Origin of the sequence: Sphingobium yanoikuyae, from assembly GCF_034424525.1 — a bacterium.
GTDB classification, from domain to species: Bacteria; Pseudomonadota; Alphaproteobacteria; order Sphingomonadales; family Sphingomonadaceae; genus Sphingobium; species Sphingobium yanoikuyae.
In genome coordinates, this window is sequence record NZ_CP139980.1 from 57,672 (window position 1) to 170,231 (window position 112,560).

The window sequence follows — 112,560 nt, forward strand, 5'->3', positions numbered from 1 at the left end:
CGACTGCGCGAGCTGTCACAAGACCGACAGCTGGAAGATCGCCAATTACCGCCATCCATCGGTCAATTCGACGCAGTGCGCCGAGTGCCACAAGGCGCCGCCCAGTCACTTCATGGAGCATTTCAGCATGGTCTCGCAGCGCGCAGCCGGGTCGAAGGCGCGCGTCGACCAATGCTATGCCTGTCACGCTACCGACAGCTTCAACAATATCCGCAAGCGAGGCTGGTATGATCACCATTGAGGCCGACTGGCTGAGCGCCTTCTTCCGGCTCGCGGTGATCGGCCTGGAACTGGCGGGCACGCTGACCATCCTGGTCGGCGCGGGGCTCGCAACCTTTCTGTTTGCGCGGCGGGCGAGGGCGGGCGACCGAACCGAGGCCTATAGCGCGTTCCGATCGGCACTCGGCCGCAGCATCCTGCTCGGCCTGGAATTTCTGGTCGCCGGCGACATCGTCAAGTCGCTGGTGATCAACCCGACGCTCGACGATCTCATCGTGCTGGCCGGGCTTGTGCTGGTGCGGACCTTCCTGAGCATCTCGCTCGGGGTCGAGATCAACGGCCACTGGCCCTGGGAGGAAACGCGGATGGCGCGGGAGAAGGCGCGTGCGGCGTCGGATGGGTCGCCGGCTACGGCTGAGGCCGCCGGATGCGGCACAGCGCTCAAGCGATAGCAGATGGAAGGCGCATCATGATCGAGAGACGCGAATTGCTGATGGCGGGCGCCGGCCTTGCCGCCGCCGGAACGCTGGCTGCGCCGGCGGCGGCGCAGCAGCATCGAATGGAAGGGATGGCGATGTCGATGACGGACTGCATCGACGATTGCGTGGCGTCTCACCGCATGTGCCTGGAAACCGCCGCCTGGCTGACGAAGCAAGGCGGCGCGTCAGCCACGGCGTCGCTGATCGCCATGCTGAACGACTGTGCGGAACTGTGCCAGGCGACCGCCAACTCGATGCTGCGCGAATCCCCGCTCCATACCATCCTGTGTCGCGCCTGCGCTGACGCCTGCGAACGATGTGCGCGGGAATGCCTGAGCCACGTCGTGGACGAGCGGATGAAGCGTTGCTCGGCTACCTGCAAGGACTGCGCCGCCAGCTGTCGGATGATGGCGGACATGGCGAGCTGAGTTTCCTCGAACGCGCCCAGGCGTAGTGAGGTCAAGCAGCTCCAGCACCATTGAAGCGATCCGTCGGCTCTACAATGTGGGACCGCTGCGAAGCTGGGTCGTATGGGTGCGAAAGCGGGACTGGTTAAGGATCGGCGGTAGCGCTTCTAGACCAGCCAGGCAGCGATCGCGCCAACCACCGACTTGGTTTCGGCAACGTCGCGGACTCGCACGGTATCCAGCCCGAGATGCTTGGCCGGATAATCATTTCCGCCCGGGAAGATCGCGTCACCGAAGAAGATCATCTCGTCGAGTGCGACGCCGGTCTGCTCGGAAAGGCGCTTAAGGCCATAGGCCTTGTCTATCCCTTCGCGGGTGATGTCGATCGATGTCGCCCCGCCGATATTGATGGCAAAGCCTGGCAGCAACGGCTGGAGCAGGGCCTGCAATTTCTTGCGCTTGGCGTGATCGGGATCCCACGTGTCCTTGGCCTCGAGCGGCGCCTGCTGACCGAGCGCGGAGAATGTGATCTGGCTGCCGCGATCCTCGATCTGCTCGCCCCAGATGTTCTCGTTTGCATAGCCCGCCTGCTCGACCGCCTTGGTCAGTGCTTCGCGGATGCGCTGGCTTTCGTCGCCGGTGAACAGATCGGCATAGATACGCGTCCATTGGCCGTCGGCGTGACGATATAGCTTGGTGCCCGTGGTCGGCTGGATGATAAAATTGTCGAGCCGCGCACGGGCGGGCATGCGCGACACCACCTGTTTCTCGAATTGCGGCCAGTCGCCTCCGGAGATGATCGCTACCATCGTCACGTCGAGCAGGCGGGTAAGCAGATCCGCCATTTCATCGTCGAGCGGCTGCTTGTTGAGCGCGAGCGTTCCATCGAGGTCGAAAGCGGCCAGTCGCTTCATGATGATCCTCCCACAAGCGGCAGCAGAAATGCGTCGATGGCATCGGCGATGCCATCTTTGTCGTCGCTGGTTGAAATGTAGTGCGCTGCGCTACGGATCTCCTCAGGCGCCTTGCCCATGGCGATCGATAGGCCGGTGCGCACGAGCAAAGGGCAGGTCATTGGGCATGTGGCCGAGCGCCCGCGCCAGGGCATCGACGCCAGCTCGCTTGTTGGCATAGGGGTTGGTGACGTCCAGATAGTAGGTCCGCGACCGGGCAATCGTCGCCGACGCCAGGCTCTTGTCCTTGCGAACCAAAGTCCGTCGATGTCGGAGATGACGAGGCCCAGCATCATTGGCCGATCCTGTGCCAGAAGCGGCCATCGCGTTCGAGTAGGGCATCTGCGCCGGCCGGGCCGGCGCTGCCTGGTGCATAGGATTCAAGCCTGCCCTTGTCCTTGACCCAGTCATCGAGGATCGGCTGGACCGCGGCCCAGCCCGCCTCGATCTGCTCAGCGCGCTGGAACAATGTCTGGTCGCCGGTCATCATGTCATAGAGCAAGGTTTCGTAGCCGGTCCGGCCCGACAGCTTGAAGTGGTCGGCATAAGTGAAATCGAGCGTTGTCCCTGCGGTCTTGATCACTGGACCCGGTTTCTTGACCAGCATGTCTAAGACGATGCTTTCGTCCGGCTGCAGCTGGAAGATCAGGCGATTGGCTGGCAGGCGGTCGATCGGACAATCGCGGAATAAAGCGTAGGGCACTGCCTTGAACGTGACGACGATCTCCGTATCGCGCGCTGCCAGCGCCTTGCCGGTGCGCAGGTAGAAGGGCACGCCGGCCCAGCGCCAGGTGTCGACTTCCAGCTTCAGTGCGACATAGGTCTCGGTCCTGCTGTCGGTAGCGACATCCGGGACCTTACGATAGGCCGGCACGTTGCGGCTACCGACACGGCCCTTGCCATATTGGCCGCGCACTGCGCAGACTGCGGTGGGCTTGCGGATCGCGCGCAACACCTTGGCCTTTTCGTCGCGGATCGCGTCGGCATCGAAGCTGTTGGGCGGCTCCATCGCGATCATCGCCAGCAGCTGGAACAGATGGTTGGGGACCATGTCGCGGAGCGCGCCGGTTGCATCGTAGAAAGATCCGCGCGATCCGACCTCGACCGTCTCGGCGGCGGTGATCTGGACATGATCGATATAGCGATTGTTCCACACCGCTTCGAACCATTGGTTGGCGAAGCGCGCGACCAGGATGTTCTGGACAGTTTCCTTTCCCAGGAAGTGGTCGAGCCGGTAGATCTGGCTTTCCGGGAGCAAGGCGAGGATTCGGGCGTCAAGCGCCTTGGCCGAGGCGAGGTCGTGGCCGAACGGCTTTTCGATCGCGACGCGGCGGAACCGACTGCCCGCTTCCGCCATCAGGCCTTTGGCGGCAAGCTTTTCGACGATGGCGCCGAAGAATTGCGCTGGCGTGGCGAGGTAGAAGACCGCGCTTCGGTCGCCCAACGCCTTGGCGACATCGTCGAACACCCGGTCTGCGGTGAAATCGCCCTGGAGGTAGGCGATGCGCTTGCGCAGATCACGCCAGCAATCGCACTCGGTCGCGAACTTATCGAGGCTGGCGCGCAACATCTCGTCATCGCCATCGCTGCGGCCGATGCCGAGGATGGTGAAGTCCTTTCCCAGCAATCCGTCGGTGCACAGATTGGTGACGGCGGGGACCAGCAGGCGGCGGGTCAGGTCCCCGGTCGCGCCGAAAATGACCAGAGTGGCGGGTGGGGCCTTCTTCATGGGAGCCTACTGCGGCATTTCGGTATGGCCGCCGAAGCCGAAGCGCATCGCCGACAGCACCTGGTCGCCGAACGTATGTTCGACGCGGCTGCGATAGCGCGCGAACAAGGCGGCCGAGAGGACGTAGGCGGGCACCGCTTCCTCCATCGCCGCCTCAATCGTCCAATGGCCTTCGCCCGAATCCGCCACGGTGCCGGTAAACTGGGCGAGCATCTGATCCTTGGCGAGCGCCGACGCGGTCAGGTCGAGCAGCCAGGAGGAGATGACCGATCCGCGGCGCCACACTTCGGCAATGTCGGTGAGGTTGAGATCGAAGCGCTCATCCTCAGGAAGCTTGTCGGATTTCTTCGACTTCAGGATGTCGAAGCCCTCGGCATAGGCCTGCATCAGACCATATTCGATGCCGTTATGGACCATCTTGACGAAGTGGCCGGCGCCAGGCGGGCCGGCATGGATGTAGCCTAGCTCGGCGCGCGCATCCTCGCCTTCCTGCTCCATCCGATTGGGCGTGGGGGGGATCGTCCCTCGGCCCGGTGCCATCGTCTTGAAGATCGGATCGAGGTAGTCGACCACCTCCGTCTCGCCGCCGATCATCATGCAATAGCCGCGTTCGAGTCCCCAGACGCCGCCCGACGTGCCGATGTCGACATAGGCGACTTGCTTCGCCACGCAGAGCTTCGCGCGGCGGATATCGTCCCTGTAGAAGCTGTTGCCGCCGTCGATGATGATGTCGCCGGGCAGGGACTTTTCGAGCAGGGCGGTGATCGTATCCTCGGTCGGAGGACCCGCCGGGAGCATCACCCAGAAGATGGCGCGCTCGGCGAGCTTGCCGCGCAGATCGTCGAGCCCGGTCGCGCCGACCGCGCCTTCCTTGACCAGATCGTCGATCAGATCCTGGTTGCGATCGAAGACGACCGCTTCATGTCCGCCGCGCACCAGGCGACGGACGATATTGCCGCCCATGCGCCCCAGTCCGATCATTGCGATACGCATCTATGCTGATCCCCTTCAATTCTGTAGCGAACGCGCCACCAATGTTTCGAGAATATTGAGATCCCCTGTGTTGAGATGAATGCGCAAGGTGCGCTGCCCGCGCGCGGCGAGCACGTCGAGATCGCCGCGCGCCTGCGCAAGCTGGACGATGCCAAAGCTCGCTTTCCACCCCGGAACGGCGAGATCCGGATCGGGCGTCCGCGTGATCTCGATGAACACCCCGCTCTTCGGCCCGCCTTTATAGGCCTGGCCGGTCGAATGGAGGAAACGCGGGCCGAAGCCGGCGACGGTCGCGACATGCTTCGCGTGAACTACTTCGCCGCGCATCCGCGCGATCGCCGCCTCATGTTCGGCGTTACGTTCGAGATAAACGAGGAAGCCGACATAGTCGCCGGGCTCGGCGCTGGCGAAATGGTCGCGCAATATCTCGACCGGATTGGTCGCGGCGAAAATGTGGTCGCCCGGTGCGGAGAAGGCCATGGCCGCGTCCTGGTGGAACGGGGTTTCGGGGGCGAGCGCGCCCGATTCCTCATATTTGTCGATCAGCTCGCGCGTCGCGATCTTGGCATCCTCGACATCGGGCTGGTCGAACGGATCGATGCCGATCACCGCACCGGCAAAAGCGGTTGCCACTTCCCAGCGGAAGAATTCCTGGCCGATACGCTCCTTCGACGGCAGCGTGATGCGTATCACCGGCTGGCCCGCTGCGACCAGGAAATGGGCCTGCTCGATGATGTCGGACGCATCGTCGCCGGCGAGCGTCAGCAGGGCGAACACGCGGTCCGCGCCATAATCCTCCACCGGCGCGGACGGCTCCAGGTCGACGGGCACGATTCCCTTGCCATGCTTGCCGGTCGATTCGGCGATGAGCTGTTCGAGCCAGGCGCCGATCGGCTCGAGGCCGGGGCTGGTCAGGATGGTGAGCTTGTCGCGGCCGGAAACCGCCGCCTCGCCCATGATCGCACCGAGGATCAGGCCGGGATTGGCGGTGTCGCCCTTGCACGCTTCGACCAGGGGCTGGGTCGCGGCGAAAAAGGCTTCGACGTCGATCCCCATCATCGCTGCCGGCACCATGCCGAATACCGACAGGACCGAATAACGCCCGCCGATCGCCGGATCGCCGAGGAAGATGGCGTGATAGCCATGCTCCTTGGCCAGCTTCTCGAGCTTCGATCCCGGATCGGTCACCGCGACGAAGCGGTCGCCATCCTTGCCGGACAATTCCCAGAAATACGCCCGGAGCAGTTCGGGCTCCATCGTCGATCCTCATTTCGCTCTATAAGGGCTTGTTGAAGCTTCTTGTCCTCGACTTCCAGGGGCCGTGCCTCGATCATCTCGGGCGTAGGGACGACATGGACGAGCAGGAGTTCCGCTTCCGAGGCCTTCGCAAGACGCACAGCTAGGGGCAGCACGCTCTCAGCCCAGCGAGAGCCGTCAAGCGGCACCACAACCCTTCTGTAGGGCGCTGCCGGAAGCGGGGCCTCTACCGGTACGAGCAGGACCGGGGCTGGCGTCTGCATGAGCACCTTGTGCACGGTTGCCCCCATGCCCGGGCGACCGGCCTCTTGCCTGCCTCGTCTTCCCAGTACGACCATGCCGTCGTCGCACTCTCGGATAAAGCGGCAAATTTCCTCCGCGGTTTGGCCTTCGGTCAGTTCGATGGAGGTTTTGGTTGGAGGTGCGCTGGTCGCGGCGGCGCATCGATCGAGGGCGCGCAGGGCTTCGCGCCGCCGGAGGTTACATTCAATCGGGTCTGGACGAGAGCGCGTCGAGCCCTCGCCGTCAAGTACTTGTAGCAGGGTAATAGGGACGTCGAGCGTTGTCGCGAGCGCACGAGCGTGTGAGTAGATCCACGCATCATGATCGGAGCAATCGATGCAGGCGACAATCCCGGACTGCGGTCGGGGGGACGCCTGCGCCAGAGCTGGAAATGCTGAAGCGGCTGACATCAAATGCTCCTCTTGCCTTGGATCTCCATCGAATTCGTGGCGGCTAGGACAGCGGGAACATCCGGCATCTCGGCCTGGCGTACCCTCCACGACTCGAACCTGCTCTGACCCTATCTGGGGGGAACGACCCGCGAAATTGTGATATATACGAATGGCGATCGGTCGGTTGACCGGGTCGCAAGAGCATCAGAACCGAAAGCCGGTCGCTTGCGACTAGTACATCGGGCGGGCCTATATGCCTCCGCCTCGGTACCCGGCTTGAGCGTCCAAACTAACATGTCGGGATAGAGTGAAGGTCACCGGGCCACCTTTTCCTCGTCCGGAAGCGAACTCGTCGCCCCCGTTACCGCTCATATGGTCGCTCGCTTGCCCTGCGCATGAGCCGATCACCGTCATCCCAAGTTCTGCGCCGCCTGCCTTGTCCTGGGCGATCTGCGATCAGATGCCGTGGCAGGCGTCCCTTCTGTCTAGCGGCAAATACGCATTACCGCCGGCAGATGGTCTGCATAGTCTGCCAAGGGCAACCAACGAAGCTCTCAGCGCAGTGAGTGTGGATCGGAAGGAAATAGTATGACGATCGCGCTTAACGGGTTATTTCGATGCCGGCTGCTCACTTTCACACGGTGGTCGTGTTCCATCTGGGCGATTTTCGCCGCGCTCACTGTGCCAACGCTACCTTCGCCGGCCAGGGTCGTTCCCGCAGGGGAAGATACCTCGACCACCAAGCTCGCGGGTGTCTGGTCATTTGATGGCCGATCCGGCTGTAAGTCGGGGATGGCCTGGGTTCTTAATCGCAACGGATCTTACAGCGAAATCCGATTGCCTGACCAGACGCCGCTTGGCGGAGGAAAGTGGTATGAACGCGGCGATACCATCTATTACTCATTGCCGCGAGTACTGACAGCGGCCGCGGGACGGCCCGACAAGCGTATGGTCATTATAGAGCGCGGCCCGCGGCGCCTGGTGGCCGTGACGAACCGCAGGGTTCGTCATGTGATGCACAAGTGTCCGGGATGATCGAATGCCTTCGATCGAGATGTGCGAAACGTTCTGGCCCAAGCCCGAAAAGGGAACAAAAACGAGAGTGGAGTTCGAAGTCATACGTCGAGCATTGCCCCCTTATTGGCATATGCGGGATTTCGATTCTTGAGTTGTTCCCACTACGTCACGGAAAACTGACCCATCATGCCTTCGTCCTCGTGCTCCAGGATATGGCAATGGAACAGGAAGGGCGCCTTTGAAGCAGGCTGGTCGAAGCGGATTAATAACTCGACCGGTTCGTCCACGACGATGGTGTCACGTGGCCCCTGATCAAGAAGATCTGGCTCCTCGCCATCGCGACTTAGCACGTCGAAGTGCACTCCATGAATGTGGAAGGGATGGGCCATTTTCTGCCCGGAGACTTTCCATATCTCGACGGCGCCAAGCTCGACCTCCTCATCGATTCGATCCATATCGAATCGCCTGTGGTTGATCGTTAGCGGCTCTTCGTCGCTATCCATCATGCCCCCCAGCCTCATGTTGAGCACCAGACGTCGCCGTGCGACGACCGTCGCCGGATTTGGCACCGCGCGGGACGCCAGGAGGAGCGGAAGCGTGGTGCTACCTCGCTTGCTCGATGCCAAGCGCGGTGAGAATGTGAGGACAGTTTCATTGCCTGCGTTGTTTTCGCTAGCCTCGTGCCGATGCATCATGCCCATGCCATGCATCCTCAGGGTGCTTTGGTCCGGAGCCGAGACCAACGAGACCGGTTTGCCATCGCTGAAGTCCACCAAGATCTCCGCCCGCTGACCGGAGGCCAGAGTGAGGGACTGCAATTCAACGGACTTTTCCAAAAGGCCGCCCTCGGTGCCGATCCAATAAAAGGCTCGTCCGTCGCTGAACGAAAGATCGTAAGTCCGGGCATTCGAACCATTTACAAGCCGCAGCCGCACTAAGCTTCTGGGAACGTCTGCTCGCGGGTTGTACGCGCCGTTTACGAGAATAACGTTGCCCCGCCTCCCGTCCAACGCCACCATCATGCCCGCCGGTAACACCAGACGGCCATCCACGAACTGCCGATCCTGGATCAATATTGGTAGATCGTCGACGCCGTAATCTGAAGGCAAACCGAGACCTTGCTCTTCCTCGTCGGTGACGAAGAGCAATCCCGCTAGGCCTGCATAGACCTGCTCCGCCGTTCGGCCGTGTGCATGGGAATGATAAAAGAGAGTGGCCGCCGGCTGACGGATCGGCAGCGTCGGACGCCAAGTCTCGCCTGGACTAATGGTCTGGTGGGGGCTGCCGTCCAGCTCTCCCGGTACGAGCAGCCCGTGCCAGTGAACCGTGGTATCAGCAGACAGATTGTTGCTGACAGTCACCGTCACGTCGTCCCCGCGATGTACCCGCAGAGTCGGGCCGAGATAGCTGCCGTTGTATCCCATGGTGGCGCTCCGCCGCCCTGGGAAGAAAGTGGTTTCCCCTTCCTGCGCCCTCAGTCCAATTCTCTGCCCATGGTCGCGTGCATCTAACAGGCGAGGAATGGGCAGCGTGCCTGCTTGGTCCGGCGTCGCAAATCTGCGCGTGCATGCCGCCCCCAGCAGGAGGCCTCCGCCCGCCAAGAGAGTTCGCCGGCTCAGAAAAGTCATTTCGAAGCCCCTCCTGAGCAATCGTGAAACTGACGCAAACGCGCTTTTCTCGATCCCGATGAGATCCACCGAGGCGAAGCGCCGCTCTTCCCTTAAAGGGCGCTCGGGAGGGCAATATCCGTAATACCCGAACCGATCGCTTTTGTGCCCGCCCCCTCTGGGAAGAAAAAATTGCCCTTCTAAGCTGGTTGCGGCCCTCGCCAGTTGATCAATCATCAGCCAGGCGAGCGTTCAATCACTGCGGCACCGATCCGAGCGAGCGTCTATTGCGACAATTTAGCCTGGGCCAGTGCGAGTGGCTGGTTCGGCGGTGAGCCTTGCCACGATCGCGCCGAAGCAAAAGCGGCGTGCGATTTACGTTTCGCTGTTTGCCACTGCAGCAGGCGGCGTCGCTTTCCAGTGCTCGGGCTAGGCGGAGGCTTTGATGGCCGCCGTCTTCGGTCATCCGCGCCCAGCTTTTGCTAATAGCCGAACTAAAGCGGACATGGCAGGCTGACCGCCGGCTTCGCAAATTACGTATACTGCCGCCTCCAGGCCGACACCATCTCAACGGCAAGCTCCCTGGGGAGCGAGAATCGACCGGGCATGTGTCCGGTCGAACTGAAACTCAGACTTGAAGGAATCATATTTGCGCAAGAAAGCAGCGATTATCGCTTCGCTCGCAGCCTTTGGCGTCCTTGCCGTCGGCGCCGGGCCAGTTCTCGCCGATGGGATGCCGCCGGGCATGCCGGACCTTGAGCAGACGCTCAAGGCGAAGCCGGCGCCGGCTCGGTCCGACACGGCCCAGATGCAAGGAATGCGACACCGCGAAGTGCCGATGCACGGTGAGATGATGCAGGACCATCGGATCGCTATGCGGGAGATGGGAACCCAGGACGGAGCCTCCCGCATGTTGCGTAGGTCGCGGGGCGGTTGCTGACCCTGCACTTAAGCCAGCTCCGATCACGAGGCTGGGTGGCCAACGACCGTGGCCTGGTTCAACTGCAGCTTTGGCCCGCCGTTCTCCCACGGCGGGCCAATTGGTTTTTGCACTTCGCTGTCGGCCGCCATCAAGCGGGATCATGAATTCGCTTGACCTTGGACCATGGTCCACCCCGCACGATCCCGCGCATGCTAGTCGCGATCCAAAGCGGATTCGTAAGTTACGTATACAGACTGCGTCTCGCTAGCAGCATTGAAGCTTCGGAATTGCCGGGATCGGAACGTCGATCGGGCAACAGGACGAACACTCGGAGACCCTCAATGCGACAGACGACATTTCTAGCGGCGACCGTCAGCCTCTTCGCGACGCTAACCTTCGCCGCCGGCACCGCTCTCGCCCAGTCGACGCCCGCGCCCGCGCAGACTGCGCCGGCCCCTGCCCACCAGCAGGGCATGGATCATGGCGGGCAGCAGATGCACGATCAGATGATGAAGGATCATCAGGCCGGCGCGCAGAAGCAGCAGGGGCAACCGGCCCAGCAGGATCAACAGGGCATGTCGGGGATGGCCGGCATGTCCGGCGGGTCGCCAGCATCGAACGGCTCGGGCATGGCCGGTAAGGCGAAGAGTGGCTGCTGCAAGATGCCGATGAAGAAGGCCAAGCCGGCCGCGAAGAAGAAGACCGCCAAGCCCATGGCCGACAAGCCGATGAGCGACATGTGAAGTTTCCAGCCCCGATAAAACACCCCCCGGGGCTGAGGGCCCGCCGCCGCCCCCGCGGCGGGCCAGTTCTTTGACGATGCCCAGCGTCGTCCGTGCTCCCGGCCTTCAAAACCGGGTCCGAGCGTCTGACGTGAGAGAGGAAACAGCGATGCGAAAACATCTTGGCGTCGGTGCTGCTGTTGGCTTTCTGCTCTTTGGCAGCACGCCGCTCCTCGCACAGGGTATCGGCCATAGCTTGTTCATGCGCGGCAAGATCGTCCGTATGGATGCGGGCGGCACAGTGGCCTGCCTGGGTAAGGCCGATGGCGCGCACATCGGGCAGATACTCGAAGTCTATCACGCAACGCCGCGCCACCGCCGTCTTGTCGGTCATGTCGAAGTCGACCAGATTTTCGACGACCATTATGCTCATTTCCGCGTGAGGGACGGGACGCTTCAGAAAGGCGATTGGGTGAGCCTAAAGCGCGTCCGGGCGTAACGCCAGAATTGGAATGCCAAGCGCCGCCCTCGCCAAAAGAAGACTCGGCCGAGTAACGCCTGTCTCGGCATAATTCCGATCAGGCGTGCGCGAATAGGTTCAGGAGTCGATGAATATTCATCGGCTCCGTTGGCGTGTCCGACCCTTAAAGCCCGCGACACCGATACCAGACTACCTTCTGCGGAACTTACTTATAGGCCGCCCGGGCAAAGAGACTACTCCGTCAGGCCATCGATAGAGATGGAGTCAGGTTATGTTCGAGAAGGCGATCGGGACCATTAACGCGGCGGCCTCCTTCCGACACCGCTATGATAATTTCATCGGAGGCCGCTGGAGCGCTCCTGCGAGCGGCGAGTATTTCGCCGACAAGAGCCCGATCAATGGCGCCCAGATCGCCGAGTTCGCGCTGTCGACGCCGGAAGATGTCGAGCGCGCGCTCGATGCGGCGCACGCCGCCAAGGATCAATGGGCAAGGATCGCGCCCGCCGAGCGCGCCAGGATTCTCAATCGCGTCGCCGACCGGCTCGAGGATAATCTGGAGCTGCTGGCGCTTGCCGAGACGATCGACAATGGCAAGCCGATCCGCGAGACCCGCGCTGCCGACGTGCCGCTTGCGATCGACCATTTCCGCTACTTCGCCGGCTGCATCCGGGCGGAGGAAGGCGGCATCTCGACGATCGATGCCGACACCATCGCCTATCATTTCCGCGAGCCGCTCGGCGTCGTCGGCCAGATCATCCCGTGGAACTTCCCGCTGCTGATGGCGGCGTGGAAGATCGCCCCGGCGCTGGCGGCGGGCAACTGCACCGTCATCAAGCCCGCATCCCAGACGCCGCTCACCTTGCTGATGTTCGCCGAGCTCACCGCCGACATCCTGCCGCCCGGCGTGCTCAATGTCGTCACCGGCCCGGGACGGACCGTCGGCCAGGCGATCGCCGCCAATCCGCGCATCGCCAAGGTCTCGTTCACCGGCGAGACCGTCACCGGCAAGCAGATCATGCATGCGGCTGCCGACCATCTGATCCCCCAGACGATGGAGCTTGGCGGCAAGTCACCGAACATCTTCATGGCGGACGTGCTCGACGAGGACGATGCCTTCTTCGACAAGGCGCTCGAAGGCTTCACGCTGTTCGCGTTCAACAAGGGCGAGGTCTGCACCTGCCCGTCGCGCGCGCTGATCCATGAGTCGATCTTCGACCGCTTCATCGAGCGCGCCGTGGCGCGCGTCGCCGCGATCCGCCAGGGCAATCCGCTCGACCCCTCGGTCCAGGTCGGCGCGCAGGCGTCGGAGGACCAGCTCCACAAGATCCTGGGCTATATCGATATCGGCAAGGCCGAGGGCGCGCAGTGTCTGGTCGGTGGCGCCAGGGCGCTGCCGGGCGGTGCGCTCGACCAGGGCTATTTCGTGCAGCCGACCGTGTTCGTGGGCCAGAACCACATGCGCATCTTCCAGGAGGAGATCTTCGGCCCCGTCCTGTCGGTCACCACGTTCAAGACGGTCGAGGAGGCGATCGCACTCGCAAACGACACCGCCTACGGTCTTGGCGCGGGCGTCTGGACCCGGAGCGGCAACACCGCCTACCGGCTGGGCCGCGCGATCGAGGCCGGGCGGGTCTGGACCAACTGCTATCATCAGTACCCCGCCCATGCCGCCTTCGGCGGATACAAGGCGTCGGGCTTCGGGCGTGAAAATCACCGGATGATGCTCGACCATTATCAGCAGACCAAGAACCTGCTCGTCTCCTATGACGAGCACGCGCTCGGCCTGTTCTGACCCCTCGCTCAAAAGGAGAAACGGACATGGCGAAAACCATGAAGGCGGCGGTCGTCCGCGAATTTGGCAAGCCCCTGGTCATCGAGGACGCGCCGATCCCGACGGTCGGCCCCGGGCAGGTCCTGGTCAAGATTGCGGCAACCGGCGTGTGCCATACCGACCTGCACGCGGCAGAAGGGGACTGGCCGGTCAAGCCCAACCCGCCCTTCATTCCCGGCCATGAGGGCGTCGGGCATGTCGCCGCCGTTGGTGCCGGCGTCACCCATGTGAAGGAAGGCGACCGGGTCGGTGTGCCCTGGCTCTACACCGCCTGCGGGCACTGCGTGCATTGCCTGGGTGGCTGGGAGACGCTTTGCCACGAACAGCAGAACACCGGCTATTCGGTCAATGGCAGCTTTGCCGAATATGTCCTCGCCGATCCCAACTATGTTGGTCACCTTCCCGACAATGTCGACTTCCTCGACATTGCGCCGATCCTCTGCGCGGGCGTCACCGTCTACAAGGGACTGAAGGCCACCGAGGCCCGGCCCGGCGAGTGGGTGGTCGTCTCCGGGATTGGCGGGCTCGGCCACATGGCGGTGCAATATGCCCGAGCCATGGGTCTCAATGTGGCCGCGGTCGACATCGACGATAGCAAGCTCGACCTCGCTACACGCCTTGGCGCCACACTGACGGTCAACGCGCGCAGCGAGGACCCTTCGGCAGCGCTCAAGAAAGCCATTGGCGGCGCGCACGGGGCGCTGGTGACCGCTGTTTCGCCCAAGGCGTTCCAGCAGGCGCTCGGCATGGTCCGGCGCGGCGGCACGGTCGCGCTCAATGGCCTGCCGCCGGGCGACTTCCCGTTGTCGATCTTCGACACCGTGCTGAACGGCATTACCGTGCGCGGCTCGATCGTCGGCACGCGGCTCGATCTGCTCGAGGCACTCGCTTTTGCCGGCGAGGGCAAGGTCAAGGCCACGGTCCATGCGGACAGGCTCGAGAACATCAACGACGTCTTCTCCCGCATGCATCATGGCGACATCGAGGGCCGGATCGTCCTCGACCTCGCCTGAACCCGACTTCGCGAAAGTACAGTTCATGTCTCCCTTACATATCCGCCCGATCGCGCGGCGCCGTTTCGTCCAGGGGCTGGCGATCGGCGGCGCGGTCGCCGGTTTCGCCCCGGCGCTTCTCGCGCGATCCGCCCCAGTCTCGCCCGCTGAGCTGAGCGGGACCGAGTTCGACCTCGAGATCGCCGAGCTGCCGGTCAACTTCACCGGCAAGCGCCGTATTGCGACCGCCGTGAACGGCAGCGTGCCCGCGCCGGTCCTGCGTCTGCGCGAAGGCGACACGGTCACGCTGCGCGTGCGCAACGGCCTCAAGGAGATGTCGAGCATCCATTGGCACGGCATCATCGTGCCGGCGGAGATGGACGGCGTGCCCGGCATCAGCTTTGCCGGCATCGCGCCGGGCGAGACCTTCACCTATCGCTTCGAGGTCCGCCAGAGCGGAACCTACTGGTATCACGCTCACACGCTCGCCGAGCAGACGGGACTCTATGGAGCGATCATCGTGGAGCCGAAACAGGCGCCGACGGCGCGGGCGCCCGATCGCGACTATTGCATCGTGCTCAGCGATTGGTCGGACGAGCCGCCGCTGCAGATCTTCCTCAATCTCAAGAAGCAGAGCAGCTACTATAATTTTGCGCAGCCGACCGCCGGCGATTTCCTCAAGGATGCCGGCGCCATGGGCCTTGGCAGGGCGCTCGAGCGCCGGCGGATGTGGAACAGCTCGCGGATGAACCCGACCGACTACAGCGATGTCTCTGCCGCGACCTATACCTATCTGATGAACGGCGCGCCGCCCGCCGGCAACTGGACCGGTATCGCCGCGCCCGGCGAGCGCGTGCGCCTGCGCTTCGTCGGGGCGGGGACGGCGACGTTCTTCGACGTGCGGATCCCGGGGGTCGAGCTGACGGTCGTATCGACCGACGGGCAGCCGGTCGAACCGGTCACGGTCGAGGAATTTCGGATCGGCCCGGGCGAGACCTACGACGTCGAGTTCACCATGCCCGAGGGCGGCGCCCGCACCATCTTCGCGCAGGCTATCGATCGGAGCGGCTATGCCCGTGGTACGATCGCACCAGCCCCGGGCATGGCGGCAGCCGTGCCGCCGCTCGATGCCCGGACCTGGCTCGAGCCGGTCGACATGATGGGCGCGATGGCGACGATGGGCGCAATGGGAGGCGACGCGCATGCCGGGCACGGCATGATCGAGATGCCGGCCAGGGCACAGCACGCCCGCACCGAATATGGCGCCAATACCGACATGCGCGTCGACTATCCGCGCACCAATCTCGACGATCCGGGCGCGGGCCTGCGCGGGCGCGACTGGCGCGTGCTGACGCTGGCCGACCTGCGCACGCCGGGCGGCGATCCCGACCCGCGCGAGCCCGAGCGCGATATCGAGCTGCATCTGACGGGCAATATGGAACGGTTCATCTGGTCGCTCGACGGCCTCAAGCTCAACGATTCCCGGCCGCTCCATTTCAAGCCAAACGAGCGGCTGCGCGTCACCTTCGTCAACGACACGATGATGGCGCATCCGATGCATCTGCACGGCATGTGGAGCGATGTCGAAGGCCCGGACGGCGCCTTCCAGGTCCGCAAGCATACGGTCGTGGTCCAGCCCGCCCAGCGGGTGAGCTTCCGCGTCACCGCCGACGCCATGGGCCGATGGGCCTTCCACTGCCATCTGCTCTATCACATGGCGGCCGGCATGTTCCGGGAGGTGGTGGTCGCATGATCCGGATTTTCCCCTCGCGCGGCATCGCTCTTGGCGCTGCCCTCTTCCTGGCGCCGGCGATCACGGCTCCCGCCCTCGCGCAGGAGGCCTCGCCCCCGTCGCCCGCCGCCACCCCTGCCCAAACGGCCACTCCCGCTCAGCACACCCCTTCCGCGCAAGGCTCTCAGGACCATGCGGGCATGGACATGCCGGGCATGGATATGACCGACACGAAGGCGTCCGGTAACGGCGCCACGATGGACATGGGCTCGATGCAGGGCGGCCAGGCCCCGCCGGACGCGCGCAACTCGGACGATTATGCCGACGGCTACCGCAACTCGACGCTGCCGGGCTATGAGATGGCCGACAAGCTCTCAATCCCCAAGATACTTGTCGATGAGCTTGAGTTCACCAGCGGCAACGAGGGTCAGGGCGTGGGCTGGACCGTGCTCGTCACCAAGGGTCAGGACAATGACAAGCTCTGGCTGCGCAGCCAGGGGCTCAAGAACTCCCGCGACCAACGTCTCGATCCGGAGAGCAGCGTCGAGGCGCTGTGGTGGCACAGCAAGAACCCGTTCTGGGGCACGCTGCTCGGGGTCAGGCAGGATCTCGGCAAGGGAGCGACCACCTGGCTGGCCGCCGGCGTCGAGGGACTGGCGCCCTATTGGTTCGACGTCCAGCTCACCGGCTATGTAGGAACCGATGGGCGTCTCGCGGCGCGCGCCAAGGCGTCCTATGAGGTCTTGTTCACCAATCGGTTGATCCTTACGCCGCAGGTGGAGACCAATATCTATTCGAAGCGGTCGAGCGATCGACAGCTCGGCAGCGGCTTCAGCAATGTCGAGCTGAGCGGACGGTTGCGCTACGAGGTGTCGCGCAAGTTCGCGCCCTATATCGGCTTCGTCTGGGAGCGCGCATTTGACGGCACGGCCGATTTCCGTCGCCTGCGCGGGGAAGGGCCTTCCGAACACAGGCTGGTGATCGGCTTGCGCGCCTGGTGGTGATCCGCGGATGGCCACTCGAGGGGGCGACCGCGAACGCGCCGCGTGACAAGGCTGGATCGCAAGCCAACGGTCGCTGGCCGGCCTCCTTTTTCGTCTTGTTGCTCGCGGCGGCTGCGGCGTCGGCGGGACAGACGGCCATTCTCGCCTTCCTTCCGGCACTGGTCGACCCGGCTCGTGGCGCGCTATCGTCAAGCGCTCATGATTTTCATGTCGCGAGCCTGACCGCGGTCCATCCCCTGGCAGCCTTGCTGGCGGCGCCGCTCTGGGGCTGGATCGCGGACCGGGTCGACTATCGGGCGATGTTGCGCGCAGCGCTGGTCATCCTCGCCCTGGTGACCGCGCCGATCGGCCTCGTCGGGCTGCCTGAGCTTTATGCATTGCGCCTGGTGGCGGGGATGGCGTCGGCCGCCATCATACCGTTGGGCTTGCTCTGCGCGAGCTTTGCCGCAAACGAGCGCGCGGACCAGGCGCGGCGCTTCACCTGGCTGACCGCCTTCTTGTTTCTGGGCGATCTCGCCGGTCCGCTGGTGGCGGAGGTCTCGGCCGCGATCCTGCCCCGCGCTCCCCTCATGATCCTCGCTTTCGGCATCGGTGCCGTCGGGGCGGCGCTTTGCGCCGTGCGTCTGCCGCGCTGGTGTGCACCTTGCATCGATGGCGGAGACCTGCCCGCGCCGACGCTCGGCGCGACGCTGATCCTGCTTTTCGTCACGATCGTCGCGGGCGGCGGGCTGGCGGCGATGCATGTCAATCTCCTGGTGACGCGGAGCGTCATTTCGCTGAGCCGCGAAGAGATCGCCTGGATGCTCAGTCTCTGCGGATTGGGCATGCTGGCAGCACAGATCTTCCATGCGAGGCTCGATTGGCTGGTGACCATGCCGAGGCGGCTTGCGGGGCTGACGCTCGGCCTGCTGGCTGCGGCGCTCTTCCTGTTCCCTGTCGCCGCGAGCATGGCCGAACTCAGTGGGATCATCGTTGCTGCCGGCTGGAGCTCGGCAACCCTTCGATTGGTCACCAGCTTCTGGATCAGCGGTGCGGCAGCCCCTTCGGGTCTGAAGCTCGGTCTCCAGCATTCCGCCGCCAGCATCGGGCAGGCGCTCGCGCCGCTGGCGATCGCCGTCGTCGCTCCCGGGGCGCAGCACTTAGTCTTGTGGGGGATTGGTGGTCTGTCGCTGGCGCTGCTTGTGTCCTTGCCGCTCGCCTGGAGGCCGCGCGCCATCGTGAAATCTTCAGCGTGATGAGGGGTAGGGGGCATCAATGCGTATAGATCATTAGGAACCCTATCGCATGCTTCCGGGAGCCGTTCATGAAGACCCGTCTTTCTGCCGCCTTGCTGTTCCTCGCCCTGCCCGGCGCAGCGCTTGCGGCGAATGATGTCGTCGTCCACCGGGACCCGGGTTGTGGATGCTGTGAGAAGTGGGCCCAGGCGCTTCGCGCGAAGCTGGGCCGCACGGTCGTCATGCGCGACGATGCGTCGCGCGGGGCGCTTCAGCGGAGGGCCGGCATGCCGGGCACGCTGGCATCCTGCCACAGCGCGATGGTTGATGGCTATCTGATCGAGGGCCATGTCCCGGTCGCCGATATCAAGCGCCTGCTGGCAACCCGTCCCGTAGGCGTCAGAGGCATTGCGGTGGCGGGGATGCCGATCGGCTCGGAGGGCATGGAAGTGGCAGGCGCCGCCCGCCAACCCTATGCGGTGGTGTCGTTCGGCAGTTCGGGCCAGAAGGTCTTCGCGCGGCATTGATCACGCACGCCTCGGCTCTCGCTGGTGATTTCCTGTTTGAATGACTGGGACTTGCTCGCCCCCACCTGTATAGTCATTTGATGCATGCTCCCGCTCGCCCCCATAGCCGCGCATCCGCTCCCCGGACGAAAGCTGCTTCTGTGGGCGAACCCGCGGTCGACGCTGCCGGTGCGGAGAAGCAACCTCGCTATGTGGCGATCAAAGACAGCATTTTCGAGGACATCCGGGAAGGTCGCCTGAAGCCCGGCGACCAGACGCCGTCAGAGGCCGAGCTCGTCGAGACGTTCAAAGTCTCGCGCATGACCGCAAACCGGGCGTTGCGGGAACTGCAATCGGCCGGTGTCGTGGTACGGCGGGCGGGGCGGGGCAGCTTTGTCGCCGAGCCCCGGCCGATCGGGCAGCTGATCGAGATCCGCAACATCGCGGAGGAGGTGCGCGGCAGGGGCCACGCCTATCGCGCGCGCGTCATTTATAATATCGAGATACGGGCTGATGCGGAAAGGGCAGCTCTGCTGGAAGTCGGCTTGGGCACGCGCCTCTTCCATTCGCTTATCGTCCATCACGAGACCGAATTCCCAATTCAGGTCGAGGAGCGCTTTGTGCTGGCATCTGCTGCGCCACGCTACGGAGAGAGGGATTTCAGCGCCTCGACGCCGAATGAATATCTGACACGTGTTGCCCCGCTCGAGCGAGTAGAGCACCGGGTGTGCGCGGCGATGCCGGATACAGCCATGCGAACAATGCTGGGCCTCGCTGAAGGAGAACCAGTGCTAATGATGACGCGCAGAACCTGGAGTCGCGGACGTCTCGTATCGCACGCTTGGCTCACGCACCCGGGCAATCGGTTCGAGCTATCGGCGGCTTTTTCTGTTGGGACCTAGCGATCAGCCCGCGCCCAACTTGACGGCCGATTTGCGCCTGCGCCGCAACCATCGCACGTCGGCGCGACTGAAGCTCTTAAACAGCAGGTAGAAGCCCGTCCCCGACAGCCACAAAGTACCGAACGCAACGAAGACGATCAGCGGGTGATTGAAGCTGGTGCGGTTCACATAGTCCATATTGTGGAGCATCCAGAAGAAATCCCAGGTGCGCCATGTGTCGCCGCGCATGACCAGGAATCGGCCGGTGTCGGCGGAGATGTAGGCGCTGCTGTTCTCTGCGTCCGCGAAATCCAGTCGCCACATGGTGCCTTCGTGCTCGCGCGCTTCCACATTCGGTTCGGCGAGCAACGTTGCCTTGCGGATCGGTGCTTCATTCACCATCGTCGCGACGTCGCGCGCGACCTGCTCGTCGACCCGAACCGGGGCGCCGCTCGTCGCGTCGATTAGCCGCGTGCCCGTGGTGGATCGAAGCTCGTAGACGGGGCGTGTGGCAAGGGACCGCAAGGCGATGCCGAGCACGGGACCATCAAGAGCGAGCTTTGCCGGCGCAATATAGTCACCGGCAGGTAGGGCGTGCTGATGGCTGGCCTGCGCACTGTGTCCGCCGACCTTCTCCTGATCGAGCAAGGCCATCATCGAGCCGCTCAGAGCCCAAAGGAGAAACTGCACGCCCAGGATCAGGCCGACCCATTTGTGGATGCGCCGAAAAAAGAGCGGGGTGAACCGGATTTTCTTCATGCCTTCTTCTTCCTGCGCCGCGGGAACGACCAAAGCAGCAGCCAAGCCCCGGCCAGCGCCATGGCAAGGGCACTCCAGGTCGCCACGCGCAGCAGCGGATTGTTGACGTCGGAGCGATCGTCATAGTCCATGATGTGCAGCATCCACGCGAAATCGAACACGCGCCACAGCGCATGGCGGCGCGAGATCAGCTCACCGGTCTGCGGAGAGAGATACAGGGTTGGCCGGTTCCAGGCATCGAATTCGACCTGCCAATAGGGAGGCTTGCGCGCCTGCATTTCCAGTGGCGCCGTCGTCAGCAGCCGGGCTGCGACGATGTCCCCGGTGCCGCTGTAGATGCGCCGAGCGGCGGCGCGGATTTGTGCCTCGCTCAAATCGGGGATGGGCTGTCCCGAACCTGCATCGAAGAGTCTTGGACCACCCGGGGTTTGCGCGCGCCAGACGGGCTGATCCATGAACCGTTGCAGGCGGATCTCGGACGCGTCGGGAGCCGATTGAACAATCCGCGCCGGCGGGACGAAGCTCGCAAGGTCGATGGGGGCGACGACCGGTGGGCGGACCAGATCGTCGCCATGGATGATGTCGATATGGACGGCCACCATATAGAAGCCGGTCAGCGTCCAGAGCAGAACCTGGACGCCGACGATCAGGGCCAGCCACTTGTGCGTCCGGCGGATGACCAAAGGCCAGCGAATTGCCATGTGCTGCCCTTCAGAACGCGGTTCGGAAGCCGGCGTAGAAGCGCCGTCCGAGTAGATCATAGGTCATCGTGTCGGTGTTGGCATCGGTGAAGCTCTGGATATAGGGCGCCTTGCGGTCGAACAGATTATCGGCCCCGATCTGGAAACGTGTCTTCTCGTCGATCGCGAAGGCAAGCTGAAGATTGTGGTAGAAGACGTTCGGCGTGCGGTAGCCGATGTCGCCGGCCGATGCGTTGAAGTCGGTCGCCTTGCCGATCCATTGTGTCGACCAGGTCGCGCTGATGCCGTCCTTTTCCGCCGTCAGCACGCCATAACCACGCCATTTCGGATAGCCGCCATTGCCGCCCCCGATAAACCCGTCGAAATAGATCGGCGCGCCGCCGGGGAAGGGGTTTACGACATATTTGTTGAGATAGGTCATGTTGAGATCCAAGGAGATCTTCACCTCGCCCACCGCACCACTGTACACCAGACCCAGATCGAGACCATTCATCTCCTCGCGGCCGGTGTTGATGGGCTGGGCGGAGAGGTAAGTGACCTCGCCGGTCAGCGCGCTGCGCGTAAAGTCGCTGCAGAACGGGTGCGACAGGTTCTGGCTCGCATAGCAGACTGCGAGCTTGGTCGAGCCGGGAATGGCCCGGATCGCGTCCTTGATCTTGATGTCGAACCAGTCTGCCGTCAGCGACAACCCTGGGATGATGCCGCGCGGCGATATCACCGTACCAACGGTCCAGGTCGTGGAGCTTTCGGGCCGAAGGCTCTGGTTACCGCCCACTGTGGTGAGGATCGTGGTGCCGAGCTGCGTATAGTTGGCCGGCACACCGGACGCCTGACAATTGGCGATCAAGGTCACGTTGCCGCTGGAGGTGTAGCGCGAGCAGGGATCGGTCGTGGTCAGATTGCCTTCCGAGACGCCGCCGAAAAGCTCCGGCACGTTGGGAATGCGAAAGCCCGTCCCATAAGTGCCGCGCAGACGGATGCTGTCATTGACTACCCAGTCGGCACTGAGCTTGTAATTCCAGTCGCTCCCGAAGAGATTATAGTTTGAGTAGCGGACTGCGCCATCGAGCGTGAGCGCCTTGGCGAAAGCTGTGTTGGCAAGCACCGGCACCGATAGCTCGAGATAGGCTTCCTTGGCGGTGCTCGAGCCCGAAATAGGATCCTGCTGATTGACGTTCGCCACGCCGAGCACCGTCAACGGGTCGGGATCGCGCCAGCCTTTTTCGCGCCGATAGACCACGCCGGTGGCGAAGGACACCGCGCCGGCTGGAAGGGAGAAGAGATCGCCGTTGAGGTCAGCCGTGACCGTGCCGAGTTCGTTGCCTCCGCGATCGCGCGAGGTGAACAGAATATAATCCAGAACCTGAGGTGTCAGGTCTCCGAACCCAAGATAGTCGCCGCAGGGGATGGCCGCGCCCGCCGTGCTGGAGCATTTGCTCCTGTCGAGCGTGTTCGCGACGCGCTCGAGATTGGCGATGTTGGTCGAGCCGTCGACGGCCGTGTTACGCCCGAAGCTGCCCGCGACTTCCCAGGCCCAGTCGTTCGCCAGCTTGCCGCGCAGCCCGAAGGTGCCTTGCCAGGTATCGGTCTCCTGGAAGAAGTGGCGCGCGCCGGGTTCGGCGAGGCGGCGCTGGGCCAGGACCAGGTTCTGGCCGGTCGGATTGGTCGGATTGCTGGCTGGTATCGAGAGATTGCGCAGCGTGCCGGGTGTCGCGATCTGATTCGACTTGCGGAACGTATAGAGGAACTCGCCGAACGCCTGGATACCGTCGGTCAGCGCATAGTCCGCGAAGAAGGCCGTGCTGACGCGCTCGACTGGGCTGACCGCATTGAGAAACGGGTTCGAGTTGAAGTTGTGCTTGGCGGGACTGTAAGGCTCGTAGAAGTTCCCGTTCCCTCCGGGTACCTGGTTGAAGTTGATCTGTTGGCCGTTGGGCAGCACCGCGCGTCCGCCGATCGTCGAGGCGCTGTTGACGCAGCTCAGCGAGCCCGGCGTCGTTTCAGCGAGCGAGCAGGGCGCACGCGAGGCCATGTTGACGGCGCTGGTCTTCTGGTAGGTGACTGCTGCCATGAACCCGCCACGATCGTTGCGAATGCCCCAAAGTAGGTCCGCGGTGAGATCGGAGCCGTCGCCGCGCTCGGTAATGCCTTGTCGGACGCTGAGACCCAGGCCTTCATAATCGGTGCGCGTGACAAGGTTGACCACGCCGGCCATGGCATCGGCCCCGTAGATAGCGGACGCGCCATCCTTGAGGACATCGGTGCGTGCCAGCGCCACGACCGGGATCATGTTGAGATCGGGTGAGGAATTGGCGCCGGTGCCGCCCGCGACGAGGCGTCGGCCGTTGAGGAGCACGAGTGTGCGCTTGATGCCGAGGCCGCGCAGATTGACCTGAGCAGTGCCATAACCGTTGTTGGTCCAGTAGGCCGATGTCTGGTTGCCCGCGAAGCCGGCATTGGCCGGCAAACGCTGCAAGGCGGTTTCGATATTGACGATGCCGGTATTTTGGATCTGCTCGGCGGTGACCACGGTGGCCGGTCCAACCCCGGCCAGATCCTGCCGACGGATTCGTGAGCCGGTAACGACGATGTCGCTGTCATCCCCCAGGACTTGTGCTTTTGGCTGCGGTGTCGGATCGGCCTGAGCGAGAGCCGGCGCGGCGTAGCCCGCGACGATGGCGGCGCTGCCGAGCAGGGCCATCCTGATGGTCATGTGCAATCCCCCTGACGTTTTAGAACAGCCACAGACAACATCAGTTGTATATACAGGTCAACAGTATTTTTCCTGTTTTTCCAATACCTTATTCTCGTGAAATTTAGATATAGATATAGCTATAATACGCACGCCAGACGTCGAACCCTCATGACTGAAGAGATATTTTTGCGAGCGCTCATTTGCAAAGCTGCTGAGATAGGAGATAGAATATCATATCGTAATACAGCCTCGCACGCTTCGATTTGATGATCGGGACATTTGGCCGGCAAGAATGCGAAGCGGCATGATCACATGTTATTGGTGTCGGCGTGATATACCTAGGTATAGCGCTAGAGATGCTCCGGGAACATTAGTCCTTTGCTGAGCTTGCACGCGCCAGGGAAAGTAATACCGATGCGGACCGCATTGATCCTCGTTTCCTGGATGTGTCGCGCCTTCTTCCGGATTGAGCCGCAGGTTCGCCTTTTGAGGCAGATGAAACGACTCCTGACGAAACGTCGTGCGACGAGTCCGGCGACCTGAGATCGTCGCGCAGCCACTGGGTCACTTGGCGATGATCCAATCCGGTTCGGCAGTGGCGGCGCAGTCCTCGAACGTCGATCGCATCCGCGGAGCCGACGGGCCGGCTTGTGCATGAGCCGCCCTGATTTTGCCGCTGGGCAGTACGGCAGGTTGCGAAAAATGCTTGCTGTGTCCCGGTCGGCGCGCGGGCGTGCAGCTCGCGCCTCGCACGATCACACGCGCAGCAGTCGCCCCACCGCCCGCATGATCGTCGCCCGGCGCGCCGCGTGCTCGGCAGCGTCGCGTGCAGCTCCGGTCATGCACCAGAGCTGGGTGAGGGCGGCGACAAGCCGGACGACATCCAGGGGCGTGAAGTCGGCGACGATCCGCCCCTCGGCCTGCGCCGCTGCGATCCCGTCCAGCTTCTCCCCGAGAAGGACCTCGCCGGCCGGGAGCATCAGAACATCCTGGCCACGCTCCAAATGATGCCAGGTCAGCAGCCTCCACAGGCGCGGGCGTTCGACCAGCAAGTCATAGGTGCGCCCCGCATAACCCTCAAGATCATTGGGATCGAAGCGATCGGCCTGCGCCGCGTCCATCACTTCCTGCGTCAGCGCGGCATCGAAGAGCGCCTCCTTGTCCCCGAAATAGGTGTAGAGCATCGGCTTGCTGATACCCGCCGCCTGCGCAATCCGGTCGATCCGCGCGCCCGCCAGCCCATGGGACGCGAACTCCTCGGTCGCTGCAGCCAGGAGCGTCTCGCGGCTCTGTGCGGCATTCCGCCGGGTTCGTTGCTTCATCACACCTCCAAGCATTGACGCATTCCAGGTTTCAAGTTACCTACCAGTTGGTAATATATGGAGTAACATATGTCCAATCACTGGTTTCTCACGGGCGCGTCCAGCGGTATCGGCCGCCATCTGGCCGAACTGATCCTGGCCGCTGGCGACGACCTTACCGCGACGGCCCGCAAGCCCGAAAGCCTCGATGATCTCGCGGCGAAATATCCGAGCCAGCTGCGCGTCGAAGCGCTCGACGTCACGGTCAAGGACGATATTGCTGCGGTCGTGGCCCGGGCGCAGGCGCGTCGACCCGTCGATATTCTGGTCAACAACGCCGGCGGCGGCGTGATCGGCGCCACCGAAGAGATGTCGGACGCCGAGGTCGAAGGCCAGATCGCGCTCAATCTCATGGCGCCCATCCACATCATCCGCGCCTTTGTCCCCGCCATGCGGCTGCGCGGGAGCGGCCGGATCATCCAGATCTCCAGCGCTAGTGGTCAGGGCTCGCTTCCGACGAGCAGTCTCTATCATGTGGCCAAATGGGGCCTGGAGGGCTTCAGCGAATGCCTCCGCCAGGAGCTTGAACCCTTCAACCTGTTCGTGACACTGATCGAGCCGGGCGGGGCGCGCACCAGCTTCAGCCACAATCTGCAATTCGCCAGCGAGATCGCCGCGTATCGCGATACGCCCGCCGGCCATATCCGCAAGATGTTCGAGACCGCCGGAAACGAGCTCTACACGCTCGACCCGCAAAAGATCGCGCAAGCGATCGTTGATGTCGCAACCAGCGACCATCCGCCGCTGCGCGTGACTCTGGGGGGTGACGCTTTCGGCGTTGTCCAGGCGGCGCTGCAATCGCGGCTCGCCTTTCTGCAGTCCCAGGAAGCGCTCGCGCGCTCGGTCGCTTTCGACAGTTGAGCTTTTCCGTCTTCCAGCTTTCGTCTCCGCGCGGTGCGACGCGCCTCACCGGGGCCCGGCAACCCTGTCGTCAGCGCCGTTATCCGATACTTAGGTATAGTCATCCGACACGATTGCAGAGGCGCCACACGGGCAATCGCTTGGTACCATCGCAAGAGAGGAAAACCCTCGCGGTCGCCAATCAAGGGTGCGCAGACCTTCGCAGTCGCGTGCCCTTGATGTGGCAGCGCGCCGCCCAGCCACGCGCGTCATGAACGGGAGCGGCCTTCTGCGAAACCCAACGCTCCGCCGCATTTTCTATAAGCTCTCGCTCGAATTGCTGCGCGCCGCCTTCTTCTTCCTGCGATTGGGCTTGAAGAATGACGAGTGTTTGTGCGCGCGTCTCAATAGGCGAGGCACACGGCTTCCGGTCGCCGCCGCCGTTCTTTGTCACAATGGCAAACGGCTACGGCCGGCGACCCTGATCGATCCGGCGTGCGAGCACGTCGGCAAGGATGACTTCGTGTGGATCAAAATGTCCCAGCCCAGCGAAACAGAACTTGCCGACATCGCCGGGAATTACGGCCTTCATCCGCTTGCCATGGAAGGTGCCGACAACGGCCACCAGATTTCGAAGCTCGACGATCACATGCTCAGGGTTGAGAGCGCCATCACCGGCATCCGCGACATCCTGATCTCGGTGTTCGAGGCGAGTCACCTGCTCGAACAGCAGCGCCAAGGTGCGATCACCCGTTAGCTTGCCGCCCGGGCTGCGATCCTCGCGGTGCCTACCGCGATTGCCGGAATCTACGGCATGAATTTCGAGAATATGCCCGAACTGAAGACGCAATGGGGATATTTCGTCATCCTCGGCGTCATCGCTGCGGTCTGCATTGGGCTCTACATCCGGTTCAAACGTAGCCACTGGCTTTGACGGCGCAGATTGGCTTTCCACATCGCGCCGGGCTGAGGCTGCCGGGGGCCGGCCGCCATAACTCAATGCTTTCGCAGAACCTCGGCGCGGTGCCGGTCCAACGCATCGAGCAAAGCCCTGCCGATCAAAGGCTTTGCGAGAACGTGATCGAAGCCCGCCTCGGCGGCCCGCCAGGCCAGCAGCGTGTCGTGAAAGCCTGAGATCATGATGGCGCGTCCCGACCATCCGATCTCGCGAAGGTGACGCAGCATCGCGAATCCGTCGATGTCGGGCATGCGATAGTCGAGGATGACGCAGTCTGCCTCCTTCGCGCGGGGGTCGGCCAACAGCGCGTGGCCGGTCGTATATCCCCACACGGCATAGCCGCGCGATCTCAGCAGCAGCTGGAGGCCACGCCGCACGCCGGGATCGTCGTCGGAGACGAGGATGGTGTATCTGCCATCATGCTGAGTGGAACGGACCGATGGCATTGCGAGAAGCGGACACCCGTGTGACGATTGCACCATCGATCGCATATCGCGCCTCGTCCCGTCGCTACGTAGAGGTCGCAGTCACTTCGGCTTGCGGCCCATGCCCGCGGCAAAGGCGATCCGCAGGGCTTCGGACAAATTGCGGACCTCGAGCTTGGCCATCAGGCTCGCGCGATGGACCTCGACCGTTCGCGATGAACAGCCCAGGTCATAGGCGATCGTCTTATTGGGCAGGCCGTTCGCCAGCCCTTCCAGCACTTCACGCTCCCGGGGCGTCAGTGCAGCGACCCGCACGCCGGCTTCAGAGGTTTCCAGAGTGCGAAAGTCGACATCGTCGAGACGCGCGAACGCGCGGCTGACGGCGCCGAGCAGGGCGGCTTTCTCGAAGGGCTTCTCGAGAAAGTCGACCGCGCCGCCTTTCATGGCCTGCACCGCAACCGACACGTCGCCATGGCCGGTCAGGACGATGACCGGCATATTGACCCCGCGTGCTGCCATGGCGGCCTGAACCTCGAGACCGTCCATCTCGGGCATGCGCACGTCGAGGATGACGCAGCCGACGGCCGCCGACTTCGCCTCCTTGAGAAACTCCACGCCCGAGGCATAGGTCACGACGTCGTAGCCCGCGGTCTTGAGCGCAAAGCTCGCCGCCTTGCGGATGCTCTCCTCGTCGTCGACCAGATGGATGACGCGTCTATCCCCCATGTTCCTCCTCCGCCCGCGCATGGATCAAGGTAAAATGAAAGCGCGCGCCGCCGCGGACGGGGCGCTCCATCCAGATACGGCCCCCATGCGCTTCGATGATGGTCCGGCAGATCGAAAGGCCGAGGCCCATGCCGTCGGCCTTTGTCGACTTGAACGCCGTGAAGAGCTGCTCCCGGACCTCGTCGGCGATGCCGGGGCCGGTATCCGCCACGGTCACCTCGATCAGCCCGTCAGGGCGCAACCTGGTCGCCACCTTGAGGTCGCGAACCGGACACTCCGCCATCGCCTCGATGGCATTGCGCATCAGGTTGACCAGCACCTGCTGGATCTGCACCCTGTCGACGAGGACCGGCGTCGCGGCGGGATCGACTGCAAAGAAGCTGCGGATGCCGCGCTCGCGGGCGTCGACCAGCGCGAGCTGGCTCGCCTCGGCGATGACCCGCGGCAGCTCGTGGAGGCTCTTGTCGACCTCGCCGCGGGCGACGAAATCGCGCAGGCGCCGGACGATATGGCCGGCCCGCAGCGTTTCCTGTGCCGCATCATCCATCACCGACCGTAGCGACACGAAGGGTTCGTCGTCCCGCTCGTCGAGCATGTCGCGGATCGTCTCGAGATAGAGCGCGACCGCGGCAAGCGGCTGGTTGAGCTCATGCGCGAGGGTCGAGGCCATCGTGCCCATCGCGCTCAGCCGGGAGACATGGACCAGCTCTGCCTGCAGTTCCTTGAGCCTGAGCTCATCCTGCTCCTTGGCGGTGAGATCCCGGATGAAGCCGGTGAACAACCGCTGCCCGTCTTCACCGGCCTCGCCAACCGACAGCTGCATCGGGAAGGTCGAGCCGTCGCGGCGCTGGCCGACCACGACGCGGCCGAGGCCGATGATCCGGCGCTCGCCGGTCTGGAGATAATGCGCGATATATTCGTCGTGCCGGTCGCGATCGGGCTGGGGCATCAGGCAGGAGACGTTGCGGCCGACGAGCTCGGTTTCCGAATAGCCGAACAGGCGTTGGGCGGCCGCGCTGAACGACGTGATGGCGCCGGTCTCGTCGATGATGATCATCGCATCGGGGACGGTCGCCAGGATCGACTGGAGATGCTGCTCGCGGGTCTCGATTGACGCCCGGACCGCCGCCTCGTCGGTGACATCGCGACTGATGCAGGCAAAGCCTCGATGTGCGTCGCCTTCGAACAGGGCGCTGATCGTCAGGCGCGCGAGATATTCCGCGCCGTTCTCGCAGACCCGCCACGCTTCGCGCTCCAGCGTGCCTTCGTGAAGGGCGGCCGCCAGGTCTGCGCACGGGCGGCCGGCCGCAATCTCGTCGGGCGGGTAGAACAGGTCATGGGGCTGTCCCAGGACGCGATCGAGGGGCCAGCATTCGGCACGCTCGCCTTCTTCATTATAGCTCAGCACGATCCCGGCAGGATCGAGCAGCGTCAGGACGTGGCCGCCAGCCTGTCGCAGGAACAGCGGCGCAAGCCGCGCTACGTCGCTGGCAATCTCGTCCGGCCCGCGCCTCGTGTCGACCATCGTCCCGGCTCACGGGCCTGGCCGGGCGCACGGATCCGGGCGTAGCCCGACCGTGCCACTCACCGCCGCGCGAGTATGGCCTTCATCTCGTCGATTTCCTGCCGCTGCGAGCGCTTGATCGCTTCGCAAAGCCGGATGACTTCCGGATCGCTGAGCTTTGCTTCCTGGCACATCAGGATCGCCCCGGAATGATGCGGGATCATCGAGCGCAGAAAGGCCGTGTCGCCGATCGTGGTCTGGGTGCGGATGAGCGCAAAGCTGCCGAAGAAGGCGACCAGCGACGCGGCGATCAGCGCGATGTTGGCGGCTTTCGACGCGAACATGTGCCGCATGGCGACGATCATCAGCACCACCATCGGCGCGACCATCATCAGCGTCATGTAGAGCATGTTGAGGTTGTTGTAGAAGCTGTCGAGCCCGTCGATCATGACGAACATCACCAGATACATGATGACGCCGCTGATGACGGTCTGAACGGCAAGGCTCCAATAGGCGCCCATCTTCCGGGTGTTCATGTGGGACGAATGGTCCATGGCGTATCTCCTTCGCTCGGCGCCGGCCGACCTTGGTATGAGTGTAACGCCCCGCTCTCCTGTTCGCCCCCGCCATCAGCCGTCCTGATGCTAAAACCAGAAGCGAACGCCGGCGACGAAGCTGGTCGCATGGACGTCCTCGCCGGCAAGCCTCGACAGCCGCGCCGTGTCGCCGGCTTTGCGCAGATAAGAGACGCCGATATAGGGTGCGAACTGGCGGCTGAACTCATAGCGCAGGCGCGCGCCGAGCTCTATGTTGACCAGCCCCGAACCGATGTCGTTCTCCGGAATATCCTGCGCGGCGAAATTGACCTCGGCGCGCGGCTGCAAGATCAGGCGCTGGGTAATGCGCTGGTCGTAATAGCCCTCGACCCGGCCCAGAACATCGCCCTTGGTCGAGAGGAACAGCGCGCCTTCGACTTCGAACATGCCGGGAGCCAGGCCCTCGACGCCGACCGTCGCGTAAGTGCGGTCGGGCCCGCGGCCGAAGTCCTGGCGGATACCGCCCTGAAGATTGAAATAGGGGTCGATGGCCCGGCTATAGAGCACCTGCACCTCCGCGCTGTCGATGCCGCGGCCGAACTCGCCTTCGCCCTCGCTCTTGAGCCAGAGCCGGTTGATATCGCCGCCGTAAAAGCCTTCGCCATCCCAGCGATAGCCATCGCGACCGCTATGCGCTTGATACTCGAACAGGTTGAGCAGCACCTGCCCGAAATTGTTGCCGCCGCTGTCCTTCATCATGATGTCGCGTGAGCGCGCCATCTCGGCGCCGGGAAAATCACGATCGGCGAAGTGGTCGCTGGGGGGAGGCGGCGGGGGCGCATTGCCGGCCGGAAGCGCCGTGCCGGTCATTTGCATGCCGGGCATGGCGGTCTGGCCATGCTGCGAATGGTCCATCCCGGGCATGTCCGGCATCGCGCCGTCCTGATGCTGGGAGTGGTCCATGCCCGGCATGTCCGGCATCGCGGGAGACGCGGGTTGCGGCTGACCGGCCGCATCTCCCTGCGGCGCAGGACTGGCCTGGTGCTGCGAATGGTCCATCGCCGAGGTGGCGTCTGGCGCTGGTGTCTGAGCGCGCGGCCTGGCGGCGGCCTTGTCCTTCTTCTTCTCCTGCGCCGGCGGCACCTCGCCCGGCGGCGCCATGCCGGGCATGCCGTGCATTGAATGATCCTGGGCAAAGGCGGGCGCGGCAGCGAAAAGGGCGATCGCGCTCACCAGCGGCGTGAGGATGCGGGTCATTACGCGTCTCCCTTCGGACGGACGCTCACGACCCGCATCATCCCGGCATGCATGTGGTAGAGGAGATGACAGTGGAAGGCCCAGTCGCCGACCGCGTCGGCGGTGAAGTCCCAGGTCACCTTGCCGCCGGGCTGGACGATTACCGTATGCTTGCGTGGCGCATGATCGCCATGCCCCGTCACCAGCTCGAAAAAATGCCCGTGAATATGGATCGGATGCCCCATCATCGTGTCGTTGATGAGATTGACGCGCACCCGCTCGCCTTCGATGAAGGGGATCGGCTCGTGATGGTCCGACATTTTTTCGCCGTCGAACGACCACATGAACCGCTCCATGTTGCCGGTGAGGTGAATGTCGATGCTGCGGCTCGGCGCGCGCACGTCCGGATTGCGATCGAGCGCCATCAGGTCCCTGTAGACAAGCACCTTGTGGCCGACGTCGGCGAGGCCCTGGCCGGGCTCGCCGGTGCGGTCGACGGGCATCGGCGAGATGGTCTGGACGCTCGGGTCGCGCTTCACCTGCGGCGCGTTCGAGAAGTCTCGCATCTTCATCGACCCCATCGCGTGCCCGCCATGGTCCATGCCCGCCATCTGGCCATCGGCGCCCATCGCGCCGTGGTCCATCCCGCTCATCGCGGAATGATCCATCCCCGAATGATCCATGCCTGCCATGGCGCTATTGTCCATGGTCGCCATCGCTGCCGCCGCGCCGGTCGCGAGGCGCGCGGACGCGTTCTTCTCGGCCGTCGGATCGACGCCCCGCATAGCGCCGCCCGACATGTCCATGCCTTCCATGCCCGGCATCGAGGACATGTCCATGCCCATGTCCTTCATGTCGGCGAGCGGCCGTTTGCGTAAGGGGGGAACCTCGCCGGCCATGCCGGCGCGCGGCGCGAGCGTGGCACGCGCCATGCCCGAGCGGTCGATCGCCTCGCCGACAAGGGTGTAGGCCTTGTCATCGCCTGGGCTGACAACGACGTCGTAGGTCTCGGCAACACCAACCTGGAACTCGTCGACGGTGACCGGCACCACATTCTGCCCGTCGGCCTGGACGATGGTCAGCGGCAGGCCGGGGATGCGGACGTTGAAGGTGGTCATCGCCGACGCATTGATGACCCGCAGCCGCACCCGTTCGCCCGGGGTGAAGAGCGCGGTCCAGTTGTCCATCGGACCATGGCCGTTGACGAGATAGGTGTAGGTGGATCCGGTCACATCGGAGATGTCGGCCGGGTCCATCCGCATCTGGCCCCAGTCGAGCCGGTCCTTGAGCGGCTGATCCTTGCCCGACAGGAGCCCGGCCAGGGTCTGGCGCTGGAAATTGAAATGGCCGGGGTTGACCTTGAGGCGCCGGAAGATCGCCTGCGGCGAGAGCGCGCTGTGATCGGCGAGCACGATGACATGCTCGCGGTCATAGGCGACCGGATCGGCACCGGCGGGATCGATGATGATCGGGCCGTAATGGCCTTCCTGTTCCTGCAGGCCTGAATGGCTGTGGTACCAGTAGGTGCCGCTTTGCACGACGGAGAACTGGTAGAGGTAGTTCGAGCCCGGCTTGATGCCCGGAAAAGACACGCCCGGCACACCGTCCATATTGGCCGGCAGGATCAGCCCGTGCCAGTGGATCGAGCTGTCCTCCTCCAGCTGATTGATGACGTTGAGCCGCACGCGCTGGCCCTCGCGCAGCCGGATCAGCGGGGCGGGGACCGTGCCGTTGAGGCCGATTGCCCGGAACTTGCGCCCGTCGATGGTCATCGACTGCCGGGCGATGGTGAGCGTGATGTCTTCGCCCGACACGGTCGGCAGCGTCGGTCGCATCCCCGGCGAGATCGTCTGCGCCCAGGCCGGCAGCCAGGCTGACAATGCTGCGCCGCCGCCGGCGAGGGCCGCGCCGCGGAGGAACTGGCGGCGGTCGAGAGCAGAAATCATTCGGTTGTCTCAGCTTTAAGAAAGAGGGCGTACCTATTGGGAATACGCAGCATGGCCTCATCCCCCTCAAACTTTCTTTAATATTTCCGAAAGGCGTGCCCTAGCTCGATAGAGGCGCGTTTCGACCGCCTTCTGGCTGATCCCGAGAATTTCGGCGGTTTCAGCTTCCGATTTCTCGTCGATCGTACGCAAAATAAGCGTGTCCTTGAGGGAAGACGGCAGGGCAGCAATCGCTTTCATTGCTTGCGCGAGCTGCTGTTCGGCCCCGATCGCCTGATCGGGCAGCGGTGCGTCGTCGGCGACGCCGTCCGCCTCGCCGAGCGGTAGGGCTAGGGCAAAGAAATTTCGAACCGCTCGCCGACGCCGCCAGTCATGGCATTTGTTGATGACAATCCGGGACATCCAGACCTGGAAGGGTCGGGTTACGTCATAGCGGTTGAGTGCGGCAAAGGCCGCGACGAAGCTCGCCTGGGTGACATCCAATGCCTCATCCATAGATCCGACATGGCTGCGCACGAGCCGGTGAACCCAACCTTGATGCCGGCGGACCAGCTCGCCATAGGCCGCTTGCCGGCCTCCAAGCGCCAGAGCCGCGAGCTCCCCGTCCGAGCAGTCGGGGAGGCACGCGGTCATTCGGATTTGGCCGTCAGCGCTTTCACCACGGCGTCGTCGAATTTGTCCGTCTGATCCGGGCGCAGCACGGCCCGCATCGCGAAGATATGCTCAAGTGTTTCTTTCTGCAGCGCGCCCATGGCCTGGTGCGAGCGATCCACCGCAGTTGCGACTTGCGGGCCATAGCCATGCTCCGCTTCGATCGCTTCCGCGAGACGCGCATTGTCGGCGCGCAATTCGGCCTCCAGCGCTTGACGCCGGATCGCGTAGTTCTTCTCGATTGTCTCGAGTCGGCTGTGTTGCGCTGAATTCAGCTTCAGATCGCGATGGAGCAGCTCGTGCAGCTCATTTTCGACCGGGCGCACTGGAACCACATAGACGCGGCCAATGACAACGCCAGCGATCGCCGCGGCGAAGGTCACCAGGACGAGGAGCAGGAGCCGGCGGCGGTCGCGCATCACTGCGAGCTCAGCAGCGTCGAGGGCGCAAGCGCGAGCCGAGCATCGAAGGGCGATAGCGGTTTGGCATCAGCAGACCGTGTCGGAACTGCCGAGCCGGCAATTCCGATGAACAGCGCGGTTGCGGCCGCGATGCCGAACGTCATAGCGCCAAGGCTTGGTATGGCCCGGATGCGCGCTATTTCCGCCATGACCCGGCTTTCCAGGCCGCCGAGCCTGGGATCGAGAGGCGCATCGCGCAACCGCGAGAGCAGGTGGTCAAGTTCATCCATGGTGCTTCTCCGTCTTCATCCTTCAATACGCACGATGGTCCAGGAACCCTTGCTGTAGATTGAAAAGAATAATTGCGAGGGGTGGGGGCTCGGGCTGCGTATTGTCTCATGGGATCTACAGGAGAATGTTCCAATGCGTTTCTTTTCGCCTCTCGCAGTTATCGCCGCCGTCGGCCTGAGTGTTTCTGCTCCGGCCTACGCGCATCCCAAGCTTGTGTCCTCGACGCCCGCCGCGAACGCCAGCGTCTCGGCGCCTTCGCGTATCACGCTCACCTTCAGTGAAGGTCTGATGCCGAAGCTGTCGGGCGCCGAGATCGTGATGACCGGCATGCCCGGCATGCCCAACCACCGCATGGCGGTAACCGGCTTCAAGACGTCCGTCGAAGGCGACAAGACGCTCGTGCTGACGCTCGCCAAGCCGCTCATGGCGGGCAGCTATCAGGTCGCCTGGCACGTCGTCTCGACCGACACGCACCGCATCCAGGGCAATCTCGCCTTTACCGTCAAGTGACGCCATGAACGACGTGGCACTCGTCGCCGTCCGCTGGGCGCTCTACGTCGATCTCGGCCTGTTGTTCGGCCTGCCGCTGTTCGCGCTCTATGCGCCCGGCGGCGGCCGGATGGTACAGCGGCATCTGCCGATGGTAGCAATGGTGGCCGGTCTCGCCTGTCTCGCCCTCCTGCTGTCGGCGCTGGGGTTCGCGTTGCAGGCAGCGGCCATGACCGGGCTGCCGCTCACCCAGCCTGATCTTTCCATGGTCGCAGAGCTGTTCAACGGCACGTCCATGGGAACGGCGCTGAAGGCGCGCCTCGTCGCGCTCCTCGTTCTTCTGCTCTCCATCCCCTTCTATCGCCGGCAATCCCGTCCTGCCTTCATCGCCTCCACTCTGGCAGGCGCGGTCGCACTCGCGACCCTCGCCTGGAGCGGGCATGGCGCGGCCGGCGAAGGCGAGGCGGGCTGGCTGCAACTGGGGGCCGATCTCATCCATCTGCTCGCCGCGGGCGCCTGGGTCGGCGCGCTTGCCGCATTCCTTGCGCTGGTTCTTACCAGGCTCGCAACCGATGATCTCGCCACTGAAGACATGGACCGGGTCATGCTCGCCGAGGAAGCGCTGCGGGGCTTCTCCCTCGTCGGCACGATCATCGTCGCCCTGCTGATCCTGACCGGGACGGTGAACGGCTGGTTCCTGGTCGGCCCGGGCAACATCGCGTCTCTCGGGCAGTCGACCTACGGCCTGCTGCTCATCGCCAAGCTGCTGCTCTTCGCCGGCATGCTGGGCCTGGCCGCGCTCAACCGTTATCGCCTGACCCCGGCACTTGCGCAGGCGATCGAGGAAGAGGACGCGCCACGGGCGCAGGCGCTGCTGCGCGCGAGCCTCGTCGTCGAAGGCGGTCTTGCGATCGTCATTCTCGGGCTGGTCGCCTGGCTGGGGACACTGTCGCCACCCATGTCGATGTAGTTTATCGTTTCGAACGCCTCGCGTTGGGAGAAGCCAATGCAATCGTACACCCCGCCGCGCGGGACTGGATCGACGAAAGACTATGATCGCGCGATCCGCCTGTGGGCGCGGGAGAAGCGGTGGCGTGCCGCCATGCTTGCCATGCTGCGCCCGGATTGGCGCCTGGTAATCGCCGATTATGGCCGCCAGCACGGGTCTCATGCGGCTCGCCTTCCGCCTGACCGTGCAGCGGGCTCGATGGCATCGACGATACCCAGCCCAATGCCGACGGCGTGCTCCCCGGCCTGATGGCGGCCAAGCGAACGGGCCCGCCGATTTGGCCACTTAGGCGATTACGTATTGACCCTGACACGGTGTCAGACCCTAGATCGTCAGGCGTCGAAAGGAGCGAGGCGATGAACGAGACACATGGAGCGGCGCATGGCGGCGGTTGCTGCGGCGGCCACGGCACCGCTAAAGCGGCGACCGGCGTCAAGGACCCGGTCTGCGGCATGACCGTCGACCCGGCGACCACGGCGCATCACGCCGAGCATAGCGGTGAAAGCTATCATTTCTGCAGCGCGGGCTGCCGGACCAAATTCATCGCCGATCCCGAGCGCTATCTCGGCCCGCCGACGCCGCCGGTCGCGGCGCCCGAAGGCACGATCTGGACCTGCCCGATGCATCCCGAGATCCGCCAGGACCATCCCGGGTCCTGTCCGATCTGCGGCATGGCGCTCGAACCCGCGACCGTGACCGCCGACAGCGGCCCCAGCCACGAGCTAGTCGATTTCACGCGGCGCTTCTGGGTCGGCCTCGTGCTGGCTCTCCCGGTGCTGATCCTCGAGATGGGCGCGCATGTCTTTCCCGCGATCCATCGCCTCGTGCCGATGTCTATCTCGGTATGGATCCAGTTCGTGCTGGCGACACCCGTCGTGCTGTGGGCGGGCTGGCCGTTCTTCGAGCGTGGCTGGGCCTCGCTCAAGACCCGCAACTTCAACATGTTCACCCTGATCGCGATGGGGACCGGGGTCGCCTGGATCTACAGCGTCATCGCGACGCTCGCGCCTCAGCTGTTCCCGCCGGCCTTCCGCGGCGAGGACGGCATGGTTGCCGTCTATTTCGAGGCGGCCGCGGTGATCACCGTCCTCGTGCTGCTCGGCCAGATGCTCGAACTGCGCGCGCGGGAACGCACCTCGGGCGCGATCAAGGCGCTGCTCAACCTTGCACCAAAGACCGCGCGCCGGATCGGTTCTGATGGGAACGAAGAGGAAATCAGCCTTGATCTGGTTGCGGTGGGCGACCGCCTGCGGGTGCGGCCGGGCGAGAAGGTGCCGGTCGACGGCGTAGTCGAGGACGGCCGCTCCTCGCTCGACGAGTCGATGGTCACCGGCGAATCCATGCCCGTCACCAAGGCAAAGGCCGACACAGTGATCGGCGGCACGCTCAACCAGACCGGTGCGCTGGTGATCGTCGCCGACAAGGTCGGCCGCGATACCATGCTCGCACGCATCGTCCAGATGGTCGCTGAGGCGCAGCGCTCGCGCGCGCCGATCCAGCGCATGGCCGATCAGGTGTCGGGCTGGTTTGTGCCCGTGGTCATCGCGGTCGCGGCCGTCGCGTTCATCGCCTGGGGCATCTGGGGTCCCGAGCCGCGCTTCGCCTATGGGCTGGTGGCGGCGGTCGCCGTGCTGATCATCGCCTGTCCCTGCGCACTGGGGCTGGCAACGCCGATGTCGATCATGGTCGGGGTCGGCCGCGGCGCCGGGCTCGGTGTCCTCATCAAAAATGCCGAAGCACTCGAGCATATGGAGAAGGTCGACACTCTCGTCGTCGACAAGACAGGCACGCTGACCGAAGGCCGGCCTGCCGTCACCCAGGTCGTGCCGGCGCCCGGCTTCGACGAAGCCGAGCTGCTGCGTCTTGCCGCCTCGGTCGAGCGGGCGTCCGAGCATCCGCTCGCGTTGGCAATCGTCGAGGCCGCGAAGGATCGCGGCATCGTCACGAGCGACGTCATCGACTTCGACTCGCCGACCGGGCGCGGCGCGCTCGGCACGGTCGAAGGGCGGCGCATCGTCCTCGGCAATGCGCAGTTCCTTGCCGACAAAGGGGTTGCGACCGATGCGCTCGCCAGCCAGGCCGACGCGCTGCGCCGGGATGGCGCCACCGCGATCTTCATCGGGGTCGACGGCACAGTCGGCGGCGCCTTCGCGATCGCCGATCCGGTGAAGGCCACGACACCAGAAGCGCTCGCCGCGCTCAAGGCGGAGGGCATTCGCGTGGTCATGCTGACCGGCGACAACCGCACGACCGCGGAAGCGGTCGCCCGACGCCTGGGCATCGACGAGGTCGAAGCCGAGGTGCTGCCCGATCAGAAGAGCGCCGTGGTCGCCAGGTTCAAGCGCGAGGGGCGGGTCGTCGCCATGGCCGGCGACGGTGTCAACGACGCCCCCGCGTTGGCCGCCGCCGACGTCGGCATCGCCATGGGTTCCGGCACCGACGTCGCGATCGAGAGCGCTGGCGTCACGCTGCTCAAGGGCGACCTGACTGGCATCGTCCGGGCGCGGCGGCTCAGCCAAGCGACCATGTCGAACATCCGCCAGAATCTCGTCTTCGCCTTCATCTACAATGTCGCGGGCGTGCCCGTAGCGGCGGGTGCGCTCTATCCGCTGTTCGGTATTCTGCTCTCGCCCATTATCGCGGCGGCGGCGATGGCGCTCTCTTCGGTGAGCGTGGTCACCAACGCGCTGCGCCTCAACCGGAAAGCACTGTGAACATCGGCGAGACGTCACGGCAGAGCGGCGTCTCTGAGCGGATGATCCGCCATTATGAAAAGATCGGCCTCATCCCGGCGCCGGCGCGTCGGGGTGCTGGCTATCGTGACTATGGCGAGCGCGACCTCCATCGCCTCCGGTTTATCGCCAATGCCCGCGATCTCGGCTTCCCGATCGAGGAGATCCGCACGTTGCTCAGCCTTTGGGCCAATACCGGCCGTGCCAGCGCGGAGGTGAAGCGGCTTGCCCTTGCCCGCGCCGATGAGTTTCAGCGCAAAGCCGAGGCGTTGACGGCGCTGCGCGACACGCTAATCGACCTGGCCGAGCGCTGCCAAGGCGACGAGCGGCCGGATTGTCCGATCATCGCCGAACTGGCCGCGGCCCGATCCGCATAGCATCCGGCATCGCACGGCCGAGAATTTTAGGGGTGCCCGTTTTCGGTCGATTCGTGCAGGTCGACGGCGAAAGCGATCCGCAACAGGTCGGGCAGGCTTTGCGCGTTGAGTTTGATCATCAGACTGGCCCGATGCAGCTCGACCGTGTGCGACGTGACGCCGAGTTCATCTGCGATAAGGCTATTTGGATAGCCTCGCGAAATTCCTCTCAGAACGGCCCGTTCGCGCTGCGTCAGTCTCGCGGCTTTCGAAAGAGCGTCGGCCTGTTCGGAGGCACGACGGGCTATACTCTCAAGCCAGCTGAAGCCGCGGTCGATCGCGCCGAGCAATGCGGCCTTCTCGACCGGTTTGGCGAGAAAGTCGGCAGCGCCCGCCTTCATCGCCTGTACGGCGAGCGTAGGATCGCCATTGCCCGTCAGCACCACGACGGGCATGTCGATACCGCGTCGCGTCAGCTCCGCCTGAACCTGCAGGCCGTCCATGTCGGGCATGTGCATGTCGAGAACCACGCAGCCTTTCTCGGCGTCCTCTGCGCTCAACAGAAACTCCGGCCCCGAAGCGTAGGCTTCTACGGCAAACCCTGCGGTCCGCAACGTGAAACTTAGTGCTTTTCGTATTGTCTCTTCGTCATCGACGATATGCACGACGCGCTTGTTCCCCATAGCCCCCGAGATCGATCAATACGCAGTGCCGCGAGGGCAGCGCTTCAAGGGATACTTCTCTGCACGTTGGACTATGGTCCCAGGTCAAGAGTAAAAATTTGGCGAGGCAAAACGGCGAAGGACAGCGAAACTGTGAGGGTTCGGCTACTCCGCTCACACCAATGCCGCGGTCGCTGCGGCTCATTGCCGGGTCTCTGCTCCGGACGATGCATGCGAGTTGCCCGCGCCGCCCTCGGCGCGATCGAGCCATCGCTACGCTTCCATCACATCGTCGACCGGCAGCGGGTTACTGGCGCCCGGCGGGCGAGGGGGGCGGGTTGGCCCTTGACGGCTGCGCGATCGGACGCCCAGGATAGCAGGGTGGCGCGCTTTACTTCGGGCTCAAGCTTCAGGTGCCCAGCAACGTCGAGGGGATCGATGAACGAGCGTGTGTGCGACACGACATATCCTCCTTCCCTGCCGCGATTTTCTCCGAAAGGGAGATCTCAGGAGATTGGTTCGGACTCGTTTAGGGTCAATGGATGAGGACGCGCACAGCGTTTGCCGGGCGTTCATTTCCGTCTTAGAACTGACGCGCAGCACGCCATTCAATCCGGTGGCGAACGGCCTCCGCGATCGCTGGCATGACGTCTATATCATTCGACGCATGTGCAACCGCGTTCGTGCTGACGATCCTTTCGACAAGCCCACCCAGAACCTGCGCTGCATCGCCGGCAAAAAGCGGATGCACGACCACGCAATCCGGTCGCGCGAACCCCATGCCGACCAGTTGGCGCGCCGCCTCGGTGAGGGTCCGACCGGATGAGGCGATATCGTCGACCAGCACCGGCTGGCGATCGAGAAACGCTGGGGCATTCGGAATCGAGATGGTGACGTGACGGTCGCCGGATCGGATTTTCTCGCACACGAGAAACGGAGCATCGGCATCGGCCGCCACCTGCGAGACCCACTGTTCGCTTTCCAGGTCCGGACCGATGATCAGCGGGCGAGCGACATTGCGCTTGATCCACGAGGCCAAAAACGGCGCGGCATGAACAACCTGGGTTGGGATGCGGTAGATTTCCGACAATTCATGGTAGCGATGGAGATGCGGATCGACCGTCACCAGCCAGTCGAGATGGCGAGACAGGATCGCAGCAAAGGTTCGCGACGTCACCGCCTCGCCGGCATGGAAGCGTATGTCCTGGCGCATGTAAGCGAGGTAAGGGGCGACGAGCCCGATCCTGCGAGCGCCAAGATCGCGCGCGGTGTCGGCTGCGAACAGCAGCGGCAACAGCTTGGCGTCCGGATGATCGAGACTGGACAGCAGGATGACCTCGCGGTCGCTGACGTCGTTTCCGACCCTGAGATAGGTTTCCCCGTCAGGAAACTGACGATGCTCGATCGTGCCGACCTCTGCATCGAGCGCGGCGGATAGCGGCTGTGCCAGGGCCTCGCTGCCAGGCAGCGCGAACAGGACGGGACGGTTCATAGCGCTTCAATCCCGAAGATCGGCCCGTCGCTCACGGCATAGGCCGCCGCATAGTCGAGCTCGCCCGGGCTCTCGGCATGAATGCTACACAAGGGAGCCCCGGCATCCACCATCTGGTTCAGCCGACACTGCAGTGCGACGCCAGCGGCCTTGGCCACCGGCGCGCCGGCGAGCTTCGCGACCGTCGCGAGCTTGCGATTGTCGATACTCACCAGGCGGCCGCTATAGGGAGCGATCATATCCTGCTGAAACCGGGCGACCGGTGGAGCCCGCATGCCGCCCTGCGCTTCGCAGATACGTTGGAACTTGGCCCAGGCCCCGCCGCTTTCGAGACACGCCCGCGCACGCGCATAGCCTTCGCCGGCCGGGGCCGCGTCAGCGAGCTCAAGCAGTCCTCCCGCCAGCTCGCAGGCCCGGTGGGCGAGATCCTCGGCGCCCGGCTGCCCCTGGAGGACGGCAAGGATATCCTGCGCCTCGAGCGCCGGGCCGATGCCCCGTCCGATCGGCTCCGCGCCGGGGCCGCGCATCACCCGCGTGCGAAGCCCGAAGGCTTGGGCGACCGAGCTCAGCGCGCGCTCGAGCGTATCGGCGGCATCGGTTCCGCGTACCTTGGCGGTCGGCCCGACCGGGATATCGATGACCAGATGGGTCGCACCGGCCGCGATTTTCTTGGACAGCACCGAGGCGACCATCTGCCCTACGGCATCGATATCGAGCACTCGTTCAACGCCGATGATCACATCGTCGGCCGGGCTGAGATTGACGGCGCCGCCCCAGGCGATGCAGCCGCCTTCGCGCTCGACCACCTTGCGGATGGCGGAAACGTCGAGGTCGACAGGTGCAAGCACCTCCATCGTGTCCGCCGTGCCGGCCGGCGAGGTGATCGCCCGCGACGATGTCTTGGGCATGATCAGGCCCTCCGCGGCCATGATCGAGACGATGATCGGCGTGGTGCGATTGCCCGGCAATCCACCGACGCTATGCTTGTCGACGATGACCGCTCCGGACCACTGCAATCGCTCGCCGACATCGACCATCGCCCTGGTCAGGCTGATCGTTTCGTCCGTATCGAGCGGGACCGCTGAGCATGCCGTGATGAACGCCGAGAGATGGACATCGCTATAGCGTCGCTCGGCGATGTCGGTCATGATCGCTGAAAAAGCCCCTTCACTGAGACGATTGCCATAGATGCGCCGACGCACTTCGGCGAGCGAGGCGAGAGGCTGGGCGTGCGCGATCTCGACCGGATCGCCCTCGCTGACGCCGAGCCGCCGCCATGCGGATTCGGACAGGCCGATCTCGCCGGGCGCTGGAGCCTCCGCGGAACTGTGCAGCAGCGAGACGACGATTTCCCGCCCGCCGGCGTGCAGCGCGACCTGCGCGCGCGACGCGAGACCTTCCGAGCGGCAGACGGGACAGTCTTGGCGCATGACCGCGATCAGATCACCTCCGGCAGCCGACAGGCCGAGGCGGTGTGCCCGCAGCGTCGTCGCGACAGGCTCTACTTCGGCGTCCTCGATGATCCCGGGCTTCACGCGAGCATGCCCCAGCTACCCAGCGCCGGTACGCTGCATGCCCAGCCCAGATTCTCCGAGACACGCTTCGCCAGGACCTGGGCGCCGGTCGGCTCGCCATGCGTGACATAGACATGGCGCGGGGGCTCTTGCAGCGACCCGAGCCAGCGCATGAGCTCGTCGCTGTCGGCATGCGCCGAAAGCATCGTCAGGTTGGCGACATCGGCTTCGACCGGGATATACTCGCCGTGGATCTTGATCGTCCGGGCGCCCCCGATCATGGCGGCGCCGCGGGTGCCCGCCGCCTGGAAGCCTGAGAAGAGGATGAGGTTCTTCCCATCCGGCGCGAAGCGCTTGAGATGGTGGAGCACGCGGCCGCCCGTTGCCATTCCACTGGCCGAGATGATGACCTTGGGAGCGGGGTTGGCGGTGAGTTCCTTGGATTCCTCCACTTCGCGCACATAGTGCGCGACGCTGCACGCCGCTTCGCACTCGGCGCGGGCCAGGCGATGCTCGTCCATGAAATCGCACATCAGCCCGCTCGCGTTGATCGCCATCGGGCTGTCGAGGAAGATCGGGATGTCGCGGAGGCGTCCCTGCGCGCGCAGACGCGAGAAATGATAGAGAAGCGACTGAACCCGTCCCACGGCGAAGGCCGGAATCACCACCGTCCCGCCTCTCTCGACGCATCGTTCGACATGATCTCCAAGCGTCTTTGTCGGATCGACCTGCTCGTGGCGCCGATCGCCATAGGTCGATTCCACTAGGACATAGTCGGCGCGCGCGGGCGGCTCGGGATCCTTCATCACCGCATCGCCGTAACGGCCGATGTCGCCTGAGAAGAGGATTGTCCGCCCCTTCCAGTCGATCTCGATCGACGCCGCGCCGAGGATGTGGCCGGCGCGATGGTAGCGCACCCTGATGCCGTCCGTGACTGCATGCCACGCTCCGAACTCGATCGGGCGGAAGAGCTGCAATGCCAGACGCGCGTCGGCCTGGGTGTAGAGGGGCAGCGCCGGCTGGTGCCTGGAGAAGCCGTGCTGGTTGGCGAACTCCGCATCCTTTTCCTGCAGATGGCCGCTGTCGGGAAGAAGGAGCTCGCACAGGGCCGCGGTCGCCCGCGTGGCAAGGACGGTCCCGTCCCAGCCCAGGCGCGCCATGCGCGGTAGTGCGCCCGAGTGATCGAGATGGGCGTGGGTCAGCAGCACCTGGCCGACATCCGCGACTTCGGGTGGGATCGATGCCCAATTAAGGCGGCGCAGATCCCTGGGTCCCTGAAACAGGCCGGAATCGACCACGATCTGAGTTTCACCATCGTCCACCAGATAACGCGACCCTGTGACCGTTCCCGATGCGCCGAGAAAGGCAACGCCGAGACCATCGGCCGGGCGCTTGGCCAGATCGATCCTTGCTTCACGCTCGAAGATGGTCACGCGGGAATGGTGCCGTTTCTTTCTCTTTTGCATGGACGCGGGCCTGCCTCTCACGATTATGTTCGTGAGCGCAGCATTGGTTCGCGGACGCCGCACGCCTATACGCAAAATCCGCAGCACGACTGCTGCTCCCCGACAGCTGCGTCGCCCGAACGCCGATGGCCGATCCCATCGATCGCCTTACCCATGCCTGCGCGATGCCCGGGGGACTTCGGTCTCTACTTATACCTTGCTCCTTGGACTCGAGCCTATGCTGCCCGGACGTTGACCAGAAGAGGACGGCATATGGGCGAACATGACCATCGCATGCGCAAGCGCGGCAAGATCGTTCTGATCGGCTTCCTGCTCGTCGCTAGCTTCTTCCTCCTCACCGAGTATACCGCGCACTTCCTGGGTGTGCTGCCCTATCTCATCCTGCTCGCCTGCCCGCTCATGCACCTGTTCATGCACCGCGGCCATGGTGGGCATCAGCATGGCCATGAGCCCGGTCAGGCACCCGCCGGCTTACCGGCCAATCCCAACGGCCGCATCGAAGGAGAGTCGCGATGACGCACGCCGACTATGGCTATGGTCTGTGGGGGCTCGCGCTGGTTAACGCCGCCGTTTTCATCCTCTTTGCGTTCAGCTTCTTCAAGCCGGCAACTAAACGAGACTGGCGCAGTTTGGGGGCGTTCAGCGCTTTCATCATAGCGCTCTTCGCGGAAATGTATGGCTTCCCGCTCACGATCTTCGTGCTTTCGGGGTGGCTCCAGTCGTATTTCCCCGCTGTCGACTGGTGGAGCCACGATGCTGGACATCTCCTGGAGATGATGTTCGGCTGGCGAGTTAATCCCCATTACGGTCCATTCCACATCGCCAGCTTTGTGCTGATCGGCGTGGGTTACTGGCTGATCTCGGTTGCATGGACGGCCCTTCACTTGAGTCAGCGCAAACACCAATTGGCCCTTACTGGGATTTATGCCCGGATCCGGCACCCGCAATATGTCGGCTTCATTCTCGTCATGCTCGGCTTTTTGCTACAATGGCCGACCCTTTTGACCCTTGCTATGTTTCCGGTGCTCGTCGTGATGTATATTCGGCTGGCTCGGCATGAGGAAAAGGAGGCGCTAGCCAGCTTCGGCGAGGTTTACCGCGATTATATGGCTCGCGTGCCCGGCTTCATTCCGAATCTGACAATCCATTCGCGTCGAAGAAGGCCATGGCGATCCTTTGACGGGAATGGCTGATGTAATTGCCGGCAAGGTCAATGCTGACGTTCTGACTGGCCTTATTATTCGGACATCGTTACCCGACCTCACAGCACACTACTGCAGCAACCCCGGTTCGACTGCGCAATCATCTTGGGAGGGCAAGTTCGCCTTGCACGGGCAGATTCGGTGTGGAGCTGATGCCCGGCACTAGACGCAGAGCATCGCCGATCAAGGTATAGACGGCGTGGCGCTGGCCGCCACGGTTCCGATGGTCGACGCGATAGCCCTGATAATGTCGGCGGAGCAGGCCTGCATTCACCAGTTCGGAAACGGCGCGACTGAGATTACTCTTGCCGGCTGTGCGAATGCGTGCCCGCATTTCCTCCGCGATCACGCCGCGCCTTTTCTCCAGATCGCCGGGGAGCAGTCCGTTTCTAGCGAGGTCGCTCTCGACCCGCTCGGCCAGCGTAATGCTGCGCGGACCACGCTGGGCCATCGGGGTCAATGCGTCGCATAGCCAATCGCGCAGGGAAACGAGCCCATCGTTCCGCCTGACCCAGGGACCGGCGCTTCCATCTGGCCCCGCCACCTGGGCGATCAGGTTGAGCAGCATGAAGGCATAACGGGGCCGGCTCGATACGGTCGCCAGCGTCTCGAGCACGGCCGCGACATCACAGCCAATGGAGGGTTCAAGAGGCTTGCCTGCATGAAACATAACATGATGGAATCAAGCACAAAGCAGGATCAATGTGAATCCCAAATCGGCGGCCGCAGACGGGTTGTCAGCTATGACACTTTGCCAGCGGATAAAGTGTCATAGGCGATCCATTCTAATCGTAGATTGTTGCGAATCGTTCTCAACTCATCCTGATAATCATGGCGCTCGCCGCTTAGGTCTGGACGAGCCGTCTCCTCGCGGACGAGCTTCCGTCGCCTATGGCGAACAGGATAAAAGACTGCGGCCGCCTTGATGATCTCACGCGCTTTGCGGCGGACTGTCAGCGTGCTGAAACCCTTGGCGATTTACATGGCACGATCGATGCCGCCGTGCGCGATCTTGGCTTCCGCTGGTTCACGCTGCTTCACAATATCGACCTTCGGCGCGGAGGCGAGCAAAGCCTGTTCCTCACAACCTATCCATCGGCCTGGCTCGAGGAAGTTCTCGAAGAACGCCATTATCTCGAAGATCCGATCCATGCGGCCTGCGCTCGCACCCCGTCAGGGCTCGCCTGGGACCGGATCGGCGACGTGCTGGAGCTCACGCCGCGCCAGCGAAGCATCCTCGACCGCGCCAGGGACCATGACCTTGCGTCCGGCTACAGTTTGCCAATCCGGACCCCGGGGGAACCCGAGGCGATCTTTACCGCCGCCCGATCGCGCGACGAGCCGCTCAGCGCAGAGGAGGTTCTGACCGCCCGTCTGCTCGGCTCGGTCGCTTATGATCGGGCGCGCGAGCTGCTTGGCGAAAGGGCAGGGCCATTGGCCTGCGTCCCTCTCAGCCCTCGCCAGGTCGAATGCATCGCGCTCGTCGCGCAAGGCAAAAGCGACTGGGAGATCGGCCAGATCCTCGGCCTCAGCCGCGACACCGTGCACGAATATGTTGAATCGGCCCGCAGGCGTTATGGCGTGCGACGACGCACGCAGCTGGTGCTGCGCGCGGTTCGCGATGGTCATCTCAACATGGAAGCGCTGCTCTGATCTCGCCGGCCATATGATGATCGGGCTTGGGCAAGTTCAGGATTTCTGCGCTGTCGCTGGCGCGATCAAGGACGCTACGGCCTTGTCTGACCTGATGGCCGAAATCACGAAGGCCATGGGCTTTCGGCACTATGCCCTGGTCCATCATGTCGACCTGAAGCCTGCGGTTCGCTCGGTCCACATCGTCGACTATCCGCAAGACTGGGTGGAGCGCTTCCAGGCGAGACGCCTCTATGCGAGCGACCCGATCCACCGCGCCAGCCATCGCACCAATGTGGGCTTTGCCTGGTCGGCGGTTCAGTCGATCATCTCTCTGACGGCCGCCGATCGCTCGATCCTGGCAGAAGCCTACGAGGCCTCACCTCAAGATTTGTTCGCCAGACAACGCTAAGCTGGAAATACTGAGAACATCCTAGGCGACGAGCCGAAGTCTGCCGTTCGGACATTGGCAATCCCAACATTACTGGCGAGCCGCCCGAAGGACAGACCTACACTCGCGGCACGCCGAACGTCTGGGCCTCACGGTCGATGAACAGCTCGGGCTGATCTACCTGCCGACGGGCAACAGCACGCCGGACTTCTGGGGTGGCGAGCGGACTGCGATCGAGGACGCGCGTTCGTCCTCCGTCGTTGCTCTCGATCTCAAGACGGGTCGTGAACGGTGGGCCTTCCAGACCACGCATCATGATCTTTGGGACTATGACGTCCCCGCTCAGCCTACGCTTTACGATATTCCGAACGGAAAGGGCGGCACCACGCCTGCGCTGATCCAGGTCACCAAGCGCGGCCAGATCTTCGTCCTCGATCGGCGTACCGGCCGACCGGTAGCGCCGGTCGAGGAGCGTCGCGTGCCCAAGGGTTCGATCCCCGGCGAGCGCTATTCGCCGACCCAGCCTTATTCGACTGGCATGCCTGTCATTGGTGCTGATCCTCTGAGCGAGCGCCGGATGTGGGGCGTGAGCATGTTCGACCAGCTCTGGTGTCGCGTTGCTTTCCGCAAGCTGCGCTATGAAGGTGACATGACACCGCCGTCGCTCGAAGGCACGCTGCAGTGGCCGGGCTTCTACGGCGGCATGAATTGGGGGTCGGCCAGCGTCAATCGCACCAACGACTATCTGATCGTGAATGACATCCGCCTTGCGCAAATCCTGCGTCTTGTTCCCAGAGCGGAAACCGACCGCATCCTGGGTGAGCCGAAGGTCGAAGGTGGTGCGGGACACGACGGGATCAACCCGCAAGCCGGTGCGCCCTACGGTGCGCTTCTCACCGGGTTTATGTCGCCGCTTGGCGTGCCGTGTCAGAATCCTCCGTTCGGGACCATGACCGCGATCGATCTCAAGACGCGCGCGATCGTCTGGCAAAAGCCCTTGGGCACGACCCAGGACACAGGTCCGCTTGGCATCAAGACGCATCTGCGTATCCCGATCGGAACGCCGACGCTGTCGGGCGCACTGACCACCGGATCGGGCCTGATCTTCTACACCGGGACCACCGACTATTACCTGCGGGCGATCGACGTGCGCACCGGCAAGGAGCTGCTGGCGAAGCGGATGCCCGTTGGTGGACAGGCAACGCCGATGACCTTCGTCTCTCCAAAGACGAAGAAGCAATATGTCGTTGTGACGGCGGGCGGCGCGCGGCAATCGCTTGACCGCGGTGACCTTGTCATCGCCTACAAGCTGCCGGACTGAGGCACTTGAAGGTCTGCGGCGGCAAAAGCCATTGCCGCCGCAGACCTAACATATTGATTTATTTAACATAATTCTTATTATCGAACCGGTTGAGGGTCAACGGCTGGGGATGGTGAAACCTGCCGGGATCTCCAAGGCTGGTGGCCCAACGCAGGCTTCCAGCGCGGTGGCTGAGCCAGCAGAAAAATACGCCGCGTGTTGCTTGTTTGTTTCAGAAAGGGAGAGCCTATTTCCGGATCGCCTGACTGACACCACAATATCTCAGGCAGCACGCATCTGATCGCAAATATCAGTAAACTCACCGATTTTGGGCTAGACGTCGTCTATCCGTCCGTCGAGCCTGAATTCATGCAGGGCACGCGCGACATCGGCCGCTTGGCGACTATCGGCGCCTTCGAGCAGAGTTCAAAACTGGCGACAACGCTCGACCAACTTTCAAACCTCGTGGACGCAATTGTCAGGGACTTTGGTTTCCGCTGGTTTGCCCTCCTGCATAATGTCGATCTGGTACAACGCAGCAAGAATGCGCTGATGCTGACGACATATCCTGTCAAATGGCTCGACGAAGTGATCGAGACCAGGCTCTACCTCGATGATCCGGTCCACGCTGCCGTGGGCAAAACGCCGTCCGGGCTGAACTGGAACCAGATCGGGGAATTCATCGATCCCAGCACCCGCCAGATTGCTACATTGGCAAAGGGGCGCGATCACGGGCTGCGCCAGGGCTTCACTATGCCGATCCGCATGGCTGATGAGCCCGACGCGCTTTTCTCTGTTGCACGCGCAAACGATGACGAAATTTCGGGAGAGGATGCTCTTGCCGCCCGCTTGATCGGCACGATCGCTTTTGATCGCGGTCGCGCGATCCTCGGAGAGGAGCGTCTGAGCTATGAACCGGTGCCGCTCAGCCCCCGACAGATCGACTGCATCGCGCTCGTCGGACAGGGTAAAAGCGATTGGGAGGCAGCCCAGATACTCGGGCTCAGCCGCGACACTGTGCATGAATATGTCGAGGGCGCACGGCGGCGCTATGGTGTGCGGCGGCGGACCCAGCTTGTGCTGCGCGCGGTGCGAGACGGGCATCTCAATATCGACGCAATGCTGTAACCAGTAGCGTCGCAACCCGAACACTACCCCCTCGTCATCACCGAGAAGCCGCGAGCGATGCTCGACTGATCGAGCAGTAACTGTCCTCTATCATCGCGTCCCCCACATCTGAATGATTACGCCGACGAAGGCCCCTCACCCTCGTCGGAATGCTCAATTCTGCTGTCGATAAAGTCAGGTCCAACTGGGCATGCGTCGTGCGCGGCCTTGTGGCTTTCCTACAGTCCGTCGGATGAACCAGAGCCAGGTGCCACCTCGTTCCCCCTAAGTGGGGGGATTGCGTCAAACGGCGCTAAACGGCTCAAAAGTAGCGCGACTTTCATTCAAATAAGCCGCTGTCCTTGCCCTGCACTGACAGCGGCATGGAGGCAAGCATGCTGCATAGGCGTCACGCCATCATCGCATCCGCCATGGCACTGTGCATGCCCGCAACACCAGCGCAGGCCAATGATCTGGGCTGCCAGGTGTTGCTTTGCCTCTCAAACCCCGGCGGGGCGACGCAATATGGTGCTTGCGTCCCGCCAATGGTGAAGCTCTGGGAACGACTTGCCCTGGGCGGTTCATTCCCCGGCTGCTCTGGCGGGGGCGTTGCCAAGACCAAGGTCTATGATCGCAACTCGGCGACGCGACGCCGCGTGGTCATGACCTTCGCCGACGGCCGCCAGACGACCTACTCGCTCGCCAATATAGAGCGCTTGCCCCAAGCCGCCATCGAACCGGGAACGACGCCCCGATGATGCTCGAGCTTGCAGCCGTGGTCGCGCTCGCGCGGCAATGCGCGCCCACGGTCGCGGCAGAAACTCTCGTCTCGCTGGTTTACACCGAAAGTCATTTCGATCCCTATGCCATCGGCGTGAACGCCAAGGGCGTCGCGGCGCCGAAGGTGTCCGATCGCGCGTCGGCCATCGCGTCCGCCCGGTCGCTGATCGCGCGCGGCTACAATATCGATCTCGGCCTTGGCCAGATCAACAGCGCGAATCTCAAGCCGTTGAACCTGTCGATCGAGGACGCTTTCGAACCGTGCCGAAACCTCGCCGCATCGGCACGCGTGCTCGCCGAGAATTACACCAGTGTGGCGAAGTCCAGCCGCTCCACCGAGGATGCGATCGCCACGGCCATGTCCATGTATAATACCGGCAACCGCTGGAAGGGTTTTGCCAATGGCTATGTCGGCAAGGTCTACGCCTCGTCGAGCAGCATCATACCGCAAATCCGGCAACGTGCAGGCATTGCCATGGCAGACGCGCCGATAGCGAAAGCGGCACAGAGCCCGGCTCCTACCCCCTCGCCAGTAGCGGATCCACCCGATCAAAGCTGGAACACCTCGGCCGTCGCGCAAACTGCGACGCTGATGGTGTTCGGCTCGTCTCAAACCGCCCCATTGAAAGGACAGCCCGAATGATCGCCACACCGCCCTTGCCTGCTGCTGCGCACTCCGCGTCTGCGCGATCATTCTCCCAGTATTTCACGCTGCTTTTAGCGGCGGTTCTCGTCTCGCTTGTGCTGACAGACCCGGCCTATGCGCAGGCCGCCGACGGCATCACCTCCATGGCGGACAACATCAAGACCTGGCTGACCGGCACGTTTGCGAAGACGATCGCGGTGATCGCGGTGGTCATCGTGGGCTTCATGTTCTTCACTGGCCGCGCCAGCCTCGGTCTTCTCGTCACCGTCATCGTCGGCATCTTCATCGTGTTCAGCGCGCAGTGGATCGTCGACACCATCACCGGCGGTGCGTGAGGCCATCATGGTCAACGACGACAAGCTGCGTGAAGAAACGCTCTTCCTGGCAGTGACGCGGCCGACGATGTGGATGGGCGTTCCGATCGAAGCGTCGCTGCCTATCGCACTCGCATCCTGCCTGACCCTCATCATAAGCGGCAATCCGCTCTACGCTTTGGCACTCGCAGGCGCGTTTCTTGCGATCGCCCGCCTGATCGTCCGCCACGACGCCAATGCCTTCCGGCTGCTGTGGCTTTGGACGATGACGAAGGCGCGATGCCGCAACCGCGGTTGGTGGGGTGGCAGTTCCTACTCTCCCCTCCCCACTCAGGGCGCACGCCGAAAGGGCTTTCTGCATGGCTAGTCGTGCCTTCTCGCGCGATGCGGCGCGTACTCCGTGGCGCATCCTCAAGAACGAGGCGGATCCTGCGCGCTATCTGCCTTATGCGCGGCACGTCGATGCGCAGGTGATCGCGCTCGACGGGCGCGACCTGATGATGATGTTCAGGCTGGACGGCATCGCCTTCGAGACAGCCGATCCCGCTCAGCTGAACGACTGGCATGAGAAGCTCAACGGGACGTTGCGCAACATCGCCGACGATCGTCTCGCGATCTGGACGCATATCGTGCGCCGCCCGGTCACCGACTATCCCGAGGGCGAGTTTCGCTCTACGTTCGCCGCCGATCTCGATGCCAAATATCGCGCGCGGGTCACCGCTAAGCGCATGTTCGTCAACGAGCTCTATCTGACGCTGGTGATGCGCCCGTCCGTTGGCTCGGCCGACCGCACAGGGGTCTTGCTGCGTCGCCTGTCCAGTGCCCGCAAAGAGGGAACCGAGGTCGACGAGGACGAGCTCGTTCGTTTCGAGGACAAGGCGCGCGATATAGAGAAGCTGCTCGCGCGTTGCAGGCCACAGCGACTGGGTTTGTACGAACATCGCGGCCTCATGTTCTCGCAGCCGCTCGAGGTGCTGGAACTCGTCATGATGGGGCGCGCGACGCGCGTCCCGCTTGTTCGTGGTCATCTGGGATCGGCGATCTACGGCGAAAGGGTGATCTTCGGCCGCGAGACGGTCGAGGTTCGCGCCCATGCCGATAGCCGCTTCGTCGGCCTGTTCGGTATCCGCGAATATCCGGCCATGACGCGATCGGGGCAGGTCAACGCGCTTCTCTCGCAGGATTTCGCGTTCGTCGTCACCCAGTCCTTCGCGTTCATGGGCAAGGCGCGTGCGTCCGAGCGACTGCGCAGGCGCCAGAACCAGATGGCATCGACCGAAGATGCGGCAGCGAGCCAGGCGCTCGAGCTCGCCGATGCCGCCGATGATCTGCAGAGCAATCGGTTCGTGCTGGGCGAGCATCACTTCTCGCTCGCCGTGTTCAGCGAAGACCAGAAGCGGCTCGCCGAAAATCTCTCGACGGCGCGCGCCGCGCTGGCCGATGCCGGCCTGGTTTCAGCACGCGAGGGACCAGCGCTGGAGGCCGCCTTCTGGTCGCAGTTGCCGGGAAATTTTGCCTGGCGCGCCCGACCTGCCGCCATCACGTCGCGCAACTTCGCCGCCCTGTCACCCTTCCACACCTTCCCTGCCGGTCGGGCCGATGGCAATCATTGGGGCGCTGCGATCGCACTGATGAAGACCGCAGCCCAGTCGCCCTATTATTTCAATTTCCACGTCAACGATCTCGGCCACACGCTGATCATCGGCCCGTCGGGTGGCGGTAAGACCGTGGTGCAGAATTTCCTGATGGCGCAGCTCGAGAAGACCGGCGCCCAGCAGATCTTTATCGACAAGGACCGGGGCGCGGAAATCTATGTACGCGCATCGGGCGGCACCTATCTTGCCCTGCGCAATGGCGTGCCGACCGGCTTCGCGCCCCTGCGTGCGCTCGATCAGTCACCGGGCAACATCACGTTCCTTGGTCGACTGATACGCCAACTGGTCACGCCCGTTGGTGGCCAGCTCGGTGTCATGCAGGAGCGCATGATCGACGATGGCATCCTATCGATCGGCCGATTGCCCCCCGAAGAGCGATCGATCCTCGCCTTGCGGCAATTGCTGGGGCAGCGCGATCCCGAGGGCATCGGCGCGCGTCTCGAGAAATGGGCGCGCGGCGGCGCGTTGGGCTGGGTGTTCGACAATAACGCAGACGAACTGACGCTCGAAGCGCGGTTCATCGGCTTCGACATGACTGATTTCCTCGACAATGCCGAGATCCGCACGCCGCTCATGATGTATATGTTCCACCGCATCGACGCGCTGCTCGACGGCCGCAGACTGGTGATCGACATCGACGAATTCTGGAAAGCGCTCGGCGATGAAGCCTTCCGCGCGTTCGCGCAGGATGGTCTGAAAACCTACCGTAAGCAGAACGCCTTTCTGGTGTTCGGCACGCAAAGCCCGGCCGACGCGCTGCGCTCCGACATTTCCCACAGCATCATGGAACAGGTCGCGACCAAGATCCTGCTGCCCAACCCCTATGGCCGGGAGTCCGACTATATTGATGGCCTCGGCCTCACCCGCGCCGAGTTCAAGCTGATCCGCAGCGATCTGATCCCCGAGAGCCGGCGCTTCCTCATCAAACAAGGCCATGACTCGATCGTCGTCGAGCTTGATCTCGCCGGTCTTGGTGACGAGCTTGCGGTGCTCTCCGGCACCACGGCGACGGTTGGAATTCTTGACGCAGTGCGCCGCGAACATGGTGACGATCCGGCGCGTTGGTTGCCCATTTTTCACGAGCAGCGGGCGACCGCGAACAGAAGGAAAGGATAGAAAGATGAGAGCTTTTTCGATCCTCGCGATTGGCGGTTTGCTGGCGCTGAGCACCCCGGCCAGCGCTCAGGGCATCCCCGTCTACGATTCCAACACCTTCCTCCAGACCCTTTCGACCGTGAAGAACACGCTCGCGATGATCGAGCAGGGCAAGGCGCAGATCGCGCAGGCGACCGATATGTTCGACAGCGTCAACAAGCTGACCAACGTCAACAAGATTGCCAGTTCGCTCAGCACCGACGCTGTCCGGCATCTTCTGCCGAGCGAGGCTCGCGACATTCAGCGATTGATGTCGTCGGATATGAGCGGCTTGGGCAGTCTTGCCAGCTCGGCCAACCGCATCCGTTCGGCCAACCGGGTCGATCTCCCCGATTTACGGCCGGATGCGACCGCTTACGAGCGCTCCGGCCGTGACACCATTTTGCGCAATGGGGATCTGGCATCGCGGGATGCGGCTATTGCCGAGGCAGCCTATGGTGTGACCGCTCAGCGTACGGCCGGTCTGGAGGAGCTGCGCACTTCGCTCGATTCAGCGTCCGACGCCAAGGATGTGATGGATATCCAGGCCCGCGTCGGTGTCGAGAATGCGCATATCCAGAATGATTCCGTCCAGCTTCAAGCGCTAGCGATGCGACAGCGAGCCGAACAAGACATTCGGTCGCAACAGGAAAGCGAAAGAATTCTGGCGTCAAAGCTCGGGAGCCTCAAGCCATGAAGCCCCTTGCATCCGTCTTGGTAGTCTTGTCGCTGCCTATGCTGCTCCTCGCGTGCCAGCAGCCTCCAAGGGGAAAGGAATATTTGAAGTCGCATCCTGAAGAACTCGCCGAAGTGCTGAAAAGTTGCGCAGATGGGACCCATCCCGACCCTCAGGAGTGCTCGAACGCTCAAAGCGTGAGAACCTTGGACTTGAAGCTACGTTCGCTATCGCCTCGTCCAGGAAAATCGGACGTTCGGTAATGGAGGACGGTCTCTTCACGACGCTCTATGTTAGCATCGACGGCAAGCTCGATCTGTTCCTCAACGAGCGCCTGACCAACGTCATCGAGGTCGTGCGCGGCCCGCTGGCGCTCGGGCTAGTCATCTATATCGCCCTGTTCGGCTACATGGTCATGCGCGGGATCGTGAGCGAGCCATGGGGCGAACTCTTCTACCGAATGGTGAAGCTCTGCCTGCTATACCTCGCGGCCACGACCGTGGCGTATTCGGAATGGATTACAAACCCCCTCTTCCACGGGATGCCCGACGCTATTTCGCAAGCCCTCGCGGGGCGTACAGTGACCAGTGTCGGAAACGTCTTTGATGATTATTATGGTCAGGCTGATGCGATCATTGCGCGGATTGAGACCGAAGCCGCGACATACAGTGACATTAATCCATATAAACTTGTACTCTATACCCTAAGTCTAGGCCTGAAGGCTTTGGCCGGTCTATCGGCTGCGATTGGGTTTTCCATCACCGTATTCGCCAAGGTTGCGCTTGCGATCATCGTTGCGCTTGGGCCGATATTTATCGCCCTATCTCTATTCGAAACAACACGCCGCTTCTTCCATGGATGGCTGGGGCAGGCTTTTAACTACATCGTTCTGATGGCAGTGATCATCGCAATTACGGCGCTGATTACCGATCTCGGCGCACTCGCCATAACCTCCTCAGAAGGTGTGGCCGATGCGGCACTCGGCGCAATCATGTTCGCCGTCTATATCTTCCTCGGCACGATCTTCTTTTTCCAGGCGCCGTCGATCGCGACCGGCATAGCCGGCGGCGCGGCCGCAGGTGTCGGCGCATTCGCGGGTTCGGCGTGGAGCACCATGGCCGCGCCCTTCCAGCAGCGCCGAATCTCCCGAAACAGCCGCAATCTCGAACGTGCCGCGCAACGCGGCGGCACGGTGAGCCGCGCATGATGATCATGAGGAATACGCCAATGTCCAAACCGCTGACGACACGCATCCTCCAGGGCGTCGCGCTCCTCGCCGCTGTCGCACCGATGGCCACACATGGCGCGTCGGGACCCAAGAAGCTGCCAATCTGCAACGGCAGGCATCTACGCGACGCCAATGTCTACGGCAGCGTGCTGCCCGGCTCGCCTGTCCCAGCGGTCGTCGCGCCCCCTGCCCCGCCCCCGGTGCCGCAGGTCAAACCGCCGGCCGGTGGATCGCCGCCACCGCCGGTCCCAGCCTCCGCGCCGCCGCCCGACAAGATTTCGTCGCGAGATCAGACCACCACTTATGGGAGCTGTTGATCATGCGGCGTCAAAGCGAGGGCGTGCCAGCAAGCGACGCCGAACTCTATTTCGGCCATGCACGCTCATGGGACCAGGATCGTCAGCGCAAGTCGCTGCGCTCGGAACGGATCGCCTGGGGCGTCGCCGTCCTCGCATTGCTGGCATGCACGGCCGAGGCACTGGCGCTGGCAGGCCTCGCGCCGCTCAAGACGGTCATGCCCTATATCATCCGGGTCAACCAGACGACGGGCGCGGTCGATGTGCAGACGGCCCTCACCCAGCAGCCGATGCGCTACGACGAAGCCGTCACTAAATTCTTCCTCGCACAATATGTCCGGGCACGCGAGAGCTGGCTGCCGGCGGCGGCCGAAGAGAATTTCCGGGCGGTGGCGATCCTGTCCGAGCCGGGTGAACAGCAGCGCTGGGGCCGGTTTTTCAACGACGACAACCCGTCGAGTCCGCAGGTGACATGGGGCAAGGGAGCGACGGTCCAGGCCCGTGTTCGCAACATCAGCTTCATCAACGACCGCGTCGCCAATGTCCGGTTCACCCGCACGGTCCAGACCGACACGAACATCCAGAACAGCGACTGGATCGCGACCATCACCTTTCGCTACACCAATGCCCCGATGGCGGAGGGCGATCGCTATCGCAATCCGCTCGGCTTCCAGGTCGAGAATTATCGAGCCGATCCGGAGGTGGTCCGGTGAAGCGGCTCCTGACCCTTGCAGCAATGTGCCTCCTCGGTGCCCAGCCCGCTCTGGCCGAGGACACACCTCGCGGCGGACCGGCCGACCCGCGGGTCAAATTCGTCGATTATCAGGAGACGCATGTCTACCGGATTGTCGGCACCTTCCGCACGGCGACCCAGATCGTGCTCGGCGACGGCGAGACGATCGAGCATGTGGCCCTTGGCGACACCGTGTCATGGGAAGTGGCCGTTGCCGGACATATCCTCTTTCTCAAGCCGCGCGAGCGCGCTGGCCCCACCAACCTCATCGTCACCACCAACCACGGCGGAGAACTGCGCAACTATGCGTTCGAGCTGACCACCCGGCGCGGCGCGATCAGCAGCGCAAGTTCGGATGCCTTCTTCCAGGTGCGCTTCCGCTATCCCCGCGATGAGGCGGAACGCGCAGCCCGGATGCAAGCCGCGCAGGAAGCCCAGCGCGTCGCTGCGATGCAGGCAAGCGCAGTGCGCGGCGCACTCGACCACGGCGTCATCGAAGGTCCGCGCAATCTCAACTACAAGGTCCAGGGCTCAAGCGCGCTGCAGCCCTCCGAGATCTCGGACAACGGCAAGTTCACGGTGCTCCGCTTCCCGGGCAATCATGAAATTCCCGCCATCTACATGGTGCGCCCGGATGGGTCGGAAACGCTCGTCCCGTTCGACGTCCGCGATGAATTCGTGGTCGTTCACCTCGTGGCGACCCAGCTCCGGCTGCGGCGCAATCGCGAGGTGCTGTGCATCTATAACCAGGCGCCGACACCCTATGGTCTCGACGCCGGCACCAACACGGCATCGTCGCATGTCGACCGCACCGTACAGGACCCGAAGGAGTGAGCGCGATGGACGAAACCGCGTCGGACGATCGCCGCCCGATCACTGGAGATCCTACGCCCGAGCGCGACGAGATCCTGCGCGACCGGGGTATCGATCCCATCGGCGGCATGACGCCGGCGAAGCGCAACACCGCGCTAATCTTCGCCGGCACCGCGATGGTGCTCGGTATCTTGTGGGTCAATTCAGGCCCGAGCGGGAAACCGGCGGCCAACCTGATGGCGAAGCCCGAAGCCACCGCCAAGCGCACGGACCTGTCGGCACGCGAAACTGTCGCCTATGACGCGGTCGCGGCGCGACCCAAGCCTCTTGGCGCCCCGCAGTCCGATCCCAATGCGCCGGTCCTCAACCCCGGGCCGGATGGCCAGGTGGTCGGATCCGACGGGCAGATCGTGCCGGCGATGCAGCCTGGCGCTACGCCTGCGCCTTCGGCGCAGAACAATCGTCAGAACATCGCCGAACAGACCCGGCGCTCGACACTGATTGCCTATGGCGGGCGATCCCAGGGGCTCGCGACGTCGGCACCGGACGGTACTGGCAGTGGCAGGCCGGGTTCTCTTATGGCGCCCGGGGAGGATGTCGACGGCCAGCCACAGCGCGGCGCGCCCAATGCACTGGATGCGCTTCGGCAAAGTTCGCCAATCGGCGAGGCACGCGCCTCGATGCTGCCTAATCGCAACTATCTCGTCACCGCCGGCACCTTGATCTCGTGCGTTCTTCAGACAGCGATGAATTCCGCCCAGCCCGGCTACACATCGTGCCTTATCCCGCGCGATGTCTATTCCGAGAATGGGCGCGTCGTCCTCATGGAAAAGGGCACCAAGGTCGTCGGCGAATATCATGGCGGGATCCAGCAAGGTCAGAACCGCCTGTTCGTGCTGTGGACCCGCGCGGTCACACCGCAAGGGGTGCGCATCGACCTCGCATCGCCAGGTTCGGACGCATTGGGCCGGGCCGGGATCGCAGGCTCGGTCGATACCTTCTTCTGGGCACGGTTCGGCAGCGCGCTCCTGCTCTCGCTGGTCGACGATGGCGCCTATATCGCCGGCCAGGCGGTCGCCAATGGCAACAATAATTTCAACAACACCACGCGGGCGCCGAGCGAAGGCGCGAGCATCGCCCTTCAGAACAGCATCAACATCCGACCCGTGCTCAAGAAGAACCAGGGCGAGGAAGTCGGCATCTTCGTCGCCAAGGATTTCAATTTCGCGGACGTCTACAATCTCGAGCTGCGGCGCGAGAAATGAGCGACACGGCGGTCCTCCGGCATTTTCTCAATCCGATCATGCCGCTGCTGGAGCCTGCCGAGGTGACCGAGCTCGTCATCAACCGGCCGGGTGAGGTCGGCATCGAGGATCATCGCGGCTGGCATTGGCATGATGTCGCCGAACTCGACAGCGAGTGGCTGGCGACGCTGGCTGTCGCGGCGGCCAGCTTCACGCGCCAGGACATCAATGCCGAGACGCCGATCTGCTCGACGATCCTGCCCGGCGGCGAACGCTGCCAGATCGTGATCCCCTCGGTCACTCCAACGGGATCGCCCTCCTTCACCATCCGCAAGCCATCGCGGGTGAACCTTGCAGTCGACCAGCTTGCCCAGGCCGGCCTGTTCGCCGGCACGCGCGCCGCAGCGCGGGGTCTGACCGACGTCGACGCGAAGATGGTCGCGATGCGGGACGCCGGCGACTGGCCGGCTTTCTTCAGAACCGCGGTGGCGGCGCGCAAGAATATCCTGGTGAGCGGCGCGACCGGATCGGGGAAGACCACCTTTGCCAAGGCGCTGATCCAGCTCATCCCGCGCGACGAGCGTCTGCTGACGATCGAGGACACACGCGAGCTTGTCGTCGACCACCGCAATGTCGTCCACATGGTCTATTCGAGCGAGCGACAGGGGCTGGCCAAGGTCGGACCCAAGCAGCTTCTAGAGAGCGCATTGCGCATGCGCCCCGATCGCATCCTGCTGCAGGAACTGCGTGACGGCACCGCCTTCTTCTACCTGCGCAATGTCAACTCAGGTCACCCAGGTTCGATCACGACGGTCCACGCTGGGTCCGCGATGGGCGCGTTCGAGCAGCTGACCCTGCTCGTCAAGGAATCCGAAGGCGGCCGCGATCTGGCGCGCGACGACATTCGCGGGCTGCTGCGCATGCTGGTCGATGTCGTCGTCCAGACCCGCAAGCGAGACGGAAAATTCGAAGTCGAGGAGGTGCATTTTGACCCGGCTGTCGCAAGCCAGTCCTCTCACTAAGGTCGCGCTTGTCGGCGGCGCTCTGTTGGGAGCGGCGCTCGCATGCGCGCTTTGCGCGATATTGGTGGCGCTGATCGGGCTGAAGCAGATCGGACCGAACATGCAGGTGACGGCACTGCCGTCGTGGCTGTGGTATTATCGCGCCGACCCGCTTCTCCATCTTTGGCTGCAGCGCGGCGCGATGGTGAGCGGTGCGATCGCCTTCATCATCCTGCTCGTCATTCTCAAGCGCGGTCGATCCCTGCACGGTGAGGCGCGCTTTGCGCGCGAAAGCGAGATCAGGCGCGAGCAGCTCCGCGCAAAGTCGGGCATCATCGTCGGCCAGAAAGGCGGTCGCTATCTGGTGTTCGGCGGGACCGAGCATGTCCTGCTCGAAGCCCCGACCCGGGCCGGCAAGGGTGTCGGTGTCGTCATTCCCAATCTGCTCAGCTGGGCAGACTCCGTGGTCGTGCTCGATGTGAAGCGCGAGAATTGGGAGATCACCGCCGGCTTTCGGGCGCGGCACGGTCAGACGGTCCACCTGTTCGATCCTCTCGACCCCGAAGGCCGCACCGCGCGCTACAATCCGCTGAGCTATATTGATCGGCTCGACGACATAGACGTCGTCAACGAACTCCAGAAGATCGGCGGGATGCTGTTCCCGTCGCCTGAGAAGGCGGATCCGTTCTGGGCCGAGGCAGCGCGCGCCGCCTTTGTCGGCGTCGGGGCGCTTGTCGCCGCCAATCCTGCCTTGCCCTTCACGATCGGCGAGATCTACCGCCGCATGACGACTGGCGACCCGAAGGTCGAATTGCCCAAGGTGGTCGAAGAGGCGCAGCAGCGCGGGCAGCGGCTGAGCCAGGCCTGTGTGTCGGCCCTGAGCGATTTCACCTCCGCGTCCGACAATACTTTTTCCGGGATCAAGCAGACGATCACGTCCAAACTGAACCTGTGGCTCAACCCGTTCGTCGATGCCGCGACCTCGGAGACCGATTTTGATCTGCGGCAGGTTCGCCGGGAGCGCATGTCGATCTATCTTGGGGTGTCGCCGGACAATATCGACCGCATCGCGCCGGTCTATAATCTCTTCCTCCAGCAGCTGATCGACCTCAACACGCGAGAGTTGCCGGCGACGGGCGGGAACGTGCCAGTGCTGGTCTTGCTCGATGAGTTCGCCCGGCTCGGCAAGGCCCCCGTCATAGCGTCGGCTTTCTCCTATGTGGCAGGCTATGGCCTGCGCCTGCTGCCCGTGATCCAGAGCCGTTCGCAGCCACGCGCGCTCTACGGCCCAGACGTCACCGATGAGATCATCGCAAACTGCGGCCTTGAAGTGGTCTTCACGCCAAAGGAGCTGAAGGTCGCCAATGAACTGTCCGAGCGGCTCGGTTTTTTCACGATGAACGTGAAATCGAAGAGCCGCACGATCCACGGGATGCTCGCCAATCGCAGCATTTCGGAGAGCGACCAGCGCCGCGCGCTGAGGATGCCGCAGGAACTGATGCAGATGCCCAAGGGCGATCTGCTGCTTCTGCGGGGCGGCATTCCGCCAGTCCGCGGCCGCAAGATCGAATTTTTCCGGTCGCGCCGGTTCACCGATCGGATTTGCGACCCGCCAAAGGTTGCGCCCCGCCTCGTTCGCCTGCCGACGCCCAAACCCGTGGCGGCGGCGATCATCGGCGCGGGCTCGGATGTGCTCGCCCAAGCGATCGAAGCCAAGCGCGCCGCTCTGCACCCATCTGCCCCGCCTGCTGAAAAGGAGCCTGTCGTGACCAGAATGTTGAGCGCCGACGAACTGTCGGGCACGGTCGAGATAACCGACGACATGCTCGTGCTTGGCGAATCGGAGGAATTGCCGGCGCCGGGCGACGAAGAAGCCGCGCTGGCCTTCGTCATGGCGATGGCGGCACGCGCGGCGGTCGAACCCGAGGAGGATCAGGAGATGGCGGATACATTAGCAGACGGCAGGCAGCATCATGGCCGCTGAGAGCAAGGCGAGCGCGCCGCGGCGCCGAACAAACGGCATCGCGATCGACGACAAGACGGTGAGCAAGGCGGTCGGCACCAAAGATCGGTCGGACCCTGTCGAACCCGAGATTGCGATTGCCCCGACACCTCCCGTCAAGGCGGATGCCAGGCAGGCGCCTACGGCCCCGTCGGTCGTAGCGGGCGATCTGCCCGAGGCAGTGCGCAAACGCTATTATGCCGACAAGGCGAAATGGTCGGGCGATCCGGCCTATTTCACCTCGGCCGACGCGAAGGATCCCGCGTTTCGCGATCAGGGACGGCGGCTGCTGACGGCCAATGAGAGCCAGGAAGTCGTCAAGGACATGGTGGCGATCGCGCAGCATCGTGGATGGGACCGCATCCATATCACCGGATCCGAGACCTTTCGTCGGGCGGCCTGGCTCGAGGCTTCGCGAAACGGCCTCGAAGTCCGGGGCTATAAGCCCAATGAGCGCGACCTGCAGGAGCTTGATCGCGTGCGCGGCGAGGCGAGCAAGAACAGCATCGCGCCGATAACGTCGCGGGATGCCGCCGAGAGCAGAGACCCCGCGCCGGCCCGCCGGTCGTCGACGCAGGGTCAGGCGGATCGCGCGCCGCCGCGCGGATCGGACCGGAGCCTGCCGAACGATCGCGCGATCGACAGCCAGTTGCGGGTCATGGAAGCGGTCGTGCAGCGCACCCTGTTCGACAATCCCGAGGCGATCATGCGGGTCATGGGGGTCGCCCGGGCGCAGCTTCAGGCGCATGTCGCAGCGGGGCGCACCATAAAGCCTGCCGAAGTCCGGGATCGGGGTCCGTCGGTGCAGCGAAGCGTGGAGCCTGCCGCGGCGCCCGCGCGCGGCGCGACAGTACGGCCTGGCCGCGAGCATAAACCGCCGGAACGCAATCGGGCCCGCTGACGCTGCGTATCGATTGGTTCATCAATCGCGCATTCTGTTCGTCTGAAGCGAACGAAATCGCGATATTATAAACTGATCCTTGTCAGCGGTTCAGAAATACGGCAATTTGTTCGGTATGGACGGACAAAGGCGCCAGACTCTGAACCAGCTTCTCACGGCGTTGCCGCCGGGTCTGCTCGTGGATTCGGCGTGGTTGCAGGCGCAGGGCGTCGCCCGTACATCGGTCCATGATTATGTTCGGCGCGGGTGGCTCGAGCGCGTCGCGCCCCGGGTCTATCGGCGCACGACGACACAAGGTGCCGCAGCATCGCTGCGATGGGACATGGCAGTGATGTCGGCGCAGCGGACCGCAGCCGGCGAACTCTATGTGGGCGGCATAACCGCTCTCGAGCTCCATGGTCTCGGGCATTTCGCCCGGCTCGGCGGGGAACGGACGGTCCATCTCTACGACCCGGACCATGCAGCCCCTTCCTGGCTCGCGACCTTGTCCACCAACGCCCAGCTCGTGATGCACCGACGCACGCTGTTCGAGGCGTCGGACCTCGGCATCGACTGGCACCGCCTCGATCTCGGCACTACGCGGCTCGGCGATGTGGCGGCCTCGCCACAGGCCAGCGAAGCCTGGGATCATTTCCTCCGCGTCGCCAGCGCCGAGCGTGCGACGATCGAGCTGATGGACGATGTGCCTGCGAGCCTTACCTTCGACCATGCCGACAAGATCTTCGAGAACCTCACGACCCTTCGTCCCCGGCTGGTGACGGACCTGCTGAAAAGCTGCACGAGTATCAGGGCCAAGCGACTGTTCCTGTTCTTCGCCGATCGTCACGCGCATGGCTGGGCGAAGCGGATCGATCGCGACGTCGTCGATCTGGGCCGGGGCAAACGCCAGCTCGTACCCGGTGGCCGACTGGACACACGGTATCAGATCACGGTGCCCGAAGCCTTCGGCCCCAAAACCGAAAGTGAAGACCAATGACGGCGCAGATCTATGCGGACCAGGTACGACTGCTGGTCCGCGCCATCCCGGAAATCGCGCAGGAGGAGATCTTCGCGCTCAAGGGCGGAACGGCGATCAACCTGTTCGTGCGGGATCTCCCACGCCTGTCGGTCGACATCGACCTTGTCTACCTGCCGGTTGCCGATCGCGAGAGCTCATTGCAGGCCGTGAGAGACGGGCTCGAACGGGTCGCGGGCCGTCTCGAACGGGGTGGCCGCATGGCGGTCGAGCGTCGCCTGCTTCCCGACGGCAAGCGTCTTGTCGTCCAAGCCGACGGTGTGACGATCAAGATCGAGGTCTCGCCGGTCTTGCGCGGAACGGTATTTTCGCCTGCCGTGCGATCGGTCAGCCGCGCGGTCGAAGACCGTTTCGGTTTTGCCGAGATGCAGCTGGTGTCCGAGGCAGATCTCTATGCGGGCAAGATCGCGGCCGCGCTCGACCGCCAGCACCCGCGCGATCTGTTCGACATTCATTTTCTCTTCGCCAATGAAGGGATCAGCGATGACCTCTTCAAGGCGTTCCTCATCTACCTCGTCAGTCATCCGCGCCCTGCCCATGAGTTGCTATGTCCGCACCGGCTCGACATCCGCGATCAATATGGTGCGGAGTTTCTCGGCATGACCGTCACGGACCTGCCGCTCGAGGCGCTGCTCGACGCGCGCGAGCGCCTGATCAGCGAACTTGGCGAACGGGCGCGACAGCCCGCCAACAGGCGCTTCCTCATGTCGTTTCACGAACTCGCGCCCGATTGGTCGGCGGTCGGGCTCGATCCGGAGATTGCCGAACTGCCTGCGCTGCGGTGGAAGGCGATCAATCTCGAGCGTCTACAGCGCGAGAACCCGGACAAATTCGCTGGCCAGCTCCGCGCTCTTGGCGACTGCATCGGCGAGGAGACGGCGTAAGCCTCGCCCGTTTTGTTCCATCTATGTTCCGTGATAAGCTCTCGCATCGATTCGTTTTGTGAGATGCGAGAGGTGAGCCATGTCACGGCTCTACACAGTCATCAGTACAGCTGCCGACATCGCCGCGCATTTCAATGCCGAGGCGAAGGCTGATCTTGTCGTCCCTTCGGAGACTGTCGAGGCACTGCCAGGCCTGGTCATCTTCGAAAAGGGCGGCCGTCGGATCCTGCGCGAAATGGACTGGGGCTTTCCGCGGCTCACCCGTGAGATGCGCGAACGGGACGAGCCGCCAGGCCGGATCGGTCTCGTCGCCGACCTGACCAATCCGCTGTGGGACAGCATGGTCGTCCACCCGCAATATCGCTGCCTCATTCCGCTCACCCATTTCGCCAATCCGCACGGCGATGCGAGAGCCAAGACGCGCAGCTGGTTTTCGATCGTCGACCGGCCCCTTCTTGCCTGGGCGGGCTTCTGTCGCAACGTGCCGGACTATGGGCCGGTCTATGCCGGCATGACGATGGACGCGAACAGCGCGGTCATGCCGTATAATGATCGCATGCCCGTGCTGCTGGAGTCACAGGATTATGCGCGCTGGCTGGGCGGCAGCATTCAGGATGTCATCGGCTTCCAGTTTCGCCCGCCCATCGCGGCCGAGCGGATGCAGGTACTCGATAGTGACGATCTCTGGCGCAGCGGCGATCTGCCGGTTGCGCTGCGCCCGCAAATGGCATTGCTCTGAGCGTGGCAGTGAGCAAGAACCCGTACAGTCGCCTCGCCGAGGGTAGCCATGTGTAATCTCTATACCGTGCGCAAAAGCGCTGCCGAGGTCGCCGCCCATTTCGGTGTTGCCGCACCGGCGTCGTTCAACACGCCCGAGGAGACCCTGCCGGGATATCCGGGAATGGTGGTGCGCGAGGCCGATGGCGAGAGGGTACTTGAATCGATGGTCTGGGGCTTTCCCCGACCCATGAAGAGCAAGAAGACCGGTGTCCCGATCAAGCCGAAGCCGGTCAACAATATCGCTGATCTCACCAACTTCATGTGGCGGGGGATCGCGCCCAAGCCTCAGTGGCGTTGCCTCATTCCGCTGACGGGATTTGCCGAGGCAGAAGGCGAGAAGGGATCGATGACCCGGACCTGGTTTCGCGTGAAGGATGCCCCGATCTTCGCTTGGGCGGGGATGTGGCGGCACAGCGATGAATGGGGTGCAGTCTATTCGGGACTGATGACCGATGCGAACGCAGCGATCGCACCGGTCCACAACCGAATGCCCGTCCTGCTACAGGAGGACGAATATGATCGATGGCTGCACGGCTCGCTCGCCGATGTTGAAGCGTTCCGGGATCGGGTGTTCCCGGACAAGTTGATCGAGATGGACAGGACCACCGAGCTGTGGTCGCGCCGCGCGGCAAAATCGGCGGAGACGAACTAGCCAGCGCCAGTCAGGCGCGAAGACCCCTGCGCGCCATTTCCGACCTCGCCATGCGTCCGAGCGGCGCTGTGTCGCTGGTCCCAAATATGTCCTCGAGATCGAGAAGATCTTCGTCGCCAAGCGCCCCGATCGACTGCTCGATCTCGCGAAGGGTGGAGATAGCGCGGGTGTCGCGTCGAGCCCGCCATCGAGAGTGAAGGCGTTTCATGGCGCGAGAGTAGCAAGGATGCGCGCGCCCAGCAGCGTATCGCGTTCCCTTTCCCCTGTTGAAAATTCGAATTGGCGACGTCCTAAGTCGCCTTCGTGATTGCAAATTCGACCCGATCTGGCCTAATTGACCTTGCCCGTGGAGACATGGGTGGAGGCGTCGAAACCTTCAAAAGCGAGAGCCGGTCCCAGCTATGGAGACCGGGTGGCGGACGCGTATGTCCAAGGCCACCCGGCCCAAAGGCGGCCGCGCCTGTCTCGTTTCAGGTTTCGAACACTCTCTAGCTGAGGTCCCTGCGGCAGGGCGGGACGTTGGTATTTCCTACTTCATCATGCTTCGCCTTTTCTGGCAATGGTCACGTCGGCATGTCGATCGACCCGGGGTGCAACAGTCTCTCCGGGGTCATGCGACGGCTGTTGTGATGCAGCCTTTCTCATAGTCGCATGCCGCAATGGGGTCGGTTCGTATCGAAGGGTGGCGCTTCAACAACCGTAGCTCGGGGTCATTGCTGCCCCAATGTTAGAATCGAAGTCACCGGCCCTCCGCCTCCCGGGAGGATCATACCGTCCGACGGGACGGATAGCGTAATCACATCATGCGCGGGCGGCCTGCATCATCTGTCGATGCGGCTCGACGGTTTCCGACTTGAACTGGAAGTGGGTACCATCGCGCCACATGCCGAACAGAATGACGGCCAGCTTGCGGGCGACCGCGACCTTCGCCTTGTTGAACCCGACCTTCTTTGCCAGCCTGACACCCCAGTCTTTCAAGGATGAGAAGGTCTTGGTGGCCGACAGCAATACCGTGGCGGCATTGACCATGTGGGTGCGTGTCAGTCGGTTGCCCATCTTGCTGATCTTGCCGTGGGTCAGGCTTTCGCCTGATTGGTACACGCGCGGTGTGAGGCCCAGATAGGCGGCGACATCATCAGCCCGTCGGAAGCGCGATGGCTCCTCGATCGCAGTGAAGAAGGACAGTGCCGTGATCGCACCAATGCCAGGCACCGCCATGAACCGTCGACAAATCGGGTTGGCGGCTGCCAGCGCTTCCAGTTCGGTCTCGATCCGTTCGGCATCCACCTGAAGCCGCTCACATAGATCGAGCACCGGCAGGATGCGCGGACGCAGGTTAAGGCCCTCATGATCCTGTATGATGAGCAATTGCTCAACGACCCGCTCCCTGTAGGTGGCGGAAGATTTGGCGCCGGGTTCAACCCGCCCACCGTAAACACGGAGCAGGCCACGGATCATGTTCTCGTTGGCCAGGCGCTGCTGGACGAGCCGATGGCGCATGATGAGTTGCGCGCGCACCTCGTAACAGGCAGCACTCTTCACATAGACCTCGGTCAGATAATCACGGCCGGTCCGCGTGATCTCGGCGATGCCCCGCGCGTCATTGGTATCGGTCTTATTGCGCTTGAGCGACAGGACGCGGTGGACCTGCAAGGCATCCATTACGGCAACCTGATAGCCCTGTCGGCGCAGACCGTCGGCGAGATGCGCTGACATCGCGCCGGTCTCCATGCCGACGACAGCGACGTTGGAGGCGAAGTTCTTCGCGAGATAGCGCCCGATCTCGGTCGGGTGCGTCTTCATCGAAACCTGGTGGACGACCTTGCCGTCGCGATCCAGCACGCACACCGACGTCGATTTTAAGCCAACATCCAGCCCGACCCAGACGCGGCCACATGCAGGGTCCACATCCGCCGCTGCCCGGATCGCCAGTATCTCGGGGTTCGTGATCTTCTTCGTCATCGTGTCATCTCCCTTCATCGTGCAGCACCATCGTGCGCCTGTTTGCAGGAGAGAAAAGACCTCAGCTAAACCACAACCGGTTCCAACGCCGGCACGCCTCATAATTCAGGGCGTGCCGCCGGCTGTCCGGAGAAGATGGCTTCGGGGTGGCGCGGGCGCTCGACAAAGGGAACTGGAGCGTGATCAACGACCTGAGCTTTGGTGGACGTCTGTCCGTCTCTCCAGCTTTTTGATGGAGCCTGAAGACAAGGATCCGGTCGTCAGCGCGATCGGCGGGACCCTCGGGATCATCGGCGCTCTACTGGCGCGCGCTGGCGTCGCATCCCTGGAGGAATTTGCAGGCGCTCTGAGCGTCTATGCGCGCGTCACGCGCGAGACCGATCCCGATCAGGCCGAAATCCTGGACCAATGGGTGTCGATGCTACGTACCCTCGCGGCCCGCAGCGCCCCGCCCAACTAGCGGCGCGGCGCAACCGATCGCTCAGCGTTCCCGGTCACGCGGCTTGTGCGGCTCCCGGTCTGGCTTGTCCGCAGCCTTGGATCCCATCTCTGGCGTGCGCTCCCCCTGCCCGGCTGCGCGCTGCGCCATCATGATCTCACGCGCACGGGCAAGGCGCCGGGACACGGCCGGCGGCATGGCGGCCACGAAGCTGGTCACATCCTGCGCCAGCGCCAGATCCTCTTCCTTGCCCGTTGCCGCGAGCGCGGCGGCCGCCTGCGCATAGGTCGCACGAATGAACTTCTGACGGCCAAGCGCCGCCACATCCTCGGCCCTGCGTTCGGGCTCGGCAGAGTTCGCGAAGGTTTCAGCGCGCTCTTCGGTCAGGCGGTGAATGTCGAGCCCCTTGCCCTCTCCTGCGCCAAGGCCGTCGGTCCGCGCGTCGAGATGCCGCGCCGAAGAGCGGATGCGCTTCTGGACATGGCCCCGCGCCCGGCGCGGCGTGGCTTCGGCGGCGACCCCCCGCTCGCGCAGCTCATGCGCAAAGCTTTCACGCCAATGATGCAGGTCGGCTTTGCGCGGATTGAACCGGGTGCCGTCCTCGCCCTGGGTGGCGACGGTCAGATGAACATGGGGATGGTCCGTGTCGGTGTGCAGCGCGACCATATAGGCAAACTGCCCCTCAAACTCGACGCGGGCAAAAGCCTGAACTGCGTCATGGATGGTCGCGGCATCGGTCGTGCCGCCCGGCATCGACAGCACCATCGACATCGACGTCGGCCGATCGCGTCCAGTCGGGTTCATCGCATCGTCGAGCATCGCCCAGTCGCTGGCGATTGCCTTCAGCCGCTTCTCGTCGGTGATGATCTCGCCTTCACTGCTGCGCACCTCGAGTTTGCCATGCCGCGAGATGTAGCCGAAATGCTCGGAGAGATGCGCAGGCCCCCGCTGCTTGCCCGAGATCTTGACCATGACCTCGGGCGCCTTGCGCACGATGCGCTCGAGCTTGGCGCGCGCCTGCGCGGGCGTGAGCATGGCCGAGCCATCACCGCCCGCACTGCTCCGGCCGCCCCGTATCCGCAACGTCGCGCCTTTCAACGTACGCTTGCCGCCGCTCGGCGGGCGCCAGGCCTCCATCAGGCTCGGGAGCGGCAGGACGTCTTCGTCGCCGCCGCTCATGCCGGCGTATCCCAATAGCTCGCATCGCCCTTGAGCGCCTGGCCCAGCGCCGCGAGCTTCTTGTCCACATCATCGCGGAAGGACGCAACGCGAGCGGCCTCCCGTGCGAGGTCGAGGCCGGAATCGACCATCGTCGCGGCGTGCAGAGCGTGGACCGCCTGATTGAGGTTGATGCCGATGCGGTTGAGCTCGCGCCAGGACTGCGCGATCGCCGCGCGATCGGGACGCGGTGGCGGTGCCTTGCCGAAGAGACGCCGGCGCAAAAGGGCAACGATCCATTCGGTGCGCTTGAGGCCACGCGCCTCCGCCGCCGCATCGAGCAAGGCCAGGTCGCTCGGGGTCAGGCGAACCTCGACCCGGCCCGTCGTGCGCTCGCGAGGCGCCGGCACCACGACATCGTCCGCGTTCGTGCGCAGCGCCTCGTCGACCAGCCCACGCAGCAGTGCCGAGCGGCCGCCGCGGGAGGCTGCCATCGCATCGAAGCGCGCCGCGAGATCATCGGGCAGGCGGAGGCCGAAAAAAGCCATGCGCCATCCTATTGTTAAACATCCCCGGCGACAAGCCTATCCGGCCCTCACCTTAATTGACCCCTTCCATAGTCTGCTCAAGCAGACTCGCAGCCTCTCTGGAAGAAGCGCCTCACCGGCTGCGCAAGCAAGCCCGAAATGATCGTTGAAAAGAAAATGGCGGCATCCCTGAAGGAGGGATGCCGCCATCATTCGATCTGAAAATTCAAGCTTACTGACGCGGAGTGAGTGGTGCTGTTGGCCGGGGCCAGCGCTACCCATCATTGTCCGGGTGCGGCGGGTTGGCCTCGTCGATCAAGCGCTGGATGGCCGCGATCGGCGTATCATCCTCGAGCCGGATCATCGCGCCGCAGGAACAGGCAGCGGCTTTCTGCAAGCGCATCTGCCGGTACGGAACACTCAGTTCGGCTCCACATTTCGGGCAATCCACCTGTGCGCAGATATCGTCCAGTTCGCCGGTCATCATGCCTCCTTGCGCGAAGCGACTCATCGCAGGTTGAGAAACAGCCTACTCCAGTCCAGCGCTCATTCGAACGACAGATCGCGCGAGGCGACCTCACCCTCATCGCCGTCATCGAACACCACCCGAACGCGCTCGGGCAATATGAGCCGGGCGGATCGGGCGCCGACCATCACCTTGACGGGGCTGGGCGCCACGATCGGACGCGCGTGCCCTGCCCGGCCCGTCGGCTTGGCTGGCGATGGTGCGGCGGGCACGGCTGCCGGCGCGGTGGGCGCAGGCGCGGAACCGGCATCGACCGCACCCTTGAGCGAGGCAATGAACCGGCTACCTTCGGCAAGCGTGACGCCACGCTCGCCCAGTCCTGCGACGAACCCGCGCACCTCGACCGGATGCTTGCGGGCGGCGCGGTGGAGATCGTAGAGGACGCGGATGGGGGCCTTGTCGATCGCCTCGCGCAGATAAGGCTCCATCTCGCCATAGGCTGCGTAGAGCGAGACGAACTGCTTGGACCGGCCGAGCGCCTTGGCGATCTCGGCCTGGGTCTTGCCCTGCGCCAGCATGCGCTCGACGCCAAGCGCGAGTTCACGCGACGAGAGGCTGGCGCGCTGATCATTCTCGACGATCTGATCGGCGAGGACGTCACCGCCCTCCCCCGCTTCGCTGACGATCGCCGGAATGGTCGTCTTGCCCGCCGCGAGCGATGCGCGGTAGCGCCGTTCGCCCATGCGGATGACATGCTTGCCGTCCGCATTCCTGGGGCGAACGATGATCGGCTGCAGCACGCCGCGCACCTCGATCGACGCTGCAAGCTCGGCGAGTTCCACTTCGTCGAAGTGCGTGCGCGGATTGCCGGGGTCGGGCATCACCCAGTCGAGCGGCAAGTCCTCGACGCGCCGTGCGCTCTCATGCGCGCCCACGAGCATTCCGAACTCTTCGGCGCGCTGATCGAATTTGCCCATCAGGCGCTCTCCTTCGCCCGCGCATCGACGCGCCGTTCTACTTCGGCGAGGATCGAGCGGATCTCGTCCGAGGCCGCCTTGGCGCCGCTGCCCGTTTCATGCCAGACCGCATGATGGTTCTCGGCCGAATGCTTGTAGGTCGGGCGCGCCTTCACGAAGGCCGGGAACATGAGCGCCGGGCCGACCGCCTGGGTGAGCTTGACCGCATTGTCCATGTCCCGCTTGTCGAAGGCATTGACCATCGAGGGCAGCAGCCCGAGGAAATTGACCTTGCGCCCGCCGCGCGCGCCCTCGGCCTTCTTGAGCGCGGTCAGCAGCATCTTGGCGCATTCCAGCGAATCCTCGGCGACCTGAACCGGCGCGATGACTTCGTCCGCGACCGCCATCGCGCTCAAGGTGAGCTCGTCCCATTTGGGTCCGGTGTCGATCACACAATAATCGAAGTGGTGAGGCAGCTCGCGGAAGCGGACGATAAAGTCATGCACGTCCTGCGCGGCCTTGACCATCTGGAGACGCGGATCGGCCGCGAACACGGTGATGCCGGCTGCGTCGTCCAGCGCCAGTTTTGCGTCGGGATCGAACAGGTCGGCGGAAAACCAGCCGGTCCGTTCCTTCGCGAGCCGGCGGGTCGAAGATCCCTGCGGATCGAGATCAATGAACGCGACCCGCCGCCCTGCCTGCTCGGCCAGATACCAGGCGAGATGGGTTGCAAAGAAGGTCTTGCCGACGCCGCCCTTGAGCAGGCTGATGACGATGGTCTTCACATCATGTTTCCCTGCCAGGCGCCGCGCTCAGAAATCGTCGCCACCGTTGCGAAGGTTGCGCTCATAATGGTCGCGCGCCGACCAGTCCCCGCCGCCGCTGCCGAACCGGGGGCCGACATCGCGGAACAGATAGACGGTGAAGGCGAAGCACGCGAAACCGAAGAGGATCGCGTGATCGGGATGCTGGGAAAAATATTCCGCCATGATCAGTCTCCTGTAGCAGCCGCGGGCCGGGGCTGCCGGCCGCGTTGGTCGCGAAGTTCCGCATCGGGGACATCAAGACCATAGGTTTGCTTCAGCGCGTTCATGACGAGCGCGCGGATGGTGATATTATCGTGGTCGAGCGCGAGCCTCGCGATCGCGGCGTGCATCTGCGGGGTGACCCGCAGCTGCAGAAAGGCCGAGCGCCGTTCCTCGCTCCCCTGCCCCTCCGTCACCATATGCTCTCTCTCCTCTCGCGCTGCCCGGATGATCCGCGCCCACCGTATTGAATTCAATACGGTCGCGATGAGGCGTCTCCCCGGCACGACCGGCGCAGCGCGCACCAAAGTCTGCTCGAGCAGACGTTGCCCGGCACCGCCTTCATGAGGAGGGCTGGCCCCGCCGCGCGGGGCCAGCATGGCTTAATACTCTTGCGCGAGAAGAATGGTCAGCACGCGCGTGGTGACATTCTCGTCGGTCGGATCGGGCGAGCCGAACTCCAGCGCGCGGTCATAATAGTCGATCTTCCAGTAGAGCACCGCGTCGCGGAAGGTGAACCGGCCGAAATCGCGCTCGCCATGCGGATCCACGTCGGGACCGAAGCTGTCATAGTCGCGGATGGTGCGCAGCAATTGCGCCCGGGCCTGAAAGTTGCGGAACAGGCTGACGTCGCCGATCAGGCTCTGAACGCCGATGGTCATGACCACGCGGTTATGGCCTGGCTGGGTGAGTGAGCGGCGCAGCGCGTCATTGAGCTGGGCGATGGTTGCAGTGCGATCGGGCTGCGAAGAGGTATGGCTCTGATGCTCGGGCATGCGATCTGTCCTGTGCGTTCGAAACCCCGCCGATCGGGGTCTTTCAACACGGGCCGGCGCGCCGGGGCACAGCAGGCTCGCGCACCCGTAGGGTCGCAACGGCAGTGGAGAAGCCCGGCCACGGGCTTGCGCGGGACAGCGCCTCGGCGAGACCCGGACATGGTGATGACACCCGAGCTTTGGGCGGCACACAGGAACAGGTGATTTCGCTGGACGGGCATCAGAATGCTGGACCGGACGGTGACGCGGACTATCATTGCCCGATGACCGCTGCTCTTCACATCCTCTGGCCTGTCGCGCTGCGCAGCATCGGCGCGATGCAGCGGCACAAAGTCCTGGTGCGCAGCCAATGCCGGCGGTGCGGGGCGCTGATGCGTGTCGACCTGGACGACATGGTCGCGCGCCATGGCAGCAGCGGTTCGCTCATCGACGTACAGGAGCGCTGCCGCATGGTCGCCTGTGACGGTGCGGCCTTCTATCTGGCCTCGCCCGGCTATGGCGGTCCATGGCGAACATTGCTGGGCGATCCCGGCCTCGCCGAGGGCCTCGCCAATGGCGTCGCGCCGGTCACGGCCGAGACGCTGCTTGGGCCGACCGCCCGCTAGAGCAATCGCCTTTCCAGCAAGGGATCGTTACCCGGCAGGGCGTGCGCCGTTGTGGCGCGAAGAAGAAAGGAGAGTTCGAATGAACTGAGCTTATTGGCATAGCTCATGCCTGACCGACTTACCGGTGCTGGTGATGAACCGGCTGAGATTCCGAAAGGAAAACGGGACCATAGCATGTCGGGGTACGGATCGAAGTTGGGCGCCGCAGCCTGACGGTTGACCAGCAGGCAAGGCGCGCATGGTGAAGACTTGATTGTTTGAATCCCAGTTTCCAACGACCACTAGGTAGGTGACGGTGAACGCGGCTGACACACCGTCTCGAGCGGAGCGAGGAGCACGGCCCTGCAAATCGCTGCCAGTCCGCCCGGCGTGGCCCCGGTAAGGGGATTAAGGAAACGAACGGGGCACCTAAACGCGCCGCGACTCCTCACTCGCGCAACTGCGGGATCGCCTAAACAGGACGGCTTGCCGGACCTGCATGGCGACGGAGCCGTCATAGTAGTCAAATGCCCGGTGTAATGGCCGGGACAACCGCCGAGAGGCGGACGGGACAGCGGTATAAGCGGGAGCGATCCTTGTCGAAATCCGCGCGCCCGGGCGAAGGACGGCAGTTCTGTAAACTCGATGGATCAACGGAAAGGAACTGCTGATGCAGACCGCTACTATCCTGAGACGGATCGAGAAGCTTCCGGCCCTGTCGCGGGCGGGCAAGCGGATCAATGGTCTCCACCGCCTCATGCGGTCCCGCTGCTTATATGAGCGGGCTTATGACAGGGTATCCCGAAACCGGGGTGCCATGACGCCGGGAGTAGACGGCCAGACCTTCGACGGCATGACGCTGGCGAGGCTGGATCGTCTGACCCAAGGCGTGGCGGAAGGCCGTTACCGCCCTCGTCCAGTGCGGCGGGTCTATATCCCCAAGGGTAATGGTAAAATGCGCCCATTGGGCATTCCTACGGCGGATGATCGCATCGTTCAGGAGGCGGCGAGAATGATCCTCGCGGCGATCTATGAGCCTGTGTTCTCGAAACACAGTCATGGGTTTCGCGCGGGTCGCTCCTGCCACACGGCTCTCGAAGAGATCCGCAGAACCTGGACGGGCGCGAAATGGCTGATCGAAGCGGATGTTCGCGGGTTCTTCGACAACATCGACCATGATATCCTGCTCAGCCTATTGGCCCGCCGGATCGATGATCCTGTGTTCATTGATCTGATCGGGACGATGCTCAAGGCCGGGTGCATGGACGAATGGAAGTTCGAGCGGACCTATAGCGGCACTCCACAGGGCGGGGTCATCTCGCCCTTGCTTGCCAACATCTATCTTCATGAGCTTGACTTGTTCATGGAGGAAATGCGGGCTCGCTTCGACAAGGGCGTCAAACGGCGGGCCAATCCCGCATATGTTGTCCAAAGCCAGAAAATCGCCGCACTTCGCAAGGAGATCGATGCAATCCGTGCCGTTGGCGCGGATGAGGCAGAGGTCCGAACCCGTCTTGCTCGGATCGAAGCCATCAATCGGGATCGACGGAAGATATCATCCGTTGATCAAATGGACCCCAACTTCCGCCGCCTGCGCTATTGCCGTTATGCCGATGACTTCCTCGTCGGCGTGATCGGCAGCAAGGCGGATGCCGTTCGGATCATGGCCGACATACAGCACTTCCTTGCTGATCGGCTCAATCTGACGGTATCACCGGAGAAAACCGGGGTTCGCGATGCATCGAGGGGATCGCCGTTCCTTGGCTTCCACGTATGCGCCTTCACGCTGCGCTCTCCCGGAACAATGGCGGGGCGACAGGCGGTCGGCGGCGGGATGCGACGCATCCTTCGTCGGCCAACGCGGGGGAATATCAAGCTGTGGGTGCCGAGGGATCGGGTCTATGCGTTCTGCAGGCGCAAAAAGCTCGGCAACCTCGACATGAGGAATGGCCGGGTGCGTCCGCAACTCATGGAATCCAGTTTGGCGGAGATTATCGTTGCCTATAACTCAGAGTTCCGGGGCTTCGCGAACTATTATGCGATCGCCGATGGCGTGAAAGCGTCACTCGACAAGTTGGAGCTGGTCATGCTCAGGAGCCTCTTTGCGACTGTAGCATGCCGGCGACGCTCGACGAGGCGGCAGGCCGAGGAATATCTGAAGATGGGGTCGGATCACGGTGTTATCACCGTGGTTCGGGGCGAGCCGCGCGTCCATAAGGTGTGGAAACTGAAGCATCTGATCGTGAAGACGTGGGATAACCCCCTCGTCGACTCCATCACGGTAGGCTCTCGCCTTGCGCAGAGCCCGAACGATCTGGTCACGCGCCTGAGTGCCGAGCAATGCGAGGCATGCGGCGACACCGATGGTCCGTTCGAGATGCATCATCCCAATCGCCTGAAAGATAAGCGACGCGACCAACTGACGCCTTGGGTACAATCGGCACGACGGCGCAGGACAGTCGTCCTGTGCCACAAGTGTCATGTTGCGCATCACGGTGGCCGGATGCCTGTCAGAATGGAGAGCCGTGTGCATTGAAAGGTGCAAGCACGGTTCGGGGGGAGGCGCTGGGGCGTCCTCGAAAGAGGCGTCTCGCGTCTACCCTACCGAGACCCGGCACGGGGCTCGGGGCGTCAGCCTAGAGCCCGGTCCGGCGCAGCCGGAGCCCCGACCTCCCTCAATCCAGCGGACCGAACAATCTGGTCAGGATCAGATCGAGCGTCGCGACCTTCTCGAATTGTCCCTTGGCGATCACCCGGTGCATCGGTCTTTCGTTCTTCTTGCCCTGCGCCGTTCCCTTGGCATGGCGTGCGACCGGAAAGCCGCGAATATCGGGCAACGGCACATCGGGCGCATTGCCGAACCAGAGATAGGACAGGAGATCGAGGTCGGGTGACACCACGATCCAGATGATGCAGCCGCTCGGCTTCTCCATGAGTTTGAGGTTTGCGGTCACGCGCGGCGCCCGCCCGCCCAAGGTCACCGTCTTGAACTGGATATGCCGGGTAATCGCCTTGTAGCTCATCACCAGATCATAGCCGCCGGCATCGAACTCCGAGCGCAGCACCTCGACTCCGGTAATCCCGCGCTGCCACAGACGCCGCAGCGCCTCGCCTACAAAGACATGCTCGACAATGCGCTCGCGCAGGGTCGAGTGCAGATAATGGGCGCTGGTCTGGCTCGGCAGGTCTTCCAATGGCAACGGATCTCGAAAGGCGGCGGGGGCGGCAGCCCCCGCCTGATTGTCAGGCGAAGGGATCATATTCGTTGAGCACGGCGACGTCGCCATCGAAGTCGTCGGCGGTGATGACGGCGAACTGCGTTCCGATTGCGATGACCATCGTGGCGGCCATCAGGGTCTTCGAGAGAGTGAGTGCGCTTTTGCGGGCGGTCCCAAGATCGGTGAACATATCGAGGCTCCTTGTGGTGCCGGCGGGTTCATCCCCGCTCGACTGGCGCCCGAAGCGTCGCTCCCGTGGCCGCGATCACCTTTTGGCGGCACGGCAAAAGGCCGTAGCGTGAGCGTACGGACCCTTTACGGGTTGATCGAATAGGTCCGCGGGAGCGACCAAGGATTGCGCCTCAAAGAGCGGGGTGATCCCGTCGGCCGGCATGAGACGTCCCGCCACCGACCCCGTCGCCCAGGATGCACGCCGCGCCGGTTGCCCCTTTGTTCGTGATGGTCAGGACGACTAGAGCGGGGCCGATGACCCTTTCCTACCGACACGCCCTCGCAGCCCTGTTGTTCGTTTGCTCCCTGTCGAGCGCGGCAGCGCTCCCCGCCGCGACCGGCAAAATCCGCTCTGTGACCGACGGCGACACCTTTCGCCTGATGAGTGGCGAGCGGATTCGGATCGCCGATATCGATGCGCCCGAGAGCCGCGCCGGCCAGGCCAAATGCGCTGCCGAGCTCGCGCGCGGCAAGGCGGCGACCCGCCAGGCGAAAGCCCTGCTCGATGGCAAGACGATCCGCTTCGAGCGGATCGGGCGCAGCTATAATCGCACTGTCGCGCGCGTCACGCTCGACGGGCGCGATCTGGCCGCAAGGCTGATCAGCATCGGCGCAGCACGGCCCTGGCTGCGCCGCCAGCCCAAGCCCGACTGGTGCCGCGCGCGATAGGCGTCACGGCGCCTATGCTCAGGTCCAGAAAGAGGAAGAAATGGACCTGCCGGAGGGGGAACCGGCGGGTCCGTATCAGGGGCCGCATGCGCGGGGGGAAACAGGCGGCCTCGTCTTTCAGAACCGATCGACGCGCGAGCGGTTCCTTGCCTCAGCGAGGGCCAAGGCGCGCAAGCGTCGCTGCATCGGCCTCGCCGCCAAACCAGCGATCGAGCGCGGCCGTGAACAGCCCCCCGCCCCCGGCTTCGACGAACAGGGTGAGGAACGAGCGCAGCTTCAGCGCATCGATGCCACCGAACACCGCCTCGGCACTGGTGCCGGTGAGGTCCTGCAGCGCCGCCACGCAATCGCGCAGCCGGGCACCCAGCACCGGGTGCGCAAGATAGGCGCGCGCCTCGTCGAGTGATGCGATCGCGTAGCGCCGCGCCATCTCGCTCGACCCGAGACCGGCGATCTGCGGAAAGATGAACCACATCCAGTGACTGCGCTTGGCGCCGCGGCGGATCTCGCCAAGGGCCGTGTTATAGATCTGCGCCTGTGCGGCGACGAATCGGTCAAGGTCGAAAGAGGCGGTCATGATGATGCCGTCATAGCCTGCGCGCAGGCGCGCGCCGCCCGGCCGCAAAATTTTTTCTCAAAGATGAAATGCCCGCTCCCCCGCAACTTGGGCCCTCCTGTCAACAAGTCGGAACGGACCCGGTGCTTGACTCTCGATCGCAGCAGTATGAACAAAAAGAGAACATATCAAACCCCGAGTCTTTTGAATGCCATGCGTGAAGCCACCGTCCTTGATCAGCTGCGAGCGCATATTGCGCAGATCGAGGGCAAAGGCGTATGCCACGCAACCACGCCGTTCGGGATCGAGGCGATCGACGCGCGCCTGCCGGGCGGCGGTATTGCCGGCGGCGCGCTCCATGAGGTCGCGGGCAGCCCAGACCTTGCCGACGATGCAAGCGCGACGGTGTTCCTGGCCGGCATTCTCGCGCGGATGGAGGGGCCGGTGCTGTGGTGCCTGCGATGGCGCGACCTGTTTGCCCCCGCGCTCCACCTCGCGGGACTGCATCCTGACCGGGTGATCTATGTCGAGGCGGGCAGCGACACTAATGTGCTGCTCGCGATGGAGGAATGCCTGCGCCATGCCGGGATCGGCGGCGTCGTGGGCGAGATCGGCAAATACAGCACCACCGCCTCCAAGCGGCTGCAGCTCGCAGCCGAAGCGTCGGGCGTGCCGGCTTTCATCTTCCGGCGCGCGTCGAAAGTCGCGCAAGCGGCCGAGGGCACGGCGGCGATCACGCGCTGGCGGGTGACCGCGAGCCCGAGCGAGGATCTCGGCATCCCGAGCCTTGGCCGTCCGCGATGGCAGCTGGCGCTGGAGCGCGTACGCGGCGGTAATCCGCACGCATGGATTGTGGAGGGCTGCGATGCGACGGGTCGTATCGGTCTACCTGCCGCACTGGTCGACCGACCGGCTGCGGCGGGCGACAGCCAAATCGCCGCCTGAAGGGCGTTGCAGCACCACGCCCGACGGACCGCTCGTCACCGCAATTCCTGACCATGGCCGCCGGATCGTCGCGGCGGTGGATGCTGCCGCACGCGCGCTCGGCGTTATGCCCGGCATGACCGTCACCAAGGCGCGGATGCTTGCGCCCGAACTGGAGGTCATCGACGCGCTGCCCGACGCTGACATGGACGGCCTGCGGCGCCTCGCCCTGTGGGCCGGGCAGCGCTATTCGCCGATCGTGGCGCCCGACGCCCCGGACGGGCTGTGGATCGACATCACCGGCTGCGCCTCGCTCTTCGGCAGCGAAACCGCCCTGCTCAAGGATCTGCATCGCCGCATCGCGGCCTTCGGCGTCGCGGTGCATATCACGGTCGCCGACACGGCGGGCTGCGCGCACGCGGTCGCACGGCATGTCCGCGACGGCAGGCCCGTCGTCATCGAACCGGGGCAACATCGCAGGGCGATGGAGCTGCTCCCGATCCCGGCGCTGCGGCTCGAAGCCGAAATCGTCGAGGGGCTGCGCAAGCTTGGCTTCGAGCGGGTCGAACAACTGCTCGGCGCACCCCGCGCGCCGCTCGCCAAGCGGTTTGGCCGCAGCCTGCATCGCCGTCTCGACCAGGCCATCGGACAGGTCGCCGAACCCATAGAGCCGATCTTTCCGGAACAGATGCCGCGTGCGCGGCGCGGTTTCATGGAGCCGATCGCGTCGCCCGAGGCTTTCGCCCAGGTGATCGGCGATCTCGTCGCCGACATTGTCGAACAGCTTGTCCGCGCAGGACGCGGAGGCAGGCGTCTCGATTGCTATTTCCACCGTGTCGATGGCCATTGTCAGGTCATCCGCATCGGGACGGCGACGCCGAGCCGGGATGCGGGGCATCTCGCCAAATTGCTCTGCGCGAAGATCGAAACGGTTGAACCGGGTCTTGGCATCGAGGCGATGACGCTGCTGGTCTCGCTGATGGACGCGGCCGCGCCGCGACAGGGCGAAAGCCTCGAACAGCTGGGCCGGCGCGGGCCCGATCTGGCTGCGCTGGTCGATACGCTCGCCAACCGCTTCGGCTCCAGAAACCTGCACCGGATGGCGCCTTGCCCGAGCGGCATGCCCGAACGCTCCGCGACCGGCGCGCCGGCGTTGGGTGAGGCGCGCGGCATGGGATGGGACGATGATCTGCCCCGCCCGGCGCGTATGCTGGCCAAACCAGAACCGATCGAGGTGATCGCGCTGTTGCCCGACGATGCACCGCGCATGTTCATCTGGCGCGGCAAGCGATACCGGGTGACGCAGGGCGACGGTCCGGAGCGGCTGCATGGCGAATGGTGGCGCGATGGCGGCATCGAGGGGCGACAGCCGCTCAGCGTGCGCGATTATTATCAGGTTGAGACGGTGAGTGGCGGCCGCTATTGGCTGTTCCGCGCCGGCGACGGCGAGAGCGCCGCGACCGGCCCGATGCGCTGGTTCATCCACGGCGCCTTCGCATGAGCGCGGGCAAACCGGGCTATGTCGAACTGCAGGTGACAACGCATTTCAGTTTCCTGCGCGGGGCATCGAGCCCCGAGGATCTGTTCGCGACGGCAGCGGCGATGGAGATGCCCGCGCTTGGCGTCGTCGACCGCCATTCGGTCGCCGGGATCGTGCGCGCATGGGACGCGGAGCGGCAGACCGGCGTCCGCGCGATCGTCGGCTGCCGGCTCGATCTCACCGATGGCACTGCCCTCCTCGTCTATCCCACCGACAAGGCGGCCTATGGACGCCTGTGCCGACTGCTCAGCATCGGCAAGACGCGCGCGGGCAAGGGGGCCTGCCATCTCGACTGGTCGGATGTGGCCGACTGGAACGAGGGACTGCTGGCGATGCTCGTCCCCGACCGGGCCGATGCCACGACGCAGGCCGCGCTGGCGCGCACGAAGCGGCTGTTTGGCGAGCGCACCTATATGGCGCTGTCGGTCCGGCGGCGGCCAAAGGACGCAATCCGGCTGCGCGACCTGTCGCGGATCGCCGCCGCCGCAGGCGTGCCGACGATCGCGACCAACGACGTCCTCTATCATGTGCCCGAACGCCGCCAGCTGCAGGATGTCGTCACCTGCATCCGCGAGAAATGCACGATCGACACGCTGGGCCGCACGCGCGAGCGGTTCGCCGACCGTTATCTCAAGACCGGCGCGGAGATGACGCGGCTGTTCCGGCGCTATCTCAAGGATAGCAGCCCGGTCGCGCGCAGCGTGGAATTCGCTAGGCGCTGCGCATTCAGTCTCGACGAGCTCAAATATCAATATCCCGACGAGATCCAGGTGCCCGGCCGCACCCCGCAGGAAGAACTGGAACGGCTGACCTGGGAGAAGGCGCCGATGCGCTATCCGCAAGGCGTCGACAACAAGGTGCGCCGGCAGCTCGAACATGAGCTCCAGCTCATCGGGCAACTCGATTACGCCCCCTATTTCCTGACCGTCCATGCGATCGTGGCCGAGGCCCGGCGGCGCGAGATCCTGTGCCAGGGGCGCGGGTCAGCGGCGAACAGCGCGGTCTGTTATGTCCTCGGCATCACCTCGATCGATCCGGTGCGCTCGGAATTGCTGTTCGAACGCTTCGTGTCGGCCGAGCGGCGCGAGCCGCCCGATATCGACGTCGATTTCGAACATGAGCGGCGCGAGGAGGTGATCCAGTGGATCTACGAGACCTATGGCCGAACGCGATCGGCGCTCACCGCCGTCGTGACCCGCTTCCGGGCGCGCGGCGCGGTGCGCGAAGTCGGCAAGGCGCTCGGCCTGTCGGAGGATGTGACGGCGGGTCTGGCCGGGGCGATCTGGGGCTATAGCCGCGAGGGGGTGGAGGAGAAGCACGCGCAGGAGTTCAACCTCGATTTGAGCGACACGCGCCTCGCGCTGACGCTCGACCTCGCCCGCCAACTGATCGACACCCCGCGTCATCTGTCCCAGCATCCCGGTGGCTTCGTGCTGACCCGTGACCGTCTCGACGAACTGGTGCCGATCGAACCGGCGGCGATGGACGATCGCCAGGTGATAGAATGGGATAAAGACGATATCGATCTTCTCGGCTTCATGAAGGTCGATGTGCTTGCGCTCGGCATGTTGAGCTGCATGCGCCGCGCGTTCGAGTTTCTCGAGAACGACAAGGGGCTGCGGCACGACCTCGCGACCATCCCGGCCGAGGATCCCGCGACCTATGCGATGATCCGCAGGGCCGACACATTGGGCGTCTTCCAGATCGAGTCCCGCGCGCAGATGGCCTCGATCCCGCTGATGGCGCCCAAAACCTTCTACGATCTCGTCATCCAGGTCGCGATCGTGCGGCCCGGCCCGATCCAGGGCGACATGGTCCATCCCTATCGCCGCCGTCGCAACGGCGAGGAGGAGGTGACCTATCCGACCGAGGAATTGCGCCGCGTGCTGGAAAAGACGCTCGGCGTGCCGCTCTTTCAGGAACAGGCCATGCGCGTGGCGATCGAATGCGCGGGCTTTACGGCGAGCGAGGCGGACCTGCTGCGCCGTGCGATGGCGACGTTCAAATTAACAGGCGGCGTCAGCCATTTCCGCGACAAGCTCATCAGCGGCATGGTTGGCCGGGGCTATGATCAGGAGTTCGCCGAGAAAACTTTCAAGCAAATTGAAGGCTTCGGCTCTTATGGCTTTCCCGAAAGCCATGCCGCCAGCTTCGCGCTGATCGCCTATGCCTCGTCCTGGATGAAATGCCATCATCCCGACGCCTTCTGCGCGAGCCTCCTCAATGCGCAGCCCATGGGCTTTTACGCCCCGGCGCAGATCGTGCGCGACGCGCGCGAGCATGGCGTCGAGATCCGCCCGATCGACGTCAATGCCAGTCGCTGGGATTGCACGCTTGAAGAGGGCCGCGGTCGCTACAAGGCGGTGCGGCTCGGCCTGCGCATGGCGCGCGATCTGGCCAATGCGGATGCAGCGGCGATCATCACCGCGCGGGGCGGCAGGCCCTATACCAGCATCGAGGAAATCCAGCACCGTGCCGGTGTCGGGCGCGGCGCGCTGGACCGGATTGGCGATGCCGACGGGTTCGGATCGCTCGGCGCCGACCGGCGATCGGGCCTCTGGGCGGTGAAGGGTCTCGGGAACGCGGCGCTGCCGCTGTTCGCAGCAGCGGCCGAACGGGCGGGCAAGCTGCGCGAGGAAGCGATCGAGCCCACCGTCATCCTGGCCGAAATGGGTGAAGGTGCGGAGGTGGTGGAGGATTATCGCGCCTCGGGTCTTTCACTGCGCGCGCACCCGGTCGCGTTCCTGCGCGAGGAGCTCAAGGCGCGGCGGATGATCACTTGCGAGCAGTTGCGCACCACGCGCGACGGCCGCTGGATCGAACTGGCCGGGCTGGTGTTGGTCCGCCAGAAGCCCGGCAGCGCCAAGGGCGTGATGTTCATCACGCTCGAGGATGAGACGGATGTCGCCAACCTCGTCGTGTGGACCAATATCTTCGAGAAGAACCGCCGCACCGTGCTGGGCGCCTCGATGATGGGGGTGCGCGGCCAGGTCCAGCGCGAAGGCGAAGTGATCCATGTCATCGCCCAGCGGCTCGATGACATGTCGGCCATGCTGGCGAGCGTCGGGCGCCGCGCCGACGTCGCCGATATCTATCGGGTGAGCCGTGCGGACATCGTCAGGAACCCGATGGCGCCCGATCCACGCGATCGCGAGCAGCGGCCGCTCGGGAAAGACGCCCGCGACATCTATATTCCCGATCTGAGGCTGGGATCGGGGATCATCCCAGGCCAGCCAACCGAGGGCATCAAGATCAGGCCGCGAGATTTTCGTTGATGGCCGCTTGCGGACCGGCAGTTTTCAATCGCTAAAATACGAAAGCCGATAGTCCGGTAGCACCCTATCGAGCATCCTTCTTCGGCGGCTGGTAGAGCGTGGCGAACTTCATCGCATAGGCGTCCAACTTCATCACCACGACCGGGACCTGGAGCTGCTCTCCCACGTCGGCCATGCGGCTCCTCTCCGCCGCCGTGATGCGGGAACCGAGGAAGATTCTCTTGACTGCCGCTTCCCGGCCGTAGGACGCTGCGCCGCGCCCATCCCGGAAGATACGCCATTCGCGCTCGCTCGCCCAGCGAACCGTCTTGCTCGACAAGCAGTGCCGGGCCCGTTCAATGGGAGTGCTGCGGTCCATCGCAAGGATCGGCTCCAGCTCGGAGTAGATCATCCTGGTGATCGCGACCGTCGCGTCCAGTCCGCGCAACAAGGCGTTGACGTTGTATTGCACGCACATGCCGCCGAACTGGTCGGCATAGTGCGCCCACATCGGCTCGTGGTCTGAGACCTCTGACATGGATGCGATCCCAGTCGTCGCGAGCGCGACTTCGACCGCCTCCTGCCGCTTGCTGTCCACGGACGCACCGGAGAGGCGCTGGGATACGCGGTGCGAGCCCTCCATCGGGTCGTTCATCTCTGAGAACAGCGGACAGAAGATGTACCCGCCCAGCAGCGCGCTAACCTCCTGCTCTAGCTTCGGACCGAGCGGCCGGTAGCGGTAAAGGTTCGAAGGCTTCGCGTAGATCTCGATCGTCGCCATGCACGCCCCATCATTATCTCGATGCGACCATCCTCATCTCGATAGCGACTTCCGGCAAGCGTCTACCTAAGCGGCGCGATGGCTGGATCGATTTCGCCGAACTGGATTTCGACCCAGTCGTCGTTGTCGTCCTCGCCGGTCTTGATGACGTTGATCGACGACGGCAGCCGTCCGTCCATCAGATTGCGCAGGATGTAACCCTGCATGTTGTTTGGCCGTTGTGGAAGTTTCCGCGCCGCCTCGACATTCTTAGCGCCGTTGTCCGCGAGCGTCCTGAGACCGGCCATGATCTCGGTGAACTCCCGCAACCCGATGCGGACCTTAGAACGTGACATTGAGTAGCCTCCGTGGTGACCAAGGTCGTAGTCGTCCTCCCGCGCCCGGAGGGCTCCGTTGACCGGCGAGCGACCGGGCTTCGGAAGCTGCTCCATCATCGATCTGAACAGCGTGTCGAGTTGCGCGGTGGCGGATGATCCTTCGCGGACGCGCATTCTAGCAGTGTTTTGTCGGACAGGCGGAATCGGCACCAATCCGCCCTGCTCAGTCTCGCGCACGCTGAGCAGCAGCACGAAATCTACCGATGAGTATTGCCGGAAGAATTCGTCGATGATCTGGTCAGCGGTGACTTCGTCCCAGTTACCTGAACGTCCTGAAAGCGCGGTGCAATCCCCGTCACCCACGATAACGCCGGTGATGCCGTCCGCACCGCGAAGCTGATCCGCCTTGGCCTTGAGCGCGTTGTAGAGAGGGTTCCGGTCCTTTATCTTCGGAACGTCGTATGCGGCAAAACTGTAGGAGTTGTAGGGTGTCTTGCGCGGGTCGATCGTGATGTCGATGCCGATGTCCTCGTCATCTATCTCGACCCGAAGCACCTTCTCGCCGGCCTCAATCTGCTTACGCAGCTGCGGCACGACGGTTCCGTGCACGAAGCTCTGCAGCTTCCCCCGCGGCGGCAGAAGGAGCACGGTCCTGGTTCCACGCTTCGTTTTCTCGTGGCGGGAGCGGATTCGGAGGTCGAGGCCACCGAGCGGAAGTCCCATCTTGTCCTTAGCCCGTCCGACGAGTTCGCCAAGCTCGTGGTAGGGATTGTCGTTGTCCAGGCCCTCGTCTGAGATGGCCGTCACGTCTGCAGTAATTCGCAGGTCGGGCGTCGCCAGCCTGATGTCAGGCCGTCGGCCCGAAGCGAGCTCGACCTCGTTCGCTAAATTCCCGCACTTCGACAGCGCGTGTAGGACGACTGTCTCCCACATCGCAGCGACCCGGTCCTTCCCGGCGCGGTTAAGTCGTTGGGCCAGCCCGTCAACTAAGATGTCACCGATGACACCGCGCAATTCATTGAGGCGGCGCTGAAGCGCGCGACGCTCGTAGATCATACCCCCGACCTAGCAAGTGCTGACGTCAAATGCATCCGATTTCAGCATCCTCTATCCCGCTGGGTCTTTGCAGCGACGTCGGCTTGCTTCATCCGGGCGTACCCAAGCGGCCTTTCTGCAAGGAAGACGATTGCACAAATGGTCTGAGACGCTTTTACGTATCTAAAAAGTCCCACTCGCTGCCAGTTACCCAGCGCAAAGCGCTCAACTTGCCGTTGAGCATTCCCCACTCGAAATCGTCCCAAGGCCCGAGGTTTTCTTCGCCAACCTCTTTCCTAGCCCGCTCGCCAGCAGCGAGTGCAGCCTCCAAAGTGCCGCGCGTGATCTGGTCCTGACGGTAAAAGCCCTTCTCGGTCTTGCCCAGCTCGTCCACGACCTCGATTTCGCCACTCTCGACGCGATACATCAAGTTGAGATGGCGGTTATACCAGACCTGACGGAAAAGCAGGTGCTCCGCCTCCAATATTTCGCTCAAGCTGCGTGGCTTTTCCTCATACTCAAATTCCCACTTTAGTTCTTCCATCCATTCAGGAGCATAGGCATACAGCACCTCCCCGAGGGCGATAGCATATGTGGAACCCTCTGCCGCAAACAGCTCCGCGATATCGGGATGCGGCGCTCGCTCATCCACGTTCATATCCGAGAAGTCGTGCTTATTGTGGGTCACGAGGGCGAGGTGTTCTCCTTCATGCCTGCCGACCAACATGTCGCGATAGATTTCTACTACCACGGCGTCCGCCATACTGTTCTTGTTTTTGTGAAATGGGCAGAGCTTATCGATGGCTCGCTGCGCGGCTCTGATTTTCACGTCATCCGAAGTCTGAACGATTTGCCCGTCGGAAAGCAGCTTCTCAATGCGATGGATGTTGGAATTGGCATACTCTCCCTGTTTGCCGATCCGGTAATCAAAGTCGCCCAACTGCTTGAGGAAAGCATCACGGCCTGGCTCTCCACCATGTTGGCGAATAGCATCACTGACCCGCTTGAAGACCGCGCTTATGCCTTGGCTGGTTTCCTTGACGATGCGCCCCTTGTTGCGCTCGAACTCATCCAACGTCTGCTGAGGCACGACAAGTTCGGCCTCGCCATCGCGGATGAGGTCAATGAGCACATCTAACGTCTTGAGGTGGCGATAGTCCTTCGCAATGTCGAGCCAGACGCAAGTATCAATCAGAATTCGCGGTCGTGTCCCACGGGGTGGTGTAGGAACCGTCGATCCGCAGTAGGATCAGGTTCGGGTCAGGCAGCCAGAGCTGGCAGGCTGACAATGGGGTTATGGCTTACCGAGCCGAGGGTTTCCAGCGTCATGTAACGGCGTGACACCGCCCACTCATCATTCTGTTCCAGCATGAGTGCTCCGACGAGGCGGACGACGGCGGCGTCATTCGGAAAGATGCCGATGACATCGGCCCTTCGCTTGATCTCCTTGTTCACCCTTTCCAGCGGGTTGGTCGACGCGATCTGCGCCCAGTGCTCCTTCGGGAAGGTCATGTAGGCAAGCACGTCCTCGCGCGATCCGGCCATCATGTCGGCCAGCTTCGGGAACTTCTCGCGCAGGGCATCGGCGACCTGTTCCCATTGCTGGTGAGCCGCTTCAGCCGTTTCCTGCGCAAAGATCGTCTTGATCATGGCGATGACTGCCGGTCGCTGCTTGGGCGCGGCATGTGCCAGCGCATTGCGCATCCAGTGGACCCGGCAGCGTTGCTGGCTCGCGGCGAACACCTTGCTGGCGGCGGCGCGCAACCCCTTGTGGTCGTCCGCGATGACCAGCTTTACCCCGCGAAGTCCCCGGTCGGCGAGCGAGCGCAGGAAGGCTTTCCAGAAGGGTTCCGCTTCTGAAGGGCCGGTGGCAACGCCCAGAACCTCGCGCCGACCATCGGTGTTGACGCCGACGGCGATTATCGCCGCCGTCGAGACGATCCGCCCGCCCTCGCGGACCTTGAGGTAGGTGGCGTCGATCCACAGGTAGGGCCACTCGCCCTCGATCGGCCGCTGCAGGAAGGCGTTCACCCGTTCGTCGATCTCGGCCACCAGACGGCTCACCTGGCTCTTCGAGACGCCGCTGGCGCCCATCGCCTTGACCAGATCGTCGACCGAGCGAGTCGAGACACCGTGGACGTAGGCTTCCTGGATCACCGCCGCCAACGCCTTCTCAGCCGTGCGGCGTGGCTCAAGGAAGCTCGGGAAGTAACTGCCCTTCCTGAGCTTGGGGATCGCCAGCTCGATCCGGCCGGCCCGAGTGTCCCAGCCCCGTTCGCGATAGCCGTTGCGGTGGTTGAGCCGCGCCGGGCTGCGACTGCCCGCAGCCGCACCCGTTCTGGCCTCAATCTCCAGATCCATCATGCGCTCGGCGGCAAATGCCAGCATATCGCGCACCAAATCGCTGTCTGCCCCTTGCTCAATCAGCTCAACAAGGGCCATTCTGTCGTCGGTCATCGTCTTCTTCTCCAGGTTCGAGTTCGCATCCGAACCCTACCAGAAGATCGACGGTGGCCACCCTCTCAGAGAAACCTTCCTACACCACCCCGTGGGACACGACCGAATTCGCAGCATGACGCCTCCACAATCTTGGCTGCTATGGTAGGAGCAACAGGGTGCCGCGAAAAACAGGATTTCAGGCTGTCAGAGAAGTTCTTACCAAACAGCCCTTTCGATAATTGAAATGTCGGCCACGCCTCTCTCATCCATTCCCCCAAGAGAGTATACCGGCCGCACCCGCTCGGGAAACGGTCGGGCGAACGCATTGTGGACCATATGTCCGCAATGCGGCGCGTGATCGCCAACTTATCTGCGATTGCACAGCCTATTATCTCCAGAACACCCCTATCCAACTCAAACATTGGAAGTGTTCTCGTGACCAAATTATTTGAACCGTTCCGTCTAGGCACGCGCACCCTCACCAATCGCGTCGTAATGGCGCCCCTGACACGGGCACGCGCCCCCGGCGACGTCGCCAGTGAGCGCGTCGCGCTTTATTATGCCCAGCGCGCCAGTGCGGGCCTGATCGTCAGCGAAGGCACACCGATTTCGCGCGAGGGCCAGGGCTACCTTTTCAACCCCGGCATCTTCACACCGGAGCAGATCGCCGGTTGGCGGCTGACGACAGAATCGGTCCGCGCCAATGGAGGGGCGATGTTCGCCCAGATCTGGCATGTCGGACGCGTTTCCCATCCGAGCATCCAGGATGAAGGGAAGGATCCGGTCAGCGCGAGCTCCAAGATTGCTGCCGGCGCGCTTGCCTACGGCTTCGATGCAGACGGCAAGCCCGACCTTATCCCGACTACCACCCCGCGCCAGCTCGCCACCGACGAAATATCGCGCGTCGTCGAGGATTTCGTGCAGGCAGCAGCGAACGCCATTGCGGCGGGATTTGACGGCGTCGAAATCCACGGAGCGAACGGCTACCTATTTGAGCAGTTCATGAACCCGCTCGTGAACGACCGGACGGATACCTATGGCCCGCAAACGCTCGAAAGCCGGCTACGCTTTACGCTGGAAGTGGTCGATGCAGTGATCGCCAGGATCGGGCGTGAACGGGTCGGCATCCGTCTCTCGCCTTACGGCCAGCTGTTCGACATGCCGCTCTATCTCGAGATCGACGAGACATACTCGACCCTGGCTCAGGCTTTGGGAGAGCGAGGCATCGCCTATGTTCACATCATGGATCAAGGCGGCTTCAAGATGGGCGACGGGACCGGCGACGATACCGGAAAGAGCTTCCTCGCCCTCTTGAAGATCATCCGTGGCAAGCTGCCCGCCACCGCCCTCATTCTGGCAGGCGGCCTCACCGCAGATCGCGCAGAGAGCTTGATCGCGGATGGTCTGATCGATCTCGCGGCCTTTGGTCAGCCATTCATCTCGAACCCCGACCTGGTAGCGCGTCTGCGTAATGGCTGGCCGCTCAGCGACGCCGACCGCAGCACCTTTTATGGTGGGGGCGCCGAGGGCTATATTGACTACCCGTCCTATTCTCCGGTGCTCGAAGCCGGCTGAGGTCGATTTGCCTGCCGGACCGGAGAGATCGGCGTTTGGAACTCGCATAGAAAAGGCCCGGTGGCATTTGCCACCGGGCCGATCCGGCTTCAGAAGGGTATTTCTTCGTCGTCCGGCATGTCGTTGCCCGAGCGATCCGCCGGCTTGGCGCGGGTGAGGAAGGTCACCTCGTCGGCGATGATCTCGGTGCCGTAGCGCTTGATGTCGTCCTGATCGGTCCAGCTGGTGTAATGGATGCGGCCGCGGACCATCACCTTCATGCCCTTGTCGACATATTCCTCAACGGTCTTGCCGACGCCGTTGAAGCAGGTGATCCGGTGCCATTCGGTGTCTTCGACGCGGTAGCCGTCGCGATCCTTGATGACCTTGCCGTCGCTGTCGCGCTTGGGCCGCGACGTCGCGAGGCTGAAATGGGTGATCCTGGTGCCGCCCTGCGTGGTGCGGGCTTCGGGGGTAGCGCCGACGTTGCCGGCGAGGATGACGATGTTCTGCATGTCGAGGTTTCCTTTTCTGTCGGCCGAGGGATGATCCCTTCGACTGATCCCCGAAAAAGGCGGCCAGGACAGCGTCTCCACCGAAGCGCGCCAGCGCGCAGGGAAACCCCGAAACGAGGGGTGGTGCGGGCAGCCGTGGCACACGGCAACTCGGCCCGAAGGTTCGCGGGTTGGAGACGCTGGACGGCCGACTTAGGGGGCAGGTGAATAAGAAGGGATTATTCCTCACTGCCGGCACGATCTGACGGAAACCATGCCGAACGTCGTTTATCCCCGTCCCGTCAGCCCCACCATCCCCACAATCTTCACCGCGGGGTGGTACAGCTCTCTCCATCTTCCCCACACTTGGGCCCCCAGCGTCAGCGACACGGCAGACAGAGCGCTGCCGAACTACCAGAGAAGGCATGATGGCCTGCACTGCTGCCTGGCGTTGGTGTTGGCCTTGCGGATCGACAAGCGCGAAGGACAACGGTCGACTGCCAAAGCCCCGCCTGCGGCACATCAGGACAGAGCAGCCGAGGTCACCTCATCGCCGACGAGGTGACCTTCCGGGCCGCACTCACCAGCCCGAATGCGGCGCGTCGGCCCCGCCGCATACGAAGCCATCACGCTGTCGCGCGCTCGGTGGCATTGCCATCGGCCACGGCGAATGGGTCGACAACGTTATGGATTGGCTGCGCACGGCCCATCCAGGGCTTGGGCTGGATGCACCGAACCCAGTCGACAAAGCTCGGAATGAAGCCGAGGTCTTCCATGACGTGCTGCTCGCCGATCAGCCGAACCGGCACCTGGCGCCCAGTCGAAATGGTGATGGTGGCGCCGAAAAAGCGCTCAAGCATGAAAATGCCTTCGGCATGGTGCCGCAGCGCACGATGCCGATAGTCGGCGGTGATGGATTTCGATTCATCGAACCACTGATGCAGCGGCAGATAATCCTCGGCCACGCCGCCCCATTTACGAACCGACGACAGCGCGTGGTGATAGCAATGTCCCATCACACCCTCCTCACCATTCATGCTCGAAGGATTCGACCGCCGTGTAGCGGTCGTTGTGATCGAGCGTGATCGTCCGGGCGGACACGTCGAAGCGGAACTCGCCATAGGCGCCATCATTATTCTCCCAGCCTGGATGGCTTTGGGTGAGGAGTTGATACGCAAGGTCTTCGATAGCGTCGGCGACTGAAATGATCGCCGTCTCAGTTCCGGAGCCATCCTGCTGCGCCTTGAGCAGGGTGATCTGCACCTGGGGCAGATCCGCAGGTGCGTCGGCGGCGACGGCATCAACGCTTTCGATCTGACCGGAATCGCCGCCTCCGTCGAAAGCCACCGTGACCAAGGTGATACCAACAGCATGAAGCGCATCGAACAGCGCAGCCTTGTTCAATGGCATGAGCGAGGCAGCCTTCGCCTCATAAGCGGCGTGGCGTGCCATGACGGCGTCCCAATCGATATTGACCGGCGTCAGCGGTGCTGCATGATCCATTTCATGTCTCCAGTAGGGATGGTTTCAGGACGAGCCGGCGATGCCGCGCGGCCCATTCACGCCGTCGCAACCTCCCCTCTGGCCGGCGGGCATTTTTTCCCAATGCGGCGAGCAAATGGGGAAGGCACCCACGTCAGGGTGCCCCCTGGCCGTCAGCGTGATCGCTGACGGCCCTCGGCTTTGAGGGATGCCGGAGGGGCGCCGAGCGGCCCCCGCCGGTCAACGACACGGATGTTGCGGGCTTTCGCCTCGATCACGAGCCGCTCGGTCACACCATTGCCTTGGAAAGCGATGACAAACCGAGGGTTGAGCGAGAGCATCTGTTCGTTGCGGCGGAAGCCGGCACGGTCCCCCAGCTTGCGATCGAGACCGAACCGCACTTGCTGGATGCCCTTCTGTTCGGCCCAAGAGGCTGCAAGCCGCTCGATGCCCTTCATGTCGCCACCATGGACGAGATACATATCGCCGACATGAGCGCGGACCTTGTTGAGCGTCGCCAGCAGATTGTCAGCGAAAGTCTTGAGGTCGGCATCATTGGCGAAGGTCAGACGGCCACCTGCGAACACTACCGGCGTACCGCGGGCGGTATTGGCTTCGAGGCGACGTTCGCGACGTGCCCGTAGGAAGGCGTTGCCGTCGACGATCGCGGCCGTGACGCCGAGCGAAATGCGGTTGCCGGAAGATGGAACCCAGGACCGGCCCGTCTCGCGCATATAGTGAGCGGCAGCGACGTCGCGCATGACCTCGAAGGAGCCTGCGGATTCCTCGACCTTCTTGGCGAGGTCGATCTTCTCCTCCAGGTCGTTGGTGCTGATCTCGGAGCCGTCCTGGTCGGCGAGGAGGAGCCGAATGTCGTCGGTAAGCCGGTCGACCAGCCCGTGCTTCTTGGCAGCGGCGCGGTGGAAGAGATTGACCAGGCTCCAGCCGAGATCTTCGATGTCGCGTTCGATCGACGTGTTCGTCATCGTCGTGAACAGGTCGCTCCAGATCGCGGTGACGGTTTGCTCCAGGGCCTCGGTCGGCGGTGGCGCCATGCCCGACAATTCTTCGGCGGCAGGTTCGAGATGGCCCAGTTCCAGTGCCGCCAAGGCGGCTGCTAGCGAGGTGGACATGATGGCTTGCCTTTCGGTTCTGAACCGGCGGCCTCTCCGCCGGATGCGCACCTTCTGGGCGGTCGATCGAGAGGGTCAGGCACCGAGGCGTAGCCGAGGGAAACCCTTTCGTGGCGGGGTGGAGCGGGCAGCCGCGGCACGCGGCAACACGGCCCGCTGCGAAAGGGTTGCCTGGCCCTCGCGACCGCCCATGTGCCGCATCCTCTGGCGGCGAGGCTGTCGGTTCAGACGGTAAGCCCCAAATCCCCCTCGCAGCCGCTCTTAGCGAGGTCTGTGGCTTCGGATCGCCCTGTCACCCGTTTGAACTTGGCGGTGTCATACCCCGCTCCGGCATGGAACCGGCATCGTCATCTGGTGCCCGCACCATGACAGGCAGCGTCCGCATAAGCGGATCATCGAGGTCGCAGCGAAAGGTTCAACATCGGCTCACTGCGCCGCTCGTCCAACAGAATTGGCCTGGTGTCCTATGGTGCAAGGCGCGTCGACCTCCTCGCACCGATACTTGACGATGGAGGGGCGAGACCAACGCAGGGTGAGTTGGCGTCATCATGGTCGAGGACGCTGCAAGCTCGTGCCCATGCTTGCGCCCGCCGTCGCCACGATCGCTGACATGATCGACATGGTCCGACGCGGCCCATCGTTCGCGCAGCCGTCGTTGGTGTCAGCGATCGGAGACCATAGGCGGCTCTTCCTCATAGGTGTCGCATGGCGCGCCGACAGCTTCGAGCCACTCGACCCCGTCGGTACTGGTGTCGAGGTGACGGATCCGCGCGAACAATGCCTCCTTGAGCATCGCTGGCGTGAAATCCTCGCCGCACACGTGGTCCGAAACGATGCTGAAGGCGATCGTCACAAGGTGGTTATAGCGTGGCATCCGGTCCTCCTTGGCTGAAACGCGACCTGACCGATGCGCGCTCGGGATCATCAGGCAGGCGTGTTGTGGTGCGCAGCGCTGCAACTGCGTGCTGGAAATCGTAGAGCCAGTCGCCCATAGGCGTCCGCTTCACGACAGGAAGGGCGGCTTGCGCCGCCTGGAAATCCAAAAGCTCGTCTGGCGCGATGTCCACGATCCGGTCGATCTCGGACGGCGGCAGCAGCCCCCGCTCGCGGATAAACTCGGTGATGCTGCCGGGACGGGGTGTAGCACCGCGACAACCGAGCACCGGCTTGCGCCACAGACCCTGCACATTGCGTAAGCGCGGCCGCGCGCGTGCCTCCATCAACACGATGACGCGCAGTTCATCGTTCGACAGCTCCATGACTTCGTCCGGCTTCATCGCGCCGCAGAAGAAGCAGCTCGATTTCGGGGGAACGGGCAGACCTGCGGCTGCAATCCGCGCTGCGCACCGCGCGCGATCCCATCCCCATTCGCGCAACGGATAACGATAGTGGTAGCGCGGATCCTCGCAGCCGAGCGCATGGCGGTAACGCTGCGTGTCGCGCGCCGAGGCGTCGTAGCCGATCAGCTTGGTGACCCGCCCTCCTCCGTCCCAGCAACGGCGCGCCGGCTCCCAGCCCGCCGTCCATGCTTCCTGGGGGGCCACCTTCCATTTTTGCGAGCAGGATCCGCCCCCGAACACGACCGAAGGGAGCGTCGCGTTAGTGAGCATATTTTCGGCAATGGTCGCATAGGGCGGCCAGTGTTTGAAATGGCGCGGCTGATACCGAACGATCTCTGAGGGGATGCCGCGTTCCTCCATCCAGGCGCGGAACAGCGGGATGAAGACATAGGTCTGGTTCTTTTCGGACCCTGGATCAGCGAACAGCACCATATCGATGGGCTCTCCCCGTTCCGCCAGTTCGATGATCATCGCTGTGGAATCGACGCCGGCGCCCCATGCCGCGATGACAGGGGGCCGTGTCATGGGAAGCGCACACCGTCATCGGTGAAGCTGTAGTCATTGGCGATGATCGCCGCATCGACCTGCTCGTCGGCCGTCTGATACGCATATTCGGCTTCGAGCTGGCGATAGAGCCACCGTGCGAGGTCGCGCAGCGCCTCCACCACCACCTCTTCGGCACCGTCGGTCATCGCGCTTTCGACAGGACCGGACCGCTCGACGTCGATCGTCATGCTATATTCGTGATAATAGCGGCCGCGATGAGTGATGCCGGCCTCAAGCTGGTAGAAGTTCAACCGCTGGATCGCCGCCAACGTATCCGCAATCCGGTGGAGTTCGCCATCGCGAGGCGCATGGGCGCGGATCGCCTTCACCGAAGCCCGGGCAAAGCGGTAGCGCCCTTCGAAACAGGCTCCGTCGCCTTGGCTCGAGAAGCCTGAGAACCAGATGCGCGGCGCCTGCCGGGTTCCACCCCCATAGAGGCGAACAGCATGGCTGCCCAGTTCGACGCCGATGAGCTCGCAAATGCGCGCGAAGTCGTCGAACACAAATTCATGCCATTCATCGCAGGGTGCGTCCTGTCGATACCAGCTGCGCGCTGCATCTTTCGCGGTCGCCGACAGCTCTTGGAGCCGATAGACGGTGGTGGTGATGAGCTCAGGCATCGCCGTCGCCTCCTGCCAGGGCGCCGGCCAGCCACTCCGACGTCGACGTCCAGCTGAGGGAACATCGGTCGGACAGGTCGACCACATACGCGCCTCCGCCGAAGCCATCGAGCAACGGACGTGAAGCGGCCAGCCCATATTCGAAGCCCCACCGCCCCTCCAAGAAGAGCGTCTCGGCGCAAAGCAGCACGAAGCTGATGACCAGCTCGACATCGCCTCGGCCATCGTCGTGGATCCAAAGCTCGGTGCCTTCATCGGCGGGCGGTTCGAGCCTGAAGCCATCGGAGAAAGTGAGGCCATCCTCATTCGGGAGCGCATCGGCATACAAGGCGAGCGCCTGCTCGACATTGGCGCGGTTGCCGACATCGAGCGCGCAGGAGAAATGCGTGTAATAGTCAGCCATAATGGCCTCCTTGATTTGAGCGCCGGACGAATCTCGGTCCATGGATGAAGCCGATGGTCAGGCCGCGACCGGCAAGGGCGCGCGAGCGGGGCGCAGCGCCGAAAGGCGGCGAGCGAAGGCGCCGGGCTCAAGCAGAAGCGCCGCCTTGCCGTGAGAGGTATGGCCGGCAATCACGCCGTGCGCGCACCGGAACCAGGTCACCTCACTATCGGGCAGAAAGCCGCGCGGCACGACGCGGACGGTGAAGTCGGCATGGCGCAACTCGGTCATGCCATCGTCATGATCGCCACCGGCCGTGACGACGATTTTGAACTCCTCTGGCGCGAGACCGAGCGCCTCGGTGACGCGCGCAAGCGCCTGCCGTGCCTGCGCATGAAAGGTCCGCTTGGCGATCCGGTCCCCACCGACATGATGGCCGGCAATGGCAAGCAGAGCCGGATGGGCGAGGATCGCTGCGCGATCGGCCGCGCATCGTGCGACAACAGCGGCGACATCCGGTGCGGCGCGCGCAGCGCTGCCGGCCAGCGCACGGATGAGGAGCAGGATCGCTGCGTCCTGTTCGATGGACTTACCGGCGCGCCGACAATCGTCGATCGCGCTAAGCAACCCATGAAGCGCGGCGCCGATGGTTGCGTCCGGGTCGGGAGTGAGCGCCTGATTGTGGCGATAGAACGTATCGTAGAACATCGGTCAGCCTCCAGCTTGGCGCCATGATGCGCACCCTGCCGGAGGCCCCCTCTCCTCTCGCTCCAGCCGGGATCAGGTCGGACCAGCGAGTTCGCCGAACGCGCCTGCCGGCAACGACCAAGGGTCGAGCGTGATCGGCAGCCGCCAGACGGGATCATCCGCCTGCGACCGATCATCCTCATGGGTCAGAGCCGCCGGATACGGGCACCCTCGGTCGGCCAATTCGGTCACGCTCAGCGAGCGATGGATCGTCCTGCCGCTCGCCGCTTCGCGGCGGGCGATGACCTCGAACGCTTCTGGGAAGATCAAGCGCATGGTCGCCCATTGATCGGCCGTCCCGAAAATGCAGCATCGACATGAGAGGCGGCCCCAGCCTAGCCGATATGCCGGATGCGGCCTGATCCGCGCCGACGCGATGATGTCCCACACCTGCTGCTCGGTCCAACGCAGCACTGGCCGCCAATGATCGACATGGCGCCGGCTGCTCATGGTCCGATAGGGTTCGAGCGCCGCATAGCGGGCTCGACCGGGGCTTTCCTCCGCACGTTCCCCGGTGAGAACGAGGGTCTTGCCCTCGAAAAAGCGGCCTTGATTGCGGATGGCCGCCGCAAGCACATCGATCTTGAGCGCCGGGCTGCACCAGCGCACCCGAAGATCGGCCGAGACCTGCGGGAACAGGCCCCGAGTGCCCAATGGCCCGGACCCGCCCGCAACGCGCGAACCCTCGGGGGTGTCGAATATGATCGGTGCGGTCGCCGCGTTTTCTCGGTCGAGTTCTCGCACGAACCCGCCGACCCGGTAGGACCGATATAGGACGATGCCCAGATGGTGGGCGAGCGCCTCGACATAAGCCGGTGTGCAGGGCCAATCCATGAAGCTCGGCCCCTGGCCGTCCACATCATGGTGATGCAATTCGATCCGTTCGGGAGGAAAGCCGTGCGTCAACAGGACGAGGAGGCTGGCGAGGCTGTCCTTGCCGCCGCTGAAGGCCACGACGAAGCGGCGGTAGGCGGCGAGGTCGGGGAGGCCGTCCACGATCACGCCGCTTCACGAACGGTCTCGCCACAATCATCGGCATCGGCAAGGCCGGTAGCGCGCAGCAGATAGCCCGCCGCCGCTTCCGCCTTGGCGGCAGCGGTCATGACCGCCCGGCTATCGCGCTTGAGCACCCGCAGCCATGAGGCGATGTAGCTGGCATGGTCATCGAGATGCGCGGTCGGAAGGCCGAGATCAGCCCCGAGGAGCGCAGCGGTCATCTCAGCGCACAGTTCCTCGAACGCATAAGCGTCATCGCCGAACTTCTTGCCGAATTCGCGATTGAGGCGGTCGGGATGGCCCGTCCAGTGCCCAGCTTCGTGCGCAAGCGTCGACGCCCAATAGGCTTGCGTCGTGAACAGCTCGATCGGCGGCATGGTGATGCTGTCGGCGACGCGGTCATAAAAGGCGCGGTCGCCGCGAACCTGCACCGATGCAGGAAGCGCGCGCACGAACTGATCTGCCCGGTCGGGCAGTACGTCACCTGGCGCGACGAGTGCGATACGGCTTGGATAAAAGTCGGCGGGCAGCCCCTCGATCTGATCGACATTGAAGACCGCATAGCTGCGCAGCATCGCCCGGACCTCGTCGGTCACGGCCCCTGTCACTGGCGAGGCGACCTCTTTGGTGTAGGTCTTGTAGAAGATCGCAAACTGGGATTTTTCGCCCTGACGGACCTGGCCACCGAGCGCCTGAGCCTGTTTGTAGGTCATCCACGTACGCGCGCTATATCCGGCGCTCTCCGCCACCAGCCACAGCCAGAAGCAGTTGATGCCACGATAGGGTTCGCCGGTCACACGCAGCGGTCGACCCCCGAGCCCGGGGCGCCAGGGTTTCACCCACGGTCGGACGCCAGCTTCGAGTCGGTCGATGATGGTGCTGGTGATGATTTCGGCAGGCGATGGCTTGTCGGTGGTCTTGGCCACGATCAATCTCCGATTTGAAAAGAGGCGGACCCGACGGCTGACGGATCATGAAAAAAAGGGCGGCACTCCGAAGAGCACCGCCCCAAGTCGCCTCGAACTGTCGGTTGAGCGTCAGGCCGCTTCGCTCAGGCCATCGTCGTCCGTGATATCGCCCACCGGCTCGACGTCCTCGCCGTCCAGCGCATCATCGACCGCCTCGACATCCTCGTCCTCCTCAGCCTCAAGGAAGGCCGAGCGGGCGGGATAGCGTTCCGGCTTTTCGATCGCATCGAACCGCATGGCGTCGGGCAGCCAGGCGGTTGCCTTCTCCCGGATCTCAGCCTCTACGATGCCCTGACCATTGCAGAGCGCCGCGCAGGTGGTGGCGAGGTCGCCTTTCTTGGCGTCCTTGTAACGACCACGCAGGATCGGGCCGCCGATGTCCTCCAGCGCGTCCAGCATGACATCCTTCTTCACCCGGCCGAAGAAGTTTGCGGCCGTCGGACGCCACCACTGCTCGACTCGGATGTCGAGGATCCGGCCGAGGTGATCGTGGAACCCGTTGAGCCGACCGCCATCACCGGCATTCAGCGTCGGCTCGAACGTCTGAGCGATGACGAAGGCGACCCATCCGCCCCGGGCCTCGTCGTCAAGCGCGCGGAAGGCATCGAAGCGCGCCGACATCGTGTCGTGCCCCGCCCAGCTGGTAACAAGCGCTTGCCGTTGATCGGCGATCGTCTGCGACGCGAGCGAGCCCTCGTCGCGAAACGCGAAGATCGGGAATTGCGAGGGTGAGGCTTTCAGCGTCGAGTGGCTGCGGACATAATTGTTCGCGAAGACGGCATCCTGCGCCATGAGGAAGATGGTGAGGTCGAGCGCGAGCGCCGGATCGCTTGCAAGATGGGCGACAAGGATTTGACGCCGCTGGGTGGCGAGCTCGTCGATCAAGGTCGCGCTGAGCTTGACCCCCTGCTCGACCACATCATCGGCCCCGCCAATCGGGCTGACCACCACAGGTGCGTTCGGATCGACCACCGGCTTCTCGCTGAACATCCGGGTATGGACGCGGACAGCCCCGTCGCCGCCGATATAGACGAAGGTGCCGAGCTGGGCGCGGACCTCGGGATCGACGACCTTGCGGGCGGCGTCGAGATCATCGAGTTCACGCTCGATTTCTTCGAGCCGGGCAGTTGCCGCCTCAGCCTCCTCGGTGCCGTCGACCAGCTCAGATTCGAGCTGATCGACCAGCGTGTCATTTTCCATCTCAAGGGCCTCGACCCGGACCTGTTCGGCCTCCGTCAGCGGGCGGGCAGTAGCATGATATTCATGCAGTTGCCGTTCGGTATCGTAGGGCACATGCGTCGCCGCTACTGGCGTGACGAATGCGAGACCCTGGGACTCGGCCAGTTCAGCGGCAGCGGCTTCGAGCTTCTGTGCCGCCAGATCCTCCAGGAGCTCGACATCGATCCAGTTCTCGTCGCCCTCAGAGGCGAACAGGTCGCCCTCGATGCGGCCGCCGGCGGCGAGATAGGCATCCCGGCCAACAAAGCGCGCCTTGACGTCGTTCGCCTTGACGGTGCCGTTCAGGATCGCACGCCGGATATTGTCGGGTTGATTGCCGTAATAGGCCGACTTCATCTGTTCGAAGACCCGCGCCTGGCGGTCGGTGTCGCCGGTGACCGCATAGGCCTGTGCGACGCCCAGACTGATTTCACCGGCAGCGAGCGCCTGGAAGATGCAGGGTGCCAGTTCCGCGAGGCGAACGCGCTGCTCGACAAATCGGGTGGTCACGCCGAACCGCTTAGCGACGTCTTCGGCCGACGCGCCCTTGTCGATGAAGTGATTGAAGGCGGTCGCTTCGTCCGCCGGGTTCATCGGCAAGCGACCGAAATTCTCCGCGAGGCTCGCCTCGGTGCTGTCGGCATCGTCAGCCAGGACCAAGGCCGGCACTTCATGATCAGTGGGCAGGACGCCCGTCGCGATCAGATGCTGGAGCGCGCGCAGGCGACGCCCACCGGCCTTGACCGTGAAATGGCCGTTCTTCTTTAGGGGGGTGACCACGAGATTCTGCAGCAGCCCATGCGCCGCGATGGTGGCAGCGAAGGATTCGATATCGAGGTCGCGATTGCTCTTGCGAACATTGTCCTTGGACAGGGACAGGTTCTTCACTTTGACGGATTGGATCATCGGATTTCTCCGTAGGAGAGACGAGCGCCAGCGTGCCGCGCTCGGGACCTGCTCATCAGGCCCACCAAGGCGAAGCCCCCTCCCCTCTCACATGAGGGTGATCGGGCCGGTCGAAGACGCGCGGACGCGCGCCGGACACTGCGCGATGGGGCCAATGCGGCGACGATCCCGGTCATCCCTCGCCGGTTGTTGCGGCGCGGCACGCGTGATCGTCGCCGAGCGGATCAGGCAGCGATGCGCGCCAGGATATCGGCAGCGCGGGTGGGCGGCAGGAACAGTCGGGTGCGATAGGAGATGATCTCGGAGAAGCAGCCCAGCGCCTTGAGTTCGGCCAGCCGGCTTGGAGGCCAGTCGATCAGCTCAAGGCGCTGCTCGCCCGCCACGAGACTGCGCTTGAGATGATATGCACCGACCGGCTCCACACCGCCGCTATCGAGTACGTGCCGGACGATATCGGTCGGTGCGAGCTCGATCCCGCCCGCCACGCCGAATGCGCTGCTGACCTTGGACACCATCGGTGCCGGGATGAGACGACCAAGCAGTGACTGCCCGTCTTCAGTCTTCAGGCGCCAGACCTGGACATGATCGTCGGGAAGCTTGCCCCAGACGGGAAGGAGGAGGCCAGTGACGAGGTAGATCGTCTCGGTTCGCGTGCGGTGTCTCAGATCCTCGACCTCCTGATCCCAGAGCTTCGCGAATTCCTCGGCGTCCGCATCCTCCCACAGCGTTTCGAGAAACAGGTCCTGACGGAGACGCTCGGTCCGTGCCGGCCGGACCAACTCCCAGCGCTTTACCAGCTGGCCGTCCTCGTCGGTGAGTGAATGGGTGGCGCTGCAGATGGCGGCCTTGCCCGAGCGACGGTTCACCACGCACCGGCTCTCGCCATCCTGGAGCAGCCATTCGACACGATCGCGGGTGACCGGACGATAGCGTTGCTCGGTCTCGAGCCGCAGCATTTCCGTGACAGCGCCGCTCACCGGGTCTTCGCGGATACAGGTCCGGTCGAGAATGGTGATCCGCTCGGCATCGATCGTCTCGACGCCGACATCGAGCGTACCGGCTTCCCGCGCCGCCTCGATCCGTGCCTCGATCAAGCCGAGATATTCGTCGAAAATCGCGTTCTGCAGGCTGATCCTCAACGCTAGGATACGGTTCAGCCAGCGCTGTATAGGCGGCAGATCCTCGACCATGCCACCGCCCTCACCTTCCAGATTAAGGCCCGTCAGCGCCTGAAAATCTGCAAAGCTGGTCGAGGCGAGCTTGCCGGCGAAGAGCAGCCGGAACCAGGTGACGAGTGAGTCCTTGGCGAAATCCGATTCCAGATTGTCGCGGGGATTGAACAGGCCCTGCCCGCCGGTCTGGCGCTGGCCGCGGGTGAGTGCGCCCAGGCTGTCGAGACGGCGCGCGATCGTCGAGATGAAGCGGCGTTCACCCCGGCAATCGGTCGAAACTGGACGAAAAAGCGGTGCAGATGCCTGATGGGTGCGGTGGGTACGCCCCAGACCCTGGATCGCAGCGTCGGCTCGCCAGCCTGGCTCAAGCAGATAGTGAATGCGGCGGCTTTGATTTTCGGCCGCGAGACTGGCGTGATAGCTGCGGCCGGTGCCGCCGGCATCCGAGAAGATGAGGATGCGCTTGGCGCCGCGCATGAAAGCATCGGTTTCGGCAAGATTGCTGCGCGGGGACCGGCTTTCGAGACGCTGCCCACCACGCCCATCTGCCACGATCCGGCGCGATCGTCCGGTGACCTCGGCAACCTGATCGACGCCGAAATGACCGATGATATGGTCCAGCGCGGAGCCTACGACCGGGAGAGCGCACAGTTCTTCCAACAGCTGGTCGCGCATCCGCATGGCCTCCTGGCTGTGAACAGGACGCCCGTCCTCGTCGATCATCGGCTCGGACCGGACATTGCCGGAATCGTCGGTGTAGGTTCGCATTTGCCGCGTCGGGAACGCCGCGCTCAGATAGTCCATGAGGAACTCACGCGGGGACAGTTCGATATCGAGATTGGCCCTCGCCTCGGCATCAAGGGCGGCCAGCGTTCGATCGAGCATCGCCTCGGCCGTCGAGACGAGCTGGATCACCACGCAATCACCGCGAGCAAGATCGGCATGAATGGCAGGGATCAGCGATGGCAGTTTCAGCGAAATCAGAAGCTGGGCAAAGAACCGCTGTTTGGTCGATTCGAAGATCGAGATCGCCGCAGCCTTGGCACCGCCATTATAGGTCGATTTGCTGAAACTGTCGGTGATACGGGTCGCGTCGAGCGCGGCCTGCAGGTTGCGGTGAATGATACCTTATCGCGAGGAAGCGATAATGCGCAGGAACGCGGCGTAGGCCCCGCCAGACTGCGGAACATTGCGGCATTTCCTGCGCATTATTTCACAGGGTGTCGAGCCACTCCATCAGGCTGGCATCCCGTTTCCACGAAGGGGGTACGTTGCTCGCCGCCGGCGCACCCACCTGTTCCAGCGCCTTTCGCTTGGTCTCGAGATTGGCCTGTGCGTAGTGGTTGGTCGTGTCGAGGCTGACATGCCCCAGCCAACTGCGGATAACGGTAATGTCCACTCCGGCTGCTACAAGGTGGACGGCGGTTGCGTGCCGGAAGCTGTGCGGCGTCACATGCTTGGACCGGAGCGACGGCACAGCCTTGGCTGCCTCGTCAACATAGGCGGCGAGTTTGAACCGCACGCCCGACGCGCCCAGCGGCTTGCCATATCGGTTGACGAAGATGCGCTCGTCTGGCGCACGCGGTTGGCGTTCCAGTAACTTTTCGATCAACGTCACGGTTTCCGGCCAGAGCGGACAGATCCGTTCCTTGCGCCCCTTGCCATTGAGGCGAGCGCAGTGGGGTGCATCGAACCGGATCGCGTCGGGGCACAGATCAAGCGCTTCCTGGATCCGCGCGCCGCTGTTGTACAGGAACGAGAGCAACGCATGGTCGCGCATTCCCGCGACAGTGCTCCGATCGGGTTGGGCGAGAATCGCCTCGACTTCCGCCGGCTCGAGATAGCACGGCGCGGATGTCGGTTCCCGCTTGAGCGGTACGGTCAGAACCTCTGCGCATTGCGCGACATATTCCGGATTCCTGTCCGCCACGAAGCTGAAGAAGCTGCGGATCGCGGCGAGCCGGCAGTTACGCGTGCCGATCGTGGACCCGCGCCCATGTTCGGTATGGTGGAGGAACGCGCGCACCTCGTCGGCAGAGATATCGGCCAGTGCGACTCGCGCGACCCCGCCGCCTTTTCGCTCGGCGATAAAGCGCAGCAACAGCCGCCAGGTGTCACGATAGGACCGGATCGTATGGACCGAAGCACTGCGTTGCTCGACCAGCCATTCCTGGAAGAACGCCCGCAACAGAGAGGGGAACGGGTTGCTTCTCGTCATGGCCGCGCCTCCATGGTGAGGCATCGGGCGCCGACGGCACGGAAGCGTTCGCTTGCTTCCTGCAGCAGATCCTGCGTGACGGTGATGTAGACCAGCGTGGAGTTGATATCCCGGTGGCCCATGTAGGTGGAGAGGAAGTGCAGCTTGTCCTGCGGATTGACGCCGGCCCGGTACCATTGGAGTATCCGGTTGACGACCATCGAATGGCGCAGATCGTGAACGCGCGGCCCCGTTCGCCCGGTCGGGGCCTTGAACCCGGCGCGGCGCATGACATCGGTGATCATCGTCGAGACAGACCGCGGCGTGTAGCGATCATTGAAGTGCCCGTGCCAGAACAGACCTGATTCCGGATTTTGCGGCGCACCTGCGCGCTGCCTTGCATCGATATAGGCGCGCAGTTCGGCGAGGACGCTGCCTGTCAATGGCAGGAGCCGGGTCTTGTAGAACTTCGTTTGCCGGATCGTGATCGTGCCCGACTGGAAGTCCACGTCGCCCAGATCGAGTCTGGCGAGTTCGCTGCGGCGCAGACCGGCACAATAGGCCAGAAGCACCATGGTGTAGAGGACCATCGGTCGCAGCGGTGCATTTGGCGACGGGTAGGAACGGGCAACATTGAGCATGTTCCGGACATCGGACGGGCTGAAGATATGCGGCCGCCGATGTTCTCGCGCCACTTCCCGTTCGGGCCGGGCGTCAAAGCGTTTCGGCGGGATGCCGGGATCGAGGCGATGCCGCGCCTTGGTCAGGAGGCGCCCGAGCTTCTGGCATTCAGCCGCGTGATTGCGAGTTGGTTTGGCCGCCTTCCAGCACGCCAGCATGGTTTCAAGCGATGACCCGGCAAGTTCGGGGTTCGCCTGAAGGAACCGGTCGAACCGCAATATCCAGTGGCCCTGCGTTTCATACTGATAGCCCCGGCTGTGCATCAGCGCGACATGATCGCGCATGAAGTCGCCCAGCACGCTGCCGAAGGGTGCAGGCTGTCGCAACGCGGCGACTTCCTCATCGGGATTGGACGACGCCAGCGCGCGCCAGATCGGCTTGCTGTGTTTGACGTTGTACCGACGGCGAAGCGCGACAATGGGATTGTCGGCGATCAGTCCGATTTCGGCGAGGTGGTCAAGGAAGCGATCGACGATGCAGACCTGGTTCAGCAATGTCGACATTCGCCAGCGTCTTGCCATTTCCTTCAGCCAGGCCTCGAGCATCTGCCGGTCCACCGCCGGATGCCGGCGGGCAACATCTTCGAAGGTGCGAAGGAACCAGCGATAGGTCGGTACGCTTCCCGGCCGGAACTGCGATTTTACCAGGAAGGCGTCGACGACGGTGCGATCGGGATCGTGCCAGGCGCTCATGACAGCACCTCCATTCCAGGCACATCGAGTGCCACGGCTCGGAGATCATCTGTTGCCAGTTTGAGATAAGTATTGGTGGATTCGGTGGATCGATGCCCGAGCACGTCGCCGATAATCTTTTGCGGGACCGACGCCCGCAGCATTTCAACCGCACGGGCGTGACGGAACACATGCGGTCCCCGCTTCCCGGGCGGTTCGACGCCTGCGGCCGACAACCGTCCCCTGACCATGCCATACAGGTTCGTCATCGCGATATAGGGCGCGCAGGACCGGACGAAGACCTCCCGCGCTTCGGTCCGGGGCCGCCCATGGCGAAGGTAATCGAACAGCGCCTCGCCAACCGGCGCCAGGAGCGGCATGGCGGAATGCGCATTGGTCTTGGTGTGGCGGATATGCAGGGATTCTTCGCGCCAGTTCACGTCCTCAAGGCGCAGGCGACAGATTTCGCCTTCGCGCAGGCCATATGTCGCAAGCAGCTGAAGTATCGCATGATCGCGCAGCCCTCGCGGCGACAGGTCCGTCTTCGCAGCTGCCAGCACCGCCGCGATTTGCTCCGTGTCCAGCGTCGAGGGCACATCTTCATAGGCGTAGAGCATGGGACCGATGATGTGCGGGGTGAGATCGGTCGGGATACGACCCGTCCGGTGCAGATAGCGGACCACCGAGCGGAGCCGCTCCGCAACATCCGCCAGTGACTTGCGCCGCAGGCCAGGCCCGCGCATGTCCATGTAGAGATCGACATCCCTGACATTCAGTGTTGCGAGACCAGCTCCGCCGCCGCGATCGAACTGCCAGCGCAGGAAGTTTCGTGCCTCCCACATCGCCGCCGCAATGCTCGCACTCGCCAGACCGCGTTCGTCGCGCAGCCATGCCTCGTATTCGCAGCAGATCGCATGGCGGAACGCCGCGTCGGGTCCGGTCAGTTCCGGTTCGGGAGGCCATTTGCCCTGGGCAAGCCGAAGCAGCTTGGAAATCGCCGTGCGCGGCAGCTTGTGCCAGCGTGGGCTGGGATCCCGGCCATACCGGGCCTGAAAATCCTCGATCGCATAGTGGAAATACTGATCGACCTGCCCGGGCGTCACGGATTCCACCCGGATATCGCATTCGGCCAGGTAATCGAGAAACGCACGAGCATAGAGGCGATGGTTCGCAACCACCACGGGATTGTAATTTCGCTCCGTCAGGAAATTCGTGAGCTTGGCGATCAGCTCATCGTGCAACTTCAACATGATTGTCTCCTCGGTTGGTCCAGAGACCGCCGAGGTTCGCAACCAAAATAATGCGCAGCAAATTTGCGCCAGATAACGGAAATTCCGCGACTACGCCGCGTTCCTGCGCATTATCGCTTCCTCGCGATAAGCCGTCTTATGCGCAGCTGCGCATAAGATGCTCCAGGCGTCCGCATAGGCATCGTAGATAGCGATCTGATCGGCGGTCAGCTGATGTTCGAGGATGTCATATTCGACGCCAGCGAAACTGAGCGCGCGTGCCGCATAAAGGCCTTGTGCCTTCAGATCGCGGGCGATCAGTTCCATTGCCGCGATACCGCCCTGACGCAGGCTCTCGACGAAATCGCGGCGGTCGGAAAATGCCGTTCCCGGACCCCAAAGGCCAAGCCGGGTGGCATAGGCCAGATTGTTGACGTCCGAGGCCCCCGTTGCGGACACGTAGAGGACGCGGGCGCGGGGCAGGAGATTTTGCAGCCGGACGCCGGCGATGCCCTGCTCGGATCCCTTGGAGGTGCCGAACCGCCCTTCCCCGCCAGCCACACCGGCCATTTCATGGGCTTCGTCGAAGACGATCATGCCGTCATAGCCGGCACCCAGCCAATCGGTGATCTGTTTGAGGCGCGTGCCCTTGTCGCCACGGCTCGACCGCAACGTAGCATAGGTGAGGAAGAGCACGCCCTCACTGGCCCCGATCGCCGTTCCGAGCTTCCACTGGTTGAGATGTTGGAGATCGAGCGCAAGCCCGCCGACGGCAACCCAATCACGACGGGCATCTTCGAGCAGCGTCTCGGTCTTGGAGATCCAGACATGTTTGCGGCGGCCGCGCAGCCACTGGTCGAGCAGGATCGCTGCGACCTGACGGCCTTTGCCCGCCCCAGTGCCATCGCCCAGGAAGAAGCCGGTGCGAACCCCGCTTCCCGCCTCGTCCGGCGTCAATGTGAGACCTTCGTCCATGGTCAGGAATCGGCCCGGAAGATCTCGCTCGAACGCAGCGCCTGCATAGACGACGGTCTCGACCTGCGCATCCGAGAGTATGTTTTCGGCGAGCAATTTCGGTGGCAAGATCGGCGCATAGCTTGTCTTCGGCGCGGCGATCGAACCCATAGCGATCGATTCCACGAGCGCCGTCGGGTGAGGCCGCGCTGCTGCCAGGGCGATCCGGCTCGGTCGATAGGGAAGGTAGAGCCCGGAGGGTTCGCCGACCGGCGCGGGAGCGTCGAGCACCTCGAATGCGATGGGTTCCACCGGGGCAGCCACGTCGACGCGCCTCGGCGCCAAGGGCTTGATGGCACCACGGCGCGCTCCGGCAAGCAGAGCTGAAGGCCGCGATATCACCCGGCCCGGGCGTATGGACGGCCTTGCCGCAGTCGGCATTGGGTGAAGGGAACACGCATCGAGGGCCTCGTCCAGGGTGGCGCAGCTGATCGCGCTGGCCGGAACGCCTTCACCGCCCTTGTGCAGGAGGAGGAGCTGCACAGCCTGTGTCGTACCGTGCCGCGCATAGGCAGACGCCGGTAATTCGATCTGGCGAACGAGCGTCGAGCCGGCGGTCGCGATCTTCCATTCACTCGATTGCGGATCAACGCGGGTGGGAAGGATTGCGACACAGCGACCACCCGGGCGCAGGCGCGTGAGGGCAGATCGCAGGTGGCGCAGGCCCGCGACCCGATCACGGCCACGGCCCTCACTGCGCGAGAACGGCGGATTGATGAGGATGACATCCGGCACGAGATCGTCCGGCAGCAGATCGTCGATGAGCTCACCGTCATGGCCGAAGATGCGTGCATCGGGGTAAGCAGCCGCGAGCATGGCCCGGCGCCAGGGATCAATCTCGTTGAGGATCAGCCGGGCCTGGGCACGTCGGGCGAAGATGGCGAGCAGGCCAGTCCCTGCCGAGGGTTCGAGTACGATGTCGCGCTCGCCGATGCCGGCGAGCCGCGTCGCGATCAGGGCGATCGATGCCGGTGTCGAGAATTGCTGGAGATCAATCTGCTTCTCGCTGCGTACGCTATGAACCGGCAGGCGCGCGACCATGGCGGCGACAAGCGCAAGCTGAGCCGGCGCCGCGTCCGGCAATGTGCTGCCGGACAGGAAGAGCACCTGCCCCAGTTCGAGCACATCATAGGCATCACGGATCGACCAGTCCCCGCTCGCGGGTGCCGAGCCATAGGCGCGGGTCATGGCGCCGATCAGCGTGGGTCGATCGATGGGAATATTGCTCCCGATCTTTGCGGCGATTTCGCGCGCGGCAATGATGGCGGGGTCGGAGAAGTCGAGTTCAGCAACGGCGGAGGCGGTAGCGGGCATAATGGGGCTCCTTGATGTCGCCCGATGATCAGCACCGGGCCGTCTCGCCGAAGGCCCCCTCTCCTCTCTACAATGGCTGGGTCAGCAGACCGGACCTGGGAACCGAATTGCGGGCAAGCCTGTCGCGCAGGGCGTCATTCCAGTCGTCATGATCTTTTGGAAGCCAGTGTTCGACCTGGCGGTCGTTGGCAGAGAGATGTTCGTAGGCGCGCTCAAAGCATGTCCGTGCCGCCTCATTGCGCTGCCCGAATACTATGACCCGCCTGACGCTCGAGGGTATGCCGACATGGGCGTAGCGCTCGGCGCCGAGCACCGCCCAGACTGGCAGGTCAAACCAGTCGCGCGCTGAAAGGGCATCTTCGATCCCTTCGGCCAATCCAAGCGTGTCTTGCGGTACGCCGAATTGCACACTGCCCGATCCCAGCAGCCCGAGCGCAAGCTTCGGCTTGCGAAACGGGCGATGCAGGATGTCGGAAGGATCCAGGAACGTGCGATGGACCGCGACCAGTCCGAGTTCGTTTTTCACGGCGGCAATCATCGCCGGCAGACTTCGGCGCTCCTTGCCCTTCCCGATGATCGTCGTGGGATTGAACCGTAGCTCAGGCGTTGGCGTGAAAACGCCTCGGGCGCTGAGATAGCTTTCAGCAAGCGTACCATCGATAGCCACGCTACGATGCCATAAGGTTTTGGCGAGACCGCTCAGATCACGAGCAGGCAGGCGCGGTTCAACGTGAATGGGGGCGCGGTCATGGAGGCCCTGCCGATCGAGCGCCTTCAGGATGTCGATCGAGGTGCAGCCGGCAAAGCATTTGAACAGGATGGCCTTCGTTCCCAAGCGAACGGACAGGCTTGGCGATCGATCATCATGCGCAGGGCATCGGCACTCGCCGTGTGAGCCTGTCCATCGGCCGCCCAGGCGTTCGACGATCTGCTTTGCGCGAGTCGCTGCGTCTAAAGAGGCAGGCATAGGGAAACTCCTTCTCGAACCGGAAGCGCAAACCCGGCCTGCCCCCTCCCCTCTTCGCGGCGCTATGCTGATTTTGGTGCGAGGACACCGAATTCCTCGACGATCCGGTCGGTCGTGTAATGGGTCGTTCCATCACGCTCGTAGGAACTGTCGCGTAGCCGGCCCGCTACCCGGACGAGATCGCCGACATGGACACGTTCTTCGATATACTTTCTCTGGCCCTCGCTGAAGATCACGACGCGGTTCCAGTAGCTGTCCTCGATCCACTCATCGCCTTCACCACGGCGGCGATAATTCGCGCAGACCGAGACATTGGTGACCTTGGGTTTGGCGTCGATCTCCCCGATCCGCCCTATAATCTCGAACTTTGCGAAGTTGATCATGGTGCCTCCAGCTTGGCGCTGAGCAAACATGAACGAGCAAACGATCGGATTTCGCACGCCATATGACTGCTGAGCTGCCGTGGGCTGCACGGTACGGGAGCACGACCTGGGCTCCTATCCCCCCAGTTGGAGGGATAGGCAGGGGAAGCAACAGGCCGTCTTCACTCGATGGTTGGCGGTTGATCTTGGGGACGAGCTACGCCCGACTGATGATGCGGATCTTGGTGAGCGATAGCTGCCACCGCTGGTCACCGGGCACCACCGAATCACTTCTTCTGAAAGACTCCATCTATAAAAACGCCCGGCGCGCAGCGTCGGGGTGATTCTAAGATTCTAATGATTCTATGATTCAGGGCCGCTATGTGTTTGAAACCACAGACTGAATCAGGGTCTAACCTGACCTCTTGGGGGCTTTTGCCTGACTTCGCGGGGGATGTAACCTGTCCTGGCGGGGGCTCTAACCTGACCTCTTGGGGATCATCCTGTCTTCTTGGGGGAGGCGTGGTATCGTGACCGAACCATGTGTTTCGAGCCGCTTTTTGGTCCCTGTTTCGCGCGATACCGCTGACAATTGCGACTCGGCGGAATCACAGGCGGAATGTCCGATTCTCACGGCGAATCTATCCTGACCTTTTGGGGGCTCTAAGAAGAGTCTAACCTGACCTGACTTGACGAACGAGGTCAGGATAGGCAGTTTCCGAAACAGTGTGAGGTGAATCGCATGGGAGTGCCAGCGGAAAGCGTAGACGAGGAAGGCGGCGAAGAGACTTCGGCCGCCCGCTCGATGCGCGTGGCTGCAGCGCTCGCTCGCAAGGGTGGCGACCAGTTCGCCAAACCCGGTCGCCTTGTCGAGGTCCGCTTCGTCAAAGGGCAATCGCTCAGTCTGACCGCCTCCCGCCTCCTCGCCCTCATGATCCTGACTGCGGGCGGCGA

At 63.5% G+C, this 112,560-nt stretch carries 113 protein-coding genes and 1 pseudogene (2 of these 114 running past the window's edge); 52 read left to right on the forward strand and 62 right to left on the reverse strand.

Annotation, left to right across the window (positions count from 1 at the left end):
- The 3 genes in view from U0025_RS24335 to U0025_RS24345 are tightly spaced (at most 14 nt apart) and all read left to right on the forward strand, a layout consistent with a single transcriptional unit that may run on beyond the window.
- On the forward strand, positions 1–241 hold the end of the coding sequence (locus U0025_RS24335) for a hypothetical protein (RefSeq protein WP_004212662.1). Its footprint begins 482 nt before the window's first position; the window shows 241 of its 723 coding nt (coding positions 483–723); its start codon lies beyond the left edge, outside the window; its stop codon occupies positions 239–241.
- Entirely contained in the window at positions 228–671 is a 444-nt protein-coding gene (locus U0025_RS24340) for a DUF1622 domain-containing protein (protein WP_004212663.1), read from the forward strand. The genes U0025_RS24335 and U0025_RS24340 overlap by 14 nt, the downstream gene beginning before the upstream one ends.
- 14 nt (positions 672–685) lie before the next feature.
- Positions 686–1,126: a four-helix bundle copper-binding protein gene (locus U0025_RS24345; RefSeq protein WP_026109687.1), complete on the forward strand. Its 441-nt coding sequence runs from the start codon at positions 686–688 to the stop codon at positions 1,124–1,126.
- Positions 1,127–1,272: 146 nt separating this feature from the next.
- Here the strand turns inward: U0025_RS24345 and U0025_RS24350 are convergent, their stop codons facing one another.
- The 9 genes from U0025_RS24350 to U0025_RS24385 all read right to left on the reverse strand — a co-directional run bounded on the left by U0025_RS24350 (position 1,273) and on the right by U0025_RS24385 (position 10,200).
- Entirely contained in the window at positions 1,273–2,019 is a 747-nt protein-coding gene (locus U0025_RS24350; RefSeq protein ID WP_004213020.1) for an HAD-IIB family hydrolase, read from the reverse strand.
- Positions 2,016–2,213, reverse strand: coding sequence for an HAD hydrolase family protein (locus U0025_RS26160; RefSeq protein ID WP_376784566.1), 198 nt, complete (start codon positions 2,211–2,213; stop codon positions 2,016–2,018). The genes U0025_RS24350 and U0025_RS26160 overlap by 4 nt, the downstream gene beginning before the upstream one ends.
- A complete protein-coding gene (locus U0025_RS24355) occupies positions 2,122–2,316 on the reverse strand; it encodes a hypothetical protein (protein ID WP_021243093.1) in 195 nt (64 codons plus the stop codon). Before U0025_RS24355 ends, U0025_RS26160 begins: the two co-directional genes overlap by 92 nt.
- 34 nt (positions 2,317–2,350) lie before the next feature.
- The gene (zwf, locus tag U0025_RS24360) at positions 2,351–3,787 is read right to left on the reverse strand and encodes a glucose-6-phosphate dehydrogenase (RefSeq protein ID WP_004212667.1); all 1,437 of its coding nucleotides are present in this window, start codon (positions 3,785–3,787) and stop codon (positions 2,351–2,353) included.
- A 6-nt stretch (positions 3,788–3,793) separates the two neighbouring features.
- On the reverse strand, positions 3,794–4,780 hold the full coding sequence (gnd, locus tag U0025_RS24365; protein WP_004212668.1) for a phosphogluconate dehydrogenase (NAD(+)-dependent, decarboxylating): 987 nt from the start codon (positions 4,778–4,780) through the stop codon (positions 3,794–3,796).
- Between the two features lie 15 nt (positions 4,781–4,795).
- The gene (locus U0025_RS24370; protein ID WP_004212669.1) at positions 4,796–6,037 is read right to left on the reverse strand and encodes a hypothetical protein; all 1,242 of its coding nucleotides are present in this window, start codon (positions 6,035–6,037) and stop codon (positions 4,796–4,798) included.
- Entirely contained in the window at positions 5,965–6,729 is a 765-nt protein-coding gene (locus U0025_RS24375; protein ID WP_323156778.1) for a universal stress protein, read from the reverse strand. The genes U0025_RS24370 and U0025_RS24375 overlap by 73 nt, the downstream gene beginning before the upstream one ends.
- A 1,160-nt stretch (positions 6,730–7,889) precedes the next feature.
- A complete protein-coding gene (locus U0025_RS24380; protein ID WP_031290511.1) occupies positions 7,890–9,356 on the reverse strand; it encodes a multicopper oxidase family protein in 1,467 nt (488 codons plus the stop codon).
- A gap of 622 nt (positions 9,357–9,978) precedes the next feature.
- Positions 9,979–10,200 (reverse strand): hypothetical protein, encoded by a 222-nt coding sequence (locus U0025_RS24385; RefSeq protein WP_046765852.1) that lies wholly within the window; start codon positions 10,198–10,200, stop codon positions 9,979–9,981.
- 398 nt (positions 10,201–10,598) lie between these two features.
- Here U0025_RS24385 and U0025_RS24390 point away from each other — a divergent pair, with 398 nt between their 5' ends.
- The 9 genes from U0025_RS24390 (at position 10,599) to hutC (ending at position 19,641) form a co-directional block, all read left to right on the forward strand.
- Positions 10,599–11,000, forward strand: a complete 402-nt coding sequence (locus tag U0025_RS24390; protein ID WP_202600425.1) for a hypothetical protein — start codon at positions 10,599–10,601, stop codon at positions 10,998–11,000.
- Between the two features lie 148 nt (positions 11,001–11,148).
- The gene (locus U0025_RS24395) at positions 11,149–11,478 is read left to right on the forward strand and encodes a hypothetical protein (protein WP_004212674.1); all 330 of its coding nucleotides are present in this window, start codon (positions 11,149–11,151) and stop codon (positions 11,476–11,478) included.
- Between the two features lie 253 nt (positions 11,479–11,731).
- Positions 11,732–13,252, forward strand: coding sequence for an aldehyde dehydrogenase family protein (locus U0025_RS24400; protein WP_004213023.1), 1,521 nt, complete (start codon positions 11,732–11,734; stop codon positions 13,250–13,252).
- A 26-nt stretch (positions 13,253–13,278) separates the two neighbouring features.
- On the forward strand, positions 13,279–14,304 hold the full coding sequence (adhP, locus tag U0025_RS24405) for an alcohol dehydrogenase AdhP (protein WP_017501292.1): 1,026 nt from the start codon (positions 13,279–13,281) through the stop codon (positions 14,302–14,304).
- A gap of 25 nt (positions 14,305–14,329) precedes the next feature.
- Complete coding sequence (locus tag U0025_RS24410; protein WP_161733154.1) at positions 14,330–16,036, forward strand: copper resistance system multicopper oxidase; 1,707 nt, start codon at positions 14,330–14,332, stop codon at positions 16,034–16,036.
- On the forward strand, positions 16,033–17,019 hold the full coding sequence (locus U0025_RS24415; RefSeq protein WP_004213030.1) for a copper resistance protein B: 987 nt from the start codon (positions 16,033–16,035) through the stop codon (positions 17,017–17,019). Before U0025_RS24410 ends, U0025_RS24415 begins: the two co-directional genes overlap by 4 nt.
- Entirely contained in the window at positions 17,013–18,254 is a 1,242-nt protein-coding gene (locus U0025_RS24420; RefSeq protein ID WP_037491573.1) for an MFS transporter, read from the forward strand. The genes U0025_RS24415 and U0025_RS24420 overlap by 7 nt, the downstream gene beginning before the upstream one ends.
- A 68-nt stretch (positions 18,255–18,322) precedes the next feature.
- Complete coding sequence (locus U0025_RS24425) at positions 18,323–18,760, forward strand: DUF411 domain-containing protein (RefSeq protein WP_004213035.1); 438 nt, start codon at positions 18,323–18,325, stop codon at positions 18,758–18,760.
- 191 nt (positions 18,761–18,951) lie between these two features.
- Complete coding sequence (hutC, locus tag U0025_RS24430; RefSeq protein ID WP_230588639.1) at positions 18,952–19,641, forward strand: histidine utilization repressor; 690 nt, start codon at positions 18,952–18,954, stop codon at positions 19,639–19,641.
- A 3-nt stretch (positions 19,642–19,644) separates the two neighbouring features.
- Here the strand turns inward: hutC and U0025_RS24435 are convergent, their stop codons facing one another.
- The 4 genes from U0025_RS24435 to U0025_RS24450 form a co-directional block, all read right to left on the reverse strand.
- A complete protein-coding gene (locus tag U0025_RS24435) occupies positions 19,645–20,379 on the reverse strand; it encodes a PepSY domain-containing protein (protein WP_004213137.1) in 735 nt (244 codons plus the stop codon).
- Positions 20,376–21,080, reverse strand: coding sequence for a PepSY domain-containing protein (locus U0025_RS24440; protein ID WP_004213138.1), 705 nt, complete (start codon positions 21,078–21,080; stop codon positions 20,376–20,378). Before U0025_RS24440 ends, U0025_RS24435 begins: the two co-directional genes overlap by 4 nt.
- Before the next feature lie 10 nt (positions 21,081–21,090).
- On the reverse strand, positions 21,091–23,793 hold the full coding sequence (locus tag U0025_RS24445) for a TonB-dependent receptor domain-containing protein (protein WP_004213139.1): 2,703 nt from the start codon (positions 23,791–23,793) through the stop codon (positions 21,091–21,093).
- Positions 23,794–24,530: 737 nt separating this feature from the next.
- The gene (locus tag U0025_RS24450; RefSeq protein WP_015449258.1) at positions 24,531–25,097 is read right to left on the reverse strand and encodes a TetR family transcriptional regulator; all 567 of its coding nucleotides are present in this window, start codon (positions 25,095–25,097) and stop codon (positions 24,531–24,533) included.
- A 69-nt stretch (positions 25,098–25,166) separates the two neighbouring features.
- Between U0025_RS24450 and U0025_RS24455 the strand changes: the two genes are divergently transcribed.
- From U0025_RS24455 to U0025_RS24465, 3 genes are all read left to right on the forward strand, one after another.
- Positions 25,167–25,997: an SDR family oxidoreductase gene (locus U0025_RS24455; protein WP_037512051.1), complete on the forward strand. Its 831-nt coding sequence runs from the start codon at positions 25,167–25,169 to the stop codon at positions 25,995–25,997.
- 250 nt (positions 25,998–26,247) lie between these two features.
- Complete coding sequence (locus U0025_RS24460) at positions 26,248–26,733, forward strand: hypothetical protein (protein ID WP_016743853.1); 486 nt, start codon at positions 26,248–26,250, stop codon at positions 26,731–26,733.
- Between the two features lie 57 nt (positions 26,734–26,790).
- On the forward strand, positions 26,791–26,910 hold the full coding sequence (locus U0025_RS24465) for a CorA family divalent cation transporter (RefSeq protein ID WP_016743852.1): 120 nt from the start codon (positions 26,791–26,793) through the stop codon (positions 26,908–26,910).
- A gap of 62 nt (positions 26,911–26,972) precedes the next feature.
- On the opposite strand, the gene U0025_RS24470 is transcribed toward U0025_RS24465, so the two are convergent.
- The 9 genes from U0025_RS24470 to U0025_RS24510 form a co-directional block, all read right to left on the reverse strand.
- Positions 26,973–27,380, reverse strand: coding sequence for a response regulator (locus U0025_RS24470; protein WP_007683354.1), 408 nt, complete (start codon positions 27,378–27,380; stop codon positions 26,973–26,975).
- An 81-nt stretch (positions 27,381–27,461) separates the two neighbouring features.
- On the reverse strand, positions 27,462–28,085 hold the full coding sequence (locus tag U0025_RS24475) for a response regulator transcription factor (RefSeq protein ID WP_007683357.1): 624 nt from the start codon (positions 28,083–28,085) through the stop codon (positions 27,462–27,464).
- Positions 28,075–29,610 (reverse strand): PAS domain-containing sensor histidine kinase, encoded by a 1,536-nt coding sequence (locus U0025_RS24480; RefSeq protein ID WP_037512054.1) that lies wholly within the window; start codon positions 29,608–29,610, stop codon positions 28,075–28,077. The genes U0025_RS24475 and U0025_RS24480 overlap by 11 nt, the downstream gene beginning before the upstream one ends.
- A 59-nt stretch (positions 29,611–29,669) precedes the next feature.
- On the reverse strand, positions 29,670–30,143 hold the full coding sequence (locus U0025_RS24485; protein ID WP_004212732.1) for a DUF305 domain-containing protein: 474 nt from the start codon (positions 30,141–30,143) through the stop codon (positions 29,670–29,672).
- Positions 30,144–30,233: 90 nt separating this feature from the next.
- Positions 30,234–31,382 (reverse strand): copper resistance protein B, encoded by a 1,149-nt coding sequence (locus U0025_RS24490; RefSeq protein ID WP_020820521.1) that lies wholly within the window; start codon positions 31,380–31,382, stop codon positions 30,234–30,236.
- Positions 31,382–33,307 carry a copper resistance system multicopper oxidase gene (locus U0025_RS24495; protein WP_007683365.1) on the reverse strand — a complete coding sequence of 642 codons (1,926 nt, stop codon included), beginning with the start codon at positions 33,305–33,307 and terminating at the stop codon, positions 31,382–31,384. Before U0025_RS24495 ends, U0025_RS24490 begins: the two co-directional genes overlap by 1 nt.
- 66 nt (positions 33,308–33,373) lie before the next feature.
- Positions 33,374–33,940, reverse strand: coding sequence for an RNA polymerase sigma factor (locus U0025_RS24500; RefSeq protein ID WP_007683367.1), 567 nt, complete (start codon positions 33,938–33,940; stop codon positions 33,374–33,376).
- Positions 33,937–34,377, reverse strand: a complete 441-nt coding sequence (locus U0025_RS24505) for a periplasmic heavy metal sensor (RefSeq protein WP_007683368.1) — start codon at positions 34,375–34,377, stop codon at positions 33,937–33,939. Before U0025_RS24505 ends, U0025_RS24500 begins: the two co-directional genes overlap by 4 nt.
- Positions 34,377–34,649, reverse strand: a complete 273-nt coding sequence (locus U0025_RS24510) for a hypothetical protein (RefSeq protein ID WP_004212738.1) — start codon at positions 34,647–34,649, stop codon at positions 34,377–34,379. Before U0025_RS24510 ends, U0025_RS24505 begins: the two co-directional genes overlap by 1 nt.
- Before the next feature lie 133 nt (positions 34,650–34,782).
- Between U0025_RS24510 and copC the strand changes: the two genes are divergently transcribed.
- From copC to cueR, 4 genes are all read left to right on the forward strand, one after another.
- On the forward strand, positions 34,783–35,160 hold the full coding sequence (gene copC / locus U0025_RS24515; protein WP_007683372.1) for a copper homeostasis periplasmic binding protein CopC: 378 nt from the start codon (positions 34,783–34,785) through the stop codon (positions 35,158–35,160).
- Positions 35,161–35,164: 4 nt separating this feature from the next.
- Positions 35,165–36,109: a copper homeostasis membrane protein CopD gene (gene copD / locus U0025_RS24520; RefSeq protein ID WP_020820523.1), complete on the forward strand. Its 945-nt coding sequence runs from the start codon at positions 35,165–35,167 to the stop codon at positions 36,107–36,109.
- 395 nt (positions 36,110–36,504) lie between these two features.
- Positions 36,505–38,862, forward strand: coding sequence for a heavy metal translocating P-type ATPase (locus tag U0025_RS24525; protein ID WP_125988685.1), 2,358 nt, complete (start codon positions 36,505–36,507; stop codon positions 38,860–38,862).
- Positions 38,859–39,257, forward strand: coding sequence for a Cu(I)-responsive transcriptional regulator (gene cueR, locus U0025_RS24530; RefSeq protein WP_004212744.1), 399 nt, complete (start codon positions 38,859–38,861; stop codon positions 39,255–39,257). The genes U0025_RS24525 and cueR overlap by 4 nt, the downstream gene beginning before the upstream one ends.
- Before the next feature lie 26 nt (positions 39,258–39,283).
- On the opposite strand, the gene U0025_RS24535 is transcribed toward cueR, so the two are convergent.
- From U0025_RS24535 to U0025_RS24550, 4 genes are all read right to left on the reverse strand, one after another.
- Positions 39,284–39,919: a response regulator transcription factor gene (locus U0025_RS24535; RefSeq protein WP_004212746.1), complete on the reverse strand. Its 636-nt coding sequence runs from the start codon at positions 39,917–39,919 to the stop codon at positions 39,284–39,286.
- Positions 39,920–40,481: 562 nt separating this feature from the next.
- The gene (locus U0025_RS24540) at positions 40,482–41,390 is read right to left on the reverse strand and encodes a ribose-phosphate pyrophosphokinase (protein WP_004212748.1); all 909 of its coding nucleotides are present in this window, start codon (positions 41,388–41,390) and stop codon (positions 40,482–40,484) included.
- On the reverse strand, positions 41,387–42,925 hold the full coding sequence (locus U0025_RS24545; protein WP_004212749.1) for a thymidine phosphorylase family protein: 1,539 nt from the start codon (positions 42,923–42,925) through the stop codon (positions 41,387–41,389). Before U0025_RS24545 ends, U0025_RS24540 begins: the two co-directional genes overlap by 4 nt.
- Complete coding sequence (locus tag U0025_RS24550; protein WP_004212750.1) at positions 42,922–44,370, reverse strand: MBL fold metallo-hydrolase RNA specificity domain-containing protein; 1,449 nt, start codon at positions 44,368–44,370, stop codon at positions 42,922–42,924. The genes U0025_RS24545 and U0025_RS24550 overlap by 4 nt, the downstream gene beginning before the upstream one ends.
- 252 nt (positions 44,371–44,622) lie before the next feature.
- Here U0025_RS24550 and U0025_RS24555 point away from each other — a divergent pair, with 252 nt between their 5' ends.
- Both U0025_RS24555 and U0025_RS24560 read left to right on the forward strand, forming a co-directional pair.
- Positions 44,623–44,886 carry a DUF2933 domain-containing protein gene (locus U0025_RS24555; RefSeq protein ID WP_004212752.1) on the forward strand — a complete coding sequence of 88 codons (264 nt, stop codon included), beginning with the start codon at positions 44,623–44,625 and terminating at the stop codon, positions 44,884–44,886.
- Positions 44,883–45,563 carry a methyltransferase family protein gene (locus U0025_RS24560; protein ID WP_004212753.1) on the forward strand — a complete coding sequence of 227 codons (681 nt, stop codon included), beginning with the start codon at positions 44,883–44,885 and terminating at the stop codon, positions 45,561–45,563. Before U0025_RS24555 ends, U0025_RS24560 begins: the two co-directional genes overlap by 4 nt.
- 109 nt (positions 45,564–45,672) lie before the next feature.
- On the opposite strand, the gene U0025_RS24565 is transcribed toward U0025_RS24560, so the two are convergent.
- Complete coding sequence (locus tag U0025_RS24565) at positions 45,673–46,242, reverse strand: hypothetical protein (RefSeq protein WP_004212754.1); 570 nt, start codon at positions 46,240–46,242, stop codon at positions 45,673–45,675.
- Positions 46,243–46,463: 221 nt separating this feature from the next.
- Here U0025_RS24565 and U0025_RS24570 point away from each other — a divergent pair, with 221 nt between their 5' ends.
- The 22 genes and pseudogenes from U0025_RS24570 to U0025_RS24675 all read left to right on the forward strand — a co-directional run bounded on the left by U0025_RS24570 (position 46,464) and on the right by U0025_RS24675 (position 66,756).
- Positions 46,464–47,225 carry a helix-turn-helix transcriptional regulator gene (locus U0025_RS24570; RefSeq protein WP_004212755.1) on the forward strand — a complete coding sequence of 254 codons (762 nt, stop codon included), beginning with the start codon at positions 46,464–46,466 and terminating at the stop codon, positions 47,223–47,225.
- Between the two features lie 13 nt (positions 47,226–47,238).
- A complete protein-coding gene (locus tag U0025_RS24575) occupies positions 47,239–47,616 on the forward strand; it encodes an autoinducer binding domain-containing protein (RefSeq protein WP_230588645.1) in 378 nt (125 codons plus the stop codon).
- A 50-nt stretch (positions 47,617–47,666) separates the two neighbouring features.
- Positions 47,667–48,916: pseudogene (locus tag U0025_RS24580) on the forward strand (membrane-bound PQQ-dependent dehydrogenase, glucose/quinate/shikimate family); the annotation flags it as partial.
- Between the two features lie 348 nt (positions 48,917–49,264).
- A complete protein-coding gene (locus U0025_RS24585; RefSeq protein ID WP_004212758.1) occupies positions 49,265–50,023 on the forward strand; it encodes a helix-turn-helix transcriptional regulator in 759 nt (252 codons plus the stop codon).
- 374 nt (positions 50,024–50,397) lie between these two features.
- The gene (locus U0025_RS24590; RefSeq protein ID WP_004212759.1) at positions 50,398–50,760 is read left to right on the forward strand and encodes an ABC transporter permease; all 363 of its coding nucleotides are present in this window, start codon (positions 50,398–50,400) and stop codon (positions 50,758–50,760) included.
- Positions 50,757–51,425 carry a lytic transglycosylase domain-containing protein gene (locus U0025_RS24595; RefSeq protein WP_004212760.1) on the forward strand — a complete coding sequence of 223 codons (669 nt, stop codon included), beginning with the start codon at positions 50,757–50,759 and terminating at the stop codon, positions 51,423–51,425. Before U0025_RS24590 ends, U0025_RS24595 begins: the two co-directional genes overlap by 4 nt.
- Complete coding sequence (locus tag U0025_RS24600; protein ID WP_004212761.1) at positions 51,422–51,763, forward strand: TrbC/VirB2 family protein; 342 nt, start codon at positions 51,422–51,424, stop codon at positions 51,761–51,763. Before U0025_RS24595 ends, U0025_RS24600 begins: the two co-directional genes overlap by 4 nt.
- A 7-nt stretch (positions 51,764–51,770) precedes the next feature.
- On the forward strand, positions 51,771–52,109 hold the full coding sequence (locus U0025_RS24605) for a VirB3 family type IV secretion system protein (protein ID WP_004212763.1): 339 nt from the start codon (positions 51,771–51,773) through the stop codon (positions 52,107–52,109).
- Entirely contained in the window at positions 52,102–54,513 is a 2,412-nt protein-coding gene (locus U0025_RS24610; RefSeq protein WP_004212765.1) for a VirB4 family type IV secretion/conjugal transfer ATPase, read from the forward strand. The genes U0025_RS24605 and U0025_RS24610 overlap by 8 nt, the downstream gene beginning before the upstream one ends.
- Before the next feature lie 4 nt (positions 54,514–54,517).
- Complete coding sequence (locus tag U0025_RS24615) at positions 54,518–55,228, forward strand: TrbJ/VirB5 family protein (protein WP_004212766.1); 711 nt, start codon at positions 54,518–54,520, stop codon at positions 55,226–55,228.
- A gap of 38 nt (positions 55,229–55,266) precedes the next feature.
- Complete coding sequence (locus tag U0025_RS24620) at positions 55,267–55,470, forward strand: EexN family lipoprotein (protein ID WP_230588651.1); 204 nt, start codon at positions 55,267–55,269, stop codon at positions 55,468–55,470.
- On the forward strand, positions 55,470–56,414 hold the full coding sequence (locus tag U0025_RS24625) for a TrbL/VirB6 family protein (RefSeq protein ID WP_004212767.1): 945 nt from the start codon (positions 55,470–55,472) through the stop codon (positions 56,412–56,414). The genes U0025_RS24620 and U0025_RS24625 overlap by 1 nt, the downstream gene beginning before the upstream one ends.
- Before the next feature lie 340 nt (positions 56,415–56,754).
- The gene (locus U0025_RS24630; protein WP_004212771.1) at positions 56,755–57,444 is read left to right on the forward strand and encodes a VirB8 family type IV secretion system protein; all 690 of its coding nucleotides are present in this window, start codon (positions 56,755–56,757) and stop codon (positions 57,442–57,444) included.
- A gap of 23 nt (positions 57,445–57,467) precedes the next feature.
- Positions 57,468–58,298, forward strand: a complete 831-nt coding sequence (gene virB9, locus U0025_RS24635; RefSeq protein ID WP_037491528.1) for a P-type conjugative transfer protein VirB9 — start codon at positions 57,468–57,470, stop codon at positions 58,296–58,298.
- Between the two features lie 5 nt (positions 58,299–58,303).
- Positions 58,304–59,542 (forward strand): type IV secretion system protein VirB10, encoded by a 1,239-nt coding sequence (gene virB10, locus U0025_RS24640; RefSeq protein ID WP_004212774.1) that lies wholly within the window; start codon positions 58,304–58,306, stop codon positions 59,540–59,542.
- Positions 59,539–60,543 (forward strand): P-type DNA transfer ATPase VirB11, encoded by a 1,005-nt coding sequence (gene virB11 / locus U0025_RS24645; protein ID WP_004212776.1) that lies wholly within the window; start codon positions 59,539–59,541, stop codon positions 60,541–60,543. The genes virB10 and virB11 overlap by 4 nt, the downstream gene beginning before the upstream one ends.
- Positions 60,509–62,506: a type IV secretory system conjugative DNA transfer family protein gene (locus U0025_RS24650; protein WP_004212778.1), complete on the forward strand. Its 1,998-nt coding sequence runs from the start codon at positions 60,509–60,511 to the stop codon at positions 62,504–62,506. Before virB11 ends, U0025_RS24650 begins: the two co-directional genes overlap by 35 nt.
- The gene (locus U0025_RS24655) at positions 62,496–63,425 is read left to right on the forward strand and encodes an LPD7 domain-containing protein (protein ID WP_004212779.1); all 930 of its coding nucleotides are present in this window, start codon (positions 62,496–62,498) and stop codon (positions 63,423–63,425) included. The genes U0025_RS24650 and U0025_RS24655 overlap by 11 nt, the downstream gene beginning before the upstream one ends.
- Before the next feature lie 115 nt (positions 63,426–63,540).
- A complete protein-coding gene (locus U0025_RS24660; protein ID WP_004212781.1) occupies positions 63,541–64,401 on the forward strand; it encodes a type IV toxin-antitoxin system AbiEi family antitoxin in 861 nt (286 codons plus the stop codon).
- On the forward strand, positions 64,398–65,324 hold the full coding sequence (locus tag U0025_RS24665) for a nucleotidyl transferase AbiEii/AbiGii toxin family protein (protein WP_004212782.1): 927 nt from the start codon (positions 64,398–64,400) through the stop codon (positions 65,322–65,324). Before U0025_RS24660 ends, U0025_RS24665 begins: the two co-directional genes overlap by 4 nt.
- A 79-nt stretch (positions 65,325–65,403) precedes the next feature.
- Positions 65,404–66,063, forward strand: coding sequence for an SOS response-associated peptidase family protein (locus tag U0025_RS24670; RefSeq protein WP_004212783.1), 660 nt, complete (start codon positions 65,404–65,406; stop codon positions 66,061–66,063).
- Positions 66,064–66,111: 48 nt separating this feature from the next.
- A complete protein-coding gene (locus tag U0025_RS24675) occupies positions 66,112–66,756 on the forward strand; it encodes an SOS response-associated peptidase (RefSeq protein ID WP_004212784.1) in 645 nt (214 codons plus the stop codon).
- 801 nt (positions 66,757–67,557) lie between these two features.
- On the opposite strand, the gene U0025_RS24680 is transcribed toward U0025_RS24675, so the two are convergent.
- Entirely contained in the window at positions 67,558–68,718 is a 1,161-nt protein-coding gene (locus tag U0025_RS24680; RefSeq protein ID WP_004211922.1) for an IS110 family RNA-guided transposase, read from the reverse strand.
- Positions 68,719–68,950: 232 nt separating this feature from the next.
- Between U0025_RS24680 and U0025_RS24685 the strand changes: the two genes are divergently transcribed.
- Entirely contained in the window at positions 68,951–69,178 is a 228-nt protein-coding gene (locus U0025_RS24685; protein WP_004212785.1) for a hypothetical protein, read from the forward strand.
- A gap of 21 nt (positions 69,179–69,199) precedes the next feature.
- On the opposite strand, the gene U0025_RS24690 is transcribed toward U0025_RS24685, so the two are convergent.
- From U0025_RS24690 to U0025_RS24725, 8 genes are all read right to left on the reverse strand, one after another.
- Positions 69,200–70,336 (reverse strand): relaxase/mobilization nuclease domain-containing protein, encoded by a 1,137-nt coding sequence (locus U0025_RS24690; RefSeq protein ID WP_004212786.1) that lies wholly within the window; start codon positions 70,334–70,336, stop codon positions 69,200–69,202.
- Entirely contained in the window at positions 70,333–70,863 is a 531-nt protein-coding gene (locus U0025_RS24695) for a CopG family ribbon-helix-helix protein (protein ID WP_004212787.1), read from the reverse strand. Before U0025_RS24695 ends, U0025_RS24690 begins: the two co-directional genes overlap by 4 nt.
- 253 nt (positions 70,864–71,116) lie before the next feature.
- Complete coding sequence (locus U0025_RS24700; protein ID WP_004212788.1) at positions 71,117–71,326, reverse strand: hypothetical protein; 210 nt, start codon at positions 71,324–71,326, stop codon at positions 71,117–71,119.
- 62 nt (positions 71,327–71,388) lie between these two features.
- Positions 71,389–72,285 (reverse strand): ParB/RepB/Spo0J family partition protein, encoded by an 897-nt coding sequence (locus U0025_RS24705; RefSeq protein ID WP_004212789.1) that lies wholly within the window; start codon positions 72,283–72,285, stop codon positions 71,389–71,391.
- Entirely contained in the window at positions 72,285–73,049 is a 765-nt protein-coding gene (locus U0025_RS24710) for a ParA family protein (RefSeq protein WP_004212790.1), read from the reverse strand. Before U0025_RS24710 ends, U0025_RS24705 begins: the two co-directional genes overlap by 1 nt.
- A gap of 27 nt (positions 73,050–73,076) precedes the next feature.
- Complete coding sequence (locus tag U0025_RS24715; protein WP_004212791.1) at positions 73,077–73,253, reverse strand: hypothetical protein; 177 nt, start codon at positions 73,251–73,253, stop codon at positions 73,077–73,079.
- Between the two features lie 2 nt (positions 73,254–73,255).
- Positions 73,256–73,669: a hypothetical protein gene (locus U0025_RS24720; protein WP_157225233.1), complete on the reverse strand. Its 414-nt coding sequence runs from the start codon at positions 73,667–73,669 to the stop codon at positions 73,256–73,258.
- A 3-nt stretch (positions 73,670–73,672) separates the two neighbouring features.
- Positions 73,673–74,065 (reverse strand): DUF3768 domain-containing protein, encoded by a 393-nt coding sequence (locus U0025_RS24725; RefSeq protein WP_004212795.1) that lies wholly within the window; start codon positions 74,063–74,065, stop codon positions 73,673–73,675.
- A gap of 179 nt (positions 74,066–74,244) precedes the next feature.
- On the opposite strand from U0025_RS24725, the gene U0025_RS24730 reads away from it, so the two are divergent.
- Both U0025_RS24730 and U0025_RS24735 read left to right on the forward strand, forming a co-directional pair.
- Positions 74,245–74,670 (forward strand): hypothetical protein, encoded by a 426-nt coding sequence (locus tag U0025_RS24730; protein ID WP_230588558.1) that lies wholly within the window; start codon positions 74,245–74,247, stop codon positions 74,668–74,670.
- Positions 74,671–75,319: 649 nt separating this feature from the next.
- Positions 75,320–77,185: a reverse transcriptase/maturase family protein gene (locus U0025_RS24735; protein WP_004212800.1), complete on the forward strand. Its 1,866-nt coding sequence runs from the start codon at positions 75,320–75,322 to the stop codon at positions 77,183–77,185.
- Positions 77,186–77,324: 139 nt separating this feature from the next.
- On the opposite strand, the gene U0025_RS24740 is transcribed toward U0025_RS24735, so the two are convergent.
- Both U0025_RS24740 and U0025_RS24745 read right to left on the reverse strand, forming a co-directional pair.
- Positions 77,325–77,849 (reverse strand): hypothetical protein, encoded by a 525-nt coding sequence (locus U0025_RS24740; protein ID WP_004212802.1) that lies wholly within the window; start codon positions 77,847–77,849, stop codon positions 77,325–77,327.
- A 43-nt stretch (positions 77,850–77,892) separates the two neighbouring features.
- Positions 77,893–78,057 carry a hypothetical protein gene (locus U0025_RS24745; RefSeq protein WP_004212805.1) on the reverse strand — a complete coding sequence of 55 codons (165 nt, stop codon included), beginning with the start codon at positions 78,055–78,057 and terminating at the stop codon, positions 77,893–77,895.
- A gap of 296 nt (positions 78,058–78,353) precedes the next feature.
- Between U0025_RS24745 and U0025_RS24750 the strand changes: the two genes are divergently transcribed.
- On the forward strand, positions 78,354–78,767 hold the full coding sequence (locus tag U0025_RS24750) for a thermonuclease family protein (RefSeq protein WP_004212806.1): 414 nt from the start codon (positions 78,354–78,356) through the stop codon (positions 78,765–78,767).
- A 151-nt stretch (positions 78,768–78,918) separates the two neighbouring features.
- Here U0025_RS24750 and U0025_RS24755 read toward each other — a convergent pair whose 3' ends face one another.
- Positions 78,919–79,344: a DUF1810 domain-containing protein gene (locus tag U0025_RS24755; protein WP_037492279.1), complete on the reverse strand. Its 426-nt coding sequence runs from the start codon at positions 79,342–79,344 to the stop codon at positions 78,919–78,921.
- Positions 79,345–79,536: 192 nt separating this feature from the next.
- Here U0025_RS24755 and U0025_RS24760 point away from each other — a divergent pair, with 192 nt between their 5' ends.
- Genes U0025_RS24760 through U0025_RS24770 form a run of 3 tightly spaced genes read left to right on the forward strand, consistent with a single transcriptional unit; the run spans position 79,537 to position 85,062 of the window.
- Entirely contained in the window at positions 79,537–80,268 is a 732-nt protein-coding gene (locus U0025_RS24760) for an ImuA family protein (RefSeq protein WP_004212811.1), read from the forward strand.
- Entirely contained in the window at positions 80,189–81,748 is a 1,560-nt protein-coding gene (locus U0025_RS24765; RefSeq protein WP_037491534.1) for a DUF6504 family protein, read from the forward strand. The genes U0025_RS24760 and U0025_RS24765 overlap by 80 nt, the downstream gene beginning before the upstream one ends.
- A complete protein-coding gene (locus tag U0025_RS24770; protein WP_004212815.1) occupies positions 81,745–85,062 on the forward strand; it encodes an error-prone DNA polymerase in 3,318 nt (1,105 codons plus the stop codon). Before U0025_RS24765 ends, U0025_RS24770 begins: the two co-directional genes overlap by 4 nt.
- Before the next feature lie 64 nt (positions 85,063–85,126).
- Here the strand turns inward: U0025_RS24770 and U0025_RS24775 are convergent, their stop codons facing one another.
- From U0025_RS24775 to U0025_RS24790, 4 genes are all read right to left on the reverse strand, one after another.
- On the reverse strand, positions 85,127–85,822 hold the full coding sequence (locus tag U0025_RS24775; protein WP_004212817.1) for a DUF2971 domain-containing protein: 696 nt from the start codon (positions 85,820–85,822) through the stop codon (positions 85,127–85,129).
- Between the two features lie 62 nt (positions 85,823–85,884).
- Positions 85,885–87,195: a hypothetical protein gene (locus tag U0025_RS24780; RefSeq protein ID WP_004212819.1), complete on the reverse strand. Its 1,311-nt coding sequence runs from the start codon at positions 87,193–87,195 to the stop codon at positions 85,885–85,887.
- Positions 87,196–87,349: 154 nt separating this feature from the next.
- On the reverse strand, positions 87,350–88,372 hold the full coding sequence (locus U0025_RS24785) for a PIN domain-containing protein (protein ID WP_037491537.1): 1,023 nt from the start codon (positions 88,370–88,372) through the stop codon (positions 87,350–87,352).
- A 62-nt stretch (positions 88,373–88,434) separates the two neighbouring features.
- Positions 88,435–89,631: an IS256 family transposase gene (locus U0025_RS24790; RefSeq protein WP_004207098.1), complete on the reverse strand. Its 1,197-nt coding sequence runs from the start codon at positions 89,629–89,631 to the stop codon at positions 88,435–88,437.
- Between the two features lie 417 nt (positions 89,632–90,048).
- Between U0025_RS24790 and U0025_RS24795 the strand changes: the two genes are divergently transcribed.
- Positions 90,049–91,188, forward strand: a complete 1,140-nt coding sequence (locus U0025_RS24795; protein WP_004212824.1) for an alkene reductase — start codon at positions 90,049–90,051, stop codon at positions 91,186–91,188.
- 89 nt (positions 91,189–91,277) lie between these two features.
- On the opposite strand, the gene U0025_RS24800 is transcribed toward U0025_RS24795, so the two are convergent.
- From U0025_RS24800 to U0025_RS24890, 19 genes are all read right to left on the reverse strand, one after another.
- On the reverse strand, positions 91,278–91,682 hold the full coding sequence (locus tag U0025_RS24800) for a single-stranded DNA-binding protein (protein WP_004212826.1): 405 nt from the start codon (positions 91,680–91,682) through the stop codon (positions 91,278–91,280).
- A gap of 605 nt (positions 91,683–92,287) precedes the next feature.
- Positions 92,288–92,677, reverse strand: a complete 390-nt coding sequence (locus U0025_RS24805; RefSeq protein ID WP_004212828.1) for a DUF6915 family protein — start codon at positions 92,675–92,677, stop codon at positions 92,288–92,290.
- Between the two features lie 10 nt (positions 92,678–92,687).
- Positions 92,688–93,164, reverse strand: a complete 477-nt coding sequence (locus U0025_RS24810; protein ID WP_004212830.1) for a DUF6878 family protein — start codon at positions 93,162–93,164, stop codon at positions 92,688–92,690.
- 152 nt (positions 93,165–93,316) lie between these two features.
- Positions 93,317–94,276, reverse strand: a complete 960-nt coding sequence (locus tag U0025_RS24815; protein WP_004212834.1) for a DUF2493 domain-containing protein — start codon at positions 94,274–94,276, stop codon at positions 93,317–93,319.
- Positions 94,277–94,937: 661 nt separating this feature from the next.
- A complete protein-coding gene (locus U0025_RS24820) occupies positions 94,938–95,150 on the reverse strand; it encodes a hypothetical protein (RefSeq protein ID WP_004212835.1) in 213 nt (70 codons plus the stop codon).
- Positions 95,137–96,141, reverse strand: coding sequence for a hypothetical protein (locus U0025_RS24825; RefSeq protein WP_004212836.1), 1,005 nt, complete (start codon positions 96,139–96,141; stop codon positions 95,137–95,139). The genes U0025_RS24820 and U0025_RS24825 overlap by 14 nt, the downstream gene beginning before the upstream one ends.
- Complete coding sequence (locus tag U0025_RS24830) at positions 96,138–96,782, reverse strand: hypothetical protein (protein WP_004212837.1); 645 nt, start codon at positions 96,780–96,782, stop codon at positions 96,138–96,140. Before U0025_RS24830 ends, U0025_RS24825 begins: the two co-directional genes overlap by 4 nt.
- Positions 96,775–97,185: a hypothetical protein gene (locus tag U0025_RS24835; RefSeq protein ID WP_004212838.1), complete on the reverse strand. Its 411-nt coding sequence runs from the start codon at positions 97,183–97,185 to the stop codon at positions 96,775–96,777. The genes U0025_RS24830 and U0025_RS24835 overlap by 8 nt, the downstream gene beginning before the upstream one ends.
- Positions 97,186–97,242: 57 nt before the next feature.
- Positions 97,243–97,872, reverse strand: coding sequence for a hypothetical protein (locus tag U0025_RS24840; protein ID WP_004212839.1), 630 nt, complete (start codon positions 97,870–97,872; stop codon positions 97,243–97,245).
- A 72-nt stretch (positions 97,873–97,944) separates the two neighbouring features.
- Positions 97,945–98,913, reverse strand: coding sequence for a phosphoadenosine phosphosulfate reductase domain-containing protein (locus U0025_RS24845; RefSeq protein WP_004212840.1), 969 nt, complete (start codon positions 98,911–98,913; stop codon positions 97,945–97,947).
- Entirely contained in the window at positions 98,910–99,833 is a 924-nt protein-coding gene (locus U0025_RS24850; protein WP_004212841.1) for an ArdC family protein, read from the reverse strand. The genes U0025_RS24845 and U0025_RS24850 overlap by 4 nt, the downstream gene beginning before the upstream one ends.
- A 111-nt stretch (positions 99,834–99,944) precedes the next feature.
- Positions 99,945–101,999, reverse strand: coding sequence for a ParB/RepB/Spo0J family partition protein (locus tag U0025_RS24855; RefSeq protein ID WP_004212842.1), 2,055 nt, complete (start codon positions 101,997–101,999; stop codon positions 99,945–99,947).
- A 224-nt stretch (positions 102,000–102,223) separates the two neighbouring features.
- Complete coding sequence (locus U0025_RS24860; protein ID WP_004212843.1) at positions 102,224–104,089, reverse strand: strawberry notch C-terminal domain-containing protein; 1,866 nt, start codon at positions 104,087–104,089, stop codon at positions 102,224–102,226.
- Between the two features lie 295 nt (positions 104,090–104,384).
- Complete coding sequence (locus U0025_RS24865) at positions 104,385–105,389, reverse strand: tyrosine-type recombinase/integrase (protein ID WP_004212845.1); 1,005 nt, start codon at positions 105,387–105,389, stop codon at positions 104,385–104,387.
- Positions 105,386–106,741, reverse strand: coding sequence for a tyrosine-type recombinase/integrase (locus U0025_RS24870; RefSeq protein WP_004212846.1), 1,356 nt, complete (start codon positions 106,739–106,741; stop codon positions 105,386–105,388). The genes U0025_RS24865 and U0025_RS24870 overlap by 4 nt, the downstream gene beginning before the upstream one ends.
- A complete protein-coding gene (locus U0025_RS24875) occupies positions 106,738–107,970 on the reverse strand; it encodes a site-specific integrase (protein WP_004212848.1) in 1,233 nt (410 codons plus the stop codon). Before U0025_RS24875 ends, U0025_RS24870 begins: the two co-directional genes overlap by 4 nt.
- 90 nt (positions 107,971–108,060) lie before the next feature.
- Positions 108,061–110,277, reverse strand: a complete 2,217-nt coding sequence (locus tag U0025_RS24880; RefSeq protein WP_004212850.1) for a strawberry notch-like NTP hydrolase domain-containing protein — start codon at positions 110,275–110,277, stop codon at positions 108,061–108,063.
- 67 nt (positions 110,278–110,344) lie between these two features.
- On the reverse strand, positions 110,345–111,112 hold the full coding sequence (locus U0025_RS24885) for a DUF7146 domain-containing protein (protein WP_323156776.1): 768 nt from the start codon (positions 111,110–111,112) through the stop codon (positions 110,345–110,347).
- A gap of 194 nt (positions 111,113–111,306) precedes the next feature.
- Positions 111,307–111,627, reverse strand: a complete 321-nt coding sequence (locus U0025_RS24890) for a single-stranded DNA-binding protein (protein WP_004212853.1) — start codon at positions 111,625–111,627, stop codon at positions 111,307–111,309.
- 784 nt (positions 111,628–112,411) lie between these two features.
- Between U0025_RS24890 and U0025_RS24895 the strand changes: the two genes are divergently transcribed.
- Positions 112,412–112,560, forward strand: partial view of a replication initiation protein gene (locus U0025_RS24895; protein WP_037492281.1) — the 5' end (the start) only. Its footprint extends 1,003 nt past the window's final position; only the first 149 of its 1,152 coding nucleotides appear in the window; the start codon lies at positions 112,412–112,414; its stop codon lies beyond the right edge, outside the window.

What these genes read in the sequence shown, in the direction of transcription:
- U0025_RS24550 (WP_004212750.1), bottom strand. Translation starts at nt 44,370, where the DNA reads ATGCAAAAGAGAAAGAAACGGCACCATTCCCGCGTGACCATCTTCGAG.
- U0025_RS24610 (WP_004212765.1), top strand. Translation starts at nt 52,102, where the DNA reads ATGGCTAGTCGTGCCTTCTCGCGCGATGCGGCGCGTACTCCGTGGCGC.
- U0025_RS24780 (WP_004212819.1), bottom strand. Translation starts at nt 87,195, where the DNA reads ATGATCTACGAGCGTCGCGCGCTTCAGCGCCGCCTCAATGAATTGCGC.
- copC (WP_007683372.1), top strand. Translation starts at nt 34,783, where the DNA reads ATGCGTTTCTTTTCGCCTCTCGCAGTTATCGCCGCCGTCGGCCTGAGT.
- U0025_RS24605 (WP_004212763.1), top strand. Translation starts at nt 51,771, where the DNA reads ATGGTCAACGACGACAAGCTGCGTGAAGAAACGCTCTTCCTGGCAGTG.
- U0025_RS24555 (WP_004212752.1), top strand. Translation starts at nt 44,623, where the DNA reads ATGGGCGAACATGACCATCGCATGCGCAAGCGCGGCAAGATCGTTCTG.
- U0025_RS24380 (WP_031290511.1), bottom strand. Translation starts at nt 9,356, where the DNA reads ATGACTTTTCTGAGCCGGCGAACTCTCTTGGCGGGCGGAGGCCTCCTG.
- U0025_RS24525 (WP_125988685.1), top strand. Translation starts at nt 36,505, where the DNA reads ATGAACGAGACACATGGAGCGGCGCATGGCGGCGGTTGCTGCGGCGGC.
- U0025_RS24695 (WP_004212787.1), bottom strand. Translation starts at nt 70,863, where the DNA reads ATGGCTTTTTTCGGCCTCCGCCTGCCCGATGATCTCGCGGCGCGCTTC.
- U0025_RS24475 (WP_007683357.1), bottom strand. Translation starts at nt 28,085, where the DNA reads ATGGGGGATAGACGCGTCATCCATCTGGTCGACGACGAGGAGAGCATC.
- U0025_RS24655 (WP_004212779.1), top strand. Translation starts at nt 62,496, where the DNA reads ATGGCCGCTGAGAGCAAGGCGAGCGCGCCGCGGCGCCGAACAAACGGC.
- U0025_RS24805 (WP_004212828.1), bottom strand. Translation starts at nt 92,677, where the DNA reads ATGGGACATTGCTATCACCACGCGCTGTCGTCGGTTCGTAAATGGGGC.
- U0025_RS24675 (WP_004212784.1), top strand. Translation starts at nt 66,112, where the DNA reads ATGTGTAATCTCTATACCGTGCGCAAAAGCGCTGCCGAGGTCGCCGCC.
- U0025_RS24500 (WP_007683367.1), bottom strand. Translation starts at nt 33,940, where the DNA reads ATGACCGCGTGCCTCCCCGACTGCTCGGACGGGGAGCTCGCGGCTCTG.
- U0025_RS24375 (WP_323156778.1), bottom strand. Translation starts at nt 6,729, where the DNA reads ATGTCAGCCGCTTCAGCATTTCCAGCTCTGGCGCAGGCGTCCCCCCGA.
- U0025_RS24680 (WP_004211922.1), bottom strand. Translation starts at nt 68,718, where the DNA reads ATGACGAAGAAGATCACGAACCCCGAGATACTGGCGATCCGGGCAGCG.
- U0025_RS24800 (WP_004212826.1), bottom strand. Translation starts at nt 91,682, where the DNA reads ATGCAGAACATCGTCATCCTCGCCGGCAACGTCGGCGCTACCCCCGAA.
- U0025_RS24590 (WP_004212759.1), top strand. Translation starts at nt 50,398, where the DNA reads ATGCTGCATAGGCGTCACGCCATCATCGCATCCGCCATGGCACTGTGC.
- U0025_RS24615 (WP_004212766.1), top strand. Translation starts at nt 54,518, where the DNA reads ATGAGAGCTTTTTCGATCCTCGCGATTGGCGGTTTGCTGGCGCTGAGC.
- U0025_RS24395 (WP_004212674.1), top strand. Translation starts at nt 11,149, where the DNA reads ATGCGAAAACATCTTGGCGTCGGTGCTGCTGTTGGCTTTCTGCTCTTT.
- U0025_RS24620 (WP_230588651.1), top strand. Translation starts at nt 55,267, where the DNA reads ATGCTGCTCCTCGCGTGCCAGCAGCCTCCAAGGGGAAAGGAATATTTG.
- U0025_RS24700 (WP_004212788.1), bottom strand. Translation starts at nt 71,326, where the DNA reads ATGACCGGCGAACTGGACGATATCTGCGCACAGGTGGATTGCCCGAAA.
- U0025_RS24595 (WP_004212760.1), top strand. Translation starts at nt 50,757, where the DNA reads ATGATGCTCGAGCTTGCAGCCGTGGTCGCGCTCGCGCGGCAATGCGCG.
- U0025_RS24765 (WP_037491534.1), top strand. Translation starts at nt 80,189, where the DNA reads ATGCGACGGGTCGTATCGGTCTACCTGCCGCACTGGTCGACCGACCGG.
- U0025_RS24490 (WP_020820521.1), bottom strand. Translation starts at nt 31,382, where the DNA reads ATGACCCGCATCCTCACGCCGCTGGTGAGCGCGATCGCCCTTTTCGCT.
- U0025_RS24745 (WP_004212805.1), bottom strand. Translation starts at nt 78,057, where the DNA reads ATGTTCACCGATCTTGGGACCGCCCGCAAAAGCGCACTCACTCTCTCG.
- U0025_RS24450 (WP_015449258.1), bottom strand. Translation starts at nt 25,097, where the DNA reads ATGAAGCAACGAACCCGGCGGAATGCCGCACAGAGCCGCGAGACGCTC.
- U0025_RS24415 (WP_004213030.1), top strand. Translation starts at nt 16,033, where the DNA reads ATGATCCGGATTTTCCCCTCGCGCGGCATCGCTCTTGGCGCTGCCCTC.
- virB10 (WP_004212774.1), top strand. Translation starts at nt 58,304, where the DNA reads ATGGACGAAACCGCGTCGGACGATCGCCGCCCGATCACTGGAGATCCT.
- U0025_RS24875 (WP_004212848.1), bottom strand. Translation starts at nt 107,970, where the DNA reads ATGTTGAAGTTGCACGATGAGCTGATCGCCAAGCTCACGAATTTCCTG.
- U0025_RS24630 (WP_004212771.1), top strand. Translation starts at nt 56,755, where the DNA reads ATGCGGCGTCAAAGCGAGGGCGTGCCAGCAAGCGACGCCGAACTCTAT.
- U0025_RS24435 (WP_004213137.1), bottom strand. Translation starts at nt 20,379, where the DNA reads ATGAAGAAAATCCGGTTCACCCCGCTCTTTTTTCGGCGCATCCACAAA.
- U0025_RS24855 (WP_004212842.1), bottom strand. Translation starts at nt 101,999, where the DNA reads ATGATCCAATCCGTCAAAGTGAAGAACCTGTCCCTGTCCAAGGACAAT.
- U0025_RS24870 (WP_004212846.1), bottom strand. Translation starts at nt 106,741, where the DNA reads ATGAGCGCCTGGCACGATCCCGATCGCACCGTCGTCGACGCCTTCCTG.
- U0025_RS24385 (WP_046765852.1), bottom strand. Translation starts at nt 10,200, where the DNA reads ATGGTCCTGCATCATCTCACCGTGCATCGGCACTTCGCGGTGTCGCAT.
- U0025_RS24370 (WP_004212669.1), bottom strand. Translation starts at nt 6,037, where the DNA reads ATGGAGCCCGAACTGCTCCGGGCGTATTTCTGGGAATTGTCCGGCAAG.
- U0025_RS24660 (WP_004212781.1), top strand. Translation starts at nt 63,541, where the DNA reads ATGGACGGACAAAGGCGCCAGACTCTGAACCAGCTTCTCACGGCGTTG.
- U0025_RS24865 (WP_004212845.1), bottom strand. Translation starts at nt 105,389, where the DNA reads ATGACGAGAAGCAACCCGTTCCCCTCTCTGTTGCGGGCGTTCTTCCAG.
- U0025_RS24575 (WP_230588645.1), top strand. Translation starts at nt 47,239, where the DNA reads ATGATGATCGGGCTTGGGCAAGTTCAGGATTTCTGCGCTGTCGCTGGC.
- U0025_RS24760 (WP_004212811.1), top strand. Translation starts at nt 79,537, where the DNA reads ATGCGTGAAGCCACCGTCCTTGATCAGCTGCGAGCGCATATTGCGCAG.
- U0025_RS24840 (WP_004212839.1), bottom strand. Translation starts at nt 97,872, where the DNA reads ATGTTCTACGATACGTTCTATCGCCACAATCAGGCGCTCACTCCCGAC.
- copD (WP_020820523.1), top strand. Translation starts at nt 35,165, where the DNA reads ATGAACGACGTGGCACTCGTCGCCGTCCGCTGGGCGCTCTACGTCGAT.
- U0025_RS24750 (WP_004212806.1), top strand. Translation starts at nt 78,354, where the DNA reads ATGACCCTTTCCTACCGACACGCCCTCGCAGCCCTGTTGTTCGTTTGC.
- U0025_RS24685 (WP_004212785.1), top strand. Translation starts at nt 68,951, where the DNA reads ATGGAGCCTGAAGACAAGGATCCGGTCGTCAGCGCGATCGGCGGGACC.
- U0025_RS24830 (WP_004212837.1), bottom strand. Translation starts at nt 96,782, where the DNA reads ATGCCTGAGCTCATCACCACCACCGTCTATCGGCTCCAAGAGCTGTCG.
- U0025_RS24440 (WP_004213138.1), bottom strand. Translation starts at nt 21,080, where the DNA reads ATGGCAATTCGCTGGCCTTTGGTCATCCGCCGGACGCACAAGTGGCTG.
- U0025_RS24815 (WP_004212834.1), bottom strand. Translation starts at nt 94,276, where the DNA reads ATGTCCACCTCGCTAGCAGCCGCCTTGGCGGCACTGGAACTGGGCCAT.
- U0025_RS24510 (WP_004212738.1), bottom strand. Translation starts at nt 34,649, where the DNA reads ATGGATGAACTTGACCACCTGCTCTCGCGGTTGCGCGATGCGCCTCTC.
- U0025_RS24690 (WP_004212786.1), bottom strand. Translation starts at nt 70,336, where the DNA reads ATGAGCGGCGGCGACGAAGACGTCCTGCCGCTCCCGAGCCTGATGGAG.
- U0025_RS24460 (WP_016743853.1), top strand. Translation starts at nt 26,248, where the DNA reads ATGAACGGGAGCGGCCTTCTGCGAAACCCAACGCTCCGCCGCATTTTC.
- U0025_RS24535 (WP_004212746.1), bottom strand. Translation starts at nt 39,919, where the DNA reads ATGGGGAACAAGCGCGTCGTGCATATCGTCGATGACGAAGAGACAATA.
- U0025_RS24485 (WP_004212732.1), bottom strand. Translation starts at nt 30,143, where the DNA reads ATGGACCATTCGTCCCACATGAACACCCGGAAGATGGGCGCCTATTGG.
- U0025_RS24340 (WP_004212663.1), top strand. Translation starts at nt 228, where the DNA reads ATGATCACCATTGAGGCCGACTGGCTGAGCGCCTTCTTCCGGCTCGCG.
- U0025_RS24810 (WP_004212830.1), bottom strand. Translation starts at nt 93,164, where the DNA reads ATGGATCATGCAGCACCGCTGACGCCGGTCAATATCGATTGGGACGCC.
- U0025_RS24715 (WP_004212791.1), bottom strand. Translation starts at nt 73,253, where the DNA reads ATGGCGGAATATTTTTCCCAGCATCCCGATCACGCGATCCTCTTCGGT.
- U0025_RS24770 (WP_004212815.1), top strand. Translation starts at nt 81,745, where the DNA reads ATGAGCGCGGGCAAACCGGGCTATGTCGAACTGCAGGTGACAACGCAT.
- U0025_RS24540 (WP_004212748.1), bottom strand. Translation starts at nt 41,390, where the DNA reads ATGAACCGTCCCGTCCTGTTCGCGCTGCCTGGCAGCGAGGCCCTGGCA.
- U0025_RS24570 (WP_004212755.1), top strand. Translation starts at nt 46,464, where the DNA reads ATGGCGAACAGGATAAAAGACTGCGGCCGCCTTGATGATCTCACGCGC.
- U0025_RS24775 (WP_004212817.1), bottom strand. Translation starts at nt 85,822, where the DNA reads ATGGCGACGATCGAGATCTACGCGAAGCCTTCGAACCTTTACCGCTAC.
- U0025_RS24480 (WP_037512054.1), bottom strand. Translation starts at nt 29,610, where the DNA reads ATGGTCGACACGAGGCGCGGGCCGGACGAGATTGCCAGCGACGTAGCG.
- U0025_RS24350 (WP_004213020.1), bottom strand. Translation starts at nt 2,019, where the DNA reads ATGAAGCGACTGGCCGCTTTCGACCTCGATGGAACGCTCGCGCTCAAC.
- adhP (WP_017501292.1), top strand. Translation starts at nt 13,279, where the DNA reads ATGGCGAAAACCATGAAGGCGGCGGTCGTCCGCGAATTTGGCAAGCCC.
- U0025_RS24390 (WP_202600425.1), top strand. Translation starts at nt 10,599, where the DNA reads ATGCGACAGACGACATTTCTAGCGGCGACCGTCAGCCTCTTCGCGACG.
- U0025_RS24625 (WP_004212767.1), top strand. Translation starts at nt 55,470, where the DNA reads ATGGAGGACGGTCTCTTCACGACGCTCTATGTTAGCATCGACGGCAAG.
- U0025_RS24400 (WP_004213023.1), top strand. Translation starts at nt 11,732, where the DNA reads ATGTTCGAGAAGGCGATCGGGACCATTAACGCGGCGGCCTCCTTCCGA.
- U0025_RS24425 (WP_004213035.1), top strand. Translation starts at nt 18,323, where the DNA reads ATGAAGACCCGTCTTTCTGCCGCCTTGCTGTTCCTCGCCCTGCCCGGC.
- zwf (WP_004212667.1), bottom strand. Translation starts at nt 3,787, where the DNA reads ATGAAGAAGGCCCCACCCGCCACTCTGGTCATTTTCGGCGCGACCGGG.
- virB9 (WP_037491528.1), top strand. Translation starts at nt 57,468, where the DNA reads ATGTGCCTCCTCGGTGCCCAGCCCGCTCTGGCCGAGGACACACCTCGC.
- U0025_RS24665 (WP_004212782.1), top strand. Translation starts at nt 64,398, where the DNA reads ATGACGGCGCAGATCTATGCGGACCAGGTACGACTGCTGGTCCGCGCC.
- U0025_RS24600 (WP_004212761.1), top strand. Translation starts at nt 51,422, where the DNA reads ATGATCGCCACACCGCCCTTGCCTGCTGCTGCGCACTCCGCGTCTGCG.
- U0025_RS24820 (WP_004212835.1), bottom strand. Translation starts at nt 95,150, where the DNA reads ATGCCACGCTATAACCACCTTGTGACGATCGCCTTCAGCATCGTTTCG.
- U0025_RS24455 (WP_037512051.1), top strand. Translation starts at nt 25,167, where the DNA reads ATGTCCAATCACTGGTTTCTCACGGGCGCGTCCAGCGGTATCGGCCGC.
- U0025_RS24495 (WP_007683365.1), bottom strand. Translation starts at nt 33,307, where the DNA reads ATGATTTCTGCTCTCGACCGCCGCCAGTTCCTCCGCGGCGCGGCCCTC.
- U0025_RS24670 (WP_004212783.1), top strand. Translation starts at nt 65,404, where the DNA reads ATGTCACGGCTCTACACAGTCATCAGTACAGCTGCCGACATCGCCGCG.
- U0025_RS24585 (WP_004212758.1), top strand. Translation starts at nt 49,265, where the DNA reads ATGCAGGGCACGCGCGACATCGGCCGCTTGGCGACTATCGGCGCCTTC.
- U0025_RS24410 (WP_161733154.1), top strand. Translation starts at nt 14,330, where the DNA reads ATGTCTCCCTTACATATCCGCCCGATCGCGCGGCGCCGTTTCGTCCAG.
- U0025_RS24790 (WP_004207098.1), bottom strand. Translation starts at nt 89,631, where the DNA reads ATGACCGACGACAGAATGGCCCTTGTTGAGCTGATTGAGCAAGGGGCA.
- virB11 (WP_004212776.1), top strand. Translation starts at nt 59,539, where the DNA reads ATGAGCGACACGGCGGTCCTCCGGCATTTTCTCAATCCGATCATGCCG.
- U0025_RS24505 (WP_007683368.1), bottom strand. Translation starts at nt 34,377, where the DNA reads ATGCGCGACCGCCGCCGGCTCCTGCTCCTCGTCCTGGTGACCTTCGCC.
- gnd (WP_004212668.1), bottom strand. Translation starts at nt 4,780, where the DNA reads ATGCGTATCGCAATGATCGGACTGGGGCGCATGGGCGGCAATATCGTC.
- U0025_RS24735 (WP_004212800.1), top strand. Translation starts at nt 75,320, where the DNA reads ATGCAGACCGCTACTATCCTGAGACGGATCGAGAAGCTTCCGGCCCTG.
- U0025_RS24835 (WP_004212838.1), bottom strand. Translation starts at nt 97,185, where the DNA reads ATGGCTGACTATTACACGCATTTCTCCTGCGCGCTCGATGTCGGCAAC.
- U0025_RS24705 (WP_004212789.1), bottom strand. Translation starts at nt 72,285, where the DNA reads ATGGGCAAATTCGATCAGCGCGCCGAAGAGTTCGGAATGCTCGTGGGC.
- U0025_RS24470 (WP_007683354.1), bottom strand. Translation starts at nt 27,380, where the DNA reads ATGCCATCGGTCCGTTCCACTCAGCATGATGGCAGATACACCATCCTC.
- U0025_RS24755 (WP_037492279.1), bottom strand. Translation starts at nt 79,344, where the DNA reads ATGACCGCCTCTTTCGACCTTGACCGATTCGTCGCCGCACAGGCGCAG.
- U0025_RS26160 (WP_376784566.1), bottom strand. Translation starts at nt 2,213, where the DNA reads ATGCCCTGGCGCGGGCGCTCGGCCACATGCCCAATGACCTGCCCTTTG.
- U0025_RS24825 (WP_004212836.1), bottom strand. Translation starts at nt 96,141, where the DNA reads ATGACACGGCCCCCTGTCATCGCGGCATGGGGCGCCGGCGTCGATTCC.
- U0025_RS24725 (WP_004212795.1), bottom strand. Translation starts at nt 74,065, where the DNA reads ATGCCCGAGCATCAGAGCCATACCTCTTCGCAGCCCGATCGCACTGCA.
- U0025_RS24565 (WP_004212754.1), bottom strand. Translation starts at nt 46,242, where the DNA reads ATGTTTCATGCAGGCAAGCCTCTTGAACCCTCCATTGGCTGTGATGTC.
- U0025_RS24465 (WP_016743852.1), top strand. Translation starts at nt 26,791, where the DNA reads ATGAATTTCGAGAATATGCCCGAACTGAAGACGCAATGGGGATATTTC.
- U0025_RS24880 (WP_004212850.1), bottom strand. Translation starts at nt 110,277, where the DNA reads ATGCCCGCTACCGCCTCCGCCGTTGCTGAACTCGACTTCTCCGACCCC.
- U0025_RS24560 (WP_004212753.1), top strand. Translation starts at nt 44,883, where the DNA reads ATGACGCACGCCGACTATGGCTATGGTCTGTGGGGGCTCGCGCTGGTT.
- U0025_RS24445 (WP_004213139.1), bottom strand. Translation starts at nt 23,793, where the DNA reads ATGACCATCAGGATGGCCCTGCTCGGCAGCGCCGCCATCGTCGCGGGC.
- U0025_RS24890 (WP_004212853.1), bottom strand. Translation starts at nt 111,627, where the DNA reads ATGATCAACTTCGCAAAGTTCGAGATTATAGGGCGGATCGGGGAGATC.
- U0025_RS24720 (WP_157225233.1), bottom strand. Translation starts at nt 73,669, where the DNA reads ATGCTGGCCCCGCGCGGCGGGGCCAGCCCTCCTCATGAAGGCGGTGCC.